The sequence below is a fragment of the Paenibacillus pabuli NBRC 13638 genome (assembly GCF_001514495.1).
GTDB lineage: Bacteria > Bacillota > Bacilli > Paenibacillales > Paenibacillaceae > Paenibacillus > Paenibacillus pabuli.
Map to the genome: position 1 here is coordinate 288,358 of NZ_BCNM01000002.1, position 106,423 is coordinate 394,780.

Consider the following 106,423-nt stretch of genomic DNA (forward strand, 5'->3'; position numbering starts at 1 on the left):
ACATCTTCGCACGCTTCAATTGTGAAGTTTGAGTTGCAGGTTAATGAGATGAGCGAAGGTAACGCTTCTATCGGATCAGAATTAGTACTATTTGAATGGTTGCAGCCTGTGAGAAGTCCTGCAAGGAGTACCGCGAAGAGGGCTGAGAGAATCCTTACTTTTTTCATCAGCACATGTACCTCCCAATCCTGCTCAACACATGAGCGTAAACTCTCTACGTAATTATCGTAATTTAGCCTGGATGCTTATGTTCGCGTGCTGCAGCTCAATGTCCCACCCATGGAACAGCACTTTCAAACGCTGTACGATATCATCTACAAAAGTACTTATCTTCACATCCGTAATGTACTGAGGAATAATACCGGGTTCGTTGGCGCGCTCATTAAAAAAAGAAAACGTATGATCACGCCAGCGGAGAATCTCCTCTGCGGTTAATAGATCAGCAATATCATAGCCAGACGCGGTTTCAAGCACCTGCCAGACTTCTCCACTCCAACTCGCCTGTTGATAGAGGTTAAAATCAATCTGATCCGTCTCCTGGTAATACAGACGTCCAAGTTCATCCTTGGTTCGGTTTATACCCGAATCTTGGTCCGTCATGGTAACCTGCTTCACAAATGCCGGATGAACACTTCTGAACCAGTAAAAGTCCGTCAGGACATGCATAAAGTAGCCTCGCACAAACCACTTCCATCTCTCATCTACGTGCAGCTGAATGTAGGTTAAATAACGTTCTTTTAGCTGCTCAACGTGATCCCCTTCAGACTTGGGATTAAAATGGGTGTTTTCCTTATCCGCTCTTGTCCAGCCCTCGCGCATATGAATGGAGTCAGGTGCAATATTCCCCAGATAGAACGGACCTCGCTCAACATGTCCTTGCAAGGATTCAGCAAAAAGAACAGCTACATTTAAATGGACCATTGGCAGTGGCATAGAGATCATTCTCCTTTTTCGCAAAATCTGTTACACATACAAAAGAAACAATTTAGCCTCTGCCCCGCACTCGCTCTGTTTGGATTACCTCAAATAACTGCTCCAAATCCGTATGAAGTTCCGGCTGTTCCTTAATGAGCAGGCTTATGTATTCCGACCCACATTCATAGAAAACAAGACGATTAAACGGGGCTGAATCCCCCATATGATTGATTTCGAGTCCCCATTGCTCCCGAATCCGATTCTCCATATATCTCGCGTACCCTTCGTTCCACTCCAGCCAGTTGAAGTACTCCCCTTGTTCTTCACTCAAAGAACTAAACAGGGCTACTCTCGCCTCTTTCACTTGTAAGAGATCCCCGCTCTTCAAGGCTGACAACAACGAAGTAATTCGCTGGACAACCATCTCATGGTCATAAGGAAACTCATAATCCAGTTCCCATGTGACACGTTTGATTTGCTCCATCCGGCGTTTGATCTCAAGACGTTCACTAATATGGCTATATTGTTCATATACGTAACAATGGACAAACTCATGAAAGAGGTAGACTTTCTGCTCGAAATTTTGGAATGCTGCATCCGTCACCACTGCGCATATCCGTTCATCCATGTGATGTACCGGGAACGCTGCAAGGCACTCATCGGGAATGTTCAGGTCATCCGGGACGGTTTTTACCCACTCATATTGCTCCGTCTTGGACGAATAATCATAGATATATAACAAAGATTCAAATGCTACAACCACGGGATAATGCTCTGCGAATAAGGGATGTATACTGACCAAATCCTTTTGTAGCACCTGCAATTCGTTGATTTGCTCTAAAAAAGTATCCATGTCATTTACCCTCTCTTTAGTTGAATGATGAGTTAATCATAACAATAGAGCAACAATAAAACACTGAGAGAAAAATGATAATTCTATTGTTGAGGGATATTTCTACAGCTTAGAACCGTTCTCCTCGTTTCTCATATAGATAAATGTCCAACGCCTGAATCCCGCGTTTAGCAAGTTTGATAAATAAAATGAGGGCATATACACCCAAACCGAATAACACCAAGTTAAATAAAACTGCGAATGTTGAAATGAATGAAAAGCTCATCACAATTCCTCCTTTTTTATCAACGTACTGAATTCATAATTCATATGATCATCATGATTTATAAATAGTTCAACTTATTAATTCACCAACCTATTTTAGCATATTTTACCTCCCTTTACTTTCTTCAATCAAATTCCTCATTCTTGATAGAGTGAATTCTAATCATTAAAATCAAAAAATCTTCCCCCGAACATCCGGCTGGAAGACTTTACTTAAGACTGATTCTATTGGATACGTTCACCACTTACCACATGCCAGTGTTGATGCTTTGAATCCTGGTAAGTGCCCAGGTTAGTTACGATTTTCGAAGACCCGGTATGGGCAACCATGTCCGCAGCAATCTTTTTGATGACGCGCATGATCTCCAGTAGCAGTTCATCATTATTCTCTTCTTCTTGTGAAATGAACGATTGGATATGGATCTTTGGAATAATAACGATATGATGTTTGTAGTATGGTCGGGTATGATGGTAAGCCAGCACCTTGTCTGTTTCCATGACGATATTTACTTTGGTATTACCATTAAGCACTTCATCACAATAAAAATCCTTTGTCATATACGACCTCTTTTCACTACTTAGTTAATATATCCCGCCTTTTTCAGCACATATTCCGTGAACGGATTAATCTCTGGGATTGGCATGCTCAGATCAAAATAACGCAGTTCCAGTCCTTCATCATCCATGACGATTGGTTCACCTTGAATTTCAGTAGCTTCATAGACAGCCATGACATTATATACTTCATCTCCATGAGGATACTTGTAATACATATCCTGACCTGAGAAAACGGCAATGAGTTTATACGCACCCGCTATCAATCCAGCTTCCTCATATAATTCACGGGCAGCAGCTTCTTCCAAAGATTCTCCCGGTTCCAATGATCCGCCAAGGGTCCCCCAATCCAGACTATCTGTCCGTCTTTGCAATAGCAGATGGCCCTGCTCATTGAAGACCAACACACATGAACCAGCCATGATCAGAGGGCGCGTCCCCACCAGCTTCCTCAACTCCATGATATATCCCATAAAGATTCTCCCCCGTCTGTAATCAGATAAGTTCAACGTGTCTCTAAGACTTGGATTCGGTCAAGATTCCCTTGTCTACGGAATTTTGGATAATCTGCTGTGCGTACGTCCACAATGTTTCGGAACCGTTCTTAATCTCACGATTTCTATTTAACACCTGTTCACTCGTAATATTGTATTTCTGCCACGTATCTCCCTCATTCTGATGATTGTGAATCAACGGCTGCAAACGATCCATCGAAGAGGCAAACTGTGCTTCATGGGTCTCCTTTGCCTCGAACTCCAGCCACAGGTTCAACAATTCCTTGGCCTGTTCTTCAGGCAATATCCCGAACAACCGATGCGCTGCCTTGATCTCGCGATCGTATTTATCCGTATACCCTACGGTATCGTAGGCAAATGTATCTCCGGCATCGATCTCAACGAGGTCATGAACGAGAAGCATCTTAATGACTTTGAGAATATCCACCTCCTTGTTGGAGTGACTCTGCAAAATCAAGGCCATCATCGCCAGATGCCAGGAATGCTCCGCATCATTTTCGAGTCTGTCGCCATGGATGATTCTCGTTTTTCGTTCAATGGTTTTCAGTTTATCAATCTCAATCAAAAATTGAATCTGCTCCTGTAGTGATTCGTTCACGATCATTCTCCCTCCAGTACTTTTCCGAATCCATCAAACGAGATTGTACCAGTAAACTCTGTAATTAAAGTTCAGCGACATACCCGCACCCTCTGCCAAACGAATTGAACCTGCATTATCTGGGGAACAGTCCCAATACGGATGAATACCTTTAATCCTGCATTCTTCTACAAATGCTCGCGCTACCCGTGCACCGTAATTCCTTCTCTTGTAGGCTTCGATAGTTTCAATATCAATGGCATGCCACTGATCTGATATAAACGCCGAAAAGCAAACACTCGCGATATCCTCGCCGTGTATTGCAATGTATCCAAAGCCATGTTCCAAGAACTCATCCATGTTATCCCAAAAGCGTGAGACTTTGTCCTTCAGAAAAGATAGATTGTTGAACTTCCCAGCTTTCAGTAATGCCTCGTCTAATTTGAGAAGCCTGACAACCTCATTCTGAGAAGCATACCCTTCATGAATACCCGGATGACTTAGATGTTCAGTCATACCTTGGTCTGAATCCAATGTGAATACATGCTGAATATCGCTATGGAGCTCTTTATTCGCTGCCATATGATGAAGCACATCTTCCCAGCTTTCATCCGCCACACCCACCTCGACTGTATGGATATTTAATCTTAATAATTCAGGTTCTATATGTTCTTTCATGAACTCTTCCAATTCATTCAGAAAAGGTTCACTTCGGGCGTCTCCGATCAACTGAAAACCGTTTTGTCCCTTCACCCAAATTAAAGCTGCTGTGATATTCGTTGCGTCATCAACGTAGATTCGGCCTGGATTCAGCCCGGATGCGACAGCTTTCACCTCAAGATTGCTGATTAAGTCCGTAATGTGCCTCACCTTATAGAATTCATGCTTGTTAAGCTCGCTAATCATTAGTTCATTCCCTCCCGAACGACACTCAGGAAATACTCACGATGATCCGGATGACAGGCAATCAGATATGGCTCTGAATTCATGCCTTCAAAGGGATTACCTTCAAAATCCATAACGATAGCACCTGCCTCCTTCACCATTAATATGCCTGAATACAGATCGTCTCCTTCCGAATTGTAGAGCACAATGCCGTCAATATCTCCCTTAGCTAACATGCACCACTGTAAAGTTGGAGCCCATAATCGCATCATTCGTTTGAAGCGAACATCCAGATGTTGACGCAGTCGTACAGCCTTCTTCTCATTTTGCACCTGATGCCCCTGAATCCAGCCAATGGTGCCTTTATGAATCTGCTCTTTCTTTTGGACTTTCATGGGGTTCAGATTACAACTTGCCCCATTCCCGCGTGATGCCACAAACAAACGATCCACCAGAGGTTCGTAAATAACCCCGAGAACAGGTTCTGAACGATACATTAATGTAATGGAAACGGAAAATATCGGTAGACCAATGGCAAAGTTGTTTGTTCCGTCCAACGGATCAATCATCCACAGCCAGTCACTCTTCTGCCCGTTATGCCCCCGCTCTTCACTATGGATCTCATGATCGGGAAAACGAATGCTAATTTCATCACATATCATCCGCTCTGCTTCATGATCCACTTCAGTAACTACGTCGCCATAGACGCCCTTCTCCTCTGCGCAGGTGATCTGATCAAAATGATCTTGGGCAACTTTTCCGGCTCTTCGAATGACTCTCTCGGCAATCTCTTGGGCTAAATGAATGGTTTGTTCGATGACCATCACTCCGTTCGGTACTTGATCCGTATTTTCCTTTTTCTATTGTCACTAAAGCTCTCCTTTATATGCAAATTTCATAGATCCGAGTCTCTTCATCATCAAGCAAATATCCTTTACCGATATACGCCCAGTTATTTTTTTCATAATAGTCCGTCAAATCCGTACATAAATACAGCTTGTCGTAGCCCTTCGCCTTCACCTCATTAATCGCATGATTCTGTAGTTGCCCACCCAGGTTCTGGCCCCGGTATTCGGAATCAACATGAAGGCACGCAAACCACGGAAATAGATCCTGCCGGCTATTCAAATCACTTCGTAACAGAGCATATCCTCCAACAATCCTGTCTCCATCCAACAGTACATAAAATCGGGGCACATCACTCTCGGTTTCCACGGAACGCTCTATGCAATCCCGGTAAAAATGATAGCTCGATTCCGAACCCCACTGCTTCCAAAAATAGTGTACAGCTGCCTGAAGCATGTCCGGCTTTTGCCGAATATCCACAATCTCAACCATCACGATCTACCTCCTTGTCATGTTCCAATCAGTTCCAAATCTTCTGTAGTTGTGATCATTCATGTTGTCCCTTTAAGTTCTAGTCCACGCCTTATTCCGCCAAGACTTTTATTTCGTTTAACATGTATTTTGCATAATCCAGAAGTAAATCATCACTTAGATTCACGCTTTCCAGCTCTCCGTTATATTTTGCTAGACATTGAGAGATGACTTCCTTGTATTTCGGCAAAATATGAATAAGTGCCCACTCGCCTGCTTCTCGCTTGGAGTATATTACCGAATCTTTCACATACATTAGAACCCGTGATAGGTTCAAAACATAGTAGACAGGATTTTCCGTTATTTCTTCCATAGCTGAACCAACGTCAGATGTAATAGAGGCCAACATATATTCTCGTTTTACGGGCTGGAATAACTCCTTAATAGGTTTGCCGACAAGCACAATTCCACGGTCATAAATAACGGCCAGATGTGCCACCAGATCTGGGTCTTCGTATCCACCACATAGATATTGATCATCATCTCTATACTTTTCCCGGTGATACGCGGAGTAATGAAATTCAAATGGAGTCGGAAACGTCAGTCTAGCAACCGTAGACTCCAAAACAATACTAAGTTCAAACCCTGTGACCATGTGCATGTCATCTTCGATGTGCATCAACCTCTTCGCAATTCTTCGATAGGTATCCGCAGACAGCTGCTCCCGGCAGACGACCAGGATATCGATATCGCTTTGATTAGGAAGGAAGCACCCCATAGCCATGGACCCGTGCAAATAAATCCCCACCAGGGAATCCGAACATTCTTCTTTTAACAAATGAGTAACTGTATGTAACACCGCTTGTTCATCCACCTAAATCCGCTCCTTCATTTACATGATTACGTATCCAATTGCACCTTCATCTCTCCCACAAAAACAGCCGTTCCTCGTATTCTGACATCCATGTCCTGTCCACTTCTGACCACACTGACATGAACTTTCCCATCTCTGCCAATCTCATGCCCTTGCTCCACAACAAAATGAGCCTGATCCATCTCAGAATTCATATACTCCAAATAGTAGGCACCCATCACACCGGATGCTGTTCCCGTAACCGGATCTTCTGTAGTACCCGAAAAGGGCGAGGAAAAATGTCTGGCATGCATTAAAGCATCTGAATCACGGGTTTCCAGAGTAAATGGATGCAGGGATGATTTGGGATTTCCAACTAATATCTCAGGAAATAGGGAAGAGTTCGGTTTCATTTGTTGGAAAGAGATCCGTTGGCGAATCGGTATTAACAACGTCCAGGTGCCCGTACTTCCATAGACGATGGGTGTGGATAGATCAATATCATCCATCGTTAAATTTATGGAATTGGCCAGCTTCTCTATGTCACCTTGGAATGGCAGGAAACGGGGATGATCCTGCTTCATCTCGATGTGGATCGTATCGCCATCCTGCTGGAACTGAATCGGCAATATGCCTACATTAGTCTCGATGGTAATCGACTGTTTATCCTCCAGAAGCCCTTTCGTCCTTAAACCATACATGGATGCCATAGTGGCATGCCCACACAGATTAATCTCATGACCCGGTGTGAAATATCGTAACCTAACGTCTGCAACTTCGGAACTCATCACGAAGACCGTTTCATTAAAGCCAACTTTATGCGCAATCTGCTGCATCACTTCTTCACTGATCGAATCGGCATGAAAGACGACTCCGGCCGGATTTCCTTTACCGGGAACGGTCGAAAAAGCGTCATAATGATACACCGTGATTTCACTCATTGTAGACCCACCTTCCACTTAACAAGACCAACTTGGTCATCTGAATTTCTCCCTCTTCGTTCACTAAACTCTTGTTCTAAAATGGAGAAGAAATATTGATCCGTCCATTGATTGTTCCACCAAAGTTCTTTCTTGAACACGGCTTCCCGTGTCATACCCACATGCTGCATCAGCGCAGCCGATCTGACATTCTGAGCATTACACATACCTACCACTTTATGGGCGTGTAACCCGTTGAATGCAAATTCTAATAAAAGACTCGTAGCCTCACTTCCGTAGCCAAACCCTACATAGTTCGGAAGCAGCGCGAATCCGAGCTCCCAGCTTTTTCTATGATCCACATAGCTCCACATTTGGATAAGACCAATTGGTTCACCTTCTGGATCTTCCAAACGACGAATAATGAAATCATAGGCATACGGTTTTTCATCCGTAGTGAAAAAATGACTACGATATTTATCACGAACTTTCTCCGTATCCGTTTCAACAGTCTCCTCAAAACTCCATATACCCACATCACATTCAAGTTTGCTTATAAAGTCGAGATCCTGTTCTGTGACAGGTGTTATTCTTACCTTCTGTCCCACGAACTCCATTTCAATTTATCTCCTTTTTTTGTTTATGCCGTCGTTTCCATAGGACTATTGCATCTGCCCATTAATATATCTTCTATGACTTGAAGATGCATCTTGAGCCCACAGTTCCAACTCGATTCTACTAACTAAAAATTGATCTTGAACCTTGATGAAAGGAAACATTTTTCCTTCAAAGAAACCCGATGCCGAGAAACTTCCTTGTTCGGCCTTAATAATGTCCATCACCTGTTCTTTAGTCATACTTAGATACTCCGCCGTTTCTTGGATCGTCATTAATGTTTTATTATTGTTCGGCACATCCTGTTCCACTGCCTGAGCCGACTCACTAGCTCTCCCCTGATTCGATAGCAACAGGCAACCAACTATGAACGATATTCCCAAAATGACACTGGCTAGTAAAATGGAGATCGGAATGGATTTCATTGTTTGGGAGTCTCCCACTCTGTATTAAGCAAACCTCTACCAATATTCCATTGGGCAAGCAATGCTCGCTGTCTATTTTCCAAATCAAGATATGGTGCTGCAACACAGGAAAGTGTGTCGAACAGATGGATAAAATGAGGGCCCTCCTTAAAACGTCTAAGCCCGCCATAACCTTCATCATCCGCTGCCCATACGATCTTTTTGATCCCCGACATTAATATGGTGCATGAACACATGGGACAAGGTTCACAGGTGGTGTAGAGGGTCAGGTCATTCTTCGTGTATCGCTTCTTACTTACATCTAGCAAATGTTGCCCTGCCTGACGAATAGCATCGACTTCAGCATGTGCAGTGGGATCACATTCGGAGAAGACTCGGTTTCTTCCTTTACTCACGACATCCCCATCCGCATCCACAATTATCGCTCCAATCGGATAGGTTCCTTCTATTAGCGCCTGATCTGCCTCTTTCAGAGCCAAAACTAAATATTCATAGTCCGATAATCTCACGGAAAAACCCCCTTCGTGTAGATAATGACCGATTACAAAATAAACTCTTCCCTATTCAACGTGTAGTAGAACAAGTCACCTTTCAACTCATCAGCTTTTGAAAAAAGCATCTTAACTAACAGGTTCTGTGACCGAATGTTGGCCTGCTCTACTGTGGCTTCAATAAAATCAAGATTCATAACATCCCAACCCATTTTGATGATTTCCATTAAAGCTTCTTGCATTAATCCTTGTCCCCAATAGGAACGGGATAAATCAAATCCAAGCTCTGCGCTTGACGGTTCGCTGTTAGCCCAGCAGTGGAATCCGACTGTACCGAGGAAATGATTATTTACTTTGTTGAACAGACCATACCTACAACCTGAATCATCCATATGAAATTGTATGATTTCTTCTGCTTTTTTTACGTCACGGCAAGGCTCAATATCCATAAATCGAGCTATTTCTGGATCAGCAAAATGCTTGAATACAGACTCACGATCCGCTAAAGTTAGCTGTCTAATATACAATCGTTCAGTCTCTATTTCGGGAAAAGGTTTCATGTCCATATGTCCCTTCTTCTCTAAAGGTTTTTGATCGTGTAATGACCCGCTTCGCCTAGAAAGTCACTTCGGGTTAACCCCTGCTCTCCAAGGTAGGACCTGTAACTCGTTATCGTACCATCATGTGAAATGATAAAAGTACTCCCGCTCTGCTCTCTGCACCATTGAATTAGCTGTCCAGCATAAACCTCGAATTGATGTGCTTCCATCCGGTTAATCCCATCCACCCAGCAATCAAGCTCAAAATCAAGAGTTCGTAAACCCGCATACTGAGCATCTATTGCTTCCTTCGAATAGATCTGATCACAACGCAGATCGGGGAACTCCGGGTTTTGAGGGAACATTCTCGGGCCAACGAGTGGACTGACTGTCAGTTTATCGCTTGATGTTAAGAGGAATGCCGTTTCTATCGTTCGTTTCGTAGGACTCACCAAAACTATGTCTTCCGGTAAAATTTTAATCTGCTTTCGTAATTCAGTCGCCTGGCTCTTTCCCCGTTCAGTGAGTCCGGGATGCAGCTGGTTTAGCTGATGAGGATAATGAAGCAAATGTTCAGCGTGACCATGACGAATAAATGTGATATCCATAAACTCCTCCTATTTCTGAACGTAATGCTTAAGGCTAACTATGTCACGCTGATGACTGATCATTTTTCAAAAACAACGGATAAACCTCCATAATTTTGAATGCATCCAGGTTTACTTTGCCGACCAGCCAGAGGACAATCCCTCCACAAATCCATTAACAAACGATGGAATAAAAAGTACAATCAACAAAGTTAAACTCCCTATACCCCATCTGATTAATGTTTTGCGTTTGTTCCTTACACCTAAGATGAACAATATAGTGGTAATGACGATTAGTGTTGCCTCGAGAAATAACATAAAAATAAACCTCCATTATGTATTGAGTTACCATGCCAAGATCTGTCGTACTTGTACTTTAGTGTCTCAAAGTGAACCTTTCAAAATCTCCTCCAGCTCCACCTGGCAAGCAGCGTGGTTATAATCCGAATTATCCAACCAATGTTTGTCCATCTTCAGCAAATGATAAATCTCGGTTTCTAACTCTTTCCTTGCCTGAAGAACCGTCACCGTGCCTTCAACACCATGATATCCTTTCGTGAGCCCCCATCCTTGATTTGTGTAATATTGTATGAATCCATCTGACCATTCCTTGGGTCTTTCCTGAATTGCTTTGTCAAAGGTATGTGCAAGATCCTCCTGATGAATATAGATGAGTAGCGGATTTAATGGTTGAACGATGCGCTCCAATTCCAGAACATATTGTACGTTTTCTTCTCTGGATTGATTATATTTCACCAAACCTATGGTCAATGGATTTTGAATAAAACAACATTCGAATATGGTGATGGAATCATCATCCGCGCTTATCACGCTTTCGGTAAAACTCCGCCATTTTTCGGTGATCAGCTTTACATTTTGTTCAAAAGGCAGTTCGTAAATATCTTTGCTGAATATCTCCTGCACCACATGGTCAGGGAAACTCACTCCAAATTCCTCTTTCATTTTGCGATACGGAATCAGGAAACCATCCTGATAGACTGTAGCTCTGCTCTCCAATATATGTTTACATGCCTCGTGAGCATTCACCAAAGACCTGAACTCTTCCGCAGAATAAAAGGCCACACCATCATAATCAGCAGGGTGATCCAGATTCCCTTCCTGGATGAGTTGCACCTTTTTGCCCTGCTCAATCAGAATCTCGGAAACCATCTTGGCAATCGTCGACTTTCCTGAACCCGGTAATCCCTCAATAAGTATCAATTGTTTTGTCATGATTTCATCACCCTTTACTTCTTTTCATTCAGTGTTGTTAATCGATGTCTGCAAAAATCCATTTCGCAGCATCGCCATCCGCTTTCTTTTTCCAAAACACCATGCTAGAGCTGGCCTCCTCCTCGTTCTCTCTTAATTCAGTAACCATCACAAGTGCTTCATAAAGCTTCTTTTGCTCACGAATGGTGATATCACTCATAGAGATGACCTTGCGAACTTTAAAACCTGACAAGCCTGAAACTGGCATTCCTGAGACTGGCGATTGTGGATCAAAAAGGCTCATATAACCCTTCTCATCCTCTTCCCACATATAACGCATACGGGAATTCATCAGTTGGACGATTTCCAGTTCATCACCTGTATACTTCGTTTCATCAAGATAGACAGGAGGAATGCCTTTGTCCTCTTGGGGTGCTGCTGCTTCATCGTCCTTCTGCTTGACTGCTTCCTCAGTATGACTTTTCGTCACTGGAATAGCTGGTTTCTGCGCAGCCTCATTGGTTGTTTTATCTTGACAGGCAATTAGACATAGAAATAATAATGAACACAGGATTAACTTTTTCATGTCCAACCCTCCAACATATGCAGAACTTCGGTAAGGTCTTTGCATTCATAATCCGGAGTAATCTGTTTTGGTTTGGATTTACCTTTCCGATTTAACCAAACAGCCTTAATTCCCGCATTTTGTGCTCCTTGTACATCACTGACCAGCGAATCCCCAATATGGATTACCTCATCTCGCTGCAAACCATACCTCTTGATCGCTTCATCAAACATCTCTGACCTTGGCTTATAAGAACGAACATCCTCGCTGGTAATCACGCCGGCCGCTTCAATGTTATGTGCCTTCATTGCAGCTCTCACGTCATCAGTATCTATATTGGAAAGGATATATACCGGGACTTCAAGAGAATGAAGAAAGGGAATTGAATCAGCAAATATGCCAGGGTTACGCCAATGTGCCAACTGTTCCTGATTAAGCGACTCAGCCCGTAGATCTGATTTGAAATGGCGAAGCGTTTCTGCCAGAGACTGCACATTCAGTATTCTTTGCGTGGTAAACTGGCTGCCATGGCTGTCATAAAACAATGTTGAAAATGCCTTCCACCAATATGCGCCAATCTCATCCGTCGTACAATCAACCTGCGCAGAAGCTTGAACCTTTTTATAAATCATGGGAAGAATATCATCATCTTCATGAACAACTGTCCCATAGAAATCAAGGAAAATGGCTTTCATTCTATTCCTCCCACTGGAATAATCTCAATTCCAAAAAAACTTCCTATGTATGTTAAATTTTCTCTGTAGGTACATCATAACCCATAATGTGGAATTTGCGAATGAACCAAATAACGTAATCCTCCCCTCCTTACGGATTCTCCTCAACACAAAAACCACGCTGTTCTGATGTTTGCATCATACAAAAGCGTGGTATGTCGAAAAGTCTTTTCAAGCTTCCATCATCAGAAATGCAACCTACTATCTTTTAAAAAACATGTTCAATATGCCAACTGCTTTGATTTTAATTTCATTTCCTTCAACATCCGTAAAAAGGTCGTCATACGTCGTAAAAATCCCCACATGCTGTATATGTCCACTTCTGAAAATAAGACTCTTTTCCTCGCCGTTCGTGATCTGTGTATACGTCGTTCCTGCATTGACATCGTAGGAGACATGTATACCATGCTCGCTTTCCAGCCATTTATAAAAATCTGGCCTGGTTGGATTGGTAATAATCATAATGACAACTAAAATGACAAGACCCATAACTACTGGTAATTTACGGATCATGTTCGGTCCATAACTGAAACTACTCTTCATCTTTTTCATTCCGCTGCTTTGTTATCATTTCAACCTTTTTAGCCAATACCCAGCCACTTAATCCATATGATGATGTAATGACAAAGTACAGATATTCCCCCTCGATCAACTTGGTTTCCAGCTCCTCATCAGTTTCATACATGATAGGCCAACCCTGACCTTTCCCCTTCTCCAACAACTCTCGATTGTAACTGATAAAACAATCCAAACCAACGTCGTCAATATCGAAGATAATGCTGCCTTGCAACGGTGTATCAAACGAATGTGCTAATACGCCTGAGAAAAGGATATCCGTATCTTCAGACAAATCAGAGTGATACGAACGGGTACGCATTCTAATGCTTTCATTCTCCAAATCGACTTCGTAACTTAATATGATGTTATCATGCACACTTGGCATGGTATGACTCCTTTCAAAGGTCCTTTTTAACTCGTTGGTTGCTCTGCTTATGACCTGCCCAGCAACTGCTCGTCAAACCATACATCCTCATAATCTTCTGCAATCACAAACCGCCATCCCGGCGCAAGTCCGAGGTACTTATTGATTTTCGGGTCCCAGTCATCGATGTGTGTTACATGTAAAGGTACAAAAAAATCATCTGCATCCGAGTACTTTTCTGCCCAAATATACCATCCGGTTGTATCTCCCTCGGGCTGAATACGCATTCCGTGGATCGGTTCCAACTTCTCCTTGACGTTCCAGGCGATTCCGATCTTATGGTGCAGTTCACTGGGGACATAGTCGGCATTATATTTGCGACACATCTGCATCTGTTCCTGGATGGAAGCAGCATTTGTCATCATTGATCATCTCATTTCTCACATGTTGGATATGACTAAGGTAGTTCATAATACTCATGATCCACTGCTTCTTGATTCTCGATTTCCTGCTGCAACAACTCCCTGATTTGCTGCCTGTGTCTGGTATCTGGATCTAAACCGTACAACTCCAGAATCTCTTCTTCGTTCATCTTCGTACACCTTGCTTACTTCATAATATGGTTTAATTCTTCCGCTTTTTTCCTGCTATCTATTTTAGCATAGAAATAAAAAGCAATAATGTGCAGTACGATGGATAAGACCCACATTCCAGGGAACCAGGGAGCAATCAATAGGAACATGTCTGTAGAAAACAACCATACAATCGCCATTCCTCCTGCAATATTAAATGTGGAAGAAATGATGATATTCCACACGGGTTTCATCGTAAAGTAGTTCCAAAGTGCATTGTACATTACGCCAAACAGTATAGCAGCAATAGCTGAAATCCCGGCAATATTCCACAGGTAACCCATTTCAATGGACTGACCTTTAGAGAATAGTGTCAATAACAAGGTCACCCACAACGAAGTAATTGTAAAAACCTGAAAAAATGAATGCTTGAGCTGACTAATCATGATAATTTCCCCCTAAAGTTTTTAATGTAAAATCGGCTGACAAAGTAACTGGAGCCATCGTTCAGATCAACCTTGATCCTAGCATGGTCTGTTGACGAGAATTCACTTATATGCCTTGTGTTAATGATGGTTTGATTATTGATTTTCACTAACTGGGATGACCTCAGATCCTCTTCCACAAACTTCAGGCGTTTGTTGAGCAAATACCTTTCGCCTGTAATGATACGCACACAGCACAATCGATCCTCTGATTCAATCGCGACCACTGAACTCAACTTGATCTGCACATTGCGATTGTTCTTAGCATTGATGACAATAAGTTTTGCTTCAAACTGGCAGATCGCTTCTTGAATACTGTTCCAATGCGACTTCTCATCAGGATGGGTTACGACTTTAGCTGTGCTTTTTTCCATTGCCATATCTTTTTCAAAAATGACTTTCACGCCTTATTCCTCCTCTCACAACTCATATTACAAGTAAAGCCACGACAAACCCACAGTATTGCGTTTTGTTGCATGAAATTGCAGGTTTGTTACATTGGTACTGATTTTTCAGCGTACAGACACGATAAAAAGGACTACTCATTCTTGTTATGTTAGACTAATTTCGAATTACAGCAGCATCGTTTCGCCTTCAAAATCATGAAAAAAGAACTACTCATGAAGAGTAGTTCTCCTATGTCCTTTACCCACATCTGCTGCTAAAGATCAAATCATCGATCCGTTATCAGCCATGTCTTTGCCTCTTCAGGATCAGCATAAAATGATACAGATTGCCCCATCCCTAGGCTCTTCAATCTTCTTTTTAATTTCCAACGATCCATCCATGATAATCCTACAAATGAGAGCTTATCCAGATTATCTTTGAGATTATTCATATTGCAGATTAACTGATCCAAGACTTCTTTGGTAATCTTCGTCTCATACATATCCACCCAAACCTTGAGCTTTTTATTGATCCCTAAGATGAAAGCTTCTTCTTGTCTCATCACATCAAAAAGCTTATCTTGGTCCTTATGCTTGCTGCCATATTTCAGACAATGGATTTCTCCACCTTTATAATAATAAGGAAAAATGGATCCACCTGGAGATTTCATGAACAGATCACTCCTTATATTTTGAGATTACTTTAGGTGTGGATCTCCGTAATCTCCAGATATCTCTCCTGATCTTGCCGAATTATTTCATTGATGTGTAAAATAGCTTCCTGAGCCGCGGCTCGATATTTAACGTATAGTTCTTCCGTTCTTTGCAGCAGGATCGGGTCTTTCTCCAAATCCGTGGGCAGGACCTCACGCCACGTGTCTCCAACTTTATTTTGATCTGTAACCAAACGCTCAATGTCATCCAGCAGATTCACCATTTCATTTTGATTAAAATAGCGCATCCCGTTCTTTATTCCATTCCAGCTCTTCATATCAATAATGTTGTACGCCGAAAACCAATAAAACTCCGCTAGGCTTTTCGTGTGGTTATGATAGGAATAGAACAAAAATATCGCTTGTTGGCCTTCGTGTAATTGCCGATATACCTCTACTTTTGCTGCAACATCTTTACCACGAACGGAGATCAACATCGGTTGGACGCATAGCCAGCTAAGCTGCTCGGAACCCAAGTCTCCTAGTTTGACTTTAACTTTCAATAACATGCTCCTCTCTACTTGCGATGATTGTAAATTCAAACTTCACTAATCATATGTTAAGGATTCTTTGGTGTTTCTACTCCGGGATCATTCTCTCCACCCATTCTACGTCGGGACGTTTCCTTCCTGCCTGTCGCTGGAACATGGGTAGACACTTTAGCCAATCCGAATTTGGGCATATTCGCATATATGGTCTCATATGAACCGGATTGAGCTTTGTAGGTTTCATGATAAATCCCTACACTTCCATCCGATCCAACCGATTGGTTAAATCGTTTCCAAGCCTCCAGGTGCAGGCCACCGCGTGCGTATTTCTCCAGCTCATCATAGGATCTCCAATATTGCAGTAGAGTCACTCCACGCCAGCTCATAAAATATTCCGTCCCCAGAAACCCGGTATCTGGGTTCATGTACAGTTCTTTAATCATCGGGCCCATGGATTTAAAAACAGGTAACCACTTATGTATCGCCCACAGGCGATTAATTCTCATTCCAATAATAAAAACAACAAACTCGCCATCAATCTCAGCTGAATATCTTCCCTTGTGTATGTTCGCCACATTATTCCTCCTTTTTATCAAATAAGCCTTCTTGTTTGCCGTAATTCATCCCCTACACCATTCTATATTGCAAAATCAGTTGAAGACCATTGATGCCCATTTTCCGTTCTCCCATATCCAGAAAACCTGCTTTCAGATACAGCTTTTGTGCCGCAATATTCCCCTCGTTCACAGCTAAAATAATTTCATTGACCTTCGGATCAAGCTGCTTAACCAGTGTAGGCAGTTCCCTCATCGCAGCCAATGCATACCCGTTCCCCTGATGTTCTAGCGTAATGGATAACGCACGTACCAGTATCTTACGGGAAGCATCTCTTTCCTCTACGTATTCAGAATTTTTATGTAATATGAAGAAACCAACTGGAGTCTCATCATTTAAAATCATTACGGGATATTTGTTCGGATTATGCAATGCCTCCTCAATCACCTCCACAGGCATTGCAGTAAATTGAACCTGTTCATCACTTAATGAAAAATGAGCCAAGTTTTGATCGTACTTCTCATTATATGGGGCGAGGCTAATCCGTTTTTTCATTTAGAATACCTCCCAATTTATAAACAATTGACTCAGTCTCCGGGCTGTTGTGTGAATGAATCCTTCTATAGCTTCCATGGATAAAATACTTAAATCACCTAAAGGTTCATTTTCAGGATTGTTTAAAAATTCAACTTTCTCTTTCCTATACTGATACACCTCTTGCTCCAGCAAACCGCCTAAATCAAAAGCTTTACCTGCTTCCAGCTTATTCAATAAATCATGGCCATCAGACCCTTTTCTCAAAATCGTAAATTCCAGCTTCGTAACATCCTCCGTATAAATACTTCGTCCATTGGGGTGTTCCTCATATGCGGGATAAATCTCGAAAGTCCATACCCGATCCGTATATACATGAGCAATGTACCCGCACAAATATTGCATAAACTTAGGATCACTATGTGCACGCTGCTGGTTGGAGTTGAAAAATACCCTGAGCTCCTCGTCAGTTGCGAACCGTCCTGGCTCCGGCATGAGATGCGTTTTTGCCTTTTCGGCTCTTTCATTCGTTCTCACATGAATGGAGTCAGGTGCAAGACTTCCCAATATAAATTCAGGGGTTGGATCAGATAATAACTCAGATGCGATTGCAAAATGAACCATGGGCCAAGGCATAATAATACTCCTATCTCTATTAAACTCAGGGATTTACATTATAAAGAATTGCAGATGATACATCCAAAACATGATAAATACACCGAATGCTGATTACACATTGGATAGCCCTCTGGGATCGTTGGCACCTCGTCACCTTCATAAGGTGTTATCCATTCGAGGTAATTTAGAGAATTTACATGTTTTTGCTCAAAACTTTCAATCATTTGATAGAAATGCTGAAATGTGATGTTGCTCCATTTCACACTGGGCTCATAATTCAATACAGCCCATCCCGTTTTATGTATCGCCCCTTCGATTGTCTTTAACAAGAATTGTTTCATAGGATAAAAATCTTCTTCTGTCCATGGCATTTCATCCATATCAAACCCAACGTTCCCACGGCCTACACAATTTTGGTCGTGTTGCGCAAGCCAAATGATAAATTCTTTTTCTCGATCAATTGTTGCAGTCTGCGACCCACTTAGAACTAAAAGCTCGAAAAAAATTTGAGTGGAGGTGTTTGTCATTCTTAATGGTTCTACAGAATCCTCAATCGACTCAGGCACTGAAAACTGGTTCATAGGACTCTCCTTTACTCTTTCATATGCCAAGGATGATGGGTTACTACTGCAAACTTACATGTATGACTTGAGTGATTCATCTTTTAACCATCTGAATTTTGAATCAACTGATTAAATATGTCTTTATACTGTGTCGACTCAGGGAATTTCTCATTAATAAACTTTATTCTACTCCAGAAGTCATCTTCATAAATTGAATTTGTGCCCTCAGCAATTGATAATGCAAGATTGTGAAAAGCGTTTGTCAAATAAAATATGAGCAAACCATTTCTTTTGGTATCCTCGACATCTTCAATTGAGGAATATGCTAACTTGGATGCAATCACACGTATATCTAAAAACGCTTGGTATATTAATGTTTGGTATGCTGAAATTTTGTTCTGTTCCATTTCTACACCTCTTTATTATTCGTCTCTTTTCAAATGGTTCACTTGTCCTTAGTCAGCAGCTATGTTCCATAAGAAAATTCCACTTTAATGGATCAAACACCAAAATGTACAATGCATTTCTCATTCACCTTAGCATCTTTTGCCATATTGGCAAGTCTGTTTAATTCTTTTATCAATTTATCTCTGTTATACATGAGTTTCTCATAATAGCCCCTCTGTTCATTTCCATCAAAACAATAATCCCCTGTAAGTTTGATCTGATCAGGCGCAAGGTTGAATACATCAATCCATGCGCGAATCAGTTGATGAAACTTCGACAAAGCATCTTTTTCTTCAATAACCGTTATTCCATAGTTGTTCAGTCCACTACATCTTTTACAGGTAGATGGGTTCCACGTATTCAACCAGTTAAGAGAATCCTGAATGTATGAAATGAACTCATCTTCCAAGGAAGCATGTCCCTCAGCCATTAATCCGCTTTTATGTATAATGCCATGAGTATCCCATGAGTAGGAGGTGTAGATAGATTCATTTATTTCCAACTTATTTTCAATAACAAAATGGTGCATCGGCATCCTTTCAGTCCCCCCTATGAAATAACGCCATGCTTTCTTATAGTAAACTCTTTCCAATCATCATAACCCATGTATTGGTAAATGCGAAGTTATAAGATAAGCTCAGAATGATGTACTTTCAACTCTTTTTGGGATAGACAAAACACAAAAAGATCCTGTCTGACTCCCGAAGTAGGGAGGAAACAGAACCTTCTTGAACATATAACGAGTTAGATTAAAATAGTGACTAGTCCGTTCTTGCACATACAAACGTCTGAGACAAAATCCGATGACTGCCCGCAATATGATCAATCTCAATGCTGTATTCAGACTCGACATATTCAATGTGATGTTGTTCATAGTATTTTTTCCAGAATGAAACAGCGGATTGGTTATTGGCCAGCTGCTCCACTTTGAATCTGCCCTGAAATTGTGCAAATACCAGATCAACCGCTTGAGCCGCCACTCCTTGTCTACGATACTTTTTGACCAGGAACAACTCTTGAACCGTATAATCAACATCATCATCTACATATGGAGGAGAGCAAACCAATACAAATCCGATTACCTTGCCATCATAATGGATAAAAAACGGATGTAATTCCGCTCGTTCCAGATAGAGATAGGTATTCGTTGGATCGTATTTCCCCTCTTCTAACAAATCCTCACCCGAGAACTCGGAAAGATCATATAAATACAGGTTGTACAGATTTAAAAATAATTCCTTCTGTTCTGCCAAAATGCTCGTAATTTGTACATTCATCATCATTGCACATCTCCCTTATCATGTGATTAACGCTCAAACTTATCGATATACACAGCGCGCGCTTGCTGTGTCCTGCTCCCAATATATCGTGTCAAGCACGGCAGATATAGGCAATGTTTGATTTAAACCATGAAGTATCCTGTCTTGGAGAACATGCTTGTATACAAAAAACAGACCCTTTACAGAGTCCGTTTAGGCATATTTGTCGTTTGCTTTTTCTTTCCCAACATTTAGCGAATTAGATAATTAACTACAGGATAAGAAATCACGTTCCGGTCTCTATAGGTTGAAACCACTGCTTCGAGATGCGTGCTGAGAACCCCATTTTGCAACATGACAGGTCTAAATCCTCGTTCCATCGCACCATTATAAGTGAACAGAACGCATTCCTCTGCGGCAAAACCCGCTATGATCAACAGCTCAACACCGTGACTTTTCAAAATCTGCTCCAAGTCTGTCTGCCAAAATGCATTGGAACTTTCCTTGGTAATCGTCAGATCCTTCTCATTCACATCCAACTCGGAAATCATACGATATGCTTCAGAATTTGAATCCTCCATTCCTTCCACATCTTGTACATGAACCACTACATGTTCATTTGAACGAAGTACGTCTGCGACATGATTGATATATTCACAAGCGCGGTCTATTACTTTTTGATCCAGCTTATCCCGTACAATAATCTCTTGCATATCGACAATGAGAAAACCTATTTTCATATCATCTCTCCTATGACTTTTTTTCTTAGCATCATGATCTGTCCAATATGATACGCATTATGAATACACAGATTGGATATGACATTCCACCATGGAGCATTGAAATACGATGGAATGGTCGTGCCCAGTTTTGCATCATCACTATCCTCTACAGCCTGTATCCAGCGACTAAATGTTGCACTAACGTGTGCAATGCTTTTCTGCCAATCTTCTTCACTTACCTGGGATGGATTAACAATGAACGTCTCGTCATTACTCATGTTAATGCCCGAACCCACTTCACCCTTGAGAAATCGATCCAACCACGTTTCATTCCAGAACGTCAGATGATTCACCAACCTCCAGATCGATTGCCCCTCATCATTCAGCCACAAAGCCTGCGCAGCGGTAACATCACGCAACATTTCGTCCAGCGGCATAAACCAGCTCTTGTCATGATAACAGGCAGCCAGTTGATCCAACAACACCAATTTTGTACTCATATCCGACTCCCACTCTCCTGTCAAATAAAAACAATTAGTCCTTGAACAATTCGTTCAGCATCCGGTCGCGGTTCTCCAGGAAACTGCGGGTGATCTGATAATGCTCTGTATCCTCATACTCCACGTCCTGAATCTGCCCATCATCAAAACTCAAAATCCGTGCTCCTGGATAACCCAATAGAATCGGCGAATGCGTTGCGATAATAAATTGGGAATGGTCTGACAGATCGTGAAGAATGCGCAGCAAGGAAAGTTGACGAGCTGGAGATAAGGCGGCTTCGGGCTCATCGAGCAGATAGATGCCTTTGGCATTGAATCGGTTGACAAACAGATTGAGAAAAGATTCCCCGTGGGATTGTTCATGCAATGAACGCCCGCCATAATAATCAATGGAACCCATCTCATCGACATGTGATGCAAATTGGTAGAAGGACTCGGAACGCATGAAAAAGCCTTTGGTGATTTTGGGCAGCCAGGATAAACGCAAATAATCCCCTAATGACGATTCTGCAGCATCAATCTCAAAGTAGTTATTCCTTCCGCCCCCGGCTGTATTGAATCCGCATTGATGAGCGATACCTTCCAGCAGCGTAGACTTGCCCGATCCATTTTCACCAACAAAAAAAGTGATGTTATTATTAAATTCCAATCGCTCCAATGACTGTATGGCCGGTATATGAAACGGATATTGATCTGGATTTTCGATTTTGGCAGACAATAATTCCACACTTCGAAGATACATAGATTAAGCTCCTATTCTTATAACGTTGGACTTCTGGTAGTTTCAGTCCTGTTTTTTCAACCACGGATGAATGATTTCTTTGCGGGTGATTAAAATGTGATCATGGCTCCTTTTTCATCAAATACGGCGGTTGGATTCCAAGTGACTTCCCAGCAGTTATTCTCCGGGTCCAGGAAATAAGCGATTCTCCCGCCCCAGGCAGCGTCATATGGCTCTCTGATTACATTCCCTCCGGCTGCACGAATTTTTGCTATGGTATCATCAACATCTCCCGCTTGATCCACATTGATGGCCAGCAATGTTCCCTTCAACCCACTAGGTGTACTGAATGTCATCCCCGTATCTTTCTCCAGCTCCTGAATAGGATATAACGATAACAATACACCTATCGTTTCAAAGACACTGTACTGATCTGAACTGATTGCAGTCTCACTCCAGCCAAGCTTCTGATAGAACGAACGTAATTCAGGCAAATGCATTGCACCAATGGTGACCAAACTCACTCGCTGTGGAACCATATTATACTCCTCCCATATCTTTTTAACATGAATTCGGAATGTGGATGAGTTCTCCCGTTCCTGCCACACCTTGTACGAAGGACGACCTTGATAGCGGGGATTGAGGCCGTTCGTCACGTGCTTTCGTCCGGGAATCGCTCGATTTCTTTGACCATCTGATAGCCCGGATCGGATTGCAAAGCGTTCATATGCAGAAAGCGCGTGTGCCCGAGAAGCGCGTAGTCCGTCAGATAATCCATGAGCATCGAAGCCGAATAGACGCAGTTGCTTCCCCGCATCATTCTTTCATGGCGAAGGCACCTTTTCCATTTACACATTCCCTATATTAAACGACGAACAGACGGATGACAAAATTATGGTTGACGGTGTCAGATCGGCTCTATATGATGTAGGAAGAACGTTCTGCATAAAAACATAAAATGAATTGGCGTGTTACCACCCCAGAGGGCATGAGCCAAGAAGCGAACATGATACTATACTCGCTTCTTGGCTCTTTTTGCGTTCCGGAGGCCTGAAAGCGTTAACTTTAGAAACGAGGAGGCGGTGAACCGTGAGTAAAGGAATGATTCTGCAGGTGGAGCGGGTCGTCGGCAGCAATATTGTTCTGGCCCGGTCGCACCAGAATACCAAGGAGTACGTACTGATCGGCAAAGGGTTGGGATTTGCGTTCAAGGCGGAAAGCACCATTCAGTCCGATGATCCGCGGATTGAGAAAAGGTTCCGGCTGGAGGACCGGGAGGAGTGGGGGCAGGCGCAGGAGCTGATGAAGGACTTGGACCCCAATGTCATCGACATCTCTGACCGAATTATTCGTCTCATCGCTGATCAGTTTCCCGGCAAGCTGAATGACAAGATCTACCTTGCTCTTCCGAGTCATATTCAGTTCACCTTATATCGTATCCGCAACGGGATGGAGATTCTGAATCCTTTCCTTACGGAGACAAAGCTCAGTTTCCCGAAAGAATTCGAAATCGCCTCGGAAGCGGCGGCCATGATCGGAGAGGCCTTTGGCGTAGAAGTACCGGAGGATGAGGCCGGGTTCCTGACATACCATGTGTACTCCTCCGTAAATCACGTCCCTGTCGGACAGTTGGTTAAGGTATCCAATGTGATCAGCAAGCTTCAGTCGATTATTGAAGAGGAGGGTGGCGTTCGCTTTGATCAGGGCAGCCTTAGCCAGGCAAGACTCATGATACACCTGCGCTTCTCCATGGAACGCCTGTATCAGCAGCCGATGACGGCCCCCACCTTCGCACAATATGTGAAAAATGAATATACGTCCGAATACCAGCTGGCCAGAAAACTGAGCGCTGTAATGGCCGAGGATTTGGGTACAGAAGTACCCGAGGAAGAAACGGCTTTTCTCGCAATGCATTTATACCGGCTTTTTCAAACCCATGCCAAAACCAACAACAGAAAGGACAACACACAATGATCTGGAAATGGAAAAACAACAAATCTGCCAAAACATCTGAGACAATATCAATCGCCTCCCCGCTCACCGGAACCTGCGTCAGTTTGGAGGAAGTGCCTGACGAAGCGTTCGCGCAAGGACTTATGGGACCGGGAGTTGCAATGATTCCCCAGGAGGGCAGGCTGGTCGCCCCTATCGACGGCACTGTGGTGCACCTGATCAAATCGCACCATGCTGTAATGATTGAGCATGCTTCCGGACTGCAGCTGCTGCTGCATATCGGTATGAATACTGTCAGCCTGAAAGGACAGGGCTTCACACCCCAAGTGCAGACCGGGGATCAGGTCACTATGGGCCAGACCCTGATTGAATTTGACCTGAATGCGATCGCTTCGGCCGGTTATCCTGTCATCACCCCTGTCATCGTTGCGAATGTGGCTGAACAGCCGTGGGAGTCGCACCCGGAGTATGGCAGCGTAGAAGCAGGCATGGGAACTATCATGAAAGTCAGCTTGTCCAAATAACCTAAATCAAAAAAAGAAAGGAAGAACAATATGCTGAAAGCACTGCAAAAGCTGGGAAAATCCCTGATGCTTCCTGTAGCAACCCTGCCTGCGGCAGGTATTCTTCAAGGCCTCGGTCTTCTTAATTATGAAAAGGACATTCCGCTCGGTCCCGTGATCGGGGGATTTCTTAATCAGTATGTAGTTCCATTCCTGAATGAGGGAGCGGGGGCGATCTTCGGCAACCTTGCGCTCATCTTCGCCATTGGGGTGGCAATCGGACTGGCGGGGGATGCGGTCGCCGCGCTTTCCGCCCTGATCGCTTATATGGTGCTGACGCGGATTCTGGGTGCCGTTCCAGGTGTATTCGGCTATATTCCTGACGATGTCAAGCTGGATATGGGCGTATTGGGCGGGATATTTGCCGGACTGCTTGCAGCCTATATGTATAAAAAATACCATAATATCAAGCTTCCTGACTGGCTCGGCTTCTTCTCCGGCAAACGCTTTGTGCCGATGGTCACCGCCGGCTCCATGCTGGTGTTGGCCATCCTGTTCGGCATGGTCTGGAGCCCGATTCAGGATGCCATCGGCGCTTTCGGCTCCTGGATTGTAGGCTTTAAAGGCGTTGGCTCCATGGTGTTTATGATCGCTAACCGCCTGCTCATCCCGCTCGGTCTGCATCATGTCCTCAACTCCATCGCCTGGTTCCAGATCGGAGATTATACCAATGCAGCCGGGGAAGTCGTGCACGGCGACCTGACCCGCTTCTTCAACGGAGACCCTACGGCAGGCATGTTCATGTCTGGCTTCTTCCCGATTATGATGTTCGCTCTTCCGGCGGCAGCGCTTGCCTTGATTCATACAGCCCGGCCTGAAAAGCGCAAAATGGTCGCTTCGATCTTTATCGGCGCAGCGGTAGCTTCGTTCTTAACGGGTATTACCGAGCCGCTCGAGTTCTCCTTCATGTTCGCGGCGCCTCTGCTGTATGTGGTGCATGCTATTCTTACCGGTGCAGCGGCCCTGATCATGTACCTGCTGAATGTTAAGCTGGGCTTCGCCTTTTCGGCAGGTCTGATCGATTACCTCGTGAACATGAAGCTGTCGACCAATCCGCTGCTCATGATCCCGGTAGGACTCGCATTTGCGGTCGTCTATTATTTCCTTTTCCGGTTCATGATTGTCAAGTTCAACCTGAAAACGCCGGGGCGCGAGGATGACGCTTATGATGCCGATGCCCCCACTAATGCTTCCGCCGTGGCAGCGGCGTCTGCCGACACCAAGGCTGGCAAAGTGCTCGCGGAGATCGGTGGCGCAGACAATATCGAGAGCATCGACGCCTGCATCACTCGCCTCCGGCTAGTTGTCAGGGACGACAAAGCCGTCAACGATCGGGCGCTCAAACAGCTTGGCGCTTCCGGTGTCATGAGGCTCGGTGGTGGAGCTGTGCAGGTCATCTTCGGCACCCAGTCCGAAATCCTGAAGGATGAGATTAAGAAGCTGATGTAACGCTCGTCCTCCTTTGAGTTTAAAAGGTCGAGAACAGGGTATGTTTACCCTGTTCTCGACCTTTTTTGTTAACCAAGAAGCGCAGGATATTCTTTTGAAACGGTTTTGATAAAAAAAGAGAGCAAGCTATTCGCTCACTCTCTCTGTGTTTAATACACAAATCTGCGCTGCGCCCAATAGCTGAACACAAAGATCGAAACCTCTGTTAACAGCTTGGCTGCAATCAGCGGGATAATCAGTTTTTCATTATAGAAGTACAACAGTCCGTAATTTAGCAACAGCACCAGAATGACCAGCGAGAAGTATTTCGGTAAAGATTGGCGCACCCTGGACGTTTTCCCTGCTGAAAATACATACTTTCGATTGATTGTATAGTTGAAGATGGAGCTGCATAATCTCGCTGCAACGACCGATAGGAACAAATTATGCGTGAAGTACTGGATCACGAACAGTAAGCCGAAATCAATCAAAGCCGATAACACCGAAGACGTACTAAACATTAGAATCGGCATATAAATACGGAATGAATCTACCAGCGGGCGAAAATGAGAAGATTTGTTATGATCCAGATAGACCGTATCTATAAACTCCTCCATGATCTCATACCCTTCCTTCTTTGCGGTTAGCAGCATGTTCATCTCGTACTCAAACCGATCACCCGGAATCTGACAGAGCCAGTCCAGCATGGAATATGGAAAACCACGCAAGCCCGTTTGAGTGTCATATACTTTGGTACCCGTTGTGATGGAAAAGACCGCCCGGGTAACTGTGTTGCCAAAACGACTGCGTGCAGGAATCGTTCCGCTAAACCGGCGGCTGCCGAGCACGATTCCTGGGGTGGTCTGCTCCAGCAGCACATCGAAGATACGGCGGATATCATGCGGCACATGCTGCCCGTCACTGTCTGCGCACACAATACCACCCTGTGGTCCATGTGCCTTGATATGTTGAAACCCTGTCTTGAGTGCATGTCCCTTGCCCAGATTGACCGTATGTGTCAGGACCGTACAACCATAGGCTTCTGCCGTCTCGAAAATCCCCCGGTAACCCGGGCCGCTGCCATCATCCACAATGACAATGGGTCCTAACTGAAACGTCTGCAACTGTAACACCAGATTCAATAAACGAACATCCGGTTCGTATGATGGAATTAATATGGTCATGATCATTGTCCCTCTTTCAGATAAAGGATGTCACTTACGCCGCGTTCCTGATTTCTCCCCAGCGGATTATTAACAACCCGACCCATGAAGTACATTGTGGATGAACCGCCGCCGTCCAGATTATAGGCTTCCGTTGCTCCAAGGCCTTTCATGACATTGGCGAGCTCTGCGAGTGTCATACCTCGGCTGTTATCCTGCCGTCCATCCACTACAACGAATACATAATGATTCGGCGCAATCATGCCGATCGCCGTTCTTGGATTCGCAACCTGGATCGATCGGTTGCCAAAGTTGTTATCGATTTTCACACTGCTAAAATCACTTACGATCTCACCGTCCTGGATCAGAATCGGACCAAAAGATAACGTGTTGGTCGCACCTTCTGCCAGTAGTTCCGAGGAAGAAACTTCCGTCTCGTTATACGTCTTCATCGTACCGTCACTGAACAGCGCCATCGCATCACGCACCGGATCATCCCGATATACCGTACCATTGCGGATAATCACGCCGTCATCACGGAAGCCGTAGTAGTCACCATTGATCGCAAAGATGGCATTGTTAGCCGCTGCAATCTCTGACGTGTTCTCAGTTATATTCGTGCCAAAACTGTTATCTGCCAGAGCCGAGCGCAGACTGTTCGCATCTGACAGCTGTACATCTGCGACGTAATACGTGATCTGATCTGAGCCAGAGCCCGTCTGCACCTTGTCGATCTTGACCTGCATATCATCGCTGGAATAGTTCCAGTCATCTGACGTTGCATTCACTTCAGTCGCCGTGGTTGAAGTACCGCTGGAGGTGCTGGTTGCTGATGTATTGTCATCCGCTACAACAACCTGCACATGCCGGATCAAGTAACGATCTGCCAGACTGTATATCACAGTACCCAGGCCCAAAACAATAACAAGCGTAATCATCAGCCATTTGCGCCTTGGTTTTACATTTCTATAGGGGTCGTTCTCGTTGGATTTTGGATACATCTTCATCATGTGCAGTTCACCTCTTCATCTAAGTTCTTAAGGCTCATCATAGGCTGGATAGCTTAAATGAATCTGAAACAGGCTGAACGCAAAAAAAAGAAGATTACCCTGTTCTCCGTTATGGAGATCGGCAACCTTCCTTTGACAGGATGATGCGTGAATCTTAATTTTCATGATATATCCCCCGATCGGGACAAGGACGATCCTAAGCAGCTTTTTATAATCGTGACGTGTCACCTGCAAAAAGAGCATCGTACGCAGGGCAGGGCTTCTTTTCCAGAAAATCCGTTAACGCTTGGGGCTGTTTCGTATAAATATCCTTCAAAGATGTACCCTGATAGATATTACCAATCACGACCGGATGACATAACTCACAGATGAGAATATCTCCATTGCCATGCAAATGCAGCTGTTTGGTTCCATCCACACAATTGGAGAAATAGACACCCGGCTGTTCACGCAAACCCAGTTGTTCAGCGAAACGGTCCATACAGGTAAAATATAAGGTCGTATCTTCCTTCTTATGCTTGATTAGCTCGTTTACGGAATGGATGAGCGATTCCTTCGAAGCAATCTGGCTCCAATGAGTATGTGGCATCACGATGCTGTTCTGGATCTCATGGATGCGCACACCCAGTTCATAGACTTTATCGCTAATGGCCTGCATGTTTGCCTGGGTACCTTCAAATAGCAGCGTCTCCAATACGGTCTCCAGCCCCGCTTCAGTACAAAGACGAATGTTATGCTCCAATCGCTCATACATGCGGGGATGTACTCGGTAATAGGCCGCATATGCATCCCGATCTGTATAGTTGAATGAAATATGGATATTGGACAAGCCGGCATCACGCAAAGCATGAATTCGTTCTTCCGTTAGCAGACTGGCATTGGTATTTAATTGCGTGTCGATGCCATTTGCCCCGCAATACGTCACAATCTCCAGGCAATCCTGAAATTTCAGGGTCACCTCTCCCCCGGACAAACGCACTCGCTTGAGCCGCGGAAGCTCACTGATAATTCGGATAACCTCTTGACCGCTTATGCATTGCCCATCATCCCGATTGTAGGCGCAGCAATAGTCGCATTTGTAATTGCAATTAGAGGTCACACCGACCTCCAGTCCTTCCAGCTCATATACGCCGGGTGTTTCAAGTTCAAGTGATTTATATCTGTTTCTCGTTGTCATTCGATGTACCTCCCGATTCCATATCCATGTTTTTCAACTTGGAGATTATAGCGGATCTCGGCCGATGTTCGATATGACATTATGTACGCTGGGATGTGAAGAACAGAGTACCCCCAGCCATTTTATTGAGTTTCAGTCCTTCCAAACTCAGGATTATATGGTCCCAGCTTACATCAAACTAGTATAATAACCGTTGTTATAAGGAATCACTCTGTCCAATTATTCTGTTTTGTTCCGGCTTTCGGCTTCTTGATCTACAGTTTCATAACTCCCAAATCGCTTGAGACGTTCTTTGGTTTTGGAGCTGGATGCTTCATATTCCGCCCATACTAAATAAAACAAGCCCAGAATTAAAGCAGCTATACTCCAACTTTGCGGAGCGGTTCCCACATAATTCAGCATGCCCTGAAACAAGTCCGAATCCCACGAAGTTACTCCAGAACCAAAAATGGCAGCACTCACATATCGAACACCGTACAGAAATGCCGCTATGACCAGCAAAAGTGTCCCTGTAGTTCTACGACTCACACCTATTCCCCCTTTATAAAATCACGGCCATAACCTTTGGTGCTTCCATTGCCCGTGTTGCAGTACATATTGGATTCGCACATGCTTTCGCTCCGGGTCTCCTTGCCAGAACTCAACTTCCTTTGCGTTCACGGCGTACAGTCTCCAATTCGGTGTAGTAACATCAGGGTCTCGGCTGATTCGTTCCTTCTGAGCGGCAATGGCGTGTTCCAATGCTTCCTCGCTCTCCAGCTCCTGACTTTGCCGTCCCGTCATCGCCACTGCGCGGGCCCCTGCCGATCTTTTCCGAAAATCCGCCGCCCCCGCTTCCGCTCCCATATCCTCAGCGGTCCCTCTTATGCGAATTTGTCTGCCCAGCGCAGGCCAGTAAAAGGTCAATGCCACATGCGGATTGCTCCCAAGCTGCTGACCTTTTCGACTCTCCGAGCCAGATGCAAAATAAAAAGCTTCGTCAACCACGTCTTTCAAAATCAATACTCGTGCATCTGGAAAACCTTCCGAGTCCACCGTCGAGATCGTCATCGCATGGGGTTCTTTCACCTCATGATCAATAGCCAGTCTCAGCCATTCCAGAAAAAGCTCCCCCGGTCGACCCGGTAACTGTTCGGTATCCCAATTCAGAAAAGGTCCAGACAAGGATTTCAACCCACGCAACAATTCACTCGGTTTGTCACTCATATCGGCACCCCCCTTAGACTTCCATTTTCTAATCTAGATGACTCATCATATTCATGCTGCTAAACTCCCAACCATTTAGTCCTTTCTCAACCGTATGTACACTGGCATTCCCAATAGAATGAAACTCCGATGTATTGGTCCATTTTTGGTTTCCCAAAAGATAATAGAGGATGTTGATTACTCCACCGTGCGTGACCAGTAGAACATTGGATTCGACATGTTGCTCCTCTATACTCTGGCATAAATCCCGAAAGGATGAACATATTCTGTTATAAAAATTCCGAGGACTTTCTCCTCCTGGAAACGGGGTATCCATTCCAAGAGTGTTAAAATAAACGCCTGCATATTTCACTTCAGCTTCCTTGTTTGGCATTCCAGCCAGATCTCCGTTATTCATTTCTCTCCAGTCTTTCTGGTAATGTCCCTTGATGTTCAGTCTTTTTTCAAGCTCTTTGGCAGTCTGTACTGCACGCGGAAGATCACTGCTAAGTATCGTGTTTATTTTGAATTGCTCAGAATGATGGTACAGATAATCTCCGAGTTTCTCCGATTGAATAATGCCTTGCTCAATGAGTCCTCGCTGACTCCAGCCACCTCTGTAGCCCTCCTCATCCATCCCGTGTCTTACCAAGAAAATCTTCAAGATGTCTCCTCCTCTATTTGAATCCTCTTATGAGAGTTACTTATTAAAAGATAATTCCTCTTCTTCGAGTGCTTGTTTAAGTTTTGGCATCGCAGAAGGCCCGATCCCGTGCAGCTTCAATATCTCTTTTTCAGTGTATTGCGAGAGCAGCTGCAATGTCGTAATCCCCTGATTCTCCAGCGCACGTCTGGCTGGTGCGGACAGCAATGAAAGAAATCCTTCTTTCGGTTTTCGTTCCTGTTCACAGACGGGACAAGTTGGACAATCGCTACTTTTGGAGTAGGAGTGTCCTTGCTCGCATGTTCTTAGTGTTCCTTTTGCGTTTACCATGCAGTCCACACCTTTCCGTTTTATCGGATAAAATTATCTCGGATCTCGGATTTAGCTACTCAACCAGTTCTCAACATCTGAGATCATATCCTCGTATTGTTTTAAAGCCTCAATAGTCCATGTAACTTGTGATGTTCCCATTTGTTGTTCTTCATCGTCTGTGCATTCAATCCACAAAGAGCGTTTCAGACTGTATTCGAGCCAGTCCAACTTTCCGGCAAAACCATTTTCGAGAACCATTCTCCAATTGGCGTTTAAACTTCCCACTTGAGACCGATATCCAACTATAAAAGCCAAGAACCTTTCTTTGTCCATGTTTCCAGTGTGATCTACTGACCAATACATAGCTGTTTCCACCAGATCATGCATCGGATTAATATAACCCGCTGATTCCCAATCAATAATGATGGGGTTGTCCTGCTGCCACATCACGTTCTTAGGTTCAAGATCTCTATGGCTAATAACTGTATCTGAAGCCAGCATTACTGATGCATTTTTTGCCTGTATACTCCACTCATAGAGCTTTTGAATGCTATTACCTAATAGGGTCGTCCAATCAGAATTTTCTTTCTGCCCTTTGTTTAAATAATAATCCCAATTGGTTTCTTTGGAATGATCCAACTGAAATTTAGGAATATGAAGCTGTGAAAAATCGATCTTGTGGATATCTGCAAGAATCATGCCCATATGCTCACAATGTGCTTTGGTTAGTTCATGAAGCTCCAGACTTTTACCATCGATCCAGTCAAATATAAGATAACATTGATGTTCTAATATCTGCATTGAAGAACCGTCTATCACTTTGGCAGGTTGAGCATGGATAAAATTTGCCACCACGTTTGCTATTTTTTCGGATTGGATATAATTCTGCATAGCTGTAGGTCTACTCATAATTTGAGGATTCAGTGCTTTTACAGCATATTTGGCATGCGTGGTTTTAATGGAATACATGCGATGTAAAAGCCCACCTGAGATTGTCTTGGGTGTACTAATCAGCTCACCAAGTTCTAATTCAGCGACGAGTTTTTCGAATTTTAGATTATATTGAATATTATTCATACGTTATAACACCTTTTGGAAACTACCAATATCCAATCTGCGATCGAATTTATATCCCACACCTTTAAACATCGCACACTGCTCATATCCATGCTTTTCAAACAGAGACTTGCTGCGTGTGTTTTCCATGCATACTGTAGCAATCAAGGTGTAGAAGCCTTGCTCGCGCGCAACATCCTCTATGAATCGCAGAGCCGTTCCACCAATGCCTTTCCCTACAATATCCGGTCTCAAATAAATGGTTACTTCTCCCGAGAAGTCGTAAGCTTGTTTGCTCTTGTATTGGGTAATTAGCACATAACCTTTAATTTCGTTCTCTTCTTTAATGACAAACGATTTAAAACGCGGATTTCGGTTCATGACCGATGCCTTAATTTCTTCCAGGGTCAATTCTTCCGTATGAAACGAGATAGTCGTGTTGGAGACATAGTAATTATATATTTCTCTGACTTCAGTTAAATCCTGTTCCGTTATTTCTTCAAAAGAGTAGATGGGCATTTCCATTTCCATTTTCATACTGATAAATAACATATCTTTGTCATTCACTTTGCTATAAAACGCCTTATCTCTTATAAAGCCTATCCGCTCATATACTTTAATTGCTCGCTCGTTGAATGTGGCAACCACCAGCCGAAACTGAGAACATTTAAATTGGTTTTGCAAAAATACTAAACTTTGTTTAAGGAATACAGACCCTATCTTTTGCCCTGTCAGATCAGGATCTAATCCAAGGCCTATATCCAGATATCCTTCTTCTTGATACAGTCCGATTGAGGCTCCTCCCGGTACACGTGCTGATTCTCCACAACAAATAAATCCCACTAACTTCTCCAGCTCATCCAGGACAGCAAAGTACTCCCCATTCATCAATTCATGAATATCTTCATTAGAATCAGAGAAACTGTACATCGCATATTCATTTTCATACGTCCAGGTAACGATTTTTTCCGCATCAGCTAATCTCATTGGATAATAGGATAAAAGCATCAATAATCCCCCTTTTTATACACTTACGGGATTAACGAACTCGATAGAGACACCATCATTGTTTTTCATATAGACTGGCACTCCAGCTCCCCAGTTCCACTCTTCGGATATATTGGAATCCATAATCCTTGTAGTATTGATTGAGTCGCAAATTATCTGCCATGCAATCCAGCCTGATCATGGTCTTTCCTTTATGCCTGATATTCTCTTCTGCTGATTTTAAAAGGAGTAGTCCTATATCTTGCCCTTTAAAATCTCTATTCACTGCGAATCGGTGTATGTATCCGGAATCTGGGTTGTCGAGTTCTTTCCAAATCTGAGGGTCTGACCATGTTAAGGTATACGTCCCTACGGTTTCATGTTTGTTTTCAGCAAGGTATACTTCTGATCCATCCGTCATGAATTCAACGACTTGTTCCAGATTGAAATACTCAGGACGCCATTGATATATTTCTTTGGAGTTCAGCCACCGGGCAGACTCTTGCCAAAGATTCAATACCACTGGTGCCTCCTCTGGTAATGCTAGTCTAATGATCAATTTAGTATCACGTTGCGCCATTGCCATCCCTCGCTTATTCAAAAGTCAAATTCTTATTTGATATTCTTCACTATGAATGGCTAGCCCTTCAAATTCTTTTCCCTTCTGAATGAAATACTTTATTTCAAACGATCTACTACCCCCATCAACCACGCTGCAAATCGTTCTTTCTCCTCGAACTGTGGGTAATGAGCCGACTCTTCAAATAGAACAAAATCTTTTTCGGGTGCTTCGAGCTCATTGAAATAATCCCGTGCCGCATTCACAGATGTCATATAATCATATTTCCCCATAACAAAATAAGTCGGGATCTCCAGCTGATCTACAATGTCTGGCAAATGATTGGCGGATTCCTCCTTCAGGAGAATTTCCTGTGTAGCCTGCACTCCCATGGAATAGCGAATCACATCGAGCGCATTATACTCGGTTCCCAGAAGAAAGCCGAGCGTATAATCCCTGTTGTCATCAATAAGTCTGGCTGCACCGCCATATTTGCGAACCAACTTTCTTGGTGTGTGCTCCTCCCCTCGCTCAATCGGACCTCGAAGACGTTCCAGACTTTCCGCATCCGCTATACTGCCAGCTTGTTTCGCTTGTATAATCGTATATTCCAAACTATCCAGCTCACTCTGCACAGTATCAGCAACTTGCCCAATACCTATATAAGCAAGGAATTTTTCAGGTGCTTTGGCTGCCGCTTTTGTCCCTATGTATGTACCAAATGAATGACCGACCAACGTAACCTTTCTTTGCCCCAGTTCAGTAGTGACGTAATCCGTTAAAGCCAGTAAATCATCTACAAGCACATCTGAAGTCACATCCGAATAATCCTCCAACAAATGATATGACTTTCCACTTCCACGTTGATCATAATGCACAATGGTAAAATGTTGTTCAAGCTCCTGCTGATACTTCCTTACATAAGGAATCTCGGAGCAACCAGGTCCACCATGGACGAAAAGAAGGATAGGATTGTTCCGATCCGCCCCGCGAATCATAACCTCATGACCTGCACCATTGATCTCGATCTGTCCTAATGTGCTGATACTATTTTCTCCCTTGATCCCAGGGGTCCAAGTGGGAAAGATCAGAGCGAGTATGATGATTAGAAGGATACTAAGTATGACGCCTCTGAATATTTTAATCGATCTCTTACGCATGAGATGGCTCCTCCGGCAGATTATTCGTTAGTTTGAACTCCGACTTCAAACGTTAATTGTTACTCCATACTAATTACTACTCCTATTCCAGTTACTCACCGTTTGCCTTCTTCTCGCAGCACATAAGCCAATCGGTACATTTCCGCAATGTCGTCTCTATTCTGTTCTTCGAATCTTCGGATCGCTTCACCAATCTCCACAACCTCTACCGCAATCACCTGCTCCCCATCCACCGGATTCAGCGGTTGGCCCACAAGTTTAACTTCTCCATAGCCAATAAGTCTCACAAAATGAGGATGCGGAATATGCGGTCTATACGGTTCAGGCGCACTCGACATGCAATGAAATTGCCCAAACACCTGATACGAAAGCAATTCGGCTCCGAGCTCCTCCATCACTTCACGTTGCAGTCCATCCATATACTCCTCTCCTACCTCCAACGTTCCTCCGGGCAGCTCCCATTTCCCGTTCTCGATCTGAAAAACAACCACTTGTTCCCCGACAAACGGGATAATGCTCACATTACTTACCAGCGTTTCATCCACGATGTCATTCAGTCTAAACTCCGCTTCAACGATCCCCCAATGAATCGATGTACTGAGCGCCGGGAAGTGTTCCTGATCCAACGTTTTCATGCAATATCCGATCCTCTCTATGTAAAATAAATCTTCCATTATAAGTTCTATCTCTCATTATAGATCAAAAAAGAAAAAAGAAGGCCATTTTTCCCATCGGGATTCCATGGACCTTCTGATGCGATATCCGTTGAATTAAAGAAGCTTATAATTGCCACTCCGATGACAGAACAACCTTACGCTCACTCCGAGCGCTAATGGTGTACCAGTTTCCCGTTTTCCAAAAAGAGAACCCGATCACACAGCGGCAAAATCCGCTCATCATGCGTAACCATCACCGCACTCTTGCCCTGCTCCTTCACGAGCCGTGCAATCATGCCCACAATATCCAGGCCACGTTCCGCATCCAGACTGGCTGTCGGTTCATCCGCGAGCAGAACAGCCGGATCATTCATCAATGCTCTGGCAATGGCAACCCGCTGGCGTTCTCCGCCGGACAGCTTCTCTGCATATGCTTTACGCCGATGCGATAAACCTACCGTATCCAGCAGCTCATCCACTCGCTTCTCTGCCTTGTTTTTGTCCGTTCCGGCAAGCTTGGCAACTACCATTAGTTGTTCTTCCACTTTCAGATATGGAATGAGATTGGCGCTTTGAAAAATAAATCCGAGCTGCTGGAGCCGCACATCGGATATCTCCTGCTTGTTTTTACCCATAATCGATGCGCCATCCAGCAGAACCTGTCCTTCCGTCGGTTCGAGGAGTGCGCCTGCGATGGACAGAAATGTACTTTTGCCTGACCCGGAAGGCCCCATAACTGCGACGAGTTCTCCTTCGGCCACCTCCAGATCCAACTTATCCAATATCGTCCGTTTGAACCCGCCATCTTCGAAGGTCTTTGTAATTCCCTGCAATACCAATCGGTTTCTCATGCTGCTGTCCTCCCAATCGCATCAAGCGCATCAATTTTGGTCACCTTCCACACCGAGAATAATGAACCCGCCATAGACATTATCACGAATAACACGCAGGTTAGGGTCAGGGTGGACAAACCTAATTGAAACGGCATCGAAGCTGGCAAGATGGATTCAAATAATTGAACCAGCAGGACACTAATCACCAGACTGCCGACGGATAGAAGCAATACTTGCAGTGAAACACTGCGAGCCAGATACGCATTGCGCGTCCCAATAGCTTTCAGAATACCGAATTGACTCGTTTTCTGAATCGTGATGACGTAGAAAAATACCGCAAGCACAAACGCCGAGATGACAAATAAAAAGGCAATCATCATGAGCAGCGAGCCCTGCTCTTCCTTGTACCCAGGAATGGCTGATACCGCATCGGACTTCGTAATTAATTCCGTATTCGGCAGTGCGGAACTAAGGCTGTCTACCTTCTCGCCAGCATCCTTAATGGCAATGGCATTGTATACCGGGGCATTGGCTCCTGCTGTTCCTTGCGAAGTACGGGAACCTTCCTGAATAGCGAGCCATTGCTGCTCATTCAGGAACACAACCGGTGAGTGACTGAAGGACTCATTTTCCACAAATCCCCCCACTGTCCACTCCGTTCCCGAGGCTTGATCGACCAGTACTGTTCCAATGGTCACGCCGGATTCAGACAGCTTTTGATCCACCACAACCTGCCCGTCTTTCTGATCCGTGATTGGCGATCCTTCGGTTACGGTTGGAGCCAGCCAGCCTTCCGGGTTCACCATGAATAGCGTTACATCCATCTTCTTCGTGTCGCCAGCAGGACTAACCGTTGTCATTTTCACTCCCAGCGGTTCAGCATTCTCTTGCCCCACTGCGGAGCGTGTCTGCTCCAGCTGATCCTGACTCACCTGGGACCGGGTAAACCGATGATTCGAATCCTGCTCCAGAACAAAATGGGTTGCTGCCATATTTTTGATGGATGCCGCGTTATCATACGCTAGCCCTTGTGCCAGACCTGTGACAAATAAAACCAGAAATGAAACAAGTACCATAATTGTAGCAATTAACGCATAGCGCCCTTTCGCAAACCTCATCTCTCTAATAGCCAAGTACATGTTCTCTGACCTCCTCTTGATAACCCAAGTATAGGAGGTGAAAATGAACGGCAAATGAATAACAGATTACATCTGCGGGAGCGTCACGGTGAAGACCGTTCCCTCTGACGAACTGGAGACCTCAATCGTGCCGTCATGAATACGGATAATTTTCTGCACAATGGCAAGTCCAAGCCCGGTTCGGCCGGAGGAACGCTCTCTTGCACGGTCTACCCGGTAGAAACGATCAAACAGGAACGGCAGATGCTCCGCTGCAATCCCATCCCCTGTATCCCGAATATGGATCACGCATTGGGCATTCGTCTCCTCGGCACGAATCTCGATGCTTCTCCCCTGTGGAAGATGATTCACGGCATTCCCCAGCAGATTCATCCAGACCTGCATGAGCAGCACTTCATTGCCATAGAGCTGAATGGATTCGGGTACCGAAATCCGGAGCAGCAGTTCTTTTTCTTCCAGCTGCCATTGCAGCACCTGAACCGCTTGGCGGAACTGATCCCGCAGAGAGAATCTCACTTTGGTCATATCCTCATGGCCTTGTTCAAGGGAGGACAACAGCAGCAATTGTTTACTAAGCAGTGAGAGATGGCGGCTCTCCTCCTCAATAATAGAGGCATAGTGCTCGCGTTCCTGTTCAGGCAGATCCCGATCTCCCACCAGTTGGGCAAACCCCTGAATCGAGGTCAGCGGTGATTGGATCTCATGCGATACGTTGGATACAAACTGCTGCCTCGCCTGATCTACCCGCTCCAATTCACGACTCATGGTCATGAAATGCTGGGCCAGCTGTCCAATCTCATCACGCCGCGTGGTGGACAATTTCAGATTATAGTTCCCTTGGGCAATGCGCTTGGTCGCCTCGGACAGACGTTCAATCGGATTCACCAGATAGCGGGTACTGATTATAAAGAGCAGGACGCTAATGGCAACCGTAAACGCTCCAATCAGCGCGAAAAAGATACGCAGTTCCCCAAATTGTAAAATGACGTCTGGACGGATAAATAACGCATAACTTGCATTGCCCATCTGTAGATGAACACCGACAGTATTGCTCAATTGATTATCAAAGAACCCTGTAATAAAGGGTTTGCTGGGAAACTCGGCGACGCCGTGGTATATCTCACCACTTAATACCCGATCTACAGCCTGCTTGTCCAGATCCTTCTGGCGGAATTCACGGCCGTAGAATTGGTCATTCCCTTTTCCATCCGTTACGTAAATTTCGTAACCGAGTGCTGCGGCATTGTTCAGGTAATGCTCCACTGCAGCGGGTTCCTGCTCCACAAACTGCTTCATTTGCGTCGCGATGCCCACCAGCTTCTCGTCATTGAAAGACTTCAGCTTCGCATGATAATAAATATTGGACAAAAGAAAACCCAGCATGGCGCTGACCAGAATCACCGCGATCGTAATCAGGAATACCCGAAAGTACAGTGATCTCAATGCGCTTTCACCTCAATCTTATAACCAATCCCCCGTACCGTCTGAATGACAAAATCATCCGCATAATCGGCAAAACGATCACGCAGCCGCTTGATATGTACATCAACGGTGCGATCATCTCCTTCGTAATCCGCTCCCCAAACGAGCCGAATCAGTTCATCCCGCGAGAACAAACGACCCGGAAACTGGGCAAGCTGAGAGAGCAGCTCGAATTCCTTCATTGGCAAAAAGAGAATCGATTGCCCATCGGAGACCTCCACATTGTTTCGGTCAATCACGATGCGATTCATACGAATGATGTCACTGGACGTGCGATGGTAACGGCGAAATAATGCCTTGACCCGGTAGACCAGTTCCTCGGGTTCAAATGGCTTCGTCACATATTCATCTGTGCCTCTCAAGTACCCATCCCGTTTGTCGGATAGCTGATCCCGCGCTGTCAGCAGCATGATGGGAATGTCATAATGCTGCCGAATGAAATCACATAACTCCAGTCCGTCCATACCTGGCATCATCACATCCAGAATTGCCAGATCAATCGGCGTTGCTTGCATTACCTTGACCGCTTCCAACCCATCCTGTGCTTCATGCACCCGATACCCTTCCTTGGTCATGACATGCCGGAGGAGCGCTCTAATATTGGCATCGTCGTCCGCCAGAAGCAGATGCTTCATATGCTTGTCCGCCCTTTCTAGTTTCAAATTCATCTAATATGTAGCGGAAACTTCCGCGACACTGATCCTGCACAGATGGTAGCACAAAAGCAACATAAACCGCCAGCACACATGCGATGAACGCACCGGGTATGTTTATATTTTCTCGAATCTGGTTGACACTATTATGAGCCGCACCTATAATAAAAACATAACATATGAACAACTGCTCATATATTCATTTATAAGTGATTAATCATTGCCGAGGATCACTTTTAATCATAAAAAAAGCATATTACATACCGGAGCAGCGCTCCAAAGGAGAGGATTTCATATGTCTGGACATCACCACAATCATGACCATGGACACAATCATGCTCACACGAACAACAAGAAAGTACTATTGTTCTCCTTCATCATTATTACCGTCTATATGATCATTGAAGCCGTTGGTGGATATATCACGAACAGTTTGGCGCTCATCTCCGATGCAGGTCATATGTTGTCAGACGCAATTGCTTTGGGAATCGCTTTGCTGGCGTTCACCTTTGGCGAAAAAGCAGTAAATGCTGGAAAAACCTACGGCTACAGACGCTTTGAGATTCTCGCAGCTACGTTAAATGGAGTCACCTTAATCGCGATCTCTCTTTACATCTTCTACGAAGCCATTGGTCGCTTCATTCATCCGCCAGAAGTCGCAACGGTCGGCATGTTGATCATCAGTATCATTGGACTGCTCATCAATATTCTGGTTGCCTGGATTATGATGCGCGGTAGCGATACGGAGAAAAACCTGAATATGCGCGGCGCCTATCTTCATGTCATCAGTGACATGCTGGGATCCGTTGGGGCCATAGTTGCCGCCCTGCTCATGATGTTCTTCGGCTGGGGCTGGGCCGATCCACTTGCGAGTGTGATTGTCGCAGCACTGGTATTGCGAAGCGGGTTCTTCGTAACCAAATCATCCTTGCATATCTTGATGGAAGGAACCCCAGCGAATGTGGATGTAAATGACCTTGTTCAGACCATCAAACAAGTCGATGGCGTCAAAGGCGTCCACGATGTGCATGTCTGGTCCATTACCAGCAACCTGAATGCGCTGACCGCTCATATCGTGGTCGACGGAACGATGGATGTGTACGCATCCGAGGTGCTTGTTCAGAAGATTGAACATCTATTAGAACATAAAGAAATCAAGCATGTGACACTCCAAGTGGAGTCTGAAAAACATCTGCATGACACCTCGGTATTGTGTACCGTCAAAGGCGACGCACCGGATGCCCATGCGCATCATCACCATTGAGATTTAGAGACCGTTGGTTGTAAATTGAAACAGGACTGATTCCCGGTAGTGGAACAGTCCTTTTTTCATTTCGTCTATAACTTTAATTCCTTCCCGTTGTTATGTATTACAGATGGCATTCTCGAATTCATCTTGTTAATGCACAGTGCTCTTCTTGTTACGCTTAAACTGACAAATATATTAATGAGGAGGTCAAATCGGTCATGGGAAAATTCCAAAAGTTTTTGTCAGTGATCCTTGTCCTGATAACGCTTCTTCTGTTTCTTAACTACCTGGAGTTAAGGGAAAACAATAGACTACAAGTCATCATCATTAAAGGGATATATAACTAACATCTATATTCTCTCGTCAATGATACATTTTTTCTCATCTTGTTTATTGTTGTTTTGTTTTTTGATTTCAGTTTTCAACTCATGCACTTCTTTGATCAGATACTCAAGTCTTATTGATGTTTTTGACGAATCTATGGCATAACGTACAACTACTACAATGATAAGAAACACAAAAAAACATATAAATAATAATATTAAAGCTCCAAAGAGATTCATTTTGGTTAACAACTCCTTACTTATATTAAACTTATCGAATGAGGTAACATTCATGACAAAAAAAGCAATCTATCCGTTTCTTCTCTTCTTCCTTCTTCTCACGGCCTGCGCTTCAGAAGATTCTGCTGAAAATCAGGACACGGAGACTATCCCAAGAAATGAGACTGCACCTGTAATCATGAGTGTTGAGACTAACTTTTCCGAGAAAGAAGGTTGGGTCGTCGTCCCTGCAAAAAGTACAGCATTAAATGTCACAGTAGAGGCGACCAACGCGGACACACTCCTTTTTTGGATTGTTCCAACGGGGACGGAATCTTGGGGAGAGCGAGAACTGATTGGTTACGATATTAACGCGAAAGATGGTTGGAAAGTAACGTGGAATATTACCGGTAAGTCTTTGCATCATCGCTTGGTTGTTCAAGCATTAGGAAGTGATGGAAAAACGATCACTGACGAAACGATAAATATTACGAACGAGTAATTTGAGTTATTTAAGGTTAGCATATTTAATTATCCACGCCCACTTTAATCAATCTTTTATTAAGTGGGCGTGGATTGTTTAAAGGTAATGCCCCTTGGGCTACTTGATCTAAAATGAAATCTCTCAGTCATACTGTGCTCTATCATTAATCGCCACCACCACCACAAGATGAACAGCTGGATGAGCTGCAAGAAGAGTCGGAAGATGATCCAGATCCTCCCGAGGAACTACTACTGTCGGTACATTGATCCGCATAACAGCTGGAACTGCTCGTGCAGCCACTGCTTGACGAGGAACCATAGGCTGCCTTTTCCTGTGGAAGAATTTCCTGTTCCAGCCGCCCCATGTGTAACCCATATGTCGCCTCGTTATGCATGGAGTAATACACCATGGCGCTAGCCATGACGAGAGCTACATCGCTACTTCCGGAAGATACTGGAGACAGCTCTTCTTCACTTAGAGTTGCGCATCTACGTAGTTGATCAATCAAGTAGGCAATCACCTGAGCAGCTTCAGGATCCTCCTGCATGCGTCTGGCATGAAACAGTTCATTCACCAGTTCGGATTGATCTCCCTGTGCGATCAGCTTCTGTACATCACTGGATAATGGGTAAGTGAAAAAATCACCCCAGATTGCAGCACTGTAGGGGGTGAACTCGAATAATTGACAGTACACCCAGTCAAACCACGCACGTGCTCCTGGCGTTTCGCGGCGGGTGATTGCCGGCTCATGGTGTACCGTGGAACCCATGAATTCTGCACAAAAATCAGCGTAAGATTTCGTAAACATCAGCATCTCATGCCACAAATCATCAACTTCATCACTGAACATGGGCACCTGCTTAAGTAATGAAGCCATAATGAAATATCGCTTAAGCTCTATCAATTTCCACCGATACTCCAGCGTTTTCATGTGAGGATATTCCTGTTGAATTCGGATCTTGAGTTTGTTGGCAAAATGCTTATTGTAACTCTTCTCCAATTGAAGAATGGTTTGCTGATAGGAGACTTCTTCTCGAAGTCCAAGATTCAATGGTGCTTTTTTTCGTCTGTATGTAACTTTCGTCTGTTTTCTGCGTCTTCCTGCTGGACGGAAAATCTTGAACTTACGTCGAACCAAATAGGCTGTTACAACTAATAAAACTGCTGCAAGGTAGTAGTAGATCGGCATAATAAAACCGCTCCTCTCCGTTGATCTTCTCTATGTAGGGTTAAACTATCATTAGTATAAATGAGGAACGGCAGTAATTCATAGAGCCCTTTGGCATACACGCAAGGGCTCTAGTTTTGTATATTTCGTTATTGTTCATTGTTATGACATAGCCACTATTATACTCGTTATCAGCATCATCAACGTTACGGGCGCCCAGATTCTTCGTTCCCATACACTTCTCGTAATCAGATTCAAAATCGTTCCAAGTACTAAATACGCGACGATAAACCAGATCGCTGTCTCTGCAAAATCAGACCACTGAGCCCAAAGCAATTCTGCTTTACTCAGAACAATGATACCCATAAATGCCAAAATCGCAATCTGAACTATGCAGGCAAAACGCATGGAGATGGGGTATTTCCCGGGAAACTTCCCACCCATAGCATACTCGCCCCACGGCACACCTACCGCTAAAGCAATTTGAAAGAGAATCACGATTAGGATCAGGAAGGTAAATGCTATTGCTGACGTTAATACGATCATGACCACACTCCAGTATTCAAAGTGGCAGTAGAATCACTCCCATAATAGGGATACCTTATTTTCCAATCGTAGATCCTTCATTCTCTACAGAAATGCAAACATGATTGTTCTCTAAATTATACAGGATATTCCACTAAATCATACTTCCTTTTTTGCCTCATTTTTACCCGTTAAGCTGAGTCATCATTTCTTTCATATAACGTGTTCCATGGACCTCATGTTGGGGACTTACCTTTTCAATGCGAGCTAAGTCATCAGATGTAAGTTCAATCGTTGCAGCGTTCGCGTTTTCCTCCAAATAATTGATTCGTTTCGTTCCCGGAATCGGCAATGCGTTATTAGCCATAGTCCAAGCTAAAGCCAATTGTGCAGGCGTACAACTCTTCTCCATCGCAATCTCTTTGATTTTATCCACAACTTCTATATTTTTGGCGAAATTGTCTCCTTGGAACCTCGGCATATATCTGCGCAGATCATTATCATCCAAATCTTCGAATTTCCGTATCTCACCTGAGATAAACCCTCTGCTTAATGGACTGTATGCAATATGGGTAATATTCAGTTCTCTCGCAGTTGGTAGAATCTCGTCCTCAATATCCCGGCTCCACAGGGAATATTCGCTCTGCAACGCAGAGATTGGATGAACGGCGTGTGCACGGCGTAAAGTGGAAGCCGATGCTTCCGACAATCCAAGGCAGCGGACTTTCCCCTCTTTAACCAAGTCAGCCATCGCGCCAACCGTTTCCTCAATCGGAATCTGAGGATCTACCCTGTGTTGGTAATACAGATCAATATAGTCGGTGTCCAGCCTGCGAAGACTTGCTTCTACAGCCTTTTTCACGTAATCCGGATGACCATTCAACGTCTCATAGTTTGGGGTATACGCAAATTTGGTAGCAATAATGGCCTGATCGCGACGTCCCTTCAGCGCTTTCCCCAGTAGTTCTTCATTATGACCATTACCATACACATCAGCTGTATCTAGCAGTGTAACGCCAATCTCCAGAGCGTGATGGATGGTCTTCATTGACTCCTCATCATTGGTTTCTCCATACATCCCCGGAGACATGCCCATAATTCCCAATCCAATCGAAGATACGACTATATCGCTATTTCCCAGCACTCTTTGCTTCATCTCTCCATCTCTCCATCCGTTAATATTAGTCTTTGCCGATGCTTTCCATTTGGTCTAGCAGCTTGCTTTCTGAAGGAAGCTTTCCTGTTTCTATGTCTTCATAGATCGTCAATTTGTTATTCACCGCTGCAAGTGCTTCGGCAATTTCAAGTTGGCGGCGATGTAATTCCTCTTTATATTCGTGAAGGATCGCTTTCCGTTGTGGAATCGTTGAATCCCCGTCCAGTGCCAGACTAACCATATGTTTCAGTGTAGATACTTTCATACCCGTTGCCCGGAAACAGGACATCAGTCTCATCCAATCCAGATGTTCTTCCTCGAACAACCGATTTCCATGTTGATCCCGTTGAATGTAAGGGAGCAGTCCCTCCTTCTCGTAGTAACGAATTTTATGTGCAGGACAACCCAGCCGCTCCGAAGCTTCTTTTATCGAAAAAGCCATACTGCTGACTCCTCCTTTATGTTCATTTTTGGATGTATTTGGCCGGTTCTTTTACATCCTAAGGCTTAATGTTCACATTAAGGCAAGCACAATTTCAAAAAAGCTAAATGAACTGACGTTCACTATTTTTAACAATGGAAGACATTACACACGCTTCAGTACTGGGAAATAACGATTAGAGAGATATGCCAAAAGATCGGTGAAAGCTGGAATTCGGAGGAAAAGAACCTGGAGATGCTGGGCTACTGTTTCGCTTACTTCAATCGTTGGGTGCCATAAAGTACCCGGGCTTGATCACAGTTCAATGGTTCGGTAAAAGATACTTCCAGGAATTATTCCAGCTGCCATTGCTGCGTGTTTAGAGCCTGTTTACTTGTTGGTTTGTCCCAAGGCGGATATACACGTATGGCGCGCTTGCCACCTTTGCCTTGATCCGATATGATATCTCGCTGTAACAATACATGCTTCGGAAATACAAAATGACCAATATATGTTCTCATCATATATCCAGGATCTTAATTGATTCGGTAAAAATAAGGTGAGTTTTAGACTCCAGTTCCACACTGGATTATCTTTCAAAATGGGCCCGTTCTTCATGATTGGAACTAAAAATATAATCTGGATATTGGTTTGCCATGGGTGGAAGCTGATCCTCTGGGAAAAATTGCAGATCCTTCATCTCTTCATTATCAGGTGTGAGTTGTCCAGACTTGATGCTGCATTCAAATACAATGGTTAGATATTCAACCTGGTGACCATTACTGTATGTAAAACGTTGTTTTTCACCACCGTATACTCCAATAATTTTCTCTGGTTTAACAACTAGACCTGCCTCTTCCAGTGCCTCTCTTACCATCGCTTGAGCCGGTGTCTCACCAAGCTCAATTGCTCCAGCAATCAGCCCCCAGGTTGATTCGTTATGTTTACGACCGAACAGGATCTCCTTTTGTTCATTTCGGATAATCCCAGCTACACCCGGCATAAAAATAAGCTCGTTGCCGATCTTATCCCTCAGGTTTTTGTAATAGTCAGACATGCCCATATAGAGTATACCTCCTTCTTAGAGTTACTGAATTCCCGCTGTACCGTAGGAAGCTTCAATTGCCTGAATATAATTTTCCCAGGTCAGCAAATTTCGTGTTTTTATTTCCGTCTTGTTCAGGATCGAACTCAGCTTCTGGGTCTCTGTCTCACTCTTCCTCTGCAAGAATATTCGTACAGCGAACAATCAACTCAGGCGTAGGCTCCCCTCCAAAAAGAACATGCAGCTCATATCCGTTATCGATCCGATACAGCTCTTGATACAACCAGTAACTACCTGCAATCTCTCCCTCTTGCTTAATGATTTCGGGTGCAACCAGTGTCAGCTTGTTTATATTGGTGAAGCTTCCACGGCTGTCAAAACGCATGACAACTTCCTCTCCCGTCAGAAGTTCCGTCACTGTACAATCATGAAATTGCACCCGGCGAAGAATATCATCGGGGATATTTTGTTTCAACATGACTGCCCTGTATTCTTGCCCTACCCGTTCAATCTCTTTCGTATGTTCTGCACTTTGCTTCTTCAGCTGACGCAGTATTTCTCTTGTGCAATATCCCAGCGTAAACACACGGATATCTGCGATTTGCTTATAAATTTCTTGGGGTAAACGTTCCATCTGGTTTTGGAAACGCCACTCCATCATTTCTTTGTATTCATCTTTACATTTTTTCTCGTCAAATGGAGGACGGGCATCATACGCTGCAATGAGCTTCTCGATATGCGCTCTCTCTTCCGGTGGCATGCGGTACACCATCTGATCCTCTTCCGTCACCTCTTCCCCGCTAAAAGCCTTGTCTACACGAGTGAGCACCTGACCATCATGCTCTAGCATGAAACGGGGGTCCATGTTATATATCTCGCGCTCCTGCTTTACATGTTCTTTTTCCTTTCTTTTATACAGCCGTTGAAAGAGTGTCTCGTCCAATTCGTAAGCCCCGCTATGTACTCTCAAGCCAAAATGAAGCCCGGTCTTCTGACACATCTCAACCCATTCTTTTGTTAAATATTTCATAGGCACCTCTCCTGCTCATGTTTAACGCTGCTTCATAGCTAGCATGTTCAACAAATTTGACCTGAGGTTTAAGCTGAACAAGTTCAGCCACGACATTTTGATAACCAGCGCCTGTTAAGAAATCTTCTACTGTTTGCAACATGTAAACCTCCAGAACTTCCAGATTTTAATTTGGCAAAAGTGAACAGCATTACGCCCTCATCATCCGCAGGACATAACGGTCTCAGCTATCTCATATGAAATAAACGAACTTTCTACGCCAAGGTTTGGAAAAATTTATGTTTCACTTCTTTTTGGTTCCGCTCGGCCCATTCATGGATATCCTGTAACCCTGCGGTCTCCTGATTTTTTTGAAAATAAAAGCATAAATCCATCGGCACTAACCGTTTTCCATAGAGTTTAATACCAATCCGTTTGTAATTTATATAAATGCACTCAATCTGGGATGCGTCGTATTTCCGATGTTTCGTAGAGATCACATGATCGCTTTCGAGCGTAATGCTGGGTTTAGTGAAAAACAAACGCCGGATCAGGAAAATGATATAACCCAGAATAAAGGTCAATATACCTATCAGGGAGTACTTAAGAATACCATTTTCGTCGAGAGCAACATTTCTGAATAAAATAAATTCAAGGAGCAGCATACATATTAAATTCAATACTGCTCTTGGATAAGTTGTTGAATATGTAATGAGTTACACCTCCAATCAAATCTTCCCATCAATTCGCAGCCATTTAGAAGGAGCCTTTTTGGCAAAATGCTTTTCAACAAAATCCAAAATATGATCGATCCCGGGCAATGCCGCATTTTCTTTCGCTTCGTCAAACGTCATCCATTGGTAATCACTATGTTCATGATTCAACTGGACAGGCTGGCTTTCATCAACATAGCCTACGAATACAGGAGCGGTATAGGTATAATCCTCCATGGGCGAATAATACTGTTCAAATTGGTTGGCAGAGTACAAACGTACCTCCGTGATGCCCGTTTCCTCACGAATTTCCCTTAACGCAGCTTCCCATGCTTTCTCGCCCATTTCTATCCCGCCACCAATATAACACCACTCATTATGCAGCATACGGCTCGCCCGCTTGAGCATCAGCACATGGTATTGATCCAGATTCTTTTTCAACAGAATTACAGCGACACCTTCACAACGGATAGGGATTACTTGTTTAGTTTGATTAACTTGTTTAGTGTCCTTAACACCATCCACCGTCCCACTCCCTCTCTTCAAGTTTCGAAGGAATCAAAGTCCTCCAGTACCTTCGACCGATCCCCGTAAACCTTGTCCAGATGCTCTTCCCCCCAATAACAAAGGTGATCCAGAGCGGGCTTGAGTCCCCATCCGTATTCAGTCAACTCATATTCCACCTTCGGGGGAACCTCGGAGTACACTTTTCGCTGCACAATCTCGTCCTTTTCGAGACCTCTGAGCTGCGTTGTCAGCATCTTCTGCGTAATGTCAGGGATCAGCCGCCGCAGCTCCGAGGTCCGTTTGCGACCTGTAAACAAATGATAAATAATCAGAGGCTTCCACTTTCCGCCCATCACTTCCAAGGCTGCCTCTACACCGACCTTATATTTTTTGGGAGCACCCGTTTTTCCATGTTCCGTCAACGTTCATCCCTCCTTCATCAAGTTATAGCTAATCTAAAAAACATGATCTTCATGCTTCTTTCCTCTAACTTATTTATACTCTTACTTTCTTTCTTCTCTTTATCCGTTATTTAAGCCTATTTCGAGGCATCCATTCAGGGTACTTTGATGTTCCTATGGCACTTCATTCTTCCTATAGAACAATAAAGTGCGTACTTCCAGATGTTTTCATACCTGTTTATAATAGCATCAGCCATTGATTCATGGCTACAAAACAGCAATGCAGAAAGGTAGTGAACGATAAGATGAACGTATTAGTTGTTGTATCCCATCCGAGAAAAGATTCCCTAACCTTCCAGATAGCTGATCGTTTTGTACAAGGTCTTGCCGAGGCTGGTCATGGTTATGAGATACTGGATTTACATGAGATTGGCTTCGACCCGATTCTTCGGGAGATGGATGAACCAGACTATACCCAAGAAAAACAGGTATTCTCGCCTGAGGTTGAAACGGAGATGGAACGATTGAAGAAGCACGATGCTGTGGCTTTTGTATTTCCTCTCTGGTGGTGGCATCTGCCAGCCATGCTGAAAGGATATGTGGATCGTGTCATGAACAACGGGTTTGCCTACGGCGCGAACAAACTTCCTCATCAGCAGATATTGTGGATCGCTCTTTCGGGCGTGACGGAAGAACAGATGCAGAAGCGCAACTATGGGCAATCGATCGCCAATCTGCTCAATGTGGGTATTGCCGATTACTGTGGCGTGTCCCAATCGAGGGTTGAATTTTTATATGAAACATTGGAATCCAAGCCTGAGCATTATGTGGCACTGCTGAACCATGCACATCACTTGGGACTGAACTATGCCAATGATCCTTCGACGCTGTAAGGTATGAGAATATGGTATGACTCCTAAACATGAGTTCTGAAGTTTTGTAATACGTTCGGTGGCTTCAAGCCTTCTTTGTGAAAATAAAATACGTTGACCGTAACGCTATCTTCTCGCGTTTACAGTAAAAAAACAACTACGCTTGAACACGGCAAAAAGGTCGCTCCGAAGAGCGACCCTGCCTTTGTGCCTTGCATTATTTTACTGTCGAGAGAAGAAACTTCTCCAGCATAGTGGTATCGGTGATGCTATGGTTACAAGCCGTGTTATCCGTACATACGTACTGGGCAACGGAAGAAATGTTATCCGGCGTATGGTTCTTGGTCTTTACGTTGAAGAATCCGAGCTCCTGATGGCGATGACAGAACATACAGTATCCCTTCTTGTTCGTCGCCGTAATTCGCCCCTCAATCCCTAGGAACCTGCCTTCATACGGATACACGATGAACAAGCGATCGGTAGCAATGTCGGTCCATCTCAGATAAGTTGTACGTGCGTAATCGATGGATTCCAGATCCGGCACTTTGAGCTTCTTTACCTTGGGAAACAGCTTCTGGATCTGCTTCGCGGATACTTGCGGAAACGGAATTAGATGTGATTCGAGCTGGTTTAGATACGTCTGCAAGTCATGTGCCGTCTCATACGTCGATAACTGCTCCAGCAGTTCCTTCTGTTCCAGAGTCAGTTCATTAAAGATGCCCACTGCATTCGTGCCAACTGTATAGCGCACAGTTTCCAGTACTTTTCGATCCACAACCGAGCGCAGCGTTTTGAGCAGGAAATCAGCTTGTTTTTGGATAAAATTAAATTGGTGATTCTGAATAAATGGTGTTTGCATGGCTTTCAGCCCCTTATTTTTATTAGGAAAATAAAGTAAGGTGCAAAGCCTCGGGTTGAACCATTATGTTGATGTTGATTCCAGGGCAAACGATCTCATTTTGTCGCGCCCTACACAAAGTCCGCCCCTATTCAGGCTTTGCGTAAGGCTTTCTAGCGAACGAGCAATCCGGCATCATCCATATTGCCACGTCATAACCCCCAATGCGATAGATATACCGGAATTATAACAGGATTGGGAGTGTATGGGCAACGGGCTTCGTTCCGATCTCCACTTTTCAGAAATATAGCCTACAAATTATACTTTATCTTTACATACCTCATATTCAATAATCCCATATCGACTGATGTCTCTAAGTATCCAACGATCTGGTTAAACGTAAAAACATATTTGAGATCGATCCTGGATGTTTCCAGTTTAACGAAATCGCTTAACGTTCCTGTATTAACGACCCAGCGAATGCTGAGTGTGTCTGGTTGCTTCCTAGCTTCCCTGGAAATCATCTTCCAGACTAAAACATTACATCCTTCAAAACCTGTTGTTCTGCATAAAAATCATGGCAAGTTATTCTTCGCAGTTATTCGAACCATGTTCTTGCTGTTATTGGATTCCCAATGAACCTCCTTACCATATGCTTCACTAATTGCTCTTAACGGCAAATAAACTCTTCCATCTACCATTAATACTTTACTCTTTAGTTCAATTTGCTTGTCGAACTCGGTAAAAGAGCTTTCCCCCACCTTAAAGGTTAACCTTGGCTTTGGATAATCATCTTTGTCGACATATGCAAATATTACACTTTTGGCTTCGTTATCCCACCATATCCCTTTACCAGGCACATCGAAATCTAGTACATTCGTAATATAGGCTGGCGAAACGAGTATGTGGCCGTCAGAGATGATATAATCATTTGCCTCTACTAATTGAAATGTTTCCAAGTTAACTGTAACTTCAATTGATTTCTTGGGAGCTTCAGTACCTGCTTGAGTCTTTAGTTCTTTTTCATTAAGTAATATATTGATCTTTTTCGGTGCGCTTGTGGCTGTAAAAGTCATGGATACGCTCAATAACGTCAAAGCAAGGGTAACAACCATAATCTTCTTCACTTTGTCCACATCCTCCTATTGGCGAAATACTCATACTCTTAATCAACTCTCATAGTACCATTTTATTCAATTAAAGGTAATATACTCCTATTCCACAACAAAAAAGAAGCCACCTCCCTGGCCTTCCCCAGTTCAGCAACTCCTTTTTCGTAATCCTATTCTTTATTGATACGTAGGGCAGTACATCCCTACTCCTTCACAGCCCCAACCACGATCCCGGTTACAAAGTACCGTTGCAGGAACGGATACACGAGCAGGATCGGTAGCGCACTGATGAAGATCTGTGAAGCCCGAATCGTCCGCTGGGAAAGATTGGCGACGAGTTCCGGGTCAAGCTTCGACATGTCGGCCTGCACAATGATGGTCTGCATGAAGGTTGCCAGTGGCAGCTTCTCCGCATCCCGCATGTAAATAATCCCGTCAAAATACGCGTTCCAATGACCAACCATCATGAACAGGGAAACTGTTGCAATAACGGGAATGGAGACCGGCAGATAAATTTTAATAAACGTCTGCAAGTGTCCTGCACCATCAATAAAGGCGGCTTCTTCCAGATCTTTCGGAACGGTACGGAAGAAATTCAGCAGAAGAATGATGTTGAACACAGCAACCAGTCCTGGCAGGATCAAGGCCAGCAACGTGTTCATCAGGCCGAGCTTCAGAATCAGGATATATCCCGGAATGAGGCCACCGCTGAATAACATCGTGATCACAAAATACCAGAGATAGATGTTCCGTGCACGGAATACGCGCGTCTCCTTGGAGAGTGCATACGCGGCAATCGTATTGACGATTAACGCAAGTCCTGTACCCAGCACCGTCCGCTGGACGGACACCCACAAGGAAGATAGAAAGTTGGTATTCGCAAACGTCTTCGTGTACGCTTCTAATGTAAAACCAATCGGCCAGAGTGTAACCAGCCCGGCATTGGCAGGTGCAGATGCGCTAAGCGATACCATGAGCAAATGATATAACGGCAGCAGACAGAGCAGCGAAAGGATGGTCAGGAACACATTGTTGAATATGCTGAATATGCGATAAGGCATTGTTTTATGGTACATCTGTCGTCATCCTTTCTAGAAAATTCTGTACCCTGCGAATCGGTAAGCCAGTCGATAGGAGATCACAATCAGGATCAGGCTGATCACCGACTTGAACAGATTCACAGCGGTAGCGAAGCTGAACTGCCCACTAAGCAGACCTTCTCTATACACAAACGTATCAATAATATCTCCTTGTTGGAAAATCAACGGACTATATAAGTTAAAGATCTGGTCAAAGTTGGCGTTGAGCACATTACCCAGTGCCAGAGTGGCAATTACGATGCCAATCGGAATCAGTGCCGGGATGGTAATAAACATTGTTTGTTTCCAGCGTCCCGCCCCATCCACTTCAGCCGCTTCATACAGCGCCGGATTAATACCGGACAATGCCGCGAGGAAGATGATTGTATTAAATCCAAATTCCTTCCAGACATCACTCGCAATAACCGTGAATCGGAACCAGCTGCCATCGCCCAGGAAGAAAATCGGCTTAATGCCGAACACCGAGGTCAGGAACTGATTGACGATGCCCGTCTGGGCCAGAATATCGATCAGAATGCCTGATAACGTTACCCATGATAGAAAGTGGGGAAGATACACGAGCGTCTGAATCGTTCTTTTCAACGCCATCTTCCGTACCTCATTGAGCAATAAGGCGAAGACAAACGGAATGATCAAGTTCATGACGATCTTGGAGCAGGCAAAGAACAACGTGTTCCACGTAATTTGCAAGAAGTAATCATTTTCCCACATGTATCTGAAATGCTTCAATCCGACCCATTCGGAATCGAAAAAACCCAGTGCAGGTTTATAGTCTTGAAATGCCATCAAAATCCCGGACATCGGAATATACGAAAAAATAAAGACCATAATGGCCGCTGGCAGCACCATAAAGTGCAGAATCCATGGTTGTTTATAGCGTTTTTTTGTTTTTCTGTTCGGCTTGCTCCCAATGTCCGCCTGAGGTACCCGGTTAGCTTCCATATTAGCCTCCATAGCGCGCTCCTGTTCCCAAAAAAAGTTTTTGTGTGTAATGGGGATCTCTGCTATAAATAGTATCAGGCATTTCTCAGGTCTGACTATATAACATTGTTAGGCTTGATAGTGTTTTGTTAGGAATATCATCGGAAGAGATTGTTCATACACGTATTTAAAGGAGACATTTATGAATATATGGAAGCGCTTAATATCATTGGAGAAAACGACAAGATCCCGGTTTAGTCTGTTTGCCAAAATAAACTGTTTAATTGTAGTTCTGTTCATCCCCATTATTATCATGTATACCTATTCGAACAACGTCACTTATGATGTTGTAAGCAAAGAGCTGCAGGTCTCCAATACGAAGCAGCTCACGTTTTTGTCCAGTCAGATCGATTCCCGTATTAATCAGATGATGGATTTCAGTATCATTCTTTCAAGAGATCCCAATGTCAGAGCATTTAATGGTTTGAACATATGGAATGATCGTTACGACAAGATGCAGACCCGATATGTCATTCAGGAAAAGCTGATGCTTCAAGCCGGGGTTACCGATATATGGCCTACCCGATATGCTGTGCATTCCCAGCAGAATCAAGACGTCATTGCCAACTACAAGGGACTATCCGGGTATGATGAAGATTACCTGAAAAGAAATATGAGCGGAAAATGGACATACGGTGATGGTGCTGAGTCAGAAGAGGAAATGAAATCCTTTTACTGGTTCTTTACGGATTCCTTGGCCCAGCCAGGAATGTTGACGGGAAGTAATCTGGTGATTGAAGCCAGCTTCAGTTATGAGAACATTCAGAACATGCTGGATACGTATAAGGAAGGTGGACAAGGTGATCCCTTCTTTTATCACAAAGGAAATTCGCCCATCCTGAACCGCAGTGCAGACAAGCAGCTGTCCGAAGAACTCATTCGTTATCTGGATGAACACTCGTCAGAGGATACCACCCAGGATGTCGTCCAGCTGAACGGGAAGAAATATCTGGTGAGCTCGGTGAAGTCCTCCTATCTGGATTGGCATTTGGTTGATGTGGTACCACTCTATCAGATTCTGCAGCCGATCTCGCTCAGTCGGAACTTGTTCTATCTCTTTATGATTCTGCTGTTTGTAGTGGGCATTTCCGCTTCGATCCTGTTATATCGAAACATTCAATATCCGATCAAAAAGCTGATCCAGGGCTTACGCCGCGTGCAGCGCGGAGATTATTCGGTACGTCTGCATAGCAAGGATCAGAATGAATTCTCGTTTTTGTTCCATCGATTCAATGATATGTCCCATCAGATTCAAGACCTGATCGAGAACGTGTTCCAGGAAAAGATCCGAGCCAAGGAAGCTACACTGAAACAGTTACAGGCGCAGATCAATCCTCATTTTCTATATAACTGTCTTGGCTATATCATCAACATGGCCCAGATGAAGGACGAGCAAGCCGTCGTCTCCATGGCGCATAACCTCAGTGCCTACTATCGCTATACGACACGAGTGGAACGGGAGACATCTCCCCTGAAGGAAGAGATTAATCTGCTCATCAACTATTTGGATATCCAGAAGCTGCGCAATGGACGAATTGAATATCACATCGATATCCCTGAAGATATGCTCGCCCAGTCCGTACCGCGATTAATGCTTCAACCCATTGTGGAGAATTCGGTCATTCACGGCGTCGCGAAGTCATATTCATCCGGTGAAATTCGAATTACTGGCGAGAGCTCGGATGGGTTCTGTAAAATTTACATCGATGACGACGGACCCGGCATGAGCCCGGATCAGCTGGAGGCTTTGAATCTTAAAATGCAGCAGCCGCTGCAGGAGGAAATGGGCTGTGGCCTATGGAATACGAATCAGCGGATCATGCACCTGTACGGCAATCAGTCCTACCTTCTATTCGGCCCCTCCCCTCTCGGCGGATTCCGAACCGAAATGATCTGGGAGATCCCGAAAGAGGAATAACGTTACACACTTCGCCTTTATTACAAATTCAACCTTTATATAAGGTCTTGTTTTAAAATAAAGGGTAAACTTTACGTGAACTACAGCGAAGGGTTGAAGGGATTCTGGAGAAGCGAAGCGCTCGCCTTTATCCCCGAATTTTCCCTTTAAATAAGGGATTCCAAAAAATCTGGGGATAACAGCGATCGAAAGAACCCTTCTCGAATCCGTAGCGACCTCGTTCACTAGAAGCATCCATTGATTTTAATATTAAGACTTATATACCACCAAGGAGACAAACAACATGCAAATGATCATCGTAGACGATGAAGCACACTGGGTAGATAACCTTTCCATGACCAAGCCTTGGCATACGCTGGGGATCGAACAGGTGCACAAAGCATATTCGGCACACGAAGCACTTCAACTGATCGATACCCACCCTATCGATATTGTGATCTCGGATATTCAGATGCCTGAAATGACAGGTATTGAACTGATCGAACGGATCAGAGTCCGTGACAAAAAAATAAAATGTATTCTTTTATCGGGACATTCCGAATTTGATTATGCCAAAAAAGCCATCCAGTTCGAGGCTGTGGACTATCTGCTGAAGCCACCGACAGATGACGAATTAATGGGTGCCGTTCAGAAGGCCATCGATCAATTAAATAACGAATGGGAACTCGTCAGCTCACTAAAACGAACCCAATTTACCCTTCGGGAGAATTTGCCGCATCTACGGGGGCGACTGCTCCTTGAAGCTTTGCAGGGACATCGAATTGCCTCCAGCGAATGGGCACGGAAACTTGCCAATTACGATCTGCCCTTCCACGCCGGGGACTGTGCGTTAATGCTTGTACGTATGGAAGAAGAATTCGGCCAATATGACAATAATGATCAAACCTTGCTCGAATATGCGGTCATCAATATGGCGGAAGAGATTATGGGTGAGTTTATGGAAGTGTGGGGCGTGAAGGAGGAGCATGGATATCTGGTGTTTCTGCTTCAACTGAAAGAGAACGATACCGACATTGGAAAAGAAACCATACTGGAGAAGCTTTCCGTACAACTTCAGTCCAAAGTTAAGCAGTTCCTGAAGGGTTCCCTCTCCATTGTCATCACCGAGTGGTTCGCGTTTCCCGATCAGCTATATGATCGTTTTCGGCAGGCCTCTGCTTATTTCCGGCAAATTGTCGGCGACGAGCGTGAATTCGTTATGCGGGTCAGTGACGTAGAGAATCCGACAGCGCAAGGTCCGCTGGATGTCCTGTATACCCCACCCACTTTCATCCATCTGTTAGAGAGTGGTCAATGGGATGCGGCAGAAGAAAAAATACTAGCCGTCTGTGCGGAGCTGGATGAGAAATGGTCGGAATCGTGGGAGCATTGTATGGAAGCTGGTTTTTTAATTACGGCTTCGTTCACCAATCTCGCACACCGTAACAGACTGACGTTGACCAACTTAATGGGTGACGATATCGAGTGGCTGCAGAGCGGAGAAGCTTTTACCACCATCAGTAAACTGCGCAAATGGTCGCTCAGTGTGCTTGGCAAACTCAAGGAAGGCACCTCCAACGAGATAAAGGACATCCGTTCGGAGTACGTCAGGAAGATTCAGGAGTTTACGGATAAAAACCTGCATTTGGATGTTTCTTTGCGAGTACTGGCCGACCATGTTAATCTTCATCCGACCCATTTGTCCAAGATCTATAAAATTGAAACCGGAGAAGGTATCAGTGATTATATCTCGCGCCTGCGCATGGATCGGGCCTGTCACAAGCTCGTAACGACCACCAAAAAAGTATATGAAATCAGCATGGAGATTGGCTATATGGACCCAGCTTATTTTATCAAAGTGTTCAAGCGTCAATTCGGCGTCACGCCACAAGAATATCGGGATCAACATTAAACAACATAATAGAGTCCTATCGAAACTAACAAACTCATATAGATGCCCTCCCGCCCAAATTGGTACAGTTACACTTGTAAAGATCATACATCGTAGGGGGATTGAACAATGATCAAATTCAAAACATGGTGGTCACTGCTCATGGTTATCGCACTCATCACGATCACTGCGTGCGGCGGTGGCGATACAGCCAGTGACAATGGTACCAAAGATGATACACCGGCGACCGTCGGTTCAGCTGAAGCAGAAGCTGCTTTTGCCAAAGGTAAATACGACCCACCCATCGAATTCAGTTCGGTTTTGATGCCGAAGAAATACGTTCAAGGGGATACCAAAGAAAATAACGTTCACGATCGCTGGATGCTGGAAACGCTGGGTATGAAGCATAAAGATACCTGGTATCCGGCCAATGACGATCAATACAGACAAAAGCTGCAGCTGGCTATCGCCTCTGGCGAGAAGCTGCCTGATTTCGTAACTGTACCAACGAACGCAGTACTCACCAATCAACTGATCGACTCCGGTCAATTCATCGCCATCGATGAGTTGTTCGACAAGTATGCGAATAAAACGCTCAAGGACCATGCGGCCGCGCATCCCGAGCTGTGGTACCCGTTCACCAAGGACGGCAAGAAATACAATATGCCAATCATGGAGTATACCGATAATGACGATACCCTGCTCTGGCTTAGAGAAGACTGGATGGAGAAGCTGAACCTCGAAGCTCCGAAGACCATCGCAGACCTTGAGAACATCATGGACAAATTCAAGAACGAGAACCCGGATGGCCTGTCCCCGGATAAAGTGTTCCCACTGGCGATCTCGCTGAAAAATAGCACCAATACCTGGATGGGTCAGCTCGACTGGTTATTCGGTGCATACGGCACAATCCAGGAACAATGGAACAAAGATGCCAATGGTAATCTGGAGTATGGCTCTGTTAATCCCGGAGCAAAACAAGCCCTTGCCAAGCTGAGTGAATGGATGGATAAAGGATATATCCATACCGACTCCGCCCTGTGGGACGAAGGTAAAGCCGCCGAGAGCTGGACCGCTGGCAAAGCGGGCATCCTGCCTGGAGCGAACTGGGTACCCGACTGGCCTGCACCCGATCTGCTCAAGAACGTACCTGGCGCGAAATACAAAGCCTACCCCGTTCCTGCTGGCCCAGACGGCAAAATCGGCACGAAGTGGCAGAACTCTGGCGTCAACGCCAGTATCATGATCAACAAAGATGCGAAGCATCCGGAAGCGATTTTCCTGTACTACAACTACCTGCTCGATAACCTGGCGAACCCGGCTGCGGGCAGTCCATATGAGTACGGCTTTGCCAAAGGATACGACTGGGATATCATTGACGGTAAACCGACCAGTGACAAAGAGAAGATCAAAGACTTCTCCAACGAATTCCCGTTCCTGACCGGCCCGGCCCGTATTCCGGATCTGTACATGAAGACACTTGTAAAACTGGCTAACGGCGAGAAGCCCGAAACGCCTTACGAGAAACAAATGGCCGAGTTCCGCAAACCCGAAAACTGGGCCGCTGCCAAAGTCGTGATGTCACAGATCGACATTCGTAAGCAAAACTACTTTACTGGCGCTGCAACGCCAACCATGGTATCCAAATGGAACCTGCTCCGCCAGTCCGAGATGGAAACCTTCAACAAAATCATTTACGGCCAACTGCCGATTGATGCCTTTGACCAATTCGTTGCCAACTGGAAATCCAATGGCGGAGATCAGATCACCCAAGAAGTGAATGATTGGTTTAAGTCGGTAAGTGCGAAGTAAGATTGGGATTTTGGAAAAGTAGAGAGTTAAAAACCAGCCGAAGAGTGTAACTTACCGCTTCGGCTGGTTTTATTTAGATAGAGATTAAGGTCGCTTCCCCTGACTTATGGGTTCGCGTTAATGGTTTGATCAGCCTTTGCATTTGTCTCCTCAAACATCGACTGGCCCAATAAGGAAACTGTGAGCTGAATGCCGTCCCTCAGTCCTTGCATGTACAAGCGCTCATTCTCTATCCCTTTGGTGACAATGTATCGGCTCTCCCACTCAGCATATTTAGATGTCTGCTCCATATCCTTGCCAGCAAACAATCCTTCGAACGCTTCATCGGTTTCCTCACGTACACGACTCAGTTCAGGATCATGTTCAATTAGAGCAGACACCTCATCCAGCCTTGCCTGAATCGCTTGTTGCATCCACGGTGGAAAATCCATAGCTTCTCCTCCCCTACGCATTATGTACTTCGCTCATCACCGTACCAATCGGCTATGTCTTGTTTTCATTTCACTTACTTGTGCCACCAGTTCATCCACCCTGCGACTCTGTTCCTGAACTGCAGGATTGTCCCACAACGGTATCGCTTGCTTCAAGGATGCCTCACCAAGCTGATCAAGCTTGCGCCGTTCCTCTTCCAATAAGTCAAGCAACCGGCTCATACACGCACCTCTCTAATGGGTCTAAACTGCACTAGATGTTAGCAGTCATTTTAATGCATTAATCTTTTCAGAATGAAGTATATTTTCTCATTTCGTACTAATTGTACAAGAAAATATTAGTATTTAAATGCGAATTCCGAATTAAAATAAACAATTGATTAATTTCCTTAACAGCGACAAAACGCTTCTGTTGTCCAAGTATTATTTTTTCTCCTAACACAGTCTCTTTTGACCCCATAAGAGCAATTATTCTCTAAAAAGATCTGCATTATCGACATCAATACGGCTGCACTAAATTAATCTTTACACCATCAAGGAAAAGATACTCCATAGCGTGAAAATATCGTTATATCAAGCACAAAGCTAATTGAATACAGTACTACTTATTTTTGTTTTCTGTTGTTCTCTTTCTTATTTTCAAATGTTTCTTACCATCTCTTAAAATTTTATATTCAAATACATCATCTTTTTTTAATATTAATTGGAATCTGCCCTCTGTTTCATAATCAAAATTAGAGAGGAGTATTCTTTCAGCATCTAATGACTTTATTATATATATTTTTCCATATTTTGAATGATTAATGTAATGTTTTTTTGAGTTCATAATCGCCAGAGTATATATAAGATAAATAATATAAGCCACTAAAAATCCAAGCATTAATCCACTAGAGAGTATTTGCAGCATTGCGTTACTGTCGTTTTTATAATTCGATATCTTATCACCTGTATATTGCTCTAAAAAACTTAATATAAATACTGAACAAAATAAAGTTAATATAACGAATTGCGTAATATGTAGTATAATCTTTTGCTCATCAACTAATATTTGTTTTTCTATTTTTGGTTTTTTTATTAATGATACTCCTTTGATAATTGCAATTAATATTGCTACTATAGAAGTGAAGGTTAACGTTTCAGCGAAAATATTTTGCATTTAATATACTCCTCTTTATGTTCTTTAGTTTACAGGGCTTATGTTGAAGCGAGAATATTATATTAGATGACGTAATTACCAATACCTTTTCTGATTTTAATAACCACTTTGAAAATTCTTCAAGTTTGCTTTTACATGAATTAGAGAATGTAGGCTTCTTAGTAGGTTAAAAATAAGTTTCATAGGTAAGATTCCCTACCTCATCCTCTTCTATTGCCGGTAAGGCAAGCACAAAAAATCGTTATTCACTTTCCCATAACATTCCCGTATTCAGATTTCCTGACGAATGCCAGGTGTGTCTGGTTGGCTTCTGCTTACCCGAGATCCCACTGCCGGACGGTGGTCATATGCCTAATGTGTGAATATAATAATAGGAGAATTTACTTAAGTTACATACTTATTTAGAATCTTATCTAGATTAAACTACGTAGAGGTGATTTGATATTTATCTAAATCATAAATATCTTCAAGTACTTTCTCAATTATTCCAATACTATCCTTTACTGTTTTTTTAGTTGGAGTTTTTATTTCATGGGCCGCTGAATTTCCAACGTCTCGAACTTTTTGAAGAATCAATGCATGCTTCCAAAGAATATAGTCTTTCTGATAAAGCCCATAGATCCTACCTTCAAGACTTTGAGATCTACATTCTGTCATTCTGTCTTTTTGTAACCTTGGAACTTTATTGTCATCAAACAATGTGCCGTCAGTTACACCAACTTGTTTGCATATAGCTTCAATGAGGGTTCGTAAACCAAATGCACAAAGTAAGTAGTATTTTAAGTTGTAGACATAAATTATTTGATTGTACAATTCTAGAATGTCCTCCGGAAGCTTTTCAAAATCTTTTGCATTTAGCTGTAGTGTAGGGAATGTCAGGATAGAATCCTCCGTTTTAGGCTTCTCTGGATATACAGTAACCTCTGTACAATATTCTCTCTCCCCAAGATGATTCTCTTCCCACATGTCCTCATCACCATACTCTTTGATGAAAGCAACAGTATCACATCCCATACACTGTGCAATATAGTAGCTTTCCGCCCATTGAGTATCTTCATCAATTCCAGATTTCCTCTTGTATGGTTCTATAACCGAAGTATGATTTCTAACTCCATTACAATAGCTGCAATATACTTTTGCAATAATAGTTTCACCCATATTATCAACCTCCATTTAATATTGTAAATAAAAATTGAAAGCGAAAATCTTAAACTCTTGGCAATTTCACCTAACCTTCCTGTATTCAGGACTCAGCGTATGCTGAGTATCCGGCGAATGCCGATCCAAGAGCAAATCCCAGCAGCGTGAATATTATGTTATATGACGTACTTGCCTCAAGTGTTGAATTATTTAATATTCCGTTAAGGTTTTTTTAAATTGAAAAATTTTGAAGTGTCTAATGCTATAATATTTTCTTCATTTACCCCTAAAGATTTTATTTTCTCTACGAATATACTCATATCTTGTGGATAGTAGCAGTATATATTCCAAATAGTATTTTCTTCTGTACTCTCTTTAATTTCGTTAAAGTATGGCATATCAACGCCACCAAGTGAGGTTCCAATAATGTGAATTCGAGTAACTTTTGAAAGTTTCTGAAAAAAATGCTGATTAAATGCTATGATTGGGCTTACATCTTTTAAAGTTCTCGTATAATAGTTTGAGATAGCCCTGTAAATACTTTCTTCTTTCTCATAGAATTTATTTGCCGCTTCTATTGCTAGTCTCTTCATGTTTTTAATCTTTTCAGAATTACCATGCCCAATTATCGGTCTATCATCTAATTCATTCAGAGACCCATGTATATGTAATATTCTTCCTGAATCTACTCTATAAACATCTTCTAGTACGGACGTATAATTAAACGTAAGGTAAAGGTCATCACAGTCCTCTTTTATTAGTTGTGTCTTTCTATCTACAACAATATTAATATTTGAAACCCATTCATAGAGGTAATTCTGTAACTCTTCAATAAAACCATATTCCTGTTCCCAGTATGCATCCAATGTATCCAATATACCAACATCCCCTGATTCTAGATCCAATTCAATTGATGTGCCGCTATCTACCAATATCTCTTCTCTAATTTCAGATAAGTTGTTCTCAAAGTCTATCCACAGATAATCTTCTGCTGGATTTTTATCACCGTCTGAATAAAATCCATATAATTCTTCAAACCTAGAAAGAAAACTCCATGATTTCCCCTCTATGTAACTTCTAAAATCAGTGTATCTTGTACTTAGTCCATGAGCGATATCAAAGCCATTTCCTATAACAAATAGTTGCATGTTTTGTTCTCCTCTGATTGTTTTAATTTCCCTTTAATTCATGTATGTCATATAACGCTCCTGTATTCACGAACCCTGTAGGGGTTGTCTGCATACAATCGCTTCCCCCGAATTAATCTACTAGCAGACTCAGAGCCAAAAGGCCCACAGCGTGAGAATTATATAAATGGAGTAATTGCCTCCCTCGAATAATTACATCATTTTTTTTGTTTAATCCACTCGTTTACTAATAAACAAATTAAAGATTTTGCTTCTGTTATATACATCGGTTCTTTAGGAGGTTCATAATCTAATGCATGTCTTGCTTCCATTCCAATTGCCTTATAGCTGTTAGCAGTCCTAGTAAATCTCTTAAGATTCTCTGAAGAAATTGAAGAAAAAGATTTTACATCAGCATCTTTAGCTATTACTTCAAAAATTTTATATAATCCTACCCAACTTTCATCATCGTACGATATCAATTTTATTACTTTATCAATTACCTCATGTTTTTCACACAGCTCTAACAAATCAGGTACAGAATCAGCAGGATTAGAAATTACAATTGCTTCGTCAGCTTTTATTATTTGCGGAATTGCCGTCATACTTGAAGAACCAGAAAGCTCCGCGCTCATAAAGAAAGTCCGTCCTCCATAATCATTTAGAAGATAAATATCCGATACAGTAATTTTCCTGTGCGCTCCCAACACTAACTTTGTCACACCATCGATTAGTTTCACTAGATTGTCTACTTTTTTTGAAACATCTTTATAGTCATTAATAGAAGAGATATCTGATGATTTTAATCGATATTCACCTTCTTCTTTGAAAATTGTTAGCTTTTCGGTATTAAGTGACTTTGAAAGTTCATAAAGTTCCTTTTCATCTCCAGCTAAACATATAACCCACTTCATAGTGCCCCTCATTTCATTTTCACAATAATTACACCTAACGTTTCCGTACCTACGAATCCGAGAGGCTTAAGGAAGCATCGCGACCGGGTCCGAGGGACTTAGCTTCGCAGGGTTGTGAGCTGAAATCACCCCTGCTTACCGCTTCATGCAAACCAAGAGCCGAACGGCCCCCAGCGTAGATACTTTGTTAAGAAATGTCATCGACCTCGTCGAAATACTGAAATAATCTTTTAGTTTTTAATCACTTCAATACTGCGCTTTAATAATTCTAATACTGATTTAATATTCTCATACACCACTGATGAGCTAAAATATTCATGTACATACTCTATCACGACACCATTGTCATCTATTCTTCGTACTAATCCTGGCATGTTCGGAGAGTAATTATGAGTTATGTGGTTCCTATAAGTATTCGCATTAATAAATTCAATATTGCTCATAATTTCAGACAGCTTTAGGAACATATCATCATCTTTACCTTTTAGTTGCCTAACCACTTTCTTAAATTCAATTTTCTTAATCCCTAAATTATACTGAATATTAAGTATGTGCCCTACTACTTCCCAACATGAAAATACTTTAAAATAAAAGACATCCGAGTAGTAATCAAACTTTTCTTTATTTCCAAAATGATGTGGTTCAAAATCTTTAAAGATTCCGTTATTATCTCTCTTTTCAGTCTCATCAGGTATTCCTAGTTGATAATAAAAAGTTAATAAAATATAACTTTCTACAAGTGATCTAAATCTCTGTATTAACAATAATCCATATGAGTTAATTATCGGACTATCAAATATATCAATTGCACCAAGATTGTTGTTATAAAAGCTAGAAGATGAAAAATCAAATCCTACAAATGGGCTATTATTAGTAATCTCCTTCCATTCTTCTTCGTTAGGATATCTGATATATTTCATATTTTTCCTGCTTTCTTAATGATTTCTCATAGTGTTCCTGTATTCATCAACCTCGAAGGGGTTGTCTGCCGAAATGCGTCTCCGAAAAATCCATCTAGCAGACCAAGGCTCCCAAAGGATCCGTTGCTTGAATATTTTTTATGTGAATCTATTAATTGAATAACTATCTATTTTTATACTTATCTATGTCATTAATAAACAAACCAAGTAAGTCTCCTCTACTTATTTTCAGGTTTTTATGCCCTGTATCTTTCCTTATTTCTAACAATAATTCCTCAAATTCAAAAAAGAAATTTTCATTAAATCCCTCCCTATTGCTAACCATCTTAACTCTGAAATCAGACCATTTTGAAATAACACCATCTGATCCCCAAACTAATAATCCTTGAGTAAACTCTTTAAAAAATGCTACCATTTCCTGTTCAGTCATTGGTTCGCCTGTTAGTTTCTTTTTATACATCAAATCAAACCAGTAATTAACAAACAATTCATACATAGGTAATTTCTTATCCCTTAATTCTTGTTCAATTTTTCTCTTTTTTTCTAAATATTTAGTGTATATAACAGAAAAAACAGAAACTAATATTGTTCCCGTAGTTGCCACTATAGCTGCCGCTAGCTCTTTTTCAATCGACATAAATAGTTTAGTTATTGAGACAACCATGAGAATAAGGCCAATTAAAATAATTGTAATAATAATTACACTAATAAGTGTCATTGCTTTTGAATTAATTTGCTTCATTTAAACCTCCAAAATAGTTTCATATAACGTTCCTGTATTCACGACCTCAGCGTATCTGAGGTACCAGGCGAATGCCGGATCAAGGACGTATGTCCGCAGCGTGAATATATTGTTAACTGATGTGCTTGTCTTTTATTTAACTTTCATAAAATTTCTATTAGGTCTCCCGCCGATGATCCTGAAATGTCTATACTAGTTTGCTTTGTACAAAGATCATCGAGTATCTGTGAGAAAGGTATCAATCCTACTCCTTGTTGAGATATGTGTATAAGTTCTTTTTGATCTTTTACATTTCCATGAACTAGAATGTATTTCCAGTTCGCATTAAGCATGAATCTATTACGCAATTTCACTTTTTTATCTGTTTCATATTTATTTCGAACCCAAGCAATAGCGCATTCTTTAATTTGTTGCTCATTTCTTAACTTGGCACTAGTTTTTGTAAGTGCTTTTAATTCTTCCATTAACTCTTTAGTAAGCTTACTTATGTAACCCACAGGCCTGACACTGACCTGTACTTCACAATGAATACAATCCAATGTATTTATATCTGTATTTTTAATTGCGAGAATATCAATTTCATCGATGTTTTCTTTAATACCACGGATCGTAAAATAACCATTTCTATTAAACCACTCTTCTACAAGTGTTTCTGCTTCTAATGCCATGCCATCACTCATTTCATTTTTTTGATCTTGCAGGTATTTCAGTTAACGTTCCTGTATTCACGACCCAGCATATGCTGGGTGTCCGGCGAATGCCGAACCAAGGGCGTATGCCCGCAGCGTGAATATTATGTTATGTGACGCAATAGCCTTCTATGAAATACAAATTAATCTTTATTCTTTTTGATTGTTTCAAGCATCGTATACGTAGATTCCCAATTTATTCTTTCAAAATATAAATCTGCTGACATATCCTTATTAATCTTATCTAGATAAGAATCCAGCCAGTAAAAGAACTCCCACTTCCCGTTAATTAGAAATTTTAGAATTTTAAATTTAATTCGCAATTCAATATTAATTTTATATCCTTCATGCCGAAGGAAACTGTCAGTTCTATCTATTCCAGGGCATAAATAATGCTCAATGAATCCATCTGGAGGATAGTAATTTTCCTCTTCAAAGCTGACAAAAATATCAATATCAAATCTATCAGTTATCAATCGAATTGTATTTTTATCAATTCTTTTCACTTTACTATTTCTAGGTAAAACTAAATCAAATCGATTAAATCTTGCCCCATCCTTACCATATGCAGAAACTGTTTCACCCACCTTGAGAACTACCTTCTTGCCATTCACAATATATTCTTTCGGCGGTTCTTCTACCTTGTTTTTATTAATTTCAAATGAAGCCCTTTCTTCCATAGGCTTTGAAAATAAATTTAGAAATCTGTTCTGGAAAAGTACTTCAGGAACTTCATTTCGCCCTATCTTTTGAAGTTTTTTCTTATTATATTTGTCATCATTAAAATAATCTGTGAGGTGAGCTGATAATTCTTCGATAATAAAATACTCAACAAGCTCTTCAATCACAATTTTAGACTTACTTATTCTTCCATGTATCCAATCATCAACAGTGTGGTAACACCCTATCGGTTCTCGATCCCAAATTGCTTTAATATCTTTATCTTCTGATATTGCAGATACTAAATATTCATTAATTTTTCTTGAAAACTTGTACCTATCAATATCAAGAAGTGAATTTTCGTTTTTATCATGAATGATAAAACTATCAATAGTTATAAACTTTCTCAAACTCTTGAATACGAAACGAATAAGGTAGCACAGAACAAGTAATAAAACAGCACCTCCAAGCCAAAAGCCAGTCTGTGCATTAAAACCACTGGTTAAGGTTATACTCCCAGCAATAACATTAAGTCCAAAAGATAATAATATAGTAATACTAATAAATCGGATTACATTTCCACGATCATTTAACATTTCATTAAGATAATTTTTTCTGTTTTGCATCATCAAGTTCCCTCTCAATTTCTTTTTTGCTATTGTGTCATATAACGTTGCGCGCACTCCTGACGTTCGATCGACTTAAGATGTGTGATTGATCTCACGAAGTGATCGATCTTAACCGGGTGGCTTCGCCATTTAGTCGATTGAATGTGTCACCTGATTCTACTTCATTGAAATCCCCCTTGGCGACTGAGGAGCGCTAGCGACGAAACAGGAATGCATTGTTATGTGATGCCGTCTTCTTCGAATATTCTTACAAGCTATTTTTAATATTTATTTTTTTATTTCTATGGTCAACTTCAACTTCAACTTCTGCGTCTATCTTTAAAATATTTCCTTGTTTGTCCTTAACTGTAGTAAAGTGCTTTCCCCAACGGAATATAAATTTTTCATGTATGTTCCCATTAAGGAATTCAATCACTTGTTTATCTACCAACATTCCCTCAGGAATAACAATTTCATATTGTTCAAGTGGGTAAGGAAACTTAGAGTTTCTTACTGCCCCACTATAATCGACCTCATAGTACGCAGTAGCCCCATCTTCAAACACATACTCCACATAAATCAATTCTTGATTAAGCATATAATTAATTGATGCACCGTTAATGAAATCCATTTTATATTTTTTATTAAATTCTATTTTATTAATACCTAGGTTAGCCTCTATACTAGGTATTTCACTATCTTTAGAAGGTTGATTAGTTGAAGCTAACCCTTTAATAAAATTCTCCAAGAATGAAAGTTTTTCATTAGTTTCTTTCATATATTTTTCTGATTCTATCATATGTCTTTTTTCAGTTAGAATTTTGTCTAATTTCCATTGTTTACTCATTTCTAGTTGTAACAATTCCAAAAATTTATTTGCTCCTTTTAAAACCTCTCCTTTATCTAAACCTAATCCACTTATTATAAAATTCTCCCCTTTGATTTCCTCAGCCCCATAAAATATACTTCTGAGTAATACTTCCCAGTTCTGTTGAACAGATAGGAAACTACTTTCCAAAGTCCCATATTCATCACCATAAATATCAAAAAAATGTTTTGATGTAGTTTCAATTGAAGTTATAAACATTTGAATAATTTCCTCATCTTCTTGACCAAATTGCTTTTTAATTATTTTTTTTAATATGTCGTAGGCACTATTGCCTAAAACCCCAAGTAATATTTCACCTATCATATAAAAGCTCCTTATAATGTTTAATGTATTAGCAATTACGGTTTCACATAACATCTAATCTATGTACTTCGTAAATACCACACATCCTGCCAGATATCTGAACTACGTATATGATAACCTATGCGGTGATATTTGCGAAGAAAAATTTGGTGAAAAAGGGAGATATATTAGGATACTCAATCTCCCATGTCCATACGATCCAGCGGGCTTTGAATACGCTGGATATTTTTCGTACTAACATGAGTATATCGCTGAGTTGTTCGAGCACTCGTATGACCAAGTAGCTCCTGAATGTAGCGCAGGTCTGTCCCGTTTTCCAGCAAATGAGTGGCGAAGGAGTGTCTCAGCGCATGAATACTTACCTTTTTCATAATTCCTGCGCGTTGTCTGGCTTCTTCAAAAACCTTCTGCACGCTCCGCTCGGTAATAAGTCGATCAGAAGATTGCCCCGGAAACAGCCAACGATTTGGTCTATATTCAGCTATGTATTTCTGTACCATATCCCAGGCGAGGCTTGAAAGAAGCGTCCTCCGATCCTTTTGACCCTTCCCCTGTCTCACAATGAGTGTCTGCCTTTCAATATCCAGATCGGTGCAACGCAGACGCACAACTTCACCCACTCGAAGTCCGGAAGAATAGGTCAGAAACAAAATTGCTTTATGTTTAGGATTGGTTACGGATTTGAGCAATTGTGCAACCTCCTTTTCGGACATCACTTGTGGAAGCTTGGTCTGCTTCTTGGGACGAATATACTGGATATCCGTTGGGTTATGGAGCACATGTTTGCAATAGAAGCGGATCGCACTAATGGTCTGATTCACGCTTGAATGGGAGATTCCTCTCTCAAGCAAACCTAAACAATACATCTGAACACTGGATGTAGTGACATCCATACTCTCAAGGTGAATGCTGCTCAGAAAACGTTCGACCTGATTACAATACGCTTTGATCGTTTTGCGGCTGTATCCTCTTATCTTTAATGCCTTTTGTAACGTTTCTTTGTTCCATTGGTTATTTTTCCTACTAGCTTTCCATTGCTGTAGATCTTCATTCTCAACCCATAACTCCGGGATAATCTGAACATCATCCGGATCGAAATGACTTATAAACTCCTTAATCGCAACGATAGTGTAGGGGAAAATCCAAACTTTTTGTCTGGGTTCCCACTTTCTGCCCTTAATCTGGCGAATACGCTGAATGTATGCAGGGTTATATGGGATATGAATGTGAAGGGACTCAGTGGAACCTTTAGTTATGATAATCGCCTCTTTGGTAGTAGCATATTCATTCATCGGAAACTCTCCTTTATTTGAATTATATTTTCTCCGAAATTCTGAAAACAAAAAAGGAAGGCCCTTCTTCATCCCATAGGGAATCAGACGACCTTCCGATGCTTTCGGAACATTTATGATGTTGTAAAAGTAGAGATGAGCATAGCAAATTCAATAGCAAACCTCTACTCCATAGCATCTTTACCCAAGCCTGCACTACTGATTCATTCTATTATTGTGTTAATCTTTCTTTATTGCCTATTACAACTTCAAGAATTTCATCATATAATTGTAAATCTATAAATTCGTTATGAATCCATAGTCCTTCCTCAACATCTCCTCCCCCCATACCTCCACCAATCCCATCACCAGGAAAGTGTTTTTCGTAATATAGTCCTTGGCCTTCTCCCTCATTACATCCCCATGCAATGGTATCTAAATCTTTTAATAGTGTATGTAATGTCTCTTCACTACAGTTTACTAATTTCATAGGGCAAGACAAATAGATTTGTCCTCCATAATCACCCTCCATAATTACATATGCAGCTGGAGTATCCACAGCTTTCTTAAAACTGTCTATAAATTGATTGTTCGGTAGTCCATTTGTTTCATTAAGGATATGTCGAATAGGGCTATGGTGTTCTGGAATTACACCCATCTCTTTGTTTTCATCTTTTTTTCTTTCCATAAAGATACACCTCTTTGTTATATATGTTTTCGTCAATTTCGGATAACTAATCACTTTTGCAATTAATCACATCTTTAAGATCCATATTTGCAAGTTCAAGTGCAATCGCTAATCTAATCTGTGGATATTTACGAAGTCCTTTTAAATAGGTATTGTCTAGCTGTTTGCTTTCAATTATTGGTTCAATATTGGGATCGTAACGATCGATTTCTACACTTGCAATGGTATCGTTATTAATCAGCAACGAAAAAATGTCTTCCCCTTGTTCAGGTGTCCAGAATAGTATATAAGCGGTTTTCATTTGTGGAAAAAACCTCTTCATAACAGAAAGTAATCCTGATCTTATTTCATCATTAAATAATGACTCGTGCGATCCTATTAATTCTCTTCTTATATCTTCTTCAGTTTTACTGCCCTTCAATTTTATTAATTTCATAATACCTCGCAAGTTATCCTTTTATTTTTAAAATTTTGATTTGTTAATTTCTTATAACGTTCCTGTATCCATAAACCCTTAGTCACGACAACACCCCACCTATGGCGTTAAACGTTGGGTGGGGTGTTCTATTGGAATAACTTTTTTATTCTGTTAACCTTCCATATTAAATGCTGCACTATAGATTTTACGCAGCTCAGTTGAGTTATCATGCCACCAAGTCTGAGATCCATCTCTCCTGTTGCGAAAGGGTACCATTGGGCGAAGGAGCTAGGCTTCGTGATCACAAGGAAAACATCTTCTGGATTATGATGAAAAGATCGTTCAAACCTCAAAGCATAACGACCGTTTGACTCCTGTAATGTACCATGTTCATTCATCATTACATCCTACTTCTTTCATTACAACTATCCATCTTCAGGTTCACCAACATCAAAGCCCAACACTTTTGACGCTTCCAACTTAAATGTTTCTATCCAAGACATCCAATCATCTTTATTCATCTGTGCATAAAACGATAATCCACTAGGCTCAACGGATGCTTCAATATAAACATCATCCTCTTCAGACCCAAACCAATATGGAATTCCACTTTTATAACCCATCCAGCCTGGCATATTCTCATATATTTTAGAAACTTTAGCCCATACCTCATCAGGCAGATCATACCTTATATTTAAGTTGCAATTATGAGAGTTTATGTTGTCCATTTACATTCTCTCCTTCTACCCTAGACGTGTATGAAGATATATCTCTATTTTTATGCAAACCCTCACTACCTTAAAGAGTGCAGCGACTTGCCGCGATTCGGTAAGGTAGTGAGGGTTACCTGCTGACTCCACTTCTTCGAATACCCTCGACAGACCAAGAAGCGAAAGCAACGCGGCCTAGAATGTTGTTATTTAGATGTCAGTTGCCTACCACAATCTACTTATAAATTGTACTTCATTCTAATTCTTTCATATAACTTATAATCCGTATTTCTATTTACAATCTCTCCAATTAACTCTTTCCATTTGTTTTCAATCCACTTAGGACTTTGTTCTTTCAGAATATCCTCGTTAAATTGACTATCAATATACTCCAAATCTTGTTTAAGCACCCCGATATCCTTAATCAGTTGATTTCTCGATTCTTTGTCTAGCGACACTTTATTCGATAAAATTTCGTCTGTGATATCTGCTTTTATATAACCATACATATCTCTAAACACACTATAGATTAAATGGGTTGATGATACGTTATCTTCCTTAAAATCGGAATCCAGAAAGAGGAATGATTCTGCACCCACTTTCAAAGATACTGCCACATTTCCTAATGCGTGTATGACTGTTTCCTTCGAGGAATTATCCTCTAAGCTTTTTATCACATTATCTAAATTATAGATTGATTCTTTTATACCAATTTGAGTTCCATGATTTAGTTTAACCGTGTATTCAACTTCTTGATTGTCTTTGTACGCTTTGAATTGATAGTTGAAGTACATGCTTATTATCAACCCAACTATTAATATGATTATTGCAATATTTTTTCTCATTGAATCACCTCCTACTAGTGCCTGAACTACGTATATGATAACCCATATTGTTACAATTGCGAAAGGAAATTGGCGAATAAGGGAGATTTATTAGTTTTCTCAAACCCGTATCCATACGATCCAATGGGCTTTGAATACACTGAATATATGAAGGTTGTACAGGATACGAGTATGCATTGGAACCTTTCGTTATAGTAATAAAACAAAAAGGCCCTTCTTCATCCCATGGGGAATCAGACGACCTTCCGATGCATTTGGAACATATCAAATTTTTTAAAAGGTAAAACGTACCGTCTTTCGCTGCAAACGGGCTAAGCGCCGGCAACCACCTGCTCAAGCCAACAAAGCCTGAGCGATCTGATCCACAATACCATTGACCCCTGTTGGTCCATAACAACCGATCCATGTCGCTGCATCTACCGAGTGTATTTGCTGTCGCTCATCCGTATCAAGCATCCCACACACACGTTGCTCTGTTGCGGATATTCCCTCCTGCATGATCTCATTGCTAAGCAAAAAGTAGTGGCTCGCATGTACAGCCGGTAGTCTGTCAACGGAGATATGATAGGCTGTGTCGGTCGTATCTGCCACAAATAACGGAACAGACAGACCCAGATCACGTTACAGCACAGCACCTGTACGATGAGAGGCAGAATGTACGCGAACCAGAGAATCTAGTGGATGAATCAATGCCACACTTTTACCAGCCAAGACTGGAGCAAGTTCCTCTGATAGCAATGCGGTTCGTCGGTGTAATCAGCAAGTATACACTTTGCCTCTGGTCTCACCGGCGAACAGGCTCAGAATGGTCTGCCCACTCTCATTACGCTTAAACATGAGCACTGGAGCGATTCCGCTTAACCGTTCAATATGCTGATCATGTACTTCGGAGCAAATAACCAGATCGGGAGATAGTCGCTCAACCGCAACCAGATCGGGATACTCATACGTGCCTCCATGGAAGAAGCCTTGTACATGATTACCATATAATGAATGTCCTCTGTTCTGGCCGTCAGTGTAAAGGAAGCTCCCTTCACCACATGACAGGCAAAAGAAGCCCCAATGTGACAACCCTTGGCCATCCGCAACACATTTGAAGTTAATTCCGTTTCGCGTAGAACGCTGCCTGTCTGCAAAGTACCACTATAACCGCCAATTCTTTTGGTCGCCATCTCACTCCAACCGCTTTGTCCGTTCCTACAGCGGCATTTCTCTCATCTTAATACTTCCGCATGGTGTCTATGAGCACCAGTACAGATGGCGATAAATCATGAGCACACTGAAACGTCCAAGCTAGAAACTTGAAGAGATGAGACCGCTGGCGGAGATGCTCCCACAGCGCTGCAGCGAATCCATGACATGTCCAGCGACATGGTCAGCCCCCAATTCGTGCTCACCAAAATAGCACAAAATCCCCCCAACGGCAACATGCGCATCCAGTCATCCAAAATGGACGCATAGCAGCACATCAATAGCTTCAAAAACTACCGACGCTATGCGAAGGAGCAAACGCCCAAACTAGCATTGTGATCGCTCCGCCACATCATCTGAATGTCATAACTTCGTGGATTGACATTCAGGCTTTCTTCATTACAACCCTGTGTCGATCTTTGTTGCAGCAGAATCTGCATACCACTGTTCGAATATCTCAGCTCAGCATGCTGTGCTCCCTCCGGTCTCTGAAGTCCTCACGGTCAGCTTCCTCCATCCTGTGAATGTATCGTCGCAATGCTTCTTTATGCGCCTCCAATTCATCCATTCGGCTGGATGTCCCGTTCAGGAAAGATTGCATTTTGAATCCTAGCGTTGTGGCAGCATTTCCTGCCCAATCTTGCTCCAGTCTACTATGTATTGAACGCATCTTCTGCTCCTGCTGCACTAAGCGCTCCTGCAACTGCTCACATTGCTGAACGGCTCTTCTCAGATCGGATAAAGATACCGATATTCTTCCCATGTCAATTACCTCCCGTTAAGAACTGGTCTGCTTGAACGAAATCTTCGTGCTTGCGTTCAATGTACTCGGCAATCTCGCTGATGGATTCCTGATACCAACGGTTAATTCGTTCCAGTGTCGCCGTAGCTTCGTAAGCGATTGACGTGAAGGAATGGCTCTCACTTGTGGAAGTATAAGCCTCGAACATTCGGATGGAAGCTTGTGCATCATTGGAAAACCCGCTCAGACTAAAGCGCATTTCCTTAGCTGCCTGTGCCAATTCCTCTGGCGTTAGTCGGATTGTGCCACCACCTTGACCTGACTTTCCATTGGATGCAGCCGCAATCAAGGGGGCCACCAACCCGCCAACGAGGTTTGACAAAGCCATCCGTGATTCCTGATAAGCATTCCAGCGTGGTGAGATGTCAATTTGTTTTCCTGTTGCGCGATCGATAAGTGGACCGACCAAGTTACCCTGTTCATCAAACTGATACTGGTTCATCGAGTGATATCCCTTGCCTTCTTTTTTGGAAAACGAGTCCATCAATCGAACAATATTACCGACCTGAAACTTGTCCAGATCGATATCAATTGGGAAATTGTATGTGACTAACGGGCCGCTGGGCCCCATCGGACGAATCGGCACTATGAGCTGGAATTGCAGCCTCCAGTTTTGGTACATCGCATTGGCCGAGTCAAAATCCTGGCCTTTGTAGTACGTGCTGCCAACATGTCTGTCATATTCAAAAAGTCCTCCTGCACCTACTGAATCGTTTGGCTGAACGATGTTCACCACTTTTTTATCATAGTAACCTTCGTTCACTTTCGCCAAGCTTGCATCGTCCAGCAGATTGGTTACACTCGGAGCACTGTATGTCATGGCCGACAAATCCTGTCGCGCTGCCACATATTGCGCTAAACCACCTCCAAGCGAATGTCCCGTAAGAGAGATACTTGCGTCAGGATATTTTGCTTTGACTTGTTCATAAAGCACTTCCGCCTGATGAAATTGATTGTTCTCCCAATCGATATCGTCCTTAATGGATTGAATAAAGCTTTTCTTGAAAATGTTATGATGATTAGGGTCAGTTACGGCATCCTCCAGTTCTCTGGTGCGTCCACCTAAAACATCGAACACGTCTGTTTCGTAATCGGCTGCTCTCCCAAGCCAGCTCCCACCTGGCTCTGTTCCGCGATAACCGATGACAATCTGATTCGTCTGATTGTTGTGGAGGATGACGGAATCGAAACCCGACACTTTATTGTGGAGCTCGGCACCTTCAGGTTCAATGACCTTCCATTGTGCATAATCTCCCTCTTCTGTAAGCGGTGCTCCGGCAGTAACGTTGTCCTGGTAGGCAAGATCAGATATTTCCTTATACAACTCATCGCTAATGTAATCGTTCCGCATAAATACCTCCTGAATTGAACATTTCGATATGATTATGTAAACTAGTGATAATTCAATCTTTATAGTATATTAATACCAGTCTATGAAAGTAGAGGTGTCCCTTTTGAGAAAACCTTTCTTCCTATTCGTACTCTTAATCATCTCATCTCTCTTACTCGGAGCATGTGCCTCCGAAGAGGAAAAGATCATTGTATCCTCCGCCGAGAAGTTCGCTGCAAATTATGTTCTTGAAAAATACGGTGTAACCGTTCGTTTTACGGAGTATAAATTCTCTCCTCCCGATCTAGCCAAGTCGTTAGGCCTCCATGGCTACATTGAAGGCGATAAGAAAAAGAAGGTATTTGTTTTCGTGAACTACGATCCTTTAAGTATTAAGACACTATCGCTTCCTGAAGGTATATCCAAAAAATCAAATTCCAAATAGAGAGTTGAAGTTATTTTTAAAACGATCAATCTATATGAACAATTTGAAACTATAGGGAATATATGGATTGTATCTTCCGTCAATTACTTCTGTCAACGTTCTCCGTAACAATAAAATGAAGAAACAAATGCGACCTACATAATAGAATGACTGCATTCTTAATTATGATACATCTCTGTTTGAAGAAGTTCTCCACTAATTCGATGAACTCTGAATATACGGAAATAGGGGGAGTAATTGTATAACTCCCCCTCACCCCAACAAAGCCAGCTCGATCTGACCCACAATCCCGTTAACACCTATCGGCCCATAACAGCCGATCCATGTTGCAGCATCAACAGAATGTACGTGCTGTTCCTCACCCCCATCAAGCATTTCCAAGACACGCTGCTCTGTGGCAGATATTCCATCTTGCATAAGCTCATTACTCAGCAAAAAGTAGTGGCTAGCTTGTACTGCAGGTAATCTATCAACCGAGATATGATAGGCCGTGTCGGATGTATCTGCCACAAATAACGGAACGGGCAGGCCCAGATCCCGGTACAGCACAGCGCCTGTGCGATGAGCAGCAGAATGGACGCGCACGAGGGAATCGAGTGGACGAATCAATGCCACACTTTTTCCTGCCAATACCGGAGCCAATTCCTCAGACAGCAAAGCCGTTCGATGGTGATAATCCGCGATAATCTGCTTGGCCTCTGTTCGCTTGCCTGTCAGTTCACCGAATAGACTCAGGATGGTCTGCCAGTTTTCATTACGCTTGAACATGAGAACTGGAGCGATCCGGCTTAGCCGTTCAACGTGCTGATCATGGACTTCGGTGCAAATAATTAGGTCCGGCGACAGTCGTTCCACCGCAGGCAGATCGGGATATTCATACGTGCCTAGTAATTCGGTATGCTGAAGTTCTGCCCGGAGTGATTGAGGGAACATTAACACTGCACTTCCTACTCCTACACTTCCTGCCGGAGACAACCCAAGCGCAAGCAGATGATCGGCATATTGAACATCCAGTACGGCGATACGCTGTGGTGGTTCGGTCACTTGATATTCACCTCGCTTATGGCAGATCACAGGGCCATGGTCCGACTCATACGAAGAAGCCGTACGATTCTGCAGCAAGGAATGAGCATAGTCTGTATCCGTTCTCGAAGCGGCCGCAAGCCGGTAATGCAGCGGTGGGACCCCATAATATTTCTTAAACGCCCTGCTGAAATAATACATGTCGCGATATCCCATTTTGTCAGCAATTTCCCCAATAGAAGCATCCGTATGACGCAGCATTCGCGAGGCACTCTCCATGCGCAGCTGAATGACGTATTCCATTGGTCCGAGCTCTTTCTCCTGTTTGAACCGTCGCTGCAACTGTCTTACACTGCATCCCGCAAGGGCTGCCAGCTCTTTCAGCTCTAGGTTCTGGCGATAATGCGAGGTTATATAGGAAGCGACAACATCCACCATATCGGACTCCGCTCCCCCCTGACCACGCTCATACGCCATGATCAGCTCGTAGATCATGCCCTGGAGCAGCGCATTGGCGTGAAATCGTTCCAGCCCTTCGCCACGACGCCATTTGGCAACGATTTTTTCCGCATTCTCGATCCATTCCGCTTGGGTCACCGGATTCTGGACAAACGAAGTTTGCAGTGGGTGTTTACGATACGAAGGCAACACAAGAGAGGCTCCCTCCATGGAAGAAGCCTTATACATGATTACGATATAATGAATGTCGTCTGACCTGGCCGTCAGCATAAAGGATGTCCCCTCCACCACATGACAGGCAAAAGAAGCTCCAATGTGGCAACCCTGACCATCCATTGCAAGCTCCCCTTCCCCTCCGCATGCCAGCAGCAAGACATTTGAAGTTAATTCCGTTTCGCGTAGAACGCTGCCCGTCTGCAAAGTACCGCTATACCCGTCAAGCATCTTGATCGCCTTATCACTCCATAGACTTGTCTGTTCTTGCAGCGGCATTTCTCTCATCTCCTGACAAAAGCAAAGGTTAATGGTTGCTGTTGTCATTTTAATTGAGATTTATTCTCATTGTCAATTTTCGGACATTTGCGGCAATATTCCCCTGACATCTGGTAGTAAAAACAACAGGTAATGCGCTCTCTTTTCGCGACGGGAACATTGTCCTTACAATCGGTGAATCGGGTCAACGGATTCTTTCTCACACCGAATACTTGCCCGGATGCCACTTGCGTCAGATATGAAAAGTCCGCCTGGATGTGCTCACGTTCCTGCTCTACCTCGTCTTCATCAGGGGTGAATAGCGGGCCAATGCGTACCATGATATTCTCCCAGAGGATACTCATCGAAAGAGGTGCAATCGCAGCAAGTGTCTTTAACAGCGGTGTAAGCTGTAATGCAAACATCTCCTCCAGCATCTTTTCCCGCCAGACTCCCCTGTCCCCCGTTAGTGCCTCTGCCTGAAGCCCCTTTACCGCTAGAAAAGGAAATCGTGTACCGCCCTCATTCGCTGAGAGCGCCGGATGATAGAGGAAGCTGTTCTCCAGCTGAAAGGTAACATGCTGATGATGAAAAGTCATCGCGGTCACCAGCGGAGCGGTCCACAGATAGCCAATTCGTTTGGCTAACATGGAAGCGGCAACCTTCATGTCAGGCGCATCGATATACTCCTGAAACCAGCTTATATACTCCCGGCATGCCGCTTCTTCATGCAGTTCACTCAAAGCAATGGTACGGACACTATGTTCAGGCGGCTCACCAAGCAAAATCGAATGATCCTCCACTGTCTCTTTCCATAAGTCTGTCGAGAGATACGTGTTCATATTAATTCGATCCGAGCAGGGCTTCCGATGCCTGATCTACAATAAGATTAATGGCAAGTGGACCATAATAAGCGATCCAAAGTGTAGAATTCACATCATATGCACGGTTATTTTTGACTGCATCAAGGGATTTCCATACTGAATTGCTCACCATAGCCTCTGCTTCTGCGGCAAACAACTCATCCGACAGCACAAAATAACGATCCGCCCCAATCTCAGGAACCTTCTCCATCGAGATTTCAACGGAGGTATCATCCTTGATTTCCTTAACGAGTTCAGGCATGTTTAAGCCCAAATCCTGATACAGAATACCGCCTGTGCGATGCTCGATACCATGAACACGAATGCCTTCTTTTCTCGGACGAATAAGGGCTACCGTTTCATCTCCCATTTTCTCTGACAGCTTCGCCTTCAGCCCAGCGACTTTGTCCTCATACGCTTTACGCACCGTCTCTGCATCATCCTGTTTGTCTGTAATCTTAGCGACCGTTGCTAACGTATCACGCCAATCTTCGTAGAAGTCGAGTACGAGGGTAGGTGCAATTTTGCTGACATTCTCATACTGTTTCTCCTGGAAGTCAGTCATGATGATCAGATCCGGGTCTAGGGCTACAATCGCTTCCAGATTGGGCTCATCCCGTGTACCCAGAACCTGTACGTCCCCCAGCTGATCGCCTAAGTATTCTGGAAAATTCGTATTACCTTCAGCGATAACACTGCCTGCCGGCTTCTCGCCAACGGCTAACATTTGATCAAGAAACTTAACATCAAGCACAGCAATTTTCTTTGGTTTTTCGTTTAGCGTCAGCTCACCCTTCATGTGTTTGATCGTTATGGGAAAAGCTCCGGCAGTCTGAGTTTCTGCATTCGCAGGTGTCTCTGCCGGCGTTGCCGCAGACGGCTTGCCGTTATCTGTACCTGCTCCGGCACCGCAAGCCGTCAGTACAAGAATAAGGGCCAGCATCAAGCCCATTAATAATCGTGATTTGTGGGCAGCATAAGCCTTGCTTCCGGCCGCTTGCCCCTTTGTTCCTTTATTCATAATGAATCCCCCTTATGTATAATACTGATAATGATTTTCATTATCGAAACATAAGGAGAGTATAAACGATCTCCGCATCGCGTTACCATGTACTTTTGCGACATTTCATCCGGACTAATGCGACATGGCGAGCGACTTATCCTCCCTTTAATTTCTCAGCTATATATGCTTGCAGTCGGTAAATGTCTGAAAGAAGCTCTTCTTCCTCCGGCGTATTTCCATATTCACCGAGCCAACGTGGTGTGCGGATATGCCACTCGTTTGACAGGTATTGCTGTTCATCCCGGTACGCTATAATGTGCTCCAAGAAATACTCCAGATCCGAAAGATTGCTTGCGTTTATCGTTAATGATAGATTTTGTTTTTTCAAGGATCGACTGTAACATGTGCTGGATTTGATCTTCTGGATTCATAGCGTTCTCCCCCTTGTCCACCAAAATTATAAAATCAAAAAGAGGAAGGCCCTTCTCTATTCCATAGAGAATCAGACAACCTTCCAATCATTCGAAACATGAAACATGTATTAACACATCTGATATAGAACTCATCATTTCGAAACTACTCTGGATAGTCCCTTGAGGCCTCGATCAATTTATTTTCTTCATCAAATATGTTCAGGACTCTCTCAATGTCATTTACTTCATAGCTTCTAACGACAATAAGCTGTTGCATATGAAGACCTGGTGGGTCTATGTCCGGCCGAGACAAGTTATTTAGCAAGCGTTCTGGTGTATATAAGATGCTCCACCTTCTGGAACCATCATTGAAAACCATCGTGATCTCTATCCAATTCCATTCTTCGGGATTATCCGATCTCACCTCATCATCAAAATGCCACCTTACCAGCCTTGGTCTTGAATTCAATTCTTCTACGATGTTTTTACCTCTCTTCTGCTTAATTTCTTAAATGCCGAGTATTCTTGATTGGAATTCATATAACTTAATATCTTTTCCGCACATTCAGCTGAGCTAAGCTCTTCCGTGTTCACTTCCAGATCATATTCATCATAGGAGTAGATGTAGTCGAACTGGGAATGGGCAAGTCCAATCGCGCGATCTCCCCTGCTCTGCTCTCTTCTGGTGAGTTCTTCTTGCGAGCAATGCACGCCTACAAACAATATCGGATAATCCGATAGTAAATCATAAAAATCGTTAAACCACTTGTCATTGCTGATGACCGTATCCACGATGACATTCAAACCCATCTCCGAAAAAAGCTTAATGGTTGCACAGTACAACGAATTGATGGGGTCAAACAGGATATTTGTCATCACATGGGGTTCTACTTCTCTTGTTGGTTTCATATCTGGATATGTAGTATCGATGAATTGATCATAATTATGCAGAAATTGATCTACAGATAGATGATGAAACGGAATGTCTCCCTGATTTTTCATTTCCATCGCGATGCTCGTCTTCCCCGAACTTGACGTTCCGTTCAAAAATATAATGAGTCCTCGTTCCATATCTATCACCCTTATCATTAAAATTGGAAAACGCTCAAGCTTTTGAGTCTAAACCAAAAAAATTGACGAATAAACGACCCCGAACCATATTTATTTTTCAACGGAAGCGTTATCAAATATGGGTGAAATGCTGTTCCACCGAATTACCACTCTCTCCATTGTTCGGTAATATCTTCATCCTCCTCAATGTCTAATCCTGCCAGCCTAGCCGCCTTGTCTATAAAATCAGCCAATTCTTCACGTTCCATCGTTTCAATAAAGTAACCATTGGCCTCATTCATTTCATTAAACCTAACCACAACTTCTTCTACAGCCTTCATCATGCGCTCGGAATCTTTCGTTTCTTGTAATGCTATTAATTGGTGCAAATATGTATCCAGGGCTTGATCAGACATGAGTAATCTCTCTTCTGTAAAAATCTCATCTCCGTGTTTAACCATTCTATCGTTCCATAGTTTCGTTGGTTTTTCATGAAACAAGTTTTGTAATGTCATTGGAATCAATCCCTTCCATATTTAATAATATCTATATTTTACCTGTAACCATGTTTACGTACAATCGTTCCCACAATCCGTTCACTTTCATCCTATTCGCCCCATAGCCTTGTCACGTTCTCTAATTCCATCTTGTCAAATTGTAATCGATAAATGTCCGGTTTCTTGGTTTGATTCATAAAATCCAATCCGTAACTCGAATCAAAGTAGTTCATCATCAACGTCATTACATGTCCGTGTGTGCCGATCGCCAATTTTTTCCCCTTGTATTCTTCTAAAATCTGTTTCAACACGCCCACTGCTCTATTCTGGCAAACCGTGTTCGACTCGCCTCCTGGAAATGCATAATCAGGGTCATCAAACATCTTCTTCGAAGCAGGCTCGAACTCTTCATCCGCAATCATATCATCTGAAAAATGTCTTTCCCGAAGATCCTCCATGATCTGAATATCTAATCCTAACGCTGCTGCCACACCTTCTAAGGTTAGAATAGCCCTGGCATAAGGACTTGAGACAATGGAATGTATTCCTTCATTCGTTAATATTTCCGTTATTCGTTCTGCATTCATCTTGCCCTCCAAAGTAAGCCCCCTCGTTCTTTCCGTTCCTTCCGTATACGGTGACTCCGCATGCCTTACCATATAAACGCTGGTCTTCATAGGACCCTCCTTGAATTTCTTCTTTCAAAATTTATAGTCACGCTTTAGGTCCTTCAACATATTTTGTCTTTCTGTTCCAAAAATTAATTAAATGGTGCCACCATATTTTAGATTCTGAATTTAGGATTGATATTCTGTTAGATATTTAATTTACAATAATTTTCAGATATGTGTATAGTAGAAATGAAGCAAGATGCTTTTAAAAGAAGTTAAATCTAACGGAGAGGATGAGATCATGTCTTTTTTCAAAAAGAAGGTTGTACTAGTCTCTTTATTCGTATTGTCTATCTCTGCTGTTGTAATCGCTTACTCAAGTGGTCAATCGAAACCGGACGTGCCCATTCATACAGTCGTCAACCTTTCAGCCAACTCCTTAACATTTCATGAAATAGATAAGCTGGATGCGTTCGCTGAACTGATCGTCATTGGTTATGCCACAGAAGATTTCAAAGATCGAGAGCATGTTATTACTGCATTTGATGATGGAACCATGCAATCCTTTCACACCAATACAAACATCAAGATTGAAAAGATATTGATGAAACCCGAAGATTTCCATTCAGATCAGAACGAATTAACAATCATCGAACCCATTAGCCTGGAAGGAGACGTTAAATATACAGCTGATGACTATGTAGAACTACAGAAGAGTGATACAAGTGTGCTCTTCTTGATGAAAAACTCCTTTGGTGATTATGGATTAATCAATGAGAATTTAGGCAAATTCAGCCTTGAAGGGATAAGTCAATATAGTGTACCTCAATCCTCCACTGCACAAGAGTTATCAGAATACGAAACATTTCGTAACTCTGTCATGAAGAAGTACCATTTGAATTAAGGTTTTCATCACATCTTAACTGTTGGTTTAGACTATCCCTATAGCGGTCGTTAAATTCCCTCTTACTTAAATCGTCCCTACATTAGAGCTTTATGTTAAATGATGAAATTATGGATTTATGTCTAAAATCATTCGGTACCACTGTAATCTCCTCCTGTTGAGCCAGAAGTTGAAATCAAATGTCCGTCATTTCAATAATTGCTTCGGGCATCTCTGGTTGTTTTAATAAATAACCCACTTTAAAATACCATATAGTACTAAATACAACGACAAAAAGTATAATGATAGCAATAATAGACTTCTTTTTTTATTCACAATTCTTACTCCTTACATCTACAGTCTACCTAAATTTCTTTTCTAAACCTGTGTTTCAAATAGTACTTACCCTGCGCGATCAACATCTGAAAACGGTCTTGGATTCGACCATCCATTCATAGACCTCGTCAACCGTTCTCCATCCGATATTTGTGGTTTCGTCTCCTATTTCCAAAAGTTCCCCTTCCACTTTACAAATTAGCGAATGCTGGGATGCCCGACTGCATCTACTTCTCCTTAATTTATTCTACCTATTCTAGTTTCTAGATTTTAATATGTATTTTTTGTCTCTTGCCCGCTCATTTATTTCTTTAAGCAAGTTCTCTTTATAAATTGAAGTACTAAATGGAATTTCTCTATGGTTTTCATCTGGATAGATATTCTCTGCATAGATAATAAAGTTGGTTACATCCATCTTCTTAATGATGAAATAATTCCCCTCGAACTCACCGTTACGAATGTGAACGGAATCGATGAAATCAAATATAGCCTCATAACGTTCTTGTGATGAAATCTCATCTTCTAAAAAACGTTTGATGACTTCCTGGCTATTAATCAACATTTCTCACTTCCTTTATTGTTTTTTTCAGGATTTCAAGAGTTTCATATAACGTTGTGTATTCACGAACCCTCACTGGCGTAAGCGCGTAAGCGAAGGTCGGACGGACTTAGCCAGTGCAGGGTTGTCGCCTGATTCAGCTTCCCCGAAATCCCTCCTGGCGACCGAGGCGAATGCCCGATGTGTGAATATGGTGTTATGAGATCGTGATGTCTTCTACAAAATACTTTCAAATATCTTACTAGAATATGGTTTTAATAATGCTCTTACTGTATTTCGAATCATCTTGCATAATCTCCTACTATAAATGTTTTATAACTACATCACTTTCACATAACGTTGTTGTATTCACTAATTCCATTCTCCTTAGATAGCTCGTATCTTAAAGGAATGGATGTGTCCAGCTGCTGTCACTTCCCCGAAAAGCATCTGCCGGACCGAATGCCGAATGGCGCGAAGCTTGAATATTTTGTTATACGAAGCACTTCTCATCATTGAACTACATTCAGAATCTCAATTACTAAAATTGCTTCTTCTTTATATCCTTCAAGATCGTTTAGTTTAATCCATTCAGGTTCATTATCCCTAAATTGATAAAATCTAATTACGACATCTTCTCCTTCGATTGTAGAACTTAAAATCAAGATAAATTCTCTTTCAGGGTAGTTTGATTTTAGATTCTCTTCCCAATTAGAGACTAGTTTGAATCCAGTCCGTAAGTCGTCTACTTGGTAATGATTAATTGATACTTCCAGATCTGTCCTATCTTGATAAATTGTTTTTTCAATAGAATCTGTATTACTTAAACTTGAAGTATCAATCAAGATACAATTATCCCATTCAATAAAATTGGGATTTAATAAATCCGAATTTATGAATTCATTTGATTGAGATAACTCATCCAATAAATTCTTCATTGCCTTATTTGTTTTCATGTTTTTCCCGCTTTCGAAGTGTTTCGTATAACGTTGTTGTATTCACGAACCCTCACCACCTTAAGGTACCGAAGGACCGGCCGCGATGCGGTTAGTGGTGCAGGGTTGTCTGCCTGAAGCCACATCCCCGAAATACTTCGGGCAGACCGAGCAGCCTTCAGGCTGCGATTCGTGAATATATTGTTATCGGATGTATCCAACCTCTTTGAACTACCTACTCAGTAAATTTAGTCTTGAAAATATAAATATCGGTTTTTTAATCGGAACTTACTTTATTGATAGCAGATAATTCAATACTCGGTTTATCTTTCAATTGATAAAAAAATAGATTCTTTCAAAACCAATTTTTACTGCATACGCGGTCATCCCTAAGTGTTTCAATCATGCGCCTGCCAAGGTTTATAAGGTAGAAATTATCTCTGAATCCTTCACTTGAAAAATGCATTCTTTATATACGCGTTCTCTGCCGCCTTGACTCTCATACCAAGAATAGACCTTCTTGGCTTGTTCAGGGTTTCGAACATTCCGTTCGATTTCTTCATATTGTTCTTTACTATCATATTCCCAAATTGCAAAAATCTCAGTGGTAGTCTCTGAATGCGGAGCCATCCATCTCCCTACTAATCTGGCTCCATATTTCAATTGATTAGGCAAATTATTTTCAATGAAATGTTTATTAAAGACCTCAACGAAGTCATTGTTGACTACATAATATTTCCTTCTATAAAACATAAATATCGCCTCCAGAAATTAATATATACTTCACACTTGATCTTACTGCATTTCGGTTATTTCCGATAACGTCTTATTCACGAACTTCGTAAAATACTCCATACATGGAGTATTCGCGAAATTATTGTGCTATCCTGCCCGTTAGCCGAGAAGACTGCCGACAAAAGTTGATCGGTATCCTTCTCATGATGGTTTATTTAGCTAAAGCCTTTCGGAGAATTTAGAACGATGACTTTCTTTTCATTACGCCGCCAAGCCCTCAAACGAATAAAATAAGCTGTCCCTCAAAATATATTCATACCTTGAGGGGCAGCTTATCGATACACTGCTGATTATTTAGATAGCTCTTCCTTCACCATAAGCTGACGGGCATATTCATTCAGATTGATAGACTCGCCCCCGTTCAGCCGTGAAACTTCAGCTGCGAATGCTATCAGATGGCTCCGGGCAGAAGCCGCAGCCGATGTCAGGCTCTCCTGGCCGTTATAGTGACGCACCTCATCCAGAAAATTCCTCACAATGCCGCTGTCTCCCCCACCATGGCCGCTAGTTTGAGAAGGGATTGTGATTTCTGTTCTTTGATGTGTCAAAAAGTCGTACATGGTAATTTGATCTTCCTCACCGCGAAGTTCTCCTTTAGTCCCCATGATCTGGATTCTACGTTCCTGCTCAAATGTAAAGCCGCACATACTGAACATGGCCGTAGCTCCTCCTTCAAATTCCATATTCACAACCTGATGATCTACTACATTATTGTCACTCCGGTATACACACCGGCCGTAATCGGTATCACGCAAGCCCTGTATAATATTCGGTTTTGTCAGCTCCTGTGTAAAATGTCCTGCCCAACCCCTGAACTGGTCACTCAAATAAAATCTTGGTGCAGAATACGCGCAGGTTGGTTCTATAGCACAATCCAAGCATCGGTCAGCGGAACCTTCCGGTGCATTACCTTCATGAAAGTGTTTAAGAGATCCGAACGAACTTACCTTGAGGCAAGGCTGATCCACGAGCCAGGATAATACGTCCATATCATGGCATGACTTGGACAGGATCATCGGGCTGGATGTGTTGGAATTATTCCAATTTCCTCGCACGAAGCTGTGGGCAATATGCCAGTAACCCACATTCTCATTCAACTGAATGGAGACAATTTCTCCGATACGTCCTTCTTGTATCACCTTCTTGATTGTATTCCAGAACGGTGTGTACCGCAGCACATGGCAGATCGTCAGCAGACGGTCATTATCTCTGGCCGCTTGTTCCATCTCAAGACATTCCTTCGGATCAGGTGACATCGGCTTCTCCAGCATAACATGATACTTCTTATCTAAAGCCTGCATGGTTGGGCCATAATGCATTCTGTCCTGTGTGCAAATAACCGCAATATCAGCCAGCTTAGGTTCAGCCAACAGGGGCTCCCAAGACTCATAACAGCGTTCCGGCGGAATCCCGTGCTTCTCAGCAAATCTTGCTCTCCTCACTGGATCGGCTTCGGCCACCGCAATGAAGGTAAGCTCATGCGGATAATCAAGCGCATAGGGTGCATAGCCACCCGCTCCCCTCGAACCTGCTCCAATCAGGACTGCTTTCAGTTGACTCATATTTGTTCGCTCCTTTATGATCTGAAATCTACGGATGAACCTTCTAATCCGCTTGGGTATAACGGTCTGCTGCTGATTGATAGATGGCTACATATCGTTCTACGCCCATCTTTTGGAGAGCTTCCACATACTGATCCCAATTGTCAAAGGATTCATTTCCAGTAATGAATTTGTCACGCATTTCATCTACATACGTTTCAATATCCGTCTGGAAAGTGGTTAGATCCCGCTGCTCTTCCTGTGTGAAATTAAACGGAGGCCAAATTTGATCTTGTGGTAAGATATGAGACTCTGCTTTTTTCGCATTTTCAACCGAAGTTGGCAGACCTTCAGCACCCTTGAAGTATTTCTGCTTCACAAAACCAGGGTAGTATCCACCCGGCCAGATCAGGTATTGACCTACCGCCTGGTCTAGATTAAGGCCATCCGGGTTGTTTTTGATATTGTCGACATAGTCTACGTTACCGTCTGCGTCTTCTTTATACGTCTCATCTTTCCAGCCCATGAAGAACGTCTTGATGCCCTCATCGCTGTAGAAATAATCCATCCAGCGGATCATGGCCTCTGGATTTTGGGCTTTATCTGTCAGTACGAACATCCCGATATTACCGAGTGGAGAACCATAGGCGTTGTATGTCTGATCGCCATGAGGACCCTTCAGTACTGGCATGCCAACATAACCTTGCTGATTGTATATCGCAACTGGATCGACATTATCAACGACTCCGATCAGCCCTTCCATTCCTTTAGCATCCACTTCAGTACTCTTAACAGATACAATGTCCTGCTCGAGCAATCCGTCCTTGTAGAGCTTATTCACGAACTGTAACAGCTCCTTGTAATGGGGATCGGTTGGAATAAAGCGTACTTTATCCGTCTGAGGATCTGTATCAATGTTAATGTTGGAGGTTCCATGATTATTCACCCCAAATGAACCTCTCAGGTAGTTCACCACACCAGCCGTCCCCACACCGCCCCAGGCAATCTCGTCCTTCTGCCCATTGCCGTTCGGGTCCTTTTCTTTAAATGCTTGCAACATATTGTAGAAGTCATCTAATGTCTGCGGTTCCTGCAAACCTAATTTATCAAGCCACTCTTTCTTCACCCAAGGTGTTCCGTACAGAACCGACTTGAATTCCGGATCATACAAGGTTGGCAGCCCATATATGTTACCATCCGGCATCGTAATCCCTTTCCCAATAACCGGATACTTCTTCATTAGAGCCTTAAAGTTAGGCGCGTATTTGTCGATCAGATCATTTAGAGGAATGAATGCGCCCTGCTTGCCGTATTTCAGCAGATCCGATCTGGAAAACGCCGAGGCGTAGAACAGCTCCGGGTAAGCGCCACCTGCCAGCAGGAGATTGCGTTTTTCCTTCAAATTATCCTTCTGCACCGTATCCCACTGGATATGGACATTTGACATCTTCTCATACTCTTTCCAGAGTCTGAGATCGTTCCAGTCCGCATTGGCAAAAAACTTTCCGGCAAATCCGCTCACTTTAATGGTGTCATTTACGATCGGAAATCCGCTCGCATTGACTTTGCCATTGGCAGCTCCTTTATCCTTGCTACTTCCCGGATCAGATGAATCAGCCGCATCCCTAGAACTGCACCCGGCCAGCATCGAAACGGACATCATACAAACTAGAGCGATACTCCCCCACTTTTTGAGCGTCATTCTTATTCCTCCCCTTGTCCCATCGTTATCCATACAAGGAATTATCCTTTAATGGCACCAATCATTACGCCTTTAACAAAATATCTTTGCAGAAAAGGATAAAGCAGGAGCACCGGTATGTTGGCAACGACGAGTACAGCATATTTGATGCCCTCCACTTCCCTTTGCTGCTTAATCGCAGACTCGGTTGACATTTTGACCATATCATTCGTCTGGCCTTGAATCAGAATTTCCCGCAAAATGAGTTGAAGTGGAAATTTGTTCTTGTCTGACAGATACAACATTGCGTTAAAGAAGGCGTTCCAGTGCCCAACAGCATAGAACAGAATCGTCACCGCTATAATGGGCATGGATAATGGCAGGATAATCCGGGTTAAAGTTTGAATATTGGAGCAGCCATCAATCGTCGCCGCTTCATGCAACTCATTTGGAATCGATTGCTGGAAGAATGTCCGCATAATAATGATGTTCCAGATCGAAACGGCATTCGGAATGATCATGACCCAAAATGTGTTTAACATGCCAAGGTTTTTGATTAGCATATAGGTTGGAATTAGTCCGCCACTGAAGAACATCGTGAAAACAAACAGGGCCATGATGGCATTGCGGCCTATAAAATCCTTTCGGGATAGCGGATATGCCGCCAGAATCGTCATGACAAGATTAATCAGCGTCCCCACTGACGTATAGATCAGTGTATTGGTATAACCTCTGAGGATATCTTTGTTCTGAAAAATCTTCTCGTAAGAATGGAGATTGATCCCCTTGGGCCATAGGAACATTTCACCACGCAGAACGGCCTGCGGATCGCTGAACGAAGCACTTAACACAAAAACAAGCGGATAGATAACAATGAGCGTAATTATAATTAATAAAAAATGGTTAATCACATTAAAAATACGATCTCCTCTAGATTCAACAAGCATGCATCAGCAACTCCCTTACCATAGGCTCGTTTCACTCATTCGTTTTGAGATCTGGTTAACAGTAACTAATAAGATGAAATTGATTATGGAGTTAAACAGACCAATCGCCGCCGAGAAGCTGTATTCAGCATCTTGTATCCCGCTCCGGTAGACGTAGGTAGAGATAATGTCCGAGGTTTCTAAATTCAGTGTGTTCTGCATCAGCAGGACTTTCTCGAAACCAATACCCATGATGCTTCCGATATTTAAAATGAACAAAATGATAATTGTCGGCATGATACTCGGTATATTAATATGCCATATCCGCTGCAACCGGGTTGCTCCATCCACACGCGCTGCTTCATGAAGCTGAGAGTCCACGCCGGCTAGTGCCGCCAAATAAATAATAGAGCTCCAGCCCATGGTCTGCCATACATCCGACATCACAAACAAGGTCTTGAACCAGGATGGCTCAGACAAGAAATTAATGGGATTACCGCCAAACATACCAATGAAGTGATTAATGATTCCGTATCGCGGCGATAAAAACATCATCATCATGCCTACGACCACGACGGTTGATAGAAAGTGCGGCGCATAGGTTATGGTCTGAACAAATTTTTTAAACTTTTCCGCCCTTACCTCATTCATCAGAAGCGCCAAAATGATAGGGACTGGAAAACCTACCGCCAAGCTGTACAACCCAAGTCCAAGCGTATTTTTAATTAATCTCCAGAAGAAATAACTGTGAAAAAAACGTTCAAAATGTTCAAGACCGACCCAGGGGCTTCCCCAAATTCCCTTCGTTGCAATGAAATCCTTAAATGCGATTTGAATGCCATACATCGGCAAGTACTGAAAGACAATGTAATAAGCAACAACTGGTGAAATTAACAAATAAAGCTGCCAATTTCGTAAAATTGGGTTCCACTTTTGACGTCTTCTCTTCTTTTCATGTACTGCATTCATTGCAGGTTGTACAGTTGTATTGGCCATGAACATCCCCCCTGGAAATTGTCACTACAATTCTGCCTGGCAAAATGTCTTTGTGTTAAACCACCAGCGTCCTTACGCTGCTCGAAGAAGTTCCCACCTTTCTTCCTTGATTTCTAAGATTTGATTTACAGTACTTATATGTTAGAAGTTGTTACACAAAGTGAGTGAATAGCGTTAATAGATCACTTCATCATCTAACGCAAGAGGATTTGTTTTTTGGATATATATTTGGATATATATTTGGTACCAGTTTGGAATACGTTTTATGTGAGTTGGTAGGTATCAGTTTGAATAATAGGCTATAAGAGTTTTAGAGGATTCTTGTACATGTTATAAAAACATTGATTTAAAGGGGATGAAAGCGTAATCAATAATTTGGTTCAAGATACAATCTTAGCTGCTGGCTGAATCCAAAAACATAGAAAATAAAGCCAAACGCTTAATTTCATACATCATAATATAGCCAACAGACGGTTGTCAAACATTTTTTTGGTTTTATTTGGATCATTTTTGGCTAAAAAGACAAGAAAAACCCACGAGCATGCATTCCTCGTAAGTTTTATATTAAAGTTATCTGGATTTATATGTAATATAATATCACACAACTAACTAGTCATTTGTACGATTTGTACGATTTGTACGATCATAAACAGATGATTCCCTCACAATAAGGGTGCTGGGCAACAAAACTTTATGGAGAGATGAATAACGTCCTTCCAGATAATCGTTAATTAATTGTGCTGCCACTTTGCCGATTTCATATTTTGGAACTTGCACGGACGTCAGAGGTGGTGTTGTATACTGCGCCATAGAAATATTATCCATGCCCACGAATGCTATATCTTGAGGAATACTGCCATTTTGTTCAACAACTGCCCGCATGGCAGGAATAGCGAGCATATCACTTGCACAAAAGATTGCCGTCGGCCAATCAGACTTGGGCGTCTCGGTCAGGAGTTCCGTCAGTCTGCTGTAGCTGAGATTCACATTCCAGTTGGTGTTGATAATCCAATGTTCATTCAGACTCAGGTTTGCTTCCAGCATGGCAAATTTATAACCAACATACCTTTCTTCGCTCTCTATTTGTTCCGAATATGCAGGGCCTCCGATAAACCCAATCCGGGTATGGCCTTGCTCGATCAAATGACGGACTGCTGTGCGGGCAGAAAATATTCGGTCACAGTCAACGACCGGTACAGTAAGCCTTTCGTCATTGAGACTCACACCCAGTACAGTGATATTCTCTTGCTCAAGCAGCTCAAACAATTTTTCATCGTACCAGCTGATTGCGACTATACCTTGAGTACCCGTTTCCTGAAGCATCATCTTTATCCGTTCGGTGTCACTAAGTTCTTCGCAAGTGCGGACAATTGCTGGAGGCAGCCCCATTTCCGTCATTTTAACGTGAAAACCAGTCAGTACCTGTGAAAAGTATGGATGATCATCCATCAAAATCTGTGGCACGATACAGGCTATCCGTTTTGCTGAGGTAATCTCTTTGCCAATTGATTTGGAGGATTCATCCAAAATGTATCCCAACTCAAGGGCAGCTTCCCTAATTTTTCGCTTTGTCCCTTCATTGACCGGTCGATTGGTATCATTGCTGATTGCGCGCGAAACCGTTGATATGGATACGCCTACACGTTCTGCAATATCTTTTAATTTTGGCATTACAGCACCTCCTCTTGCTCTCTTCATTTGGAGCCAAAATTTATGTTTAGCAATGATCATATCATAATATTGTAATATTTTGGCGTCAATTAAACAAGCTGCGATACGAGTGCTGTTATAATATCAACACGCAATTGTTGCCACTTCTCATAAGATTTTACTATTTTCGGAATCCGAAAGTCTGATCAAGCTTTTAAATGTGGATAATCCTATAATTAGAAATTAAATACCAATTAAACTTGCTCTAGTGGGTAGGTTTGTTTAAGTATGTCTTTTTAGTTCCTATTAAAATCTTATTCATGATAGAGTTGACTTTGATTAGCTAGTTTAGGTGATGTACCATGGCATCTTTGATTTACTTATACATTTTTTTTAGTAATTAGGCTCTTTAGGGCATTAATATACGGTGTTAAAAAATATTATTTATTTTCTTCATTAATGATCCGTTCAAATAATTCTTTGCCTGCTTGAACTACATTAATCACACTTTCTGGAAGCTCTTCGCTCCCCCATGCTAAATGTCCTGATATTACTCTAATATCAAGAAGCGCCTGATATAATAAGGTCTTATAAGCCTTTATTTTCACATCATCCATGAGATACTCCTTCAAAAGGATCATTATATGTTTTCATGGTATTTCACCTAACGTTTGTGTGTTCTCGACGTCCCACCGACTTAAGGTCACGAAATTTCGCTTAGTCGGTGCGGATGTGTCCAGTTGCCTCTACTTCCCCGAAGATGCCTCGGCTGGACCGAGGGGCTTGTCCCCAATACGTTAACACATTGTTAGACGAGGGAATTTCTTCTTCAATTAATCTTAAAATACCTTTATAATTCCATATAATCCACTTCTTTATGTGCTACATATGTAATGTCCACTATTTCAAACTCCTCAATTTATATCTTGAAAATTGACCTCTATACGTACTAATTCATTATCTAATGGTAAAGAATCGTCTTTTAAGCCAAAAAAACGTTTTAACCATATTCTGATCGCAATGTAATCGGAATCTAAAAGTAATTTTAGCTTAGATTAATTTTAAAAATCGATACCCTAGTAATTTCTGATCAGCCCAATGACATAATTGAGCCTGCACAAAGTCTACTGAATACTATGCGTTCAGTAGACTTTGTATAATTAGACAATTGGATTGTAGTCAGCCAAGTTAGCGTGCTCCATTTTCTCGAGTTCTTCTTCTAAATAGGCGTAATAGGTACAACGGTAATCCGATTCTTTCCCGTCGTCCACTGAGCCTTTTCTTCCTATGCCTAGATAGATGGAAGTAAGGCTATCTCTTTTGTAGGAATCTCTATAGGTATCGAAGAGGATTGGGTCCGTAAGTTTGAAGTTTTCAATTAATTTCCCGCAATACCCCTCCTCCTGATTTTGCTCTACCGGGAATACATAATTTTGATAAAGGTGTACACTTTTCACGTAACTATAGTTTCTTGAGGTAAAATAACGAATGCCCGAATAATCAGTAGAACTTCTTACCCATTGCAATAGCAATTGAGGGATGATGTATTCCGCTTTGAATGTATGTCTATCTTCAAGTACCCTGACCGAGCAGGCGGCAAGTAACGGCCAGCATTGATAATAGGCCTTAAGGGCAAGGAAACATTCTTGCTCGTCCTTAATTTTATAAGAAGCATCCTTCGCTACTCGCGGCGGAAATCCAAAATCAATAAACTTGATATCATCCGCGATTTTATAGGAGGACACATACAGGTTTGATGTATCGTGCATTTTCCGTAACTCTTCCAAGCACGCGTATACTGAACTACCCAGATAGAGACTTGGGAAACCGGGAATACTATATCTTTGCGTTGAGACGAATCCCCGAGATTCGAACGGAATATGAAACAACTGTTTTCTTTGAGTCACAGCAAGGTTGGCATCATAACGTATTCTGTAAAACCTGTTTTCAGATCGACGGTTATAAAGCGCGAGCTTGTCAATATATTCGAGTAAGCGATCTGTGCCTTGCTTAAAAATGTCGAAAGCTGATGCCGGCAAGCCTTGGAAGTATTCGTTCAATGCTGCCAGTATGGTTTGGCATGTACCCTCGATACAATCAACTTCGCTGCTTGTGAATATGCCACTCTCCTTCATGAGATACACACTCTTTTTGAAATTATCATACTTCTTTTTTAAGAGAGAAGGATATGTCTCCGCCGTATATTCAATAGGGAGGTTTAATTCCTCCTTTATAAGTTCGTCTCGCAGTATACTTAATCTCTGTTCTAGCGTCATATTGATTCTCTCCTTGGGAATAGGTTACTTTTAAGGTTATGGGCTATTGCCTCACCCAGTTCAATGTAAATATAGCAGCAGTTCCTCTCTCCCCTGACTTCATTCTCCCCCCACAATGATAAAGTAGCCGATCGCTTTAATCTGCTACATAGATGTCTATTGAACTAACTTTCCCGTAAGATTTATACCGAACCGTAGGTCGAATGGTCCTAAGCGTGAATATAGAAACGGAGGGCGGACTGTTCGTGCAGGAGGAAGATAGTCGGCTAATGGTATATGCCCCTATGAAGCACGGTGACAAAGACGAGCGTAATCTTTGAAAATTAACCTTCGTTTAGATCATATCCAAACTATAGTGCATCATTCTTTCCTCTCCCCCTCAACGTATCAAATTATTGTTGAGGCTAATATAGAAATAGATACATGCAAGAGTAACAACAAGAATTAAAAAAAAGCAATAATCTTATAAAAACTTTCATGTCTTGAGAAAATGTAAAATTGCATTGTCGTGTTCTCATCCTCCTACAATGATTTCCTATAACGTCTTTTCTACGAATTCACCCATTTCCTGCGTAGGAGCAAATATACGAATTCGCTTAATGTTTCCATATATATTATTAGACGAAGAGAGGGCTAATCCTCCATCTCCGACAGGTTGCTTCTTATGAGTCGGTCCAGAGGTTTACATTTGTATCAAATCCACAAACTATCGTTCCATCTGCCCGCGAGCCTCATTATTATGCAGAATGCATTGGTACGCAAAAAGGCAGCTTCTGCTTTACACATCGCTGCCTTTTTGCTTATTAACTTTTTTCCAACGGACCTATCAATCTTCTACATAAAAATTGCGCTCGCCGATTTGGATATCCTGCGAATTCGGATTTCCATCTTTCCCGGTTGGACGAAGAATACGAACCGCTCAGTTTTGCCGTCCGCAATTTTGAGCGTAATCGTATTTCCGTCGCAGGAGCTTAATCCATACAAATGATGTTCAACCTTTTATACCGCTAAATGTAATGCCACTAATAAACGTCTTTTGAAGAAAAAAGAACAAAACAATGATAGGTAATGTCATCAAGGTGGATACGGCCATTAATAGACCCCATTCGGATCCCTTTTGACTCTGAAATTGCTGCAATCCGAGTGAAACCGTGTAAGATGGCTCATTGGTTAAATAGAGCAAGGGGCCCATGAAATCAGTCCAGCTCCCCATAAATTGAAACAATGCCACGGCTAAAACGGCGGATTTGGCTAGTGGAAACATGATCTGTAAATATATGCGGAACTCACTAGCGCCGTCTAGGCGGGCCGCTTCGCGCAGGGCATCAGGCAGTCCCATGAAAAACTGCCGCAATAGAAAAATGTAAATGGGCACTCCAAAAAATTGAGGTACAATCAGTGGAAGAGGTGTTCCTACCCAACCCAATTTAGTAAACAACAGGAATAGAGGAATCATCGTCACCTGTCCGGGAATCATCATAACAGCGAGGGTAACAAAGAAAAGTATACCTCTCCCACGGTACTCTAACTTGGCAAAACTATATGCAACCAAGGGACAGGATATGATCACACCAAGCGTACTAACGATTGTTATAATCGCCGTGTTTTTCAGATATGTCCAGAAAGGGATATACTCAACAGCACGGGAATAATTACTCCACAGAATTGGATGTGGAATCCACTCTGGTGGGAAGGTAAAGACTTGTGTGAGTGGTTTAAGAGAAGTCGAAATCAGCCAAATGAACGGAATAATGAAAAATGCAGAAGCAACAATTAGACATAAATAGGCTAACGCACGATTGATTCTTTTGATAGCGGTAGGATTCATCCCTTACTTCCTCCTCCTTATTTCCCTTGATAATGAACCCAGCGTTTAGACGTAATAAAAATAATCCCGGTTAATGCCATAACGATAATAAATAAGATCCATGCCATTGCGGAGGCGTAACCCATTTTGAAATACCTGAATCCGTTCTCATATAAATACATGACGTAAAAAGTCATGGAATTTGCAGGAGTTCCTTGCCCTTTGGTCAACGTATAGGGAAGAGTAAACTGTTGGAATGCACCAATCATTCCCATGACAAGGTTGTAGAAAATAACGGGAGTGAGCAAAGGCAGGGTTACCTTTCTCGTTTTCTGAAACCAGTTAGCTCCATCGATTTGCGCCGCTTCATAGTACTCATCAGGGATGTCTCCTAATCCGGCAAGGTAGATGACGACAGCTTGCCCAATACCCCAAAGCGACATCAGAATGAGAGAGGGCTTGGACCACGACTCTCCACCAAGCCAAGCAGGCCCATCGATACCGATATTCGCTAACATCCCGTTCACCAATCCGAAGTTTGGATGTAACAGCCACATCCACAGAACAGCCAAAGCCACTTGTGGAACAAGTGTAGGCAAGAAAAAGATCGTTCTGAATACAGCCATACCCTTGACCTTCATATTCAACATCATAGCGAGTGCCACACCGAAAAATATACTTAAGGGAACAAAAAATACGGTGAAATAGATCGTGTTGTATATGGATTTCCAAAACAAAGGATCATGAAATAGATCTATATAATTACTCATTCCGACAAATTCACCAGGCTGCAGAATGCTGTAAGTCGTGAAGCTGAAGTAGATGGACATTAGCATCGGAATTGCATAAAAGCACAGCAGCCCTATAGCCCAAGGTGAAGCAAACAGCCACCCAATCACATTGGTTCTGTGGAGTGCTCGTTTCCTCGCCGATGGAATTGCATTTACTTGAACTGGATCGGCCAGTTTCGCCATGTGCATTCTCCTTCCAATTGTCATTCATGAATAGGCAAGGAGAGAATTCGCTCCCTGCCTATCGTGCACCCTATTTGTTGTATTTTTCCAAAGCCTTATTAACAGTCTCTGTTACTCTATCCAGGTTCTCTTTCGGAGTACCGTTACCGCGGGTAGACTTTTCCGTAGCGGAAGCTAACTCATTCCACAGCAGCTGTCCTTCAGGAATAACCGGGCGGTTATGTGAATTGGGTAAAATATTGATAAATTCCTTCATAATCGGATCGTCCTTGTAACCGTATTTGTCGTTAACCGAATCGATAACGGAAATTTGAGAGTCAGCGTTTAATAACGTTTGCCCCTCTTCTTTCCCTAAAAATTCGAGGAATTTCCAAGCAGCATCGACGTTCTTGGCGCCTTTAGGAATAATAGCGGAGCCGCCTCCTGACCAAGTCGTAAAATCCGCTCCTGTTGGAGTCGGTATCGGTGCAACGCCGTAATTTAGATCCGGCTTAAATTTTTCAATACCCTTCACCGTGAAGTTTCCACTTATCTTCATGCTGATTTGACCGGAAATGAACGGATCCATTTCCTCCGAGCCAGCTGCGCTTGTGAATCCGGCAATATCCTCGACATTGTATTTTTTGCCGAAGTCGGTCATCCATTGTAACGCTTCAACGACCTTAGGATCATTTGCAGTAATTTTGCCAGTGGCAGCGTCCTGGAATTCTCCTCCAAATGCCCATCCCCAAGTATACAGCCAGCCTTGCGAATACCATGGGATGAAACCAATCCGTTTGAAACGTTTACCTTCCTTGATGGTTAACTTTTCGGAGACCGCTTCAAGCTCGGCGATCGTTTGTGGTGGTTTGTTGGGATCTAGCCCAACTTCTTTGAAATGATCCTTATTGTAAAATAGCAAGCGAGAGTCCGTATCCATCGGCATTGCATAAAGCTTTCCTTGATAACTGGACTCCTCCCAAGCAAATGGATAATACATTTCCTTACGAATTCCGGATTCTGCTGCCATCGCGGATAAGTCAGTCAGAGAACCTTGCGCCGCCCAAGTACCGACCTTAAACCGGTCGAAAAGTGAAACGTCAGGAGGATTGCCCCCTGCGACTGCAGTCAGCAGCTTCTGATCCGATCCCTCGCTGGATTCGGTATAAACCAATTTCATTTTGATGGTAGGGTTTTTCTCCTCAAATGCCTTCACGACTTTATTCAAATTATCTAAATCAATTGAGGTAAGACCATGCCACATCGTAACTGTTGTAATCCCTTCTCCGGCCTGATCGCTCGAGCCTCCCTTTGTGGAGCAAGCGGTTACCAGGAGTAACATAACCAGAAAGTAAACAAGAATTGGAAATGCGAATTTTTTGGATCTCCTCATTCAAAGTCCCCCTTAAGTTAAATTCATTAGTTTAACTTGAATTCCTATAGAATCCACTTCATTTTCTGATAAATCCACAATTCATGTAAGCGCTAACAATATTGGTGGCATGAACTATGCAAAACAGAAAATGATGAACGACGTGAATTTGTTATAAGGAATCCACTAGTTATACTAAGTATGTTAATATGACGTCGTGCAGCGTGTCAATTGCAATATTACGACATTGATGTATGGCTATGATTAGATCTAAATTGTCGTTTCGAGGTTCGTTAATCTCCGGTCTCCTAACCCATTCCCTGATGTGAAACAAGCATTACCCTAAGAAAAATGTCGATCGACATACTTCACAGAAGACAGACCGCGTTTCGAAGAGGTTTTTCTTGCGATACCAGGAATGTCCATGCTTCGAAATTTATACTTTCTGATATCAAAAAAGTGCCGAAAAGCCCCTGGGGACTTCTCGACACATTGAACAATATCCTAGCTTTTGTTGAGCTGTGCTTGTATTAACCCTATCTGTTATTTTTGACGACCATACGATGTTCAATAATGTTCAGCTCGGGAACTGCTGTTCCATGCAACTGAGAGATTAGCATATCTACTGCCAATTCACCCATCTGCTTCTCATCCTGCTCAATATGAGTGAAGATAGGTTGACCCAGGTAATCGTTCAGGGAGTCGAAACAAACAATCTCGAATTCCTCCAAAGATTTCCCCATTGAGTTGATAACCTGAGCCAGCATCGTAGCTATTAGAAATTCCGACGCGACAAACGCCTTTACATCAGGGTGTTGTTTCAAAAAATGCTCTACTGTTTCTTTATCACGTTCAATCGCTGTTCCGTTTATGTTTATGGGAAGGGTCCCCTTCAAGTTCGTCAATACATAGTCTTTGTTCAAGTTCATTCCTTCTTGGGTGAAGGCAAACGTATATCCGAGCAGCCTTTCCTCCAATGTTGAAGTGTTCTCTTCCGGCGGAGATAAAAAGGCAATTTTTTTATGACCTTTGCTAATCAGATGACGCGTAAGATCCATGGCTGCTTTCTTATTGTCTGTGTATACCGAACAAACCGGAATTCCCTTTAGGTATCTATCGACCAAAACAATGGGAAACCGATCCAATACAAGTCGAAGCAGCTCCGAATTATAGTGTTGACCATGAATGGGGGTCACGATTAATCCTTTGACGCCTAAACGAATAAATAAGTCAATCGCGCGTTTTTCCTCATCCGAATCCCCGCAGGTTCGCTTGATAATGAGTTGATAATTATGCTCAGCACTCCGCTTTTCCATCGCTCTAAGAAGTTGTAAGCCAAACTCGTCAGAAAAATTCGGTATAATAAACCCGATCAACCGCTTATCCTCCTCAGGAACCAAGGGCGTTCTTACCTCTGAATAGTGCTTCGGTTCTTGTCCTCCAACGATACCATCGGCCACATATGAACCTTTTCCCTGTATTCGTTTGATAACCCCAGAATCTGACAATTTCTCCAGAGCCTTTTTAGATGTAATACGACTGACGCCAAATTGTTCAGCCAACTCTTTTTCAGAAGAGACTCGGTCTCCTTCTTTTAATCGACCTTCTTTAATCTCTTGTACAATATAGATATAGATCTGCTCGTATAAATGCAATTCCACAAAACCACCCTGACATCATAATATTAATATACTAAGTATATTACACAAGGAGTAATTCGCAAAGTTACTGAGATTACCGACGAACTTCTGTGTCATGGCGTTTTCCAAGTCTACGGTGTAAGACCTCTGCTTACAGTTAGACCCCGTACTAGGGGCATGGGAATAACCGGCCTTTAGTCGACAGCCGATTCCCGTTTATCTTAGAGTTCTATATTTATTACTTGTGTTACTTGAAGGAACAAACAGGCAATCACAATGTTCTCCATCCTTACTACTATCTCCAAACAAAATTTTATGTATTTGGTCTTTGATAAAATACCCTCTTCTAAAGGCTCCGTAAGGAGCCTCAGCTTGGAAATGTTGTTAGACGTAGTACCCTTCTTCTTTGAATAGCTTTCAAATCTCTATCCAAAATCTATTTAATATGTTTCCATCTTCTTCTATAAAGTCTTTATCCCTTAATCCACCATTCTTAATAATTGTCTTTTTTGATGCTTCATTAATTTCATCACATACTAAAAGCACCTTCAATATCCCCAGTCTTTTACTTTCCAATAAAGCCAGTCTTAAAAGCTCTTTAGCATATCCCTTCCGCCTTTCCGACGGTCTGATCCCATAGCCAATATGTCCGCCACTATGAAATAGTTTATCTGTCAATTCGTGTCTAATATTTACTGCCCCTACAACCATCTGATTTGCTACTAGCCAATAAGTTGAATTGGCAACAAAGCCATTTGTATTTATTCTTTGTTTGTTATGGTTAAGCCATGTAATCATGTCTTCAAAGTTTTCTGGGTCTTTCTCAATCACCCATGGAACCATATCTTCCCCACTTTGTTTCCATTCCTGATAAAAACTCAAATAGGAGTCTTTCAGTTCAATACTCGGATTAGATAAAACCAACTGATCGTTCAACAGCATTGTCTCCCTTCCATTGCATTTAGGGTATTACGCCTAACATTAGTGAAGTTCCTTTGAATTATCTATTAAATACGTCTTGAAAATATTTATCCATTAATCCCTTATTCTTAAATCTATCTTTAATATGTTCTTTAGCTCTTAAACAAGCATCCTTATAATCTTCATTTCTCATACTATTGTCTGCAAGAAAAACCATTTCAATTATTGGATCACATGGTTCCAGCTCGTATGCTTTTGACAGCATGTTTTTTCCCATGCTTTCCCAATACTCATAGTCTCCGAAATGATGAGGAAACAAAGTGATCATGTAACCGAAAATCAATAAAAATTGTGTCTCTGTCGAGAATTTACGTATCCCTTCTTTTGTTACTTCGCTTAATGTCAATTCAATTATTTCATAGTCGTTATTATTGAGCCTCAGGGCGCATGCCCGATGTGTGAATATTATGTCAAGCGGAGTTACGGGCCCCTTTAAAATGCTACCTAGGTATTAATTGTCTTTGTGTATGTTTTTACTGAATCCGGAAAAGCTCCTTTAGACTCTGCTTCTTTACTTTCATCTTTTATCTGTCTCGTAATTATTTCCAATCCATCAAAACATGCATTTTCTTTGTACCAATCGATTAATTCAACTAAAGATACACTTTCTTGAACTTCCTTATCTTCATAATGCGATACAATTGTTATTGTAAAAGCCGGCACTAATGCATCCGCATTCAAGTAATATATAAAATTCTTCCTTGTGTAGTGCTTCATAAGGTATACCTCTATTTCTTTCTCAAGAAAAGAAAACACTTCAATCAATTTATCTGATGATATTCTGTTATTCTTTATAAGTCTATTGAATCCATGGATGTACAGGTAATTATAAGTTGCTTCATTTCTGGTTAGAGTAGGGTCATTAGAAAACAAAAAAGTTGGAGAAGTTATTATTGAAGTAACCTCTCGATATGCCTTCTGGGCGTATTTATTTAAATAATCTAAAATCAAGTGCTTTCCCTCTCTTCAGTAATTCCACTTAACGTTCTTAGATTCATGACGTTGCACCACCCTTCCAGGTTCTTGGATAAACTCACAAAATCCTATACCATATCTGAAATAAACATGGCTTTAGTTCCTTCTTCTGGCTTAAATCCAAATATTCCATAGAATTTCTCTGCACTATCATAGGATATAAGCACTTTTGTTTTGATATTAGAATATCGACTAAGCATTTTTTCCATCATTCTCTTTCCAATTCCTAATGATTGATATTCTTTATGTACTAACATGTAATGAAAATATACTGTCATCACTCCGTCAGAAAGTGCATTTATTAAGCCAACTAATTTGGTATCATCCCATGCAGTAATAACCGTGTGCGAGTTGTTTATTGCTTGTCTAAGATCTTCTGGGAAATCTCCTGATTTCCAGTCCACCGACTGAAACAGTTCTTGAAGCGCTTGTTTATCAATGTCTTTTATTTCTTTGAACATGATTGTCATAATATTGCTCCTATGTTGTTGTGTTTTGATTGGGAGTATCGGAACCCTCACCCCCTTAAGGAAGTCTGAGAGGATTAGATAGATCTTATCTTAGCCTCCCAGATCATCCGGCCGCGATGCGGTTAGGTGGTGCAGAGTTGTCCGCCTGACTCCACTTCTTTACTTACACATTCTCTTTATATTGTGGTCATTCTTTTGGTTGAAATGCTCCTAACTCATTTCCAAATGGGTCTGTAAACTTAATTACCCATCCAAACCCATGATCTTCATATAGTCTTATCTTTACATCATGTGTTTGCAACGTTGTGTGTAATAATTCAATGTCCTTCGTTAGAAACATAAATGATGGCATAGGAAAACCATCATTGGACAACCATAATGTCTTATCATTTTTCGAACTGAAGTGAAGCATCAGTACGGGGCCTGAATTGAATTTCATCCATGCTGCGTGAGGATAAACTGTCAGTGTTTCTAACCCTAACACTTCACTGTACCATCCTACTGCCTGATCAACGTCTTTAACAGGTATTTGAACATGATCAACATTCTCAATCAAGTTATTCAAAGAACTTCCCTCCTGGGTTTCGTGTTTTTCAGGGTTTAGCCAGTTTCATATAACGTTTCTGTATTCATGAACCCCGAAGGGGTTGTCTGCTGAAACTCCTCCCGAAATACCTCGCGCAGACCAAGGCTCCAAGGAGCATCGCTTGAATATTATGTTATATTGTGGAAATGCTTCTTCAAAATTGCTTACTAATCCGCTCTTTTTCAGTACTCTTTTTATTTTGATTCATCTTTTGAAATGTGTTATCATATTCTTAAATAAAGACCAAGTGCAGCGAACACTTGGTCAGTACAATTGGCTTGGATGGTTTATCCCTTCTTAGTCAAGTCAGGACAAAAACCCACCTTTGGCTGTCAACCTTGGGGTGGGTTTTCACTTTCTCTTGTTGTTATTGATATACGTTAAAAGTGCAAGAATAAATGTTCCAAATAACAGCATCAGAGTCATTGCATCTTTCACTTCCATGGTTTCACCTCCTTTCGAAGGGAAACCATACCCACCCAAGATTCAATTGTATCTATATTTTACCTGTATTGACATCTGCGCACAAGCGTTCTTATCTGCTTTCTTATACTTTTCTTAAATCCTATTTATTGTCCATCATTTCTATCACATAACGTTTTGCATTCATGACGCACCACTCCCTTAAGGACCCGGAGGGTCCTTAAGGGAGTGGTGGTGGGTCCGCCTGAGGCTGCTTCTTCGTGGATACCCTCGGGCGGACCGAGGGGCGTAAGCCCAGAAGCGTGAATGCGGTGTTATATGATTTCAGTGTCTTCTTCGATACACAAACAGACTGTCTTGCATTCTTTGTTTCCTTATGAACTTACTTCTGTAAAAATCTTATTCTTACTCATCTTAACTTGTTCAATCATATGCCCAATATTTCCTTCACCTGCAAACAACGACATATCAAAGAAATCTTTATTAAGGTCGGACCAGTATAATTCATTTTCATCCCCAGAGACCATCACACCATACTTCAACTTGCCAACATAAACTTCCACATAACAATCTTGAAAATAGTATTTAAAATCCATTAAATGATGTAGAACAATATCTTTATCAGATATGCCAGTCTCTTCAAGTAGTTCTCTATAAGCTGCCGTAATACCCGATTCTCCGCGCTCAATTTTACCGCCTACAAGATTACTCAGACCTTTGTATGGATTTCTTAATCGCTTGCACATAAGTAATTTATCCATATCCTTGTTATAAATCATGAGCACATTATACCCTTGCACTTTACATCCTCCTAAAGACCTTTAATATTTTCTGTTTGTGGAATTTCATGTATTGCGCTGATTTCCGATAACGTTCTTGTATTCATGGGGTCCGACAAAGTCGGATGTGTCCGGCAGATTCTGCTTACCTGAATTACCTCTGGCCGGTACCAAGGGCATCAACCCGCAGCATGAATACCC

131 protein-coding genes and 1 pseudogene (1 of these 132 cut by a window edge) are annotated in these 106,423 nt (G+C 42.5%); 11 read left to right on the top strand and 121 right to left on the bottom strand.

Going from position 1 to position 106,423, the window contains the following annotated elements:
- The 40 genes and pseudogenes from PPA03S_RS04890 to PPA03S_RS34475 form a co-directional block, all read right to left on the bottom strand.
- Positions 1–167, bottom strand: partial view of a YhfM domain-containing protein gene (locus PPA03S_RS04890; protein WP_062320410.1) — the 5' portion only. 268 nt of this gene lie to the left of the window's left edge; only the first 167 of its 435 coding nucleotides appear in the window; its start codon is at positions 165–167; its stop codon lies beyond the left edge, outside the window.
- Between the two features lie 55 nt (positions 168–222).
- Positions 223–933 carry a hypothetical protein gene (locus tag PPA03S_RS04895; RefSeq protein ID WP_062320412.1) on the bottom strand — a complete coding sequence of 237 codons (711 nt, stop codon included), beginning with the start codon at positions 931–933 and terminating at the stop codon, positions 223–225.
- Positions 934–985: 52 nt separating this feature from the next.
- Complete coding sequence (locus PPA03S_RS04900) at positions 986–1,768, bottom strand: hypothetical protein (protein ID WP_062320414.1); 783 nt, start codon at positions 1,766–1,768, stop codon at positions 986–988.
- Between the two features lie 109 nt (positions 1,769–1,877).
- Positions 1,878–2,033: a hypothetical protein gene (locus PPA03S_RS33210; RefSeq protein WP_162491041.1), complete on the bottom strand. Its 156-nt coding sequence runs from the start codon at positions 2,031–2,033 to the stop codon at positions 1,878–1,880.
- A gap of 224 nt (positions 2,034–2,257) precedes the next feature.
- The gene (locus PPA03S_RS04905) at positions 2,258–2,590 is read right to left on the bottom strand and encodes an HIT family protein (RefSeq protein ID WP_062320415.1); all 333 of its coding nucleotides are present in this window, start codon (positions 2,588–2,590) and stop codon (positions 2,258–2,260) included.
- A gap of 20 nt (positions 2,591–2,610) precedes the next feature.
- Complete coding sequence (locus PPA03S_RS04910) at positions 2,611–3,060, bottom strand: NUDIX hydrolase (RefSeq protein ID WP_062320417.1); 450 nt, start codon at positions 3,058–3,060, stop codon at positions 2,611–2,613.
- 43 nt (positions 3,061–3,103) lie between these two features.
- Positions 3,104–3,706, bottom strand: a complete 603-nt coding sequence (locus PPA03S_RS04915) for an HD domain-containing protein (RefSeq protein WP_062320418.1) — start codon at positions 3,704–3,706, stop codon at positions 3,104–3,106.
- A gap of 27 nt (positions 3,707–3,733) precedes the next feature.
- The gene (locus tag PPA03S_RS04920; protein WP_062320419.1) at positions 3,734–4,585 is read right to left on the bottom strand and encodes a GNAT family N-acetyltransferase; all 852 of its coding nucleotides are present in this window, start codon (positions 4,583–4,585) and stop codon (positions 3,734–3,736) included.
- On the bottom strand, positions 4,585–5,382 hold the full coding sequence (locus PPA03S_RS04925) for an inositol monophosphatase family protein (RefSeq protein WP_062320690.1): 798 nt from the start codon (positions 5,380–5,382) through the stop codon (positions 4,585–4,587). Before PPA03S_RS04925 ends, PPA03S_RS04920 begins: the two co-directional genes overlap by 1 nt.
- 64 nt (positions 5,383–5,446) lie before the next feature.
- Complete coding sequence (locus PPA03S_RS04930) at positions 5,447–5,902, bottom strand: GNAT family N-acetyltransferase (RefSeq protein WP_062320420.1); 456 nt, start codon at positions 5,900–5,902, stop codon at positions 5,447–5,449.
- A gap of 91 nt (positions 5,903–5,993) precedes the next feature.
- Positions 5,994–6,755, bottom strand: a complete 762-nt coding sequence (locus PPA03S_RS04935; RefSeq protein WP_062320421.1) for an aminoglycoside adenylyltransferase domain-containing protein — start codon at positions 6,753–6,755, stop codon at positions 5,994–5,996.
- Positions 6,756–6,781: 26 nt separating this feature from the next.
- Positions 6,782–7,675: a PhzF family phenazine biosynthesis protein gene (locus tag PPA03S_RS04940; protein WP_062320423.1), complete on the bottom strand. Its 894-nt coding sequence runs from the start codon at positions 7,673–7,675 to the stop codon at positions 6,782–6,784.
- Positions 7,672–8,271, bottom strand: a complete 600-nt coding sequence (locus tag PPA03S_RS04945) for a GNAT family N-acetyltransferase (protein WP_062320425.1) — start codon at positions 8,269–8,271, stop codon at positions 7,672–7,674. The genes PPA03S_RS04940 and PPA03S_RS04945 overlap by 4 nt, the downstream gene beginning before the upstream one ends.
- Before the next feature lie 45 nt (positions 8,272–8,316).
- A complete protein-coding gene (locus PPA03S_RS04950) occupies positions 8,317–8,694 on the bottom strand; it encodes a MerR family transcriptional regulator (protein WP_062320427.1) in 378 nt (125 codons plus the stop codon).
- The gene (locus PPA03S_RS04955) at positions 8,691–9,203 is read right to left on the bottom strand and encodes a nucleoside deaminase (protein ID WP_062320429.1); all 513 of its coding nucleotides are present in this window, start codon (positions 9,201–9,203) and stop codon (positions 8,691–8,693) included. The genes PPA03S_RS04950 and PPA03S_RS04955 overlap by 4 nt, the downstream gene beginning before the upstream one ends.
- A 32-nt stretch (positions 9,204–9,235) precedes the next feature.
- Positions 9,236–9,751 (bottom strand): GNAT family N-acetyltransferase, encoded by a 516-nt coding sequence (locus PPA03S_RS04960; RefSeq protein ID WP_326100125.1) that lies wholly within the window; start codon positions 9,749–9,751, stop codon positions 9,236–9,238.
- 14 nt (positions 9,752–9,765) lie between these two features.
- On the bottom strand, positions 9,766–10,332 hold the full coding sequence (locus PPA03S_RS04965; protein WP_062320431.1) for a histidine phosphatase family protein: 567 nt from the start codon (positions 10,330–10,332) through the stop codon (positions 9,766–9,768).
- Between the two features lie 363 nt (positions 10,333–10,695).
- Positions 10,696–11,544, bottom strand: coding sequence for an adenylyl-sulfate kinase (locus PPA03S_RS04975; RefSeq protein ID WP_062320435.1), 849 nt, complete (start codon positions 11,542–11,544; stop codon positions 10,696–10,698).
- A 37-nt stretch (positions 11,545–11,581) separates the two neighbouring features.
- Complete coding sequence (locus PPA03S_RS04980; protein ID WP_062320437.1) at positions 11,582–12,109, bottom strand: hypothetical protein; 528 nt, start codon at positions 12,107–12,109, stop codon at positions 11,582–11,584.
- Entirely contained in the window at positions 12,106–12,783 is a 678-nt protein-coding gene (locus tag PPA03S_RS04985) for an HAD family hydrolase (protein ID WP_062320439.1), read from the bottom strand. The genes PPA03S_RS04980 and PPA03S_RS04985 overlap by 4 nt, the downstream gene beginning before the upstream one ends.
- Before the next feature lie 240 nt (positions 12,784–13,023).
- Entirely contained in the window at positions 13,024–13,374 is a 351-nt protein-coding gene (locus PPA03S_RS04990; RefSeq protein WP_217998917.1) for a hypothetical protein, read from the bottom strand.
- On the bottom strand, positions 13,355–13,672 hold the full coding sequence (locus PPA03S_RS04995; RefSeq protein WP_369691079.1) for a hypothetical protein: 318 nt from the start codon (positions 13,670–13,672) through the stop codon (positions 13,355–13,357). The genes PPA03S_RS04990 and PPA03S_RS04995 overlap by 20 nt, the downstream gene beginning before the upstream one ends.
- Before the next feature lie 140 nt (positions 13,673–13,812).
- Entirely contained in the window at positions 13,813–14,169 is a 357-nt protein-coding gene (locus PPA03S_RS05000; protein ID WP_245683514.1) for an immunity protein Imm33 domain-containing protein, read from the bottom strand.
- 32 nt (positions 14,170–14,201) lie between these two features.
- Positions 14,202–14,336, bottom strand: a complete 135-nt coding sequence (locus tag PPA03S_RS34190; RefSeq protein ID WP_281189015.1) for a hypothetical protein — start codon at positions 14,334–14,336, stop codon at positions 14,202–14,204.
- 15 nt (positions 14,337–14,351) lie between these two features.
- Positions 14,352–14,762, bottom strand: coding sequence for a hypothetical protein (locus PPA03S_RS05005; protein ID WP_062320448.1), 411 nt, complete (start codon positions 14,760–14,762; stop codon positions 14,352–14,354).
- Positions 14,759–15,205 (bottom strand): LytTR family DNA-binding domain-containing protein, encoded by a 447-nt coding sequence (locus tag PPA03S_RS05010; RefSeq protein WP_062320450.1) that lies wholly within the window; start codon positions 15,203–15,205, stop codon positions 14,759–14,761. Before PPA03S_RS05010 ends, PPA03S_RS05005 begins: the two co-directional genes overlap by 4 nt.
- Positions 15,206–15,474: 269 nt before the next feature.
- Positions 15,475–15,858, bottom strand: a complete 384-nt coding sequence (locus PPA03S_RS05015; protein ID WP_062320452.1) for a hypothetical protein — start codon at positions 15,856–15,858, stop codon at positions 15,475–15,477.
- A 32-nt stretch (positions 15,859–15,890) separates the two neighbouring features.
- Positions 15,891–16,403, bottom strand: a complete 513-nt coding sequence (locus tag PPA03S_RS05020; RefSeq protein WP_062320454.1) for a hypothetical protein — start codon at positions 16,401–16,403, stop codon at positions 15,891–15,893.
- 56 nt (positions 16,404–16,459) lie between these two features.
- Positions 16,460–16,963, bottom strand: coding sequence for a DUF4188 domain-containing protein (locus PPA03S_RS05025; protein ID WP_062320456.1), 504 nt, complete (start codon positions 16,961–16,963; stop codon positions 16,460–16,462).
- Positions 16,964–17,015: 52 nt separating this feature from the next.
- A complete protein-coding gene (locus PPA03S_RS05030) occupies positions 17,016–17,498 on the bottom strand; it encodes a GNAT family N-acetyltransferase (protein ID WP_062320458.1) in 483 nt (160 codons plus the stop codon).
- Complete coding sequence (locus tag PPA03S_RS05035; protein WP_062320465.1) at positions 17,499–18,113, bottom strand: hypothetical protein; 615 nt, start codon at positions 18,111–18,113, stop codon at positions 17,499–17,501.
- A 38-nt stretch (positions 18,114–18,151) separates the two neighbouring features.
- Entirely contained in the window at positions 18,152–18,676 is a 525-nt protein-coding gene (locus tag PPA03S_RS05040) for a hypothetical protein (RefSeq protein ID WP_062320467.1), read from the bottom strand.
- Between the two features lie 83 nt (positions 18,677–18,759).
- A complete protein-coding gene (locus PPA03S_RS05045) occupies positions 18,760–19,065 on the bottom strand; it encodes a hypothetical protein (RefSeq protein WP_062320469.1) in 306 nt (101 codons plus the stop codon).
- Positions 19,066–19,157: 92 nt separating this feature from the next.
- Positions 19,158–19,640 (bottom strand): hypothetical protein, encoded by a 483-nt coding sequence (locus PPA03S_RS05050; RefSeq protein WP_062320471.1) that lies wholly within the window; start codon positions 19,638–19,640, stop codon positions 19,158–19,160.
- Positions 19,641–19,866: 226 nt separating this feature from the next.
- Entirely contained in the window at positions 19,867–20,388 is a 522-nt protein-coding gene (locus PPA03S_RS05055) for a GNAT family N-acetyltransferase (RefSeq protein ID WP_245683515.1), read from the bottom strand.
- A gap of 227 nt (positions 20,389–20,615) precedes the next feature.
- Positions 20,616–21,104 carry a cysteine hydrolase family protein gene (locus PPA03S_RS05060; protein WP_062320473.1) on the bottom strand — a complete coding sequence of 163 codons (489 nt, stop codon included), beginning with the start codon at positions 21,102–21,104 and terminating at the stop codon, positions 20,616–20,618.
- Positions 21,101–21,586: a DinB family protein gene (locus tag PPA03S_RS05065; RefSeq protein WP_062320475.1), complete on the bottom strand. Its 486-nt coding sequence runs from the start codon at positions 21,584–21,586 to the stop codon at positions 21,101–21,103. The genes PPA03S_RS05060 and PPA03S_RS05065 overlap by 4 nt, the downstream gene beginning before the upstream one ends.
- Positions 21,587–21,620: 34 nt before the next feature.
- Positions 21,621–22,328: an AAA family ATPase gene (locus tag PPA03S_RS05070; protein WP_062320477.1), complete on the bottom strand. Its 708-nt coding sequence runs from the start codon at positions 22,326–22,328 to the stop codon at positions 21,621–21,623.
- Between the two features lie 89 nt (positions 22,329–22,417).
- Positions 22,418–22,846 (bottom strand): VOC family protein, encoded by a 429-nt coding sequence (locus PPA03S_RS05075; protein ID WP_062320479.1) that lies wholly within the window; start codon positions 22,844–22,846, stop codon positions 22,418–22,420.
- 116 nt (positions 22,847–22,962) lie between these two features.
- Positions 22,963–23,115: pseudogene (locus tag PPA03S_RS34475) on the bottom strand (IS1380 family transposase); the annotation flags it as partial.
- A gap of 281 nt (positions 23,116–23,396) precedes the next feature.
- On the opposite strand from PPA03S_RS34475, the gene PPA03S_RS05080 reads away from it, so the two are divergent.
- Genes PPA03S_RS05080 through PPA03S_RS05090 form a run of 3 tightly spaced genes read left to right on the top strand, consistent with a single transcriptional unit; the run spans position 23,397 to position 26,272 of the window.
- Complete coding sequence (locus PPA03S_RS05080) at positions 23,397–24,281, top strand: PRD domain-containing protein (protein WP_245683516.1); 885 nt, start codon at positions 23,397–23,399, stop codon at positions 24,279–24,281.
- A complete protein-coding gene (locus PPA03S_RS05085; protein WP_062320480.1) occupies positions 24,278–24,784 on the top strand; it encodes a PTS sugar transporter subunit IIA in 507 nt (168 codons plus the stop codon). The genes PPA03S_RS05080 and PPA03S_RS05085 overlap by 4 nt, the downstream gene beginning before the upstream one ends.
- 30 nt (positions 24,785–24,814) lie before the next feature.
- Positions 24,815–26,272: a PTS transporter subunit EIIC gene (locus PPA03S_RS05090; RefSeq protein WP_062320483.1), complete on the top strand. Its 1,458-nt coding sequence runs from the start codon at positions 24,815–24,817 to the stop codon at positions 26,270–26,272.
- 149 nt (positions 26,273–26,421) lie between these two features.
- Here the strand turns inward: PPA03S_RS05090 and PPA03S_RS05095 are convergent, their stop codons facing one another.
- The 16 genes from PPA03S_RS05095 to PPA03S_RS05170 form a co-directional block, all read right to left on the bottom strand.
- Positions 26,422–27,435 carry a bifunctional glycosyltransferase family 2/GtrA family protein gene (locus PPA03S_RS05095; protein ID WP_062320485.1) on the bottom strand — a complete coding sequence of 338 codons (1,014 nt, stop codon included), beginning with the start codon at positions 27,433–27,435 and terminating at the stop codon, positions 26,422–26,424.
- A 2-nt stretch (positions 27,436–27,437) separates the two neighbouring features.
- Entirely contained in the window at positions 27,438–28,424 is a 987-nt protein-coding gene (locus PPA03S_RS05100; protein ID WP_082704004.1) for a phosphodiester glycosidase family protein, read from the bottom strand.
- 208 nt (positions 28,425–28,632) lie between these two features.
- Complete coding sequence (locus PPA03S_RS05105; protein WP_062320487.1) at positions 28,633–29,601, bottom strand: radical SAM protein; 969 nt, start codon at positions 29,599–29,601, stop codon at positions 28,633–28,635.
- Between the two features lie 219 nt (positions 29,602–29,820).
- Positions 29,821–30,129: a hypothetical protein gene (locus PPA03S_RS05110; RefSeq protein ID WP_068963958.1), complete on the bottom strand. Its 309-nt coding sequence runs from the start codon at positions 30,127–30,129 to the stop codon at positions 29,821–29,823.
- Between the two features lie 21 nt (positions 30,130–30,150).
- The gene (locus tag PPA03S_RS05115) at positions 30,151–30,807 is read right to left on the bottom strand and encodes a pyridoxine/pyridoxamine 5'-phosphate oxidase (RefSeq protein WP_062320489.1); all 657 of its coding nucleotides are present in this window, start codon (positions 30,805–30,807) and stop codon (positions 30,151–30,153) included.
- Between the two features lie 28 nt (positions 30,808–30,835).
- Complete coding sequence (locus PPA03S_RS05120; RefSeq protein ID WP_062320491.1) at positions 30,836–31,450, bottom strand: histidine phosphatase family protein; 615 nt, start codon at positions 31,448–31,450, stop codon at positions 30,836–30,838.
- A gap of 36 nt (positions 31,451–31,486) precedes the next feature.
- Positions 31,487–31,780 carry an RNA polymerase alpha subunit C-terminal domain-containing protein gene (locus tag PPA03S_RS05125; RefSeq protein ID WP_062320493.1) on the bottom strand — a complete coding sequence of 98 codons (294 nt, stop codon included), beginning with the start codon at positions 31,778–31,780 and terminating at the stop codon, positions 31,487–31,489.
- A 51-nt stretch (positions 31,781–31,831) separates the two neighbouring features.
- On the bottom strand, positions 31,832–32,839 hold the full coding sequence (locus tag PPA03S_RS05130) for an aminoglycoside phosphotransferase family protein (protein ID WP_062320495.1): 1,008 nt from the start codon (positions 32,837–32,839) through the stop codon (positions 31,832–31,834).
- Between the two features lie 3 nt (positions 32,840–32,842).
- On the bottom strand, positions 32,843–33,826 hold the full coding sequence (locus PPA03S_RS33820) for a GNAT family N-acetyltransferase (RefSeq protein ID WP_082704005.1): 984 nt from the start codon (positions 33,824–33,826) through the stop codon (positions 32,843–32,845).
- 55 nt (positions 33,827–33,881) lie between these two features.
- Positions 33,882–34,385: a GNAT family N-acetyltransferase gene (locus PPA03S_RS05140; RefSeq protein ID WP_062320497.1), complete on the bottom strand. Its 504-nt coding sequence runs from the start codon at positions 34,383–34,385 to the stop codon at positions 33,882–33,884.
- 98 nt (positions 34,386–34,483) lie between these two features.
- Positions 34,484–35,524, bottom strand: a complete 1,041-nt coding sequence (locus tag PPA03S_RS05145) for an alpha/beta fold hydrolase (protein ID WP_062320499.1) — start codon at positions 35,522–35,524, stop codon at positions 34,484–34,486.
- A 95-nt stretch (positions 35,525–35,619) separates the two neighbouring features.
- On the bottom strand, positions 35,620–36,159 hold the full coding sequence (locus PPA03S_RS05150; protein ID WP_062320501.1) for an NUDIX hydrolase: 540 nt from the start codon (positions 36,157–36,159) through the stop codon (positions 35,620–35,622).
- A gap of 194 nt (positions 36,160–36,353) precedes the next feature.
- Positions 36,354–37,031 (bottom strand): ABC transporter ATP-binding protein, encoded by a 678-nt coding sequence (locus PPA03S_RS05155; protein ID WP_062320503.1) that lies wholly within the window; start codon positions 37,029–37,031, stop codon positions 36,354–36,356.
- Entirely contained in the window at positions 37,028–38,152 is a 1,125-nt protein-coding gene (locus tag PPA03S_RS05160) for an ABC transporter permease (protein ID WP_062320505.1), read from the bottom strand. The genes PPA03S_RS05155 and PPA03S_RS05160 overlap by 4 nt, the downstream gene beginning before the upstream one ends.
- A 66-nt stretch (positions 38,153–38,218) precedes the next feature.
- Positions 38,219–39,595, bottom strand: a complete 1,377-nt coding sequence (locus PPA03S_RS05165) for a sensor histidine kinase (protein ID WP_062320507.1) — start codon at positions 39,593–39,595, stop codon at positions 38,219–38,221.
- Entirely contained in the window at positions 39,592–40,269 is a 678-nt protein-coding gene (locus tag PPA03S_RS05170) for a response regulator transcription factor (RefSeq protein WP_062320509.1), read from the bottom strand. The genes PPA03S_RS05165 and PPA03S_RS05170 overlap by 4 nt, the downstream gene beginning before the upstream one ends.
- A gap of 313 nt (positions 40,270–40,582) precedes the next feature.
- Between PPA03S_RS05170 and PPA03S_RS05175 the strand changes: the two genes are divergently transcribed.
- On the top strand, positions 40,583–41,551 hold the full coding sequence (locus tag PPA03S_RS05175; RefSeq protein ID WP_062320511.1) for a cation diffusion facilitator family transporter: 969 nt from the start codon (positions 40,583–40,585) through the stop codon (positions 41,549–41,551).
- Between the two features lie 335 nt (positions 41,552–41,886).
- Here PPA03S_RS05175 and PPA03S_RS33640 read toward each other — a convergent pair whose 3' ends face one another.
- Positions 41,887–42,153: a hypothetical protein gene (locus PPA03S_RS33640; RefSeq protein ID WP_062320513.1), complete on the bottom strand. Its 267-nt coding sequence runs from the start codon at positions 42,151–42,153 to the stop codon at positions 41,887–41,889.
- On the opposite strand from PPA03S_RS33640, the gene PPA03S_RS05185 reads away from it, so the two are divergent.
- Positions 42,152–42,580 carry a hypothetical protein gene (locus PPA03S_RS05185; protein ID WP_062320515.1) on the top strand — a complete coding sequence of 143 codons (429 nt, stop codon included), beginning with the start codon at positions 42,152–42,154 and terminating at the stop codon, positions 42,578–42,580. The genes PPA03S_RS33640 and PPA03S_RS05185 overlap by 2 nt on opposite strands.
- A gap of 145 nt (positions 42,581–42,725) precedes the next feature.
- Here the strand turns inward: PPA03S_RS05185 and PPA03S_RS05190 are convergent, their stop codons facing one another.
- From PPA03S_RS05190 to PPA03S_RS05235, 10 genes are all read right to left on the bottom strand, one after another.
- Complete coding sequence (locus PPA03S_RS05190) at positions 42,726–43,751, bottom strand: UCP032817 domain-containing protein (protein WP_062320517.1); 1,026 nt, start codon at positions 43,749–43,751, stop codon at positions 42,726–42,728.
- A gap of 141 nt (positions 43,752–43,892) precedes the next feature.
- The gene (locus tag PPA03S_RS05195) at positions 43,893–44,276 is read right to left on the bottom strand and encodes a hypothetical protein (protein ID WP_062320519.1); all 384 of its coding nucleotides are present in this window, start codon (positions 44,274–44,276) and stop codon (positions 43,893–43,895) included.
- Positions 44,277–44,439: 163 nt separating this feature from the next.
- Positions 44,440–45,411: an aldo/keto reductase gene (locus tag PPA03S_RS05200; RefSeq protein WP_062320521.1), complete on the bottom strand. Its 972-nt coding sequence runs from the start codon at positions 45,409–45,411 to the stop codon at positions 44,440–44,442.
- Between the two features lie 25 nt (positions 45,412–45,436).
- On the bottom strand, positions 45,437–45,853 hold the full coding sequence (locus tag PPA03S_RS05205; RefSeq protein ID WP_062320524.1) for a MerR family transcriptional regulator: 417 nt from the start codon (positions 45,851–45,853) through the stop codon (positions 45,437–45,439).
- Between the two features lie 332 nt (positions 45,854–46,185).
- Entirely contained in the window at positions 46,186–46,356 is a 171-nt protein-coding gene (locus PPA03S_RS05210; RefSeq protein ID WP_245683517.1) for a MepB family protein, read from the bottom strand.
- Between the two features lie 65 nt (positions 46,357–46,421).
- Entirely contained in the window at positions 46,422–46,895 is a 474-nt protein-coding gene (locus PPA03S_RS05215; RefSeq protein WP_062320526.1) for an NUDIX domain-containing protein, read from the bottom strand.
- 148 nt (positions 46,896–47,043) lie between these two features.
- Positions 47,044–47,907 (bottom strand): DUF4085 family protein, encoded by an 864-nt coding sequence (locus PPA03S_RS05220; protein ID WP_062320528.1) that lies wholly within the window; start codon positions 47,905–47,907, stop codon positions 47,044–47,046.
- On the bottom strand, positions 47,879–48,049 hold the full coding sequence (locus PPA03S_RS32740) for a hypothetical protein (RefSeq protein WP_157283947.1): 171 nt from the start codon (positions 48,047–48,049) through the stop codon (positions 47,879–47,881). Before PPA03S_RS32740 ends, PPA03S_RS05220 begins: the two co-directional genes overlap by 29 nt.
- 565 nt (positions 48,050–48,614) lie before the next feature.
- Positions 48,615–49,145 (bottom strand): NUDIX hydrolase, encoded by a 531-nt coding sequence (locus tag PPA03S_RS05230; RefSeq protein WP_245683518.1) that lies wholly within the window; start codon positions 49,143–49,145, stop codon positions 48,615–48,617.
- Entirely contained in the window at positions 49,142–49,459 is a 318-nt protein-coding gene (locus tag PPA03S_RS05235; protein ID WP_157283965.1) for a winged helix-turn-helix transcriptional regulator, read from the bottom strand. The genes PPA03S_RS05230 and PPA03S_RS05235 overlap by 4 nt, the downstream gene beginning before the upstream one ends.
- A 353-nt stretch (positions 49,460–49,812) precedes the next feature.
- Here PPA03S_RS05235 and PPA03S_RS05240 point away from each other — a divergent pair, with 353 nt between their 5' ends.
- Positions 49,813–50,400, top strand: coding sequence for an NAD(P)H oxidoreductase (locus PPA03S_RS05240; RefSeq protein WP_062320536.1), 588 nt, complete (start codon positions 49,813–49,815; stop codon positions 50,398–50,400).
- Positions 50,401–50,596: 196 nt separating this feature from the next.
- Here the strand turns inward: PPA03S_RS05240 and PPA03S_RS05245 are convergent, their stop codons facing one another.
- From PPA03S_RS05245 to PPA03S_RS05265, 4 genes are all read right to left on the bottom strand, one after another.
- Positions 50,597–51,238 (bottom strand): FusB/FusC family EF-G-binding protein, encoded by a 642-nt coding sequence (locus PPA03S_RS05245; RefSeq protein ID WP_062320538.1) that lies wholly within the window; start codon positions 51,236–51,238, stop codon positions 50,597–50,599.
- A 554-nt stretch (positions 51,239–51,792) separates the two neighbouring features.
- Positions 51,793–52,344 carry a stalk domain-containing protein gene (locus tag PPA03S_RS05255; protein ID WP_062320542.1) on the bottom strand — a complete coding sequence of 184 codons (552 nt, stop codon included), beginning with the start codon at positions 52,342–52,344 and terminating at the stop codon, positions 51,793–51,795.
- 188 nt (positions 52,345–52,532) lie between these two features.
- Entirely contained in the window at positions 52,533–53,405 is an 873-nt protein-coding gene (locus PPA03S_RS05260) for a carbohydrate ABC transporter permease (protein ID WP_062320544.1), read from the bottom strand.
- Positions 53,406–53,420: 15 nt separating this feature from the next.
- Positions 53,421–54,278, bottom strand: coding sequence for an ABC transporter permease (locus tag PPA03S_RS05265; protein WP_411835359.1), 858 nt, complete (start codon positions 54,276–54,278; stop codon positions 53,421–53,423).
- Between the two features lie 274 nt (positions 54,279–54,552).
- Between PPA03S_RS05265 and PPA03S_RS05270 the strand changes: the two genes are divergently transcribed.
- The 3 genes from PPA03S_RS05270 (at position 54,553) to PPA03S_RS05280 (ending at position 60,010) form a co-directional block, all read left to right on the top strand.
- Positions 54,553–56,328, top strand: a complete 1,776-nt coding sequence (locus PPA03S_RS05270) for a cache domain-containing sensor histidine kinase (RefSeq protein ID WP_062320548.1) — start codon at positions 54,553–54,555, stop codon at positions 56,326–56,328.
- Positions 56,329–56,611: 283 nt separating this feature from the next.
- Complete coding sequence (locus tag PPA03S_RS05275) at positions 56,612–58,219, top strand: response regulator transcription factor (protein WP_062320550.1); 1,608 nt, start codon at positions 56,612–56,614, stop codon at positions 58,217–58,219.
- Between the two features lie 108 nt (positions 58,220–58,327).
- Positions 58,328–60,010 (top strand): type 2 periplasmic-binding domain-containing protein, encoded by a 1,683-nt coding sequence (locus PPA03S_RS05280; protein WP_062320552.1) that lies wholly within the window; start codon positions 58,328–58,330, stop codon positions 60,008–60,010.
- Positions 60,011–60,114: 104 nt separating this feature from the next.
- On the opposite strand, the gene PPA03S_RS05285 is transcribed toward PPA03S_RS05280, so the two are convergent.
- The 21 genes from PPA03S_RS05285 to PPA03S_RS05380 form a co-directional block, all read right to left on the bottom strand.
- Positions 60,115–60,441 (bottom strand): hypothetical protein, encoded by a 327-nt coding sequence (locus tag PPA03S_RS05285; protein WP_062320554.1) that lies wholly within the window; start codon positions 60,439–60,441, stop codon positions 60,115–60,117.
- Positions 60,442–60,477: 36 nt separating this feature from the next.
- The gene (locus PPA03S_RS05290) at positions 60,478–60,663 is read right to left on the bottom strand and encodes a hypothetical protein (protein ID WP_062320556.1); all 186 of its coding nucleotides are present in this window, start codon (positions 60,661–60,663) and stop codon (positions 60,478–60,480) included.
- 379 nt (positions 60,664–61,042) lie between these two features.
- Complete coding sequence (locus PPA03S_RS05295) at positions 61,043–61,597, bottom strand: hypothetical protein (protein ID WP_062320559.1); 555 nt, start codon at positions 61,595–61,597, stop codon at positions 61,043–61,045.
- 423 nt (positions 61,598–62,020) lie between these two features.
- Positions 62,021–62,755 (bottom strand): DUF4145 domain-containing protein, encoded by a 735-nt coding sequence (locus tag PPA03S_RS05300; protein WP_062320560.1) that lies wholly within the window; start codon positions 62,753–62,755, stop codon positions 62,021–62,023.
- A 203-nt stretch (positions 62,756–62,958) separates the two neighbouring features.
- Entirely contained in the window at positions 62,959–63,885 is a 927-nt protein-coding gene (locus tag PPA03S_RS05305; RefSeq protein WP_062320562.1) for a bacteriophage abortive infection AbiH family protein, read from the bottom strand.
- 197 nt (positions 63,886–64,082) lie between these two features.
- On the bottom strand, positions 64,083–64,778 hold the full coding sequence (locus tag PPA03S_RS05310; RefSeq protein WP_062320564.1) for a hypothetical protein: 696 nt from the start codon (positions 64,776–64,778) through the stop codon (positions 64,083–64,085).
- A 230-nt stretch (positions 64,779–65,008) separates the two neighbouring features.
- Complete coding sequence (locus PPA03S_RS05315) at positions 65,009–65,698, bottom strand: Cthe_2314 family HEPN domain-containing protein (protein WP_062320566.1); 690 nt, start codon at positions 65,696–65,698, stop codon at positions 65,009–65,011.
- Positions 65,699–65,861: 163 nt separating this feature from the next.
- Complete coding sequence (locus PPA03S_RS05320; protein WP_062320569.1) at positions 65,862–66,440, bottom strand: hypothetical protein; 579 nt, start codon at positions 66,438–66,440, stop codon at positions 65,862–65,864.
- A gap of 143 nt (positions 66,441–66,583) precedes the next feature.
- Positions 66,584–67,120 carry a hypothetical protein gene (locus tag PPA03S_RS05325; protein WP_167665978.1) on the bottom strand — a complete coding sequence of 179 codons (537 nt, stop codon included), beginning with the start codon at positions 67,118–67,120 and terminating at the stop codon, positions 66,584–66,586.
- 152 nt (positions 67,121–67,272) lie between these two features.
- Entirely contained in the window at positions 67,273–68,418 is a 1,146-nt protein-coding gene (locus tag PPA03S_RS05330; protein WP_062320573.1) for a hypothetical protein, read from the bottom strand.
- Positions 68,419–68,665: 247 nt separating this feature from the next.
- Positions 68,666–69,589: a hypothetical protein gene (locus PPA03S_RS05335; RefSeq protein ID WP_062320575.1), complete on the bottom strand. Its 924-nt coding sequence runs from the start codon at positions 69,587–69,589 to the stop codon at positions 68,666–68,668.
- 176 nt (positions 69,590–69,765) lie between these two features.
- Complete coding sequence (locus PPA03S_RS05340; protein ID WP_062320576.1) at positions 69,766–70,881, bottom strand: tyrosine-type recombinase/integrase; 1,116 nt, start codon at positions 70,879–70,881, stop codon at positions 69,766–69,768.
- A gap of 211 nt (positions 70,882–71,092) precedes the next feature.
- On the bottom strand, positions 71,093–71,548 hold the full coding sequence (locus PPA03S_RS05345) for a hypothetical protein (protein ID WP_062320578.1): 456 nt from the start codon (positions 71,546–71,548) through the stop codon (positions 71,093–71,095).
- A 46-nt stretch (positions 71,549–71,594) separates the two neighbouring features.
- Positions 71,595–71,969 carry a hypothetical protein gene (locus tag PPA03S_RS05350; RefSeq protein ID WP_217998918.1) on the bottom strand — a complete coding sequence of 125 codons (375 nt, stop codon included), beginning with the start codon at positions 71,967–71,969 and terminating at the stop codon, positions 71,595–71,597.
- A gap of 143 nt (positions 71,970–72,112) precedes the next feature.
- Positions 72,113–72,367 (bottom strand): SRPBCC domain-containing protein, encoded by a 255-nt coding sequence (locus PPA03S_RS05355; protein WP_369691080.1) that lies wholly within the window; start codon positions 72,365–72,367, stop codon positions 72,113–72,115.
- A 24-nt stretch (positions 72,368–72,391) separates the two neighbouring features.
- Positions 72,392–72,694, bottom strand: a complete 303-nt coding sequence (locus PPA03S_RS05360; RefSeq protein WP_062320582.1) for a hypothetical protein — start codon at positions 72,692–72,694, stop codon at positions 72,392–72,394.
- A gap of 221 nt (positions 72,695–72,915) precedes the next feature.
- Positions 72,916–73,521 carry a hypothetical protein gene (locus tag PPA03S_RS05365; RefSeq protein ID WP_062320584.1) on the bottom strand — a complete coding sequence of 202 codons (606 nt, stop codon included), beginning with the start codon at positions 73,519–73,521 and terminating at the stop codon, positions 72,916–72,918.
- A gap of 333 nt (positions 73,522–73,854) precedes the next feature.
- Entirely contained in the window at positions 73,855–74,112 is a 258-nt protein-coding gene (locus PPA03S_RS33825; protein ID WP_245683519.1) for a hypothetical protein, read from the bottom strand.
- Between the two features lie 266 nt (positions 74,113–74,378).
- The gene (locus PPA03S_RS33830; protein ID WP_062320586.1) at positions 74,379–74,693 is read right to left on the bottom strand and encodes a hypothetical protein; all 315 of its coding nucleotides are present in this window, start codon (positions 74,691–74,693) and stop codon (positions 74,379–74,381) included.
- Between the two features lie 476 nt (positions 74,694–75,169).
- Entirely contained in the window at positions 75,170–75,475 is a 306-nt protein-coding gene (locus PPA03S_RS05375) for a WXG100 family type VII secretion target (RefSeq protein WP_024633865.1), read from the bottom strand.
- Between the two features lies 1 nt (position 75,476).
- A complete protein-coding gene (locus PPA03S_RS05380; RefSeq protein ID WP_062320589.1) occupies positions 75,477–76,865 on the bottom strand; it encodes a lipase family protein in 1,389 nt (462 codons plus the stop codon).
- 82 nt (positions 76,866–76,947) lie between these two features.
- Here PPA03S_RS05380 and PPA03S_RS05385 point away from each other — a divergent pair, with 82 nt between their 5' ends.
- Complete coding sequence (locus PPA03S_RS05385; RefSeq protein WP_167665979.1) at positions 76,948–77,289, top strand: hypothetical protein; 342 nt, start codon at positions 76,948–76,950, stop codon at positions 77,287–77,289.
- Between the two features lie 252 nt (positions 77,290–77,541).
- Here the strand turns inward: PPA03S_RS05385 and PPA03S_RS05390 are convergent, their stop codons facing one another.
- The 8 genes from PPA03S_RS05390 to PPA03S_RS05420 all read right to left on the bottom strand — a co-directional run bounded on the left by PPA03S_RS05390 (position 77,542) and on the right by PPA03S_RS05420 (position 83,745).
- The gene (locus PPA03S_RS05390) at positions 77,542–79,263 is read right to left on the bottom strand and encodes a helix-turn-helix domain-containing protein (protein WP_062320592.1); all 1,722 of its coding nucleotides are present in this window, start codon (positions 79,261–79,263) and stop codon (positions 77,542–77,544) included.
- Between the two features lie 44 nt (positions 79,264–79,307).
- Positions 79,308–80,084 (bottom strand): (2Fe-2S)-binding protein, encoded by a 777-nt coding sequence (locus tag PPA03S_RS05395; RefSeq protein WP_062320594.1) that lies wholly within the window; start codon positions 80,082–80,084, stop codon positions 79,308–79,310.
- A 1-nt stretch (position 80,085) separates the two neighbouring features.
- Positions 80,086–81,126, bottom strand: coding sequence for an ABC transporter substrate-binding protein (locus PPA03S_RS05400; protein ID WP_062320597.1), 1,041 nt, complete (start codon positions 81,124–81,126; stop codon positions 80,086–80,088).
- A gap of 136 nt (positions 81,127–81,262) precedes the next feature.
- Positions 81,263–81,496, bottom strand: a complete 234-nt coding sequence (locus tag PPA03S_RS32745) for a hypothetical protein (RefSeq protein WP_167665980.1) — start codon at positions 81,494–81,496, stop codon at positions 81,263–81,265.
- 188 nt (positions 81,497–81,684) lie between these two features.
- Positions 81,685–81,990, bottom strand: a complete 306-nt coding sequence (locus tag PPA03S_RS33645) for a hypothetical protein (RefSeq protein ID WP_217998919.1) — start codon at positions 81,988–81,990, stop codon at positions 81,685–81,687.
- Between the two features lie 5 nt (positions 81,991–81,995).
- On the bottom strand, positions 81,996–82,592 hold the full coding sequence (locus PPA03S_RS05410; protein ID WP_062320601.1) for a chloramphenicol phosphotransferase CPT family protein: 597 nt from the start codon (positions 82,590–82,592) through the stop codon (positions 81,996–81,998).
- A gap of 143 nt (positions 82,593–82,735) precedes the next feature.
- Positions 82,736–83,086, bottom strand: a complete 351-nt coding sequence (locus PPA03S_RS05415) for a hypothetical protein (RefSeq protein WP_062320603.1) — start codon at positions 83,084–83,086, stop codon at positions 82,736–82,738.
- A gap of 92 nt (positions 83,087–83,178) precedes the next feature.
- Complete coding sequence (locus PPA03S_RS05420) at positions 83,179–83,745, bottom strand: histidine phosphatase family protein (RefSeq protein WP_062320606.1); 567 nt, start codon at positions 83,743–83,745, stop codon at positions 83,179–83,181.
- Positions 83,746–83,980: 235 nt separating this feature from the next.
- On the opposite strand from PPA03S_RS05420, the gene PPA03S_RS05425 reads away from it, so the two are divergent.
- Positions 83,981–84,583: a hypothetical protein gene (locus tag PPA03S_RS05425; protein ID WP_062320607.1), complete on the top strand. Its 603-nt coding sequence runs from the start codon at positions 83,981–83,983 to the stop codon at positions 84,581–84,583.
- A 571-nt stretch (positions 84,584–85,154) separates the two neighbouring features.
- On the opposite strand, the gene PPA03S_RS05430 is transcribed toward PPA03S_RS05425, so the two are convergent.
- From PPA03S_RS05430 to PPA03S_RS05525, 21 genes are all read right to left on the bottom strand, one after another.
- The gene (locus PPA03S_RS05430; RefSeq protein ID WP_062320610.1) at positions 85,155–85,460 is read right to left on the bottom strand and encodes a hypothetical protein; all 306 of its coding nucleotides are present in this window, start codon (positions 85,458–85,460) and stop codon (positions 85,155–85,157) included.
- Positions 85,461–85,948: 488 nt separating this feature from the next.
- Positions 85,949–86,392, bottom strand: coding sequence for a PM0498 family protein (locus tag PPA03S_RS05435; protein WP_062320611.1), 444 nt, complete (start codon positions 86,390–86,392; stop codon positions 85,949–85,951).
- Positions 86,393–86,791: 399 nt separating this feature from the next.
- Entirely contained in the window at positions 86,792–87,124 is a 333-nt protein-coding gene (locus tag PPA03S_RS05440; RefSeq protein ID WP_062320613.1) for an NIPSNAP family protein, read from the bottom strand.
- 332 nt (positions 87,125–87,456) lie between these two features.
- Positions 87,457–88,728: a Gfo/Idh/MocA family protein gene (locus PPA03S_RS05445; RefSeq protein WP_062320615.1), complete on the bottom strand. Its 1,272-nt coding sequence runs from the start codon at positions 88,726–88,728 to the stop codon at positions 87,457–87,459.
- Positions 88,729–88,771: 43 nt separating this feature from the next.
- Positions 88,772–90,409: a type 2 periplasmic-binding domain-containing protein gene (locus PPA03S_RS05450; RefSeq protein ID WP_062320617.1), complete on the bottom strand. Its 1,638-nt coding sequence runs from the start codon at positions 90,407–90,409 to the stop codon at positions 88,772–88,774.
- A 41-nt stretch (positions 90,410–90,450) separates the two neighbouring features.
- Entirely contained in the window at positions 90,451–91,335 is an 885-nt protein-coding gene (locus tag PPA03S_RS05455) for a carbohydrate ABC transporter permease (RefSeq protein ID WP_062320619.1), read from the bottom strand.
- A 15-nt stretch (positions 91,336–91,350) separates the two neighbouring features.
- Entirely contained in the window at positions 91,351–92,310 is a 960-nt protein-coding gene (locus PPA03S_RS05460; protein WP_062320622.1) for an ABC transporter permease, read from the bottom strand.
- A 609-nt stretch (positions 92,311–92,919) separates the two neighbouring features.
- The gene (locus PPA03S_RS05465; protein WP_062320624.1) at positions 92,920–93,981 is read right to left on the bottom strand and encodes a LacI family DNA-binding transcriptional regulator; all 1,062 of its coding nucleotides are present in this window, start codon (positions 93,979–93,981) and stop codon (positions 92,920–92,922) included.
- A 419-nt stretch (positions 93,982–94,400) separates the two neighbouring features.
- Entirely contained in the window at positions 94,401–94,577 is a 177-nt protein-coding gene (locus PPA03S_RS32750) for a hypothetical protein (protein ID WP_157283951.1), read from the bottom strand.
- 543 nt (positions 94,578–95,120) lie between these two features.
- Positions 95,121–96,236, bottom strand: a complete 1,116-nt coding sequence (locus tag PPA03S_RS05470; protein WP_062320626.1) for a hypothetical protein — start codon at positions 96,234–96,236, stop codon at positions 95,121–95,123.
- A gap of 991 nt (positions 96,237–97,227) precedes the next feature.
- A complete protein-coding gene (locus PPA03S_RS05480) occupies positions 97,228–98,064 on the bottom strand; it encodes a carbohydrate ABC transporter permease (protein WP_062320630.1) in 837 nt (278 codons plus the stop codon).
- Positions 98,065–98,081: 17 nt separating this feature from the next.
- The gene (locus PPA03S_RS05485) at positions 98,082–99,017 is read right to left on the bottom strand and encodes a carbohydrate ABC transporter permease (RefSeq protein ID WP_062320632.1); all 936 of its coding nucleotides are present in this window, start codon (positions 99,015–99,017) and stop codon (positions 98,082–98,084) included.
- Positions 99,018–99,087: 70 nt separating this feature from the next.
- Complete coding sequence (locus PPA03S_RS05490) at positions 99,088–100,260, bottom strand: ABC transporter substrate-binding protein (RefSeq protein WP_245683520.1); 1,173 nt, start codon at positions 100,258–100,260, stop codon at positions 99,088–99,090.
- 644 nt (positions 100,261–100,904) lie between these two features.
- Positions 100,905–102,029, bottom strand: a complete 1,125-nt coding sequence (locus tag PPA03S_RS05495) for a GntR family transcriptional regulator (protein ID WP_068963960.1) — start codon at positions 102,027–102,029, stop codon at positions 100,905–100,907.
- A 396-nt stretch (positions 102,030–102,425) separates the two neighbouring features.
- Complete coding sequence (locus PPA03S_RS05500) at positions 102,426–102,950, bottom strand: GNAT family N-acetyltransferase (protein ID WP_062320637.1); 525 nt, start codon at positions 102,948–102,950, stop codon at positions 102,426–102,428.
- Positions 102,951–103,008: 58 nt separating this feature from the next.
- Positions 103,009–103,206: a hypothetical protein gene (locus PPA03S_RS32755; protein WP_157283953.1), complete on the bottom strand. Its 198-nt coding sequence runs from the start codon at positions 103,204–103,206 to the stop codon at positions 103,009–103,011.
- A 227-nt stretch (positions 103,207–103,433) separates the two neighbouring features.
- Complete coding sequence (locus PPA03S_RS05510) at positions 103,434–103,940, bottom strand: hypothetical protein (protein ID WP_062320641.1); 507 nt, start codon at positions 103,938–103,940, stop codon at positions 103,434–103,436.
- A gap of 92 nt (positions 103,941–104,032) precedes the next feature.
- Positions 104,033–104,434: a GNAT family N-acetyltransferase gene (locus tag PPA03S_RS05515; RefSeq protein ID WP_062320643.1), complete on the bottom strand. Its 402-nt coding sequence runs from the start codon at positions 104,432–104,434 to the stop codon at positions 104,033–104,035.
- A 187-nt stretch (positions 104,435–104,621) separates the two neighbouring features.
- On the bottom strand, positions 104,622–104,999 hold the full coding sequence (locus PPA03S_RS05520; protein WP_062320645.1) for a VOC family protein: 378 nt from the start codon (positions 104,997–104,999) through the stop codon (positions 104,622–104,624).
- Between the two features lie 372 nt (positions 105,000–105,371).
- Positions 105,372–105,464: a competence inhibitor ComI gene (gene comI, locus PPA03S_RS33220; protein WP_007431380.1), complete on the bottom strand. Its 93-nt coding sequence runs from the start codon at positions 105,462–105,464 to the stop codon at positions 105,372–105,374.
- Positions 105,465–105,817: 353 nt separating this feature from the next.
- A complete protein-coding gene (locus tag PPA03S_RS05525; protein ID WP_062320646.1) occupies positions 105,818–106,243 on the bottom strand; it encodes an NUDIX hydrolase in 426 nt (141 codons plus the stop codon).
- Between the last annotated feature and the right edge of the window lie 180 nt (positions 106,244–106,423).

Bases quoted from the DNA above. Each gene is read 5' to 3' on its own strand.
- PPA03S_RS04895 (WP_062320412.1), bottom strand. From the start codon at position 933: ATGCCACTGCCAATGGTCCATTTAAATGTAGCTGTTCTTTTTGCTGAA.
- PPA03S_RS04900 (WP_062320414.1), bottom strand. From the start codon at position 1,768: ATGGATACTTTTTTAGAGCAAATCAACGAATTGCAGGTGCTACAAAAG.
- PPA03S_RS33210 (WP_162491041.1), bottom strand. From the start codon at position 2,033: ATGAGCTTTTCATTCATTTCAACATTCGCAGTTTTATTTAACTTGGTG.
- PPA03S_RS04905 (WP_062320415.1), bottom strand. From the start codon at position 2,590: ATGACAAAGGATTTTTATTGTGATGAAGTGCTTAATGGTAATACCAAA.
- PPA03S_RS04910 (WP_062320417.1), bottom strand. From the start codon at position 3,060: ATGGGATATATCATGGAGTTGAGGAAGCTGGTGGGGACGCGCCCTCTG.
- PPA03S_RS04915 (WP_062320418.1), bottom strand. From the start codon at position 3,706: ATGATCGTGAACGAATCACTACAGGAGCAGATTCAATTTTTGATTGAG.
- PPA03S_RS04920 (WP_062320419.1), bottom strand. From the start codon at position 4,585: ATGATTAGCGAGCTTAACAAGCATGAATTCTATAAGGTGAGGCACATT.
- PPA03S_RS04930 (WP_062320420.1), bottom strand. From the start codon at position 5,902: ATGGTTGAGATTGTGGATATTCGGCAAAAGCCGGACATGCTTCAGGCA.
- PPA03S_RS04940 (WP_062320423.1), bottom strand. From the start codon at position 7,675: ATGAGTGAAATCACGGTGTATCATTATGACGCTTTTTCGACCGTTCCC.
- PPA03S_RS04945 (WP_062320425.1), bottom strand. From the start codon at position 8,271: ATGGAGTTCGTGGGACAGAAGGTAAGAATAACACCTGTCACAGAACAG.
- PPA03S_RS04950 (WP_062320427.1), bottom strand. From the start codon at position 8,694: ATGAAATCCATTCCGATCTCCATTTTACTAGCCAGTGTCATTTTGGGA.
- PPA03S_RS04960 (WP_326100125.1), bottom strand. From the start codon at position 9,751: ATGGACATGAAACCTTTTCCCGAAATAGAGACTGAACGATTGTATATT.
- PPA03S_RS04965 (WP_062320431.1), bottom strand. From the start codon at position 10,332: ATGGATATCACATTTATTCGTCATGGTCACGCTGAACATTTGCTTCAT.
- PPA03S_RS04975 (WP_062320435.1), bottom strand. From the start codon at position 11,544: ATGACAAAACAATTGATACTTATTGAGGGATTACCGGGTTCAGGAAAG.
- PPA03S_RS04980 (WP_062320437.1), bottom strand. From the start codon at position 12,109: ATGAAAAAGTTAATCCTGTGTTCATTATTATTTCTATGTCTAATTGCC.
- PPA03S_RS04985 (WP_062320439.1), bottom strand. From the start codon at position 12,783: ATGAAAGCCATTTTCCTTGATTTCTATGGGACAGTTGTTCATGAAGAT.
- PPA03S_RS04990 (WP_217998917.1), bottom strand. From the start codon at position 13,374: ATGAAAAAGATGAAGAGTAGTTTCAGTTATGGACCGAACATGATCCGT.
- PPA03S_RS05000 (WP_245683514.1), bottom strand. From the start codon at position 14,169: ATGATGACAAATGCTGCTTCCATCCAGGAACAGATGCAGATGTGTCGC.
- PPA03S_RS34190 (WP_281189015.1), bottom strand. From the start codon at position 14,336: ATGAACGAAGAAGAGATTCTGGAGTTGTACGGTTTAGATCCAGATACC.
- PPA03S_RS05005 (WP_062320448.1), bottom strand. From the start codon at position 14,762: ATGATTAGTCAGCTCAAGCATTCATTTTTTCAGGTTTTTACAATTACT.
- PPA03S_RS05015 (WP_062320452.1), bottom strand. From the start codon at position 15,858: ATGAAATCTCCAGGTGGATCCATTTTTCCTTATTATTATAAAGGTGGA.
- PPA03S_RS05030 (WP_062320458.1), bottom strand. From the start codon at position 17,498: ATGAAAAAACGGATTAGCCTCGCCCCATATAATGAGAAGTACGATCAA.
- PPA03S_RS05035 (WP_062320465.1), bottom strand. From the start codon at position 18,113: ATGCCTTGGCCCATGGTTCATTTTGCAATCGCATCTGAGTTATTATCT.
- PPA03S_RS05040 (WP_062320467.1), bottom strand. From the start codon at position 18,676: ATGAACCAGTTTTCAGTGCCTGAGTCGATTGAGGATTCTGTAGAACCA.
- PPA03S_RS05045 (WP_062320469.1), bottom strand. From the start codon at position 19,065: ATGGAACAGAACAAAATTTCAGCATACCAAACATTAATATACCAAGCG.
- PPA03S_RS05050 (WP_062320471.1), bottom strand. From the start codon at position 19,640: ATGCCGATGCACCATTTTGTTATTGAAAATAAGTTGGAAATAAATGAA.
- PPA03S_RS05055 (WP_245683515.1), bottom strand. From the start codon at position 20,388: ATGATGATGAATGTACAAATTACGAGCATTTTGGCAGAACAGAAGGAA.
- PPA03S_RS05060 (WP_062320473.1), bottom strand. From the start codon at position 21,104: ATGAAAATAGGTTTTCTCATTGTCGATATGCAAGAGATTATTGTACGG.
- PPA03S_RS05065 (WP_062320475.1), bottom strand. From the start codon at position 21,586: ATGAGTACAAAATTGGTGTTGTTGGATCAACTGGCTGCCTGTTATCAT.
- PPA03S_RS05070 (WP_062320477.1), bottom strand. From the start codon at position 22,328: ATGTATCTTCGAAGTGTGGAATTATTGTCTGCCAAAATCGAAAATCCA.
- PPA03S_RS05075 (WP_062320479.1), bottom strand. From the start codon at position 22,846: ATGGTTCCACAGCGAGTGAGTTTGGTCACCATTGGTGCAATGCATTTG.
- PPA03S_RS05085 (WP_062320480.1), top strand. From the start codon at position 24,278: ATGATCTGGAAATGGAAAAACAACAAATCTGCCAAAACATCTGAGACA.
- PPA03S_RS05090 (WP_062320483.1), top strand. From the start codon at position 24,815: ATGCTGAAAGCACTGCAAAAGCTGGGAAAATCCCTGATGCTTCCTGTA.
- PPA03S_RS05095 (WP_062320485.1), bottom strand. From the start codon at position 27,435: ATGACCATATTAATTCCATCATACGAACCGGATGTTCGTTTATTGAAT.
- PPA03S_RS05100 (WP_082704004.1), bottom strand. From the start codon at position 28,424: ATGATGAAGATGTATCCAAAATCCAACGAGAACGACCCCTATAGAAAT.
- PPA03S_RS05105 (WP_062320487.1), bottom strand. From the start codon at position 29,601: ATGACAACGAGAAACAGATATAAATCACTTGAACTTGAAACACCCGGC.
- PPA03S_RS05115 (WP_062320489.1), bottom strand. From the start codon at position 30,807: ATGAGTGACAAACCGAGTGAATTGTTGCGTGGGTTGAAATCCTTGTCT.
- PPA03S_RS05125 (WP_062320493.1), bottom strand. From the start codon at position 31,780: ATGGTAAACGCAAAAGGAACACTAAGAACATGCGAGCAAGGACACTCC.
- PPA03S_RS05130 (WP_062320495.1), bottom strand. From the start codon at position 32,839: ATGAATAATATTCAATATAATCTAAAATTCGAAAAACTCGTCGCTGAA.
- PPA03S_RS33820 (WP_082704005.1), bottom strand. From the start codon at position 33,826: ATGCTTTTATCCTATTATCCAATGAGATTAGCTGATGCGGAAAAAATC.
- PPA03S_RS05140 (WP_062320497.1), bottom strand. From the start codon at position 34,385: ATGGCGCAACGTGATACTAAATTGATCATTAGACTAGCATTACCAGAG.
- PPA03S_RS05145 (WP_062320499.1), bottom strand. From the start codon at position 35,524: ATGCGTAAGAGATCGATTAAAATATTCAGAGGCGTCATACTTAGTATC.
- PPA03S_RS05150 (WP_062320501.1), bottom strand. From the start codon at position 36,159: ATGAAAACGTTGGATCAGGAACACTTCCCGGCGCTCAGTACATCGATT.
- PPA03S_RS05155 (WP_062320503.1), bottom strand. From the start codon at position 37,031: ATGAGAAACCGATTGGTATTGCAGGGAATTACAAAGACCTTCGAAGAT.
- PPA03S_RS05160 (WP_062320505.1), bottom strand. From the start codon at position 38,152: ATGTACTTGGCTATTAGAGAGATGAGGTTTGCGAAAGGGCGCTATGCG.
- PPA03S_RS05170 (WP_062320509.1), bottom strand. From the start codon at position 40,269: ATGAAGCATCTGCTTCTGGCGGACGACGATGCCAATATTAGAGCGCTC.
- PPA03S_RS05175 (WP_062320511.1), top strand. From the start codon at position 40,583: ATGTCTGGACATCACCACAATCATGACCATGGACACAATCATGCTCAC.
- PPA03S_RS05185 (WP_062320515.1), top strand. From the start codon at position 42,152: ATGACAAAAAAAGCAATCTATCCGTTTCTTCTCTTCTTCCTTCTTCTC.
- PPA03S_RS33640 (WP_062320513.1), bottom strand. From the start codon at position 42,153: ATGAATGTTACCTCATTCGATAAGTTTAATATAAGTAAGGAGTTGTTA.
- PPA03S_RS05190 (WP_062320517.1), bottom strand. From the start codon at position 43,751: ATGCCGATCTACTACTACCTTGCAGCAGTTTTATTAGTTGTAACAGCC.
- PPA03S_RS05195 (WP_062320519.1), bottom strand. From the start codon at position 44,276: ATGATCGTATTAACGTCAGCAATAGCATTTACCTTCCTGATCCTAATC.
- PPA03S_RS05200 (WP_062320521.1), bottom strand. From the start codon at position 45,411: ATGAAGCAAAGAGTGCTGGGAAATAGCGATATAGTCGTATCTTCGATT.
- PPA03S_RS05205 (WP_062320524.1), bottom strand. From the start codon at position 45,853: ATGGCTTTTTCGATAAAAGAAGCTTCGGAGCGGCTGGGTTGTCCTGCA.
- PPA03S_RS05210 (WP_245683517.1), bottom strand. From the start codon at position 46,356: ATGATGAGAACATATATTGGTCATTTTGTATTTCCGAAGCATGTATTG.
- PPA03S_RS05215 (WP_062320526.1), bottom strand. From the start codon at position 46,895: ATGGGCATGTCTGACTATTACAAAAACCTGAGGGATAAGATCGGCAAC.
- PPA03S_RS05220 (WP_062320528.1), bottom strand. From the start codon at position 47,907: ATGAAATATTTAACAAAAGAATGGGTTGAGATGTGTCAGAAGACCGGG.
- PPA03S_RS32740 (WP_157283947.1), bottom strand. From the start codon at position 48,049: ATGTTGCAAACAGTAGAAGATTTCTTAACAGGCGCTGGTTATCAAAAT.
- PPA03S_RS05235 (WP_157283965.1), bottom strand. From the start codon at position 49,459: ATGGGCGGAAAGTGGAAGCCTCTGATTATTTATCATTTGTTTACAGGT.
- PPA03S_RS05240 (WP_062320536.1), top strand. From the start codon at position 49,813: ATGAACGTATTAGTTGTTGTATCCCATCCGAGAAAAGATTCCCTAACC.
- PPA03S_RS05245 (WP_062320538.1), bottom strand. From the start codon at position 51,238: ATGCAAACACCATTTATTCAGAATCACCAATTTAATTTTATCCAAAAA.
- PPA03S_RS05260 (WP_062320544.1), bottom strand. From the start codon at position 53,405: ATGTACCATAAAACAATGCCTTATCGCATATTCAGCATATTCAACAAT.
- PPA03S_RS05265 (WP_411835359.1), bottom strand. From the start codon at position 54,278: ATGGTGCTGCCAGCGGCCATTATGGTCTTTATTTTTTCGTATATTCCG.
- PPA03S_RS05270 (WP_062320548.1), top strand. From the start codon at position 54,553: ATGAATATATGGAAGCGCTTAATATCATTGGAGAAAACGACAAGATCC.
- PPA03S_RS05275 (WP_062320550.1), top strand. From the start codon at position 56,612: ATGCAAATGATCATCGTAGACGATGAAGCACACTGGGTAGATAACCTT.
- PPA03S_RS05280 (WP_062320552.1), top strand. From the start codon at position 58,328: ATGATCAAATTCAAAACATGGTGGTCACTGCTCATGGTTATCGCACTC.
- PPA03S_RS05285 (WP_062320554.1), bottom strand. From the start codon at position 60,441: ATGGATTTTCCACCGTGGATGCAACAAGCGATTCAGGCAAGGCTGGAT.
- PPA03S_RS05290 (WP_062320556.1), bottom strand. From the start codon at position 60,663: ATGAGCCGGTTGCTTGACTTATTGGAAGAGGAACGGCGCAAGCTTGAT.
- PPA03S_RS05295 (WP_062320559.1), bottom strand. From the start codon at position 61,597: ATGCAAAATATTTTCGCTGAAACGTTAACCTTCACTTCTATAGTAGCA.
- PPA03S_RS05300 (WP_062320560.1), bottom strand. From the start codon at position 62,755: ATGGGTGAAACTATTATTGCAAAAGTATATTGCAGCTATTGTAATGGA.
- PPA03S_RS05305 (WP_062320562.1), bottom strand. From the start codon at position 63,885: ATGCAACTATTTGTTATAGGAAATGGCTTTGATATCGCTCATGGACTA.
- PPA03S_RS05310 (WP_062320564.1), bottom strand. From the start codon at position 64,778: ATGAAGTGGGTTATATGTTTAGCTGGAGATGAAAAGGAACTTTATGAA.
- PPA03S_RS05315 (WP_062320566.1), bottom strand. From the start codon at position 65,698: ATGAAATATATCAGATATCCTAACGAAGAAGAATGGAAGGAGATTACT.
- PPA03S_RS05320 (WP_062320569.1), bottom strand. From the start codon at position 66,440: ATGAAGCAAATTAATTCAAAAGCAATGACACTTATTAGTGTAATTATT.
- PPA03S_RS05325 (WP_167665978.1), bottom strand. From the start codon at position 67,120: ATGAGTGATGGCATGGCATTAGAAGCAGAAACACTTGTAGAAGAGTGG.
- PPA03S_RS05330 (WP_062320573.1), bottom strand. From the start codon at position 68,418: ATGATGCAAAACAGAAAAAATTATCTTAATGAAATGTTAAATGATCGT.
- PPA03S_RS05335 (WP_062320575.1), bottom strand. From the start codon at position 69,589: ATGATAGGTGAAATATTACTTGGGGTTTTAGGCAATAGTGCCTACGAC.
- PPA03S_RS05340 (WP_062320576.1), bottom strand. From the start codon at position 70,881: ATGAATGAATATGCTACTACCAAAGAGGCGATTATCATAACTAAAGGT.
- PPA03S_RS05345 (WP_062320578.1), bottom strand. From the start codon at position 71,548: ATGGAAAGAAAAAAAGATGAAAACAAAGAGATGGGTGTAATTCCAGAA.
- PPA03S_RS05355 (WP_369691080.1), bottom strand. From the start codon at position 72,367: ATGATGAATGAACATGGTACATTACAGGAGTCAAACGGTCGTTATGCT.
- PPA03S_RS05360 (WP_062320582.1), bottom strand. From the start codon at position 72,694: ATGGACAACATAAACTCTCATAATTGCAACTTAAATATAAGGTATGAT.
- PPA03S_RS05365 (WP_062320584.1), bottom strand. From the start codon at position 73,521: ATGAGAAAAAATATTGCAATAATCATATTAATAGTTGGGTTGATAATA.
- PPA03S_RS33830 (WP_062320586.1), bottom strand. From the start codon at position 74,693: ATGGCGACCAAAAGAATTGGCGGTTATAGTGGTACTTTGCAGACAGGC.
- PPA03S_RS05375 (WP_024633865.1), bottom strand. From the start codon at position 75,475: ATGGGAAGAATATCGGTATCTTTATCCGATCTGAGAAGAGCCGTTCAG.
- PPA03S_RS05380 (WP_062320589.1), bottom strand. From the start codon at position 76,865: ATGCGGAACGATTACATTAGCGATGAGTTGTATAAGGAAATATCTGAT.
- PPA03S_RS05385 (WP_167665979.1), top strand. From the start codon at position 76,948: ATGAAAGTAGAGGTGTCCCTTTTGAGAAAACCTTTCTTCCTATTCGTA.
- PPA03S_RS05390 (WP_062320592.1), bottom strand. From the start codon at position 79,263: ATGCCGCTGCAAGAACAGACAAGTCTATGGAGTGATAAGGCGATCAAG.
- PPA03S_RS05395 (WP_062320594.1), bottom strand. From the start codon at position 80,084: ATGAACACGTATCTCTCGACAGACTTATGGAAAGAGACAGTGGAGGAT.
- PPA03S_RS05400 (WP_062320597.1), bottom strand. From the start codon at position 81,126: ATGAATAAAGGAACAAAGGGGCAAGCGGCCGGAAGCAAGGCTTATGCT.
- PPA03S_RS05410 (WP_062320601.1), bottom strand. From the start codon at position 82,592: ATGGAACGAGGACTCATTATATTTTTGAACGGAACGTCAAGTTCGGGG.
- PPA03S_RS05415 (WP_062320603.1), bottom strand. From the start codon at position 83,086: ATGACATTACAAAACTTGTTTCATGAAAAACCAACGAAACTATGGAAC.
- PPA03S_RS05420 (WP_062320606.1), bottom strand. From the start codon at position 83,745: ATGAAGACCAGCGTTTATATGGTAAGGCATGCGGAGTCACCGTATACG.
- PPA03S_RS05425 (WP_062320607.1), top strand. From the start codon at position 83,981: ATGTCTTTTTTCAAAAAGAAGGTTGTACTAGTCTCTTTATTCGTATTG.
- PPA03S_RS05430 (WP_062320610.1), bottom strand. From the start codon at position 85,460: ATGTTGATTAATAGCCAGGAAGTCATCAAACGTTTTTTAGAAGATGAG.
- PPA03S_RS05435 (WP_062320611.1), bottom strand. From the start codon at position 86,392: ATGAAAACAAATAAGGCAATGAAGAATTTATTGGATGAGTTATCTCAA.
- PPA03S_RS05440 (WP_062320613.1), bottom strand. From the start codon at position 87,124: ATGTTTTATAGAAGGAAATATTATGTAGTCAACAATGACTTCGTTGAG.
- PPA03S_RS05445 (WP_062320615.1), bottom strand. From the start codon at position 88,728: ATGAGTCAACTGAAAGCAGTCCTGATTGGAGCAGGTTCGAGGGGAGCG.
- PPA03S_RS05450 (WP_062320617.1), bottom strand. From the start codon at position 90,409: ATGACGCTCAAAAAGTGGGGGAGTATCGCTCTAGTTTGTATGATGTCC.
- PPA03S_RS05455 (WP_062320619.1), bottom strand. From the start codon at position 91,335: ATGCTTGTTGAATCTAGAGGAGATCGTATTTTTAATGTGATTAACCAT.
- PPA03S_RS05460 (WP_062320622.1), bottom strand. From the start codon at position 92,310: ATGGCCAATACAACTGTACAACCTGCAATGAATGCAGTACATGAAAAG.
- PPA03S_RS05465 (WP_062320624.1), bottom strand. From the start codon at position 93,981: ATGCCAAAATTAAAAGATATTGCAGAACGTGTAGGCGTATCCATATCA.
- PPA03S_RS32750 (WP_157283951.1), bottom strand. From the start codon at position 94,577: ATGGATGATGTGAAAATAAAGGCTTATAAGACCTTATTATATCAGGCG.
- PPA03S_RS05470 (WP_062320626.1), bottom strand. From the start codon at position 96,236: ATGACGCTAGAACAGAGATTAAGTATACTGCGAGACGAACTTATAAAG.
- PPA03S_RS05480 (WP_062320630.1), bottom strand. From the start codon at position 98,064: ATGAATCCTACCGCTATCAAAAGAATCAATCGTGCGTTAGCCTATTTA.
- PPA03S_RS05485 (WP_062320632.1), bottom strand. From the start codon at position 99,017: ATGGCGAAACTGGCCGATCCAGTTCAAGTAAATGCAATTCCATCGGCG.
- PPA03S_RS05490 (WP_245683520.1), bottom strand. From the start codon at position 100,260: ATGTGGCATGGTCTTACCTCAATTGATTTAGATAATTTGAATAAAGTC.
- PPA03S_RS05500 (WP_062320637.1), bottom strand. From the start codon at position 102,950: ATGCTGTTGAACGATCAGTTGGTTTTATCTAATCCGAGTATTGAACTG.
- PPA03S_RS32755 (WP_157283953.1), bottom strand. From the start codon at position 103,206: ATGGGAAAAAACATGCTGTCAAAAGCATACGAGCTGGAACCATGTGAT.
- PPA03S_RS05515 (WP_062320643.1), bottom strand. From the start codon at position 104,434: ATGACAATCATGTTCAAAGAAATAAAAGACATTGATAAACAAGCGCTT.
- comI (WP_007431380.1), bottom strand. From the start codon at position 105,464: ATGGAAGTGAAAGATGCAATGACTCTGATGCTGTTATTTGGAACATTT.